Genomic DNA, 115,343 nt, shown 5'->3' with positions numbered 1-115,343 from the left:
AATTCACTCGTCCAGAACTAGGTAACTTCACCGCCATCAGTGGGTTCGTCCTTAATAATTCTAAACAATTAAAGAATAACTCTCTATGTACCCTAGCTCCATGATCAAAATAACTTTGCCCCAGTGGACTAGTAATAAATACAATATTGCCCTTTCTAATCACTGATGGATGATCGGCATTTTCAAGTCTGTACGGTGTATGTTGATGGGAAGAATAAGCATTTATTCTTCGATTAAAATACGGTTCACGCAAATAAGCTAAAACCTCAGTGTCTCTATGCGGTTTAACTTTCAATGATGGTAAGTAATTGAGAAATGGCGTTTTAACTAAATTTTCGGATAAAGCATCACTGACAACAGTGTAATCTATATCGAATTCTGCCTCACCAATATAATCCGCCCCTAAGTCAAAATAAAATTGCTCACTTTCAGGGTCAAGAGCTCCTTTGCCCATAACCAATAACTTTCCGCCATTATCGAGAAAATCTTGTATTTTTTGGACTTCTTCTTTTGTAAGGTTCACGCCTCCAGAAAGAATAATAACTTCTAGCAGACTCCAATCAGCTAAGTTATTAGCAATGACAAAGTTGACTTGATTCTCGAGAAGCATTTTAACTGTGCCTTCATCATGCTTCTGATTATTAGCAAACCATAAGCCCGTAGAAGCAATATGATCACCACCGACTCCATAGTCTTCAATTTTTTCTACATAATCATAGGCATAACCAATGTTTTCATAGGTTGACAAATCCATTTTTCCAGAAGGGTGTAATTGGTCACCAAAATTCACTTTTGCGCCAAAAGCAACCATTGATGCCGCCTCGTATAAGATCGCTTCTTTATGTTTAAAGCCCCCAAACTCTCCCCAAGCAGTATGAAATTTACCACTCATCGCTACGCACTCTTTGTCATAATTAGCGTAATATTTCACTCTAAGAGGAAATAGATCATAACCATCCCATGTAGTTGGTAAATCCTCTAAATCAAATTTCGTATTGAATCGTTCTAATTTATATTTCAAACCTTCTTTAATACTGAAATGCGTCGTCCAATTATAAAATATAGATGCATTAGGATTATGATTTAAAATAATATCATTAGCACCTTGCATAAACTTTTCCATTTGTTCTATATGAAACTCTTCCGCATCAAGTGGATTATCAGGATTCAATCCGAGTGCTTTCATTTCTTGAACTCTTGATGCGCTAAAATTGCGAGTATGCTGAACCGGCACAATGTCAAACCAATAGCCATCCAAATCATACCGTTCAGTCAATTCTTTTACATGGTTTAAAATTAATTCAAGATAATCACCTTCTGGGGTAAGCATATCCCAAGAACAAAATGGTAATGGTAATTCTCCGCTGGCAATATCCGGTGTAATGTCAGGACCAGATCGAACGGATCGCCCTTGCTTATCTTTTACGACCCACTCAGGATGCTCTTGGGCATCTTTAGCTGACCACCCTACTGTAATATATCCTTGTGCTCTGACTCCAATTTCATGGCAAGCCTCAATTTGTTGCTGTAATAAATCAAATTTGAGATGAGGATGTTTTTGACCAACTTGAGTATCATAATAACACCATCCATGGTGACACTTTGCAAACAAATTAATAGAGTTAACCTTTGCCATTTGAAGCGCTTCTTGAAACTGCTTTTTGCTAAATTGCTCACCGATATCTGATATCAATTCAGACGTATGAAAATCAAGATGAATTTGACGAGATCCCTCACGTTGAGGGCGAAATTTATGTGCCTTTAGAAACGAATTCATTTAATTTATCCCTTTTTATGTAAAAATAGCCTTTCATCAATGCATGAGTTTTACTCTATACACGAATATAAAATAAAAATTTAATTAGTTACCAAAATTTCTTTTGGTTCAGTTTCTTCTTCTATTTCAATTTTATTATTTTGTAATTCTAATTTTGCTTTCATTTTAATTAAATAATCACCTTTGAGCTTATAAAAGCGTGTATAAATGAAATATGAGATCGCTACCATAATGATAGGGAATACTAAGAATAGAAAACGCATATAGCCAATTGTCTCTGGTGATTGCGCCACGTTCGGAATATAACCGCTAAAGCTAAGTAATAATCCCATAATAAATCCCATCACAGTATTTCCTATTTTGAACTGCATCGGATAAGTTGCCATCACAACCCCTTCTGTGCGTTTGCCTGTTTTAAACTGCCCATAATCAATGCAATCCCCCAACATCATCATGACAAGCACCAACATAAAGCCATGACCTGTACGCACTAAGATCGAACCTATAGCGATAAGCCATATATTATGCAAAGCAAAAAAGCTAGAGTATGCGAGAAGTGCTATACCAATAATTGGTAAAATATAGGTAACTTTTATTAAAATTTCTCGTGAGAATTTTTTTGCTAGAATAGGAAATAATACAACCGCAACTACTTCAGTAATACCTGCCACCAACATAAATGTTGTATATAACTCTTTACTTTCAACCACATAAGTAAAATAATAGATAGCAAAATATAATACCGTGTTAACAAGATTCCAAAAAAAACATAATGCAATGAAAATCACTAATAATTGATCATTAGATTTAAGTACATTCCAAAATTCCTTAAGACTTTGAGGATGTTTTTTATCTGTAGCTTGTTCTTTTGAACTTTTTTCTTTGTAATTGAATATCAGAGTCATCACGCTTAATAAACTAAATATAGCGGCTACAGTTGCTAATGTTGTAAAACCTTTCTCTTGTGAACCTTGACCAAAGTAATCAACGCCAACAAAGAAAAATGATCCCATAACAAGCCAAGCAGTACTCACCATACTACGAGGCCAAATAAGTAAACTGGCTTTTTGTTTATCCGTTTTTGCCGCATTGGGTATAATACACCAAAATGGGATTTCTGCCGCCGTATAAGCCATCCCCCAAAGAATATAGGTAATGGATATATAAGCATATAACCAAGGACCTTCAAGTAAATGCGCATGAAATATTGCAATAATAAGTATTGTATTACATAAAGCCCCCCCAAATAGCCATGGTCTTATACGGCCAAATCGGGTTTTGGTCTTATCTAATAAAATACCCATTAAAGGATCATTTACTGCATCCCAAAATCGTGCAACTAATAATAATGTGCCAACAAAAGCAGGGGAGATACCAAGTATATCTGTAAAATAAAACATACCATATAGCATGACTAAGCTACCAGATAGATCTTTACCAAATCCAGCCATGCCATAACTCAGTTTCATAGACAAAGGAAGATTTCCATTTGCTTCATTTTTCATCTTCATATTCCTTTGATAATTAATAATTGTTTTTAATAAAAATTGACCTTATTTCTAAATAAGACCAAATTAAAGCCCAATAATCAACCAATATAAAATATATAGCATCATGACAATATTAACCTTATTATCAATAAAATATTCACACCGGAAAAATACTGAATAAAATATAAACATTGGTGAATGTGCATTTACCCCAACAAAATGAATGGTAGAAAAAGGCATTAATAAATTATGTGACACAAACGACAATACAACATCAAATACATACCATTTATCGAATAATATATTTGCATTCACAAAAAAGTGGGCAAATTAAGCCCGATTGAAGTTAGATGGACATAGTTTTCAACGAAAAATAGCTCCTAATCGGGCAAAAAAATGTATGTTTCTTATCATCACTCCAACATCCCTTACCACTAACGTAAGAGCCTAATAGATCAATTCAAAACAATGAGTTACATATAGATACACAACCCCATTTATAATAAGACACTATATGGATTCTGCCCGTTTTAGCCTATCTATGCCCGATTTTTTGTGAGATATATTAAATGTGCGGTTATTAACCGAGTTTCCGAATGATTAATTTGAACTCCATCACTGTTTAACTATAGACCAAGTGTATTCTGTCGACAAAAATAAAAGGTAAATTATCTCTGATGAAGTCTGTGTTAAGAGCCAACTATATATTACGAACACTCAATAAAGTGGGTAAAATATCCGCAATTGATCTTGCTGATGATCTACAAGTTTCCGTCGAAACTATACGTAGAGATCTAAAAGCACTTGATCGTAGAGGGGAGATATTACGTATTCATGGGGGGGCTGTTAGTAAAAATTATAAGGATGAAGGTACATCATTTATAAGACGAGCCGGAAATTGTATTGATGAAAAAGCCGAATTAGTGGAACAAGCACTTGATAACATTTTCGAAAGTGCCGCTATTGGCCTTGATGCAAGCACATCAAGCTGGTTATTGGCACAACAGTTGCCCGATATCCACTGTACGGTTGTCACCAACTCACTTAATATCATTCAAGTACTGGCTGATAAGAAAAATATAATTACGATATGTTTAGGTGGCAGCTACTCAGACAAATACAAAGCGTTCTACGGCATGATAACAAAAGCCACTTTAAATAACATGTCATTGGATTTAGCTATTATTTCTTGTGAAGGGTTTGATAAAGAATCTGGTGTTTGGGATTCAAATGAATATAACTATGACATCAAAAAGAAACTCATTGAAATATCAGAAAGAACCATTCTTATTGCTGACAAAAGCAAATATAAAAAACGTAGCCTTATTAAAATATGTAACTTAGATGAAATTGACATCATTATATCAAATGCCAATTTGGCAGAATAAAAAAACATTATTAAATACATTATATAACATTAAACTATCAGACAATTATTCTAGCTGATTTTATATATTAATGTTTCAAAAATTATATTTTAACACCTGCTTCATATAGGAGAGGCATAAATGAATTCTAATTTAGTAAAAATCGGGATCCGTCCAACTATTGATGGCCGTCGAATGGGAGTACGAGAATCTCTAGAAGACCAAACCATGAACATGGCTAAATCTGCCGCTTTATTTATTGAAGAAAACCTACGTCATACGAATGGTATGAAAGTAGAGTGTGTTATTTCTGATTCTTGCATTGGTGGCGTTGCTGAAGCGCATGCTTGTGCAGAAAAATTTAAAACAGAAAATGTAGGGCTCACTCTCACTGTCACCCCTTGCTGGTGTTATGGAACTGAAACCATTGATATGGATTCTCATATACCGAAAGCTATTTGGGGCTTTAATGGAACTGAAAGACCTGGAGCTGTATATCTAGCAGCAGCAATGGCCGCCCACACTCAATTAGGGCTACCTGCATTTTCAATTTACGGACAAGATGTCCAAAATGCTGGCGACACTAGCATTCCACTTGATGTACAAGAAAAAATATTACGCTTCTGTCGAGCAGGGCTTTCTGTCGCGGTAATGAGAGGTAAGTCTTACCTTTCTATGGGATCCGTTTCTATGGGCATTGCTGGCTCTATCGTAAACCCTGATTTTTTCCAAAAATATCTAGGTATGCGTAATGAATACGTTGATATGACCGAAATTAAGCGCCGCCTAGATCATGATATATATGACAAAGAAGAGTTCAAACTGGCACAAAATTGGGTAAAGAAATATTGTCAAGAAGGCAAAGATTACAACACCCCTCCATTCTCCGAAGAACGTAAAGCAGAGGATTGGGCCACCGTAATTAAAATGACAATGATTATGCGTGATTTAATGGAAGGTAATCCTAATCTAGCGAAAATTGGGTTTATTGAAGAGTCCATGGGACACAATGCAATCGTTGGCGGATTTCAAGGGCAGCGGCACTGGACCGATTATTTACCAAATGGAGATTTTAGCGAAGCGATTCTTAACTCTTCATTTGACTGGAATGGTATTCGTGAGCCATTTGCAATCGCAACAGAAAACGACAGCTTAAACGGTGTCAATATGATGTTTGGTAAGTTACTGACAGGTAAAGCCCAAATATTTGCCGATGTTAGAACCTATTGGTCACCCGATGCCATTGAGCGTGTCAGCGGTTACCGCCCCGAAACAGGATTAATCCATTTGCTCAATTCTGGTTCTGCCTCCTTAGATGGCTCAGGTGAGTCCGTTGACAGTGAAGGCCAATCCGTCATCAAGCCACATTGGGATATGAATGCAGATGATGTCACTAATTGTTTGAAAGCAACACAGTGGCCACCCGCAAACGTTGAATATTTCCGAGGTGGTGGTTTTTCATCTAATTTTTTAACCAAAGGTGCGATGCCATTTACCATGCACCGCATCAATATCATCGGAGGGTTAGGGCCTGTATTGCAAATAGCGGAAGGCTATTCTGTTGAACTTCCGGAAAATGTCCATGCCATTCTCAATGAAAGAACCGATCCAACTTGGCCTACCACATGGTTTATACCTCGACTAACAGGGACCGGTGCGTTCAAGGACGTATATTCCGTCATGGCAAACTGGGGGGCTAATCACTGTGTTGTCAGTCACGGTCATATAGGTGCGGATCTTATTACATTAGCATCAATGTTACGCATTCCTGTTGCAATGCATAACGTCGACCACGAAAAAGTTTTCCGTCCACACGCTTTCGCAGCCTTTGGTCAAGATATTGAAGGGCAAGACTACCGCGCTTGCGCTAACTTTGGCCCCTTATATAAATAACTAAATTAAGAGCCTGAAGTTCAGGCTCTTTAATAAGGACTGACTATGTCTAATGTCATTATTTTAGATTGTGGCGCCACCAATGTCAGAGCGATTGCGGTAAATCATCAAGGTCGTATTGTTGCTTCACACTATATTAGAAATGAAACAATAAAAACAAAGACTCACCCAGTACAACACGTATGGGATTTTGAGCAGATCTGGGACAAGCTCATTCAATGTTGTCAAAAAGTCGCATCAAAAATTGGAAGTCATACCATTTGTGCTATTTCAGTAACAACCTTCGGCGTTGACGGTGCTCCATTCGATAAGAATGGCCTGCAAATTTATCCGATTATTTCTTGGAAATGCTCACGAACTATCCCTGTAATGGAATTAGTCGAAAGTGAACTAGACCGACAAGCGCTATACCAAATTAACGGGATTGGGGATTACAATTTTAATACTTTCTATAAACTAAAATGGCTTAAAGATAATGAGCCTGAAATCTATCAGCGCATGGATAAATTCGTCTTCATATCATCTATGTTAACTTATCGTCTAACTGGTATTCTCACGACAGATAGAACGATGGCTGGCACCTCGATGCTGACAACTCTACAAACAGGTGAATGGAATATTTCAGCATTAAATTATCTCAATTTATCAGAGCAGCAATTTCCCCCTATAGTCAATGCTGGTGAAAAAATTGGCAACATCAGTACGTTGATTGCTAACCAGTTAGGCCTACCAGAAGGCATACCTGTGGTTTCATGCGGTCATGATACCCAATTTGCTTTATTTGGTTCTGGCGTAGAAATTGATCAGCCATTTTTAAGCTCAGGCACATGGGAAATCCTCATGGCGCGCACTCACTGTCCAAACTTACATGCCGATTATCTGCAAGAAGGTCTGACCACGGAGTTTGACGCTGATAATTCACTATATAACCCAGCAATTCAGTGGCTTTCTAGCGGTATCATGGAATGGATATCTAACACTCTATACACCGAGCATAAAGATAACCAAGATTTATATCGCATCATGGTAGAAGAAGGGGAATCCGTTCCTCCCGGCTGTAACGGGGTCCATTTCACTCCCAAATTCCTTCCCAATCAAAAGGGTAATGGAGAAGGAGCCATTCACGGCCTTTCTATCAACACCACAAGAGGAGACATATATCGAGCCGCATTAGAAAGTTTAGCTCATCAACTAAAAAGCAGTTTAGCTAAATTATCGATGATTAGTGACTTTAAACCAAAATCTCTTGTGGTTGTTGGAGGAGGGTCTAAAAATTCCCTTTGGAATCAAATACGTGCTGACGTCATCAATCTTCCTCTACATATAGTTGAAGAATCAGAAGCTACGGTAATTGGTGCGGCCATGTATGCATTTTTCGGTGCGGGAACTTATAACAGTATTTATCAGGCTCAACAGGCAATGAAGCCTCAATACTATAAAGTTCTTCCAAGTGAAAATCACACCTTTTATCAACAAGATTAATTAGAAAATAGTATTAAATCTTAGGTACACACTCATCAAGGAACTATCATGACACGTAATGAATTAGCACAAAAAATCATCAAAACTTGCTTGGAAATGACTCGATTAGGACTAAATCAGGGAACTGCTGGAAATGTGAGCGTCCGGTATGAGCAAGGTATGTTAATTACCCCTACAGGTATCCCTTATGACAAATTAACTCCTGAACATATTGTATATGTCACTGAAGATGGTCAATTTGAAGAAGGAAAGCTCCCTTCAAGTGAGTGGTTATTCCACCTAACCTGCTACAAAACTCGAATGGATGTAGACGCCGTTGTTCACAATCATTCCATTAACTGTGCCGCTGTTTCTATTCTGAATAAGACGATCCCAGCAATACATTATATGGTCGCAGCTTCTGGTTCCAACGAAATTCCTTGTGTACCCTATGCCACTTTTGGTAGTCCAGAACTTGCAGAATATGTCACCACGGGCATTAAAAAAAGCAAAGCTATTTTATTACAGCATCATGGGCTTATTACTGCAGAAAAGAATTTAGACAAAGCATTATGGCTAGCACACGAATGCGAAGTCTTAGCAGAGTTATATCTTAAAACTCTAGCTATCGAGAAAGATGTCCCTATTTTAGATTTAAAAGAAATGAAAGCCGTATTAGATAAGTTTCAGACTTATGGACTACGTGTAGAACACTAAATTATATTATTCTTGGACTTTATTATAACAATTGGATCGTTTTGATCTTAAGTAAGATCTGGCAATCCTAGCCTGACATGATGACATCCCCAGCTCAGTTAAAATGAGCCGGGGATTTTTGTAAACTAATAATCACTCGCGACATCACCTGACGCAAAATTCCGTAATGTGTATTCAAAATATGGGGAAATATCAATATGAAATACACACTACTGCAATCATTATCTATGGAAAAAAGGAGCTCGCTGTCAGGTCATGTATGAATTAATATAAAAACTCAATTGATCATCGACAAGGCAAGTATTGTTTCTTGAACCAATTCTGTCTCTGGCTTACCTTGAGGGTGCTTGACCACTACAAATTTAATTTTTTTATCATTTAAAGTAATGGTTCCATGCCCATCCACCCATTGGAAATCGGGCTGACATTTTAAATCAATACAATCATTCAGAAAGCCATGAAACCAATTCATTCCGGTAAAGAAAATTATATTATCAGGTAAATATTCTAAAATTTCAGCTTTCAACAATTTATTGCAATATTCGAACTGATAGTCACATAAGCTATCTGGTGGGTTCCCCCCATCAAAAGGAGCTATTTTATATAAGTTTGACCAGACAAGCTCTGATGCCCAAAAATCGGTATCATTATATAAATTAGAATGTAATGCTTTAATTACTCTCCAAAATGCTGATTTTTTTGTATTATAAGAAGATGGTAACGTATCTCCCCAAGATTGTAGCACCCACTCCATAGGACAATCTTCTGATTCTTCATACATGCTATCTATCAATTTTTGAGTAAAAATATCATTAATTTGAAAATCATTACCCCATCCATTCACCGCCCTGCCAACAACCATTAATTGTTGCTTATATCTCAGCCCTTTTTGCGCGTTAAAAGCACATAAGTGCTTACTATTTTGCCTATAATTATACAGCCCTAATTCATTTAACATTTGTTTATAAATAGTTTTTTGCATACATACACCTCATCAATCTATAAATATAATTCTTCCACCTCTTTGATTCTATGGGTAATTTCTGACTTTAGTAGCTCAGAACTATCCACCACCACATCCGTTGAAAAGCGTAGAATCCAGCCGACTAGATCGTAAGTAATCAAGTCATTAAATCGTAATTGATACCACTCATCATCGAGCTTAGTTAGCTCTTGATTGGGATGTAATTTATTGTGAAGTAGCCAATCCTATGCATACAGTTGAATAACTGTGATTTATCAGGTGTTTCTAATTTCGTGGCGACAAGGTAATGACTATGTTCACGAACAATAATAGCGAGTGGATTTAATTGATATTCGGTTGCTTTGTCGGCATCTAGCTTTTTATATTTCAGATTAATTTGCAGCTCACTCAGAACCGCTTGGTAAATAGTTTGACGCCATTCCGCAACTAATTCGTCATTGTGATATGGAATTTGGCCACCAATAACATGCAACTTCCTTTGCCACTGTTCTAATGCATTTGCTTTACTTATTGTCTTATGGGCTTTGTTAAGACGTAGCTCTAACGACTTTTGACTTTCTGGTGGAAGAGAACGGAATAAAAACTTTTCGGCCAGCACTAAAAACAAAGCTTCACTAAGTTGCATCGTTGAGGAGAAAACCGTTGCTGCCTACCAAGCATGGTAAAATCCCCCGGGGTTAAATAATTAAATTACACTTGAGTGCACTCCTTTTGAATATCTGACAAAACAAGCTTATAAGCACAAAAAAGGCATCAAGCATCCTTTTGGCAAGGCCTTTCATTGAGGCAACATTCATCACGCAAAAAGCCAATCACACTGTCCAAACAATCATATTCGGCGACACAATATAAGGTACGGCCTTCGCGTCGCTGACTGATCAACCCAGCAGAAGCAAGGCTGGCGACATGGTGGGAAAGCGTCGAGGCTGGAATTCCAAGGATCTCTTGAACATTGCCGACACTAATGCCGTGATAGCCCGCTTTGACGACTTCTTTATAAATGCACAATCGACTAGGGTGCCCGAGTTCTTTTAGGGCTTTCGCTACCGCTTCTAATTCCATAACCATCACTTATCAAAAAATAGATATTTCGATATTAATAGAAGCATTCACTGTTCGCAAATTAAAAACTCTTGTCAAATAACCAATTGATCATAAAGGCTTTCAAAAAATAATTCGATAAATATGGAAATATGATATTGACGTATAAGCTAACAGTTCTATAATTCGAAAAATATAGAAATATAAGCATTAATTTTAGATGACGTTTAAAGTATCCATTGGAGAGATAATATGCACCCAGATATCATGACCATGGTAAAAGAAACACTCAATATGTTCGTGTTCCTTGCCAGTGAATTGAGCTTACTTTTCCTTGTTATTAGCTACGTGGTGGGAGTTTTACAAGAATTTTTAACGCCAGAAAAAATCCAATCTATTTTAAGTTCGAAGAAAGGCAAAGGCTATGTTATCGCTGCCCTTTTAGGTTCGATTACGCCATTTTGTTCTTGCTCTACCATCCCATTTTTAAAAGGCTTATTACGAGCAAGAGCCGGTTTCGGACCTATGATGGTGTTCTTATTTGCCAGTCCGCTGCTTAACCCTGTCATTATTGGTTTGTTTGTGATCACCTTTGGTTGGAAAGTAGCACTCTTTTACTTTGTGGTTGCCATGACGGTATCGGTAGCCGCAGGTTATGTCCTTGAAAAATTAGGATTTGAACGCTATGTCAAACCGGAAGCCTACCAAGCGGCTAAAGCATCATCATGTGGAAGTTCTTATGGCGATTCAAAACCACAACCTGCCACACAAGCAACTTCATGCTGTGGAACATCCGCAAAAACTGAGCCTCAAATGTCTGCCAACCCAACCTCTTGCTGTGGAACGTCCACAAAAACCGCACCTCAAATGTCTGCCAATCCAACCTCTTGCTGTGGAACGTCCACAAAAACCGAACTTCAAATGTCTGCCAATCTAACCTCTTGCTGTGGAACGTCCACAAAGATTGAGCCTCAAGAGCCTATCAATCCAACCTCTTGTTGTGCGAGCAGCGAAGCCACCGCGGTATTAAAAGAGCAAGAGGAGAGTCGCTGGCTGCGTATTTGGCATTCAACGTGGAAAGATTTCAAACAGGTATTTCCTTATTTGATGTTAGGGATTTCAATTGGTGCTGTAATCTATGGCTTTATTCCAACCGATCTCATTGTTGAATATGCTGGAGAAGCCAAATGGTACGCCATTCCTATCGCCGCCATTATTGGCATCCCTTTGTATATTCGAGCAGAAGCGGTGATCCCACTCAGTGCCGCATTAGTACAAAAAGGCATGGCTTTAGGCTCAGTGATGGCATTAATTATTGGGAGTGCGGGAGCTAGCCTAACAGAAGTTATCTTGCTGAAATCCATCTTCAAAACACAAATGATCTTAGCTTTCTTATTTGTAATTTTAACGATGGCTATCGGAGCAGGCTTCTTGTATAGCTTTATATTCAATTAATTCGATTGAGATAAAGCCCCTAATCTTGTTGATCCAACATTAGGGGCTTTGGTCGTTTGTTCTATGATCTTAAAAACAGAGTGATAACCGTCTATCGCTAGTTTGCAAGCAGCTCTTCAATCACTTGTAACACGCCAGCCTCTTGATTACTTGGCGCAATAAAACGAGCCAGTTTTTTCACTTCAGAGTGAGCATTGTCCATCGCATACGAGTAGTAGCTTTCTTTTAGCATTTCAACATCATTTAAATAATCACCAAAACTCATGGTTTGCTCATAAGAAAAACCCAGTGTCTTTTGCAAATGCTTCATGGCGGCCCCTTTTGAGGCGTTGGCATTCATTACGTCCAACCAAATTTTACCGCTCACCACCACTTGATGAGTTTGCCCAAATTGCGCTTCCATCAGAGGAAAAACCAACTCTTCAGCCCCCTCAAAATGACAAATTGCAATTTTGATGAAATCATCATCGACATTCAGAACATCTTCCACGAATTCGCAACGATGGTAATATTTAGCAAATTCCTTCAAGGCTTGTGGGTCTTGCGTTTCGATATACGCGGATTGTTTACCACACAACACTAAATGAGCACCTTCGATCAAACGCGCCTGCTTCACTACAGCTTCCGCTTCTGATTTTGGAATGGTACAACTATACAGCTCTTGCCCTTTATGCATCACTAACGTGCCATTTTCAGCAATAAACACCATACGATCGCGTAATGGCGCAAAGGTTTCCACTAAACTGTAATATTGACGACCAGAAGCGGCAGCAAACATAATGCCTCTTGCTTCTAAGCGTTCGTAAACGTCATAAAACTTGGGATCTAATTGGCTGTTTTCATTTAATAATGTCCCATCCATATCAGAAGCAATAAACTTTATATCCAACATAACGACTCTTTTAAAAATAGTAAAAAGACATCTTCCTAATTAGCAAAAATAGAAAGAAAAACATTGACTTAAAAATGATATCTGCCAGTTGATTCTATCATAGCCATAACAAAATAAATGCCCGATCGTGTGTTTCAATCCCTAGCTTTACGCTCGACGTTTTAAGCTCTAAGCTCTAAATAGTAAACACCAAATACCAAATACCAAGCCTGACACTTTAATCGACCAATTCAACATCACTTTTAGGTATGCAACAACAAGCCAGCACCTTACCTTCATCGATTTCACCTGGGAACAATGCCGGCATATCTGGTTGATCCACTTTGCCCGACTCTAACGTCATTTTACAAGTACCACAAAAGCCAGAACGGCAGCTGTTGGCAACAGAAACACCGGCTTTTTCTGCTTGTTCTAACAAGGTGGATTGATTGTCCCCTTCAAACAAATGCCCATTAATACTGATGGTGAGTTTCTTGACCGCTTCCACTTCCACCACCTCTTGGCTAGTATCCGGGTAATGCTCTTTTTCTTTGGTTTCGAGCACTTCAACAATATCCCCTGCTCGGATAAGCCCTTCATTTTTCGCAATTACATTTTGACCAAAGAAAATACCGCCGCTTTCATCGGCTCTAAAAGTAGATAACGTATTGAGCGGTTCATTTTTCTCACTGCGCATGGCTGTTTTGGGATTGACGGTGGTTAACACGCAACGCATGCACGGTTTAACCACTTCAAATTCAACCTCGCCAATACGAAAACGCTTCCAACCATCTTCGGCAAACGCTTGTGTCCCAGTAACTACAATATTGGGCCTAAATTGCGCCATACTGTGTTGAATGGGGTGAGGACTACGCGCATTCAGTTCATCCAGTGAGCTTTGGCTGATCAACAGCAAAGGATAACCATCGGCGAAACTGACATTGGTTTGAATTTTTGGGCGTTGACGATTCGATTGCTCGCCAGTAAACAGTAATTGCACGGGCTTACCCACCACAAAGCTCAACCATTCATTGGCCTGTTGATGGGTGGAATAAGCGATAAAACTATCACTCCACACTTGGCATTCCACTGGTTGATGCTCAAATTGCTCAAAACGTAAATGAAGCGGGGCTTTCGCTTCTGGGTAAGTTAATACTAACCCGTTAGGTTGCAACGCGGCTTTAATTCGCAACATTTGATGATGTTCACGTGCGGTCACCATACGGCCATTTTTATCGGCTACCATAAAGCGACGATCAAAGCTTAATCCCTGCTTTTCGACCCAAGAAGAAGACAATTGGAGCCCTGTTATCGATTTAACTGGGTAAACATGAATCTGAGAAAGCTGTGCATCTTGCAAAGGTTCTAGCCCTAGTGTGGCTTCAATTTTGGCAAGTTTCGTTTCCAAATCCTGCTGGCGTTCTAAATTAGACTGTGTCATCACGGCTCCCTTTGATGCATATTCATATTGCCAAAAGAGTAACAGAATTTATCCCTAAGATAGAACCCTAAATAACAAGGGATAATCATAAATAAGATGAAATATCAGGGCATTTACACTATGATTTCTTCCCGCACGAAAGCGTTTGCTTTTTTAGCTAACAATTTAGAAGGAAGGTGGGAACCATGACAACTTTGACCATTACACGCCCAGATGATTGGCACGTTCACTTACGCGATGGTGACGCCTTGGCCAACACTGTTAAGGATATAGGCCGCTACAATGGTCGTGCGCTTATCATGCCAAATACGGTTCCGCCAGTGACCAATTTAGCCCAAGCGCTCTCTTACCGTGAACGAATTCAAGCCCATAACCCAAGCCAAACTTTTGAGCCCTTAATGTCGCTCTATTTAACCGACAACACTACGCCAGACATGATCCGTGAAGCACATGCCTCAGGTAAAGTGGTGGCTTGTAAACTCTACCCTGCGGGCGCTACCACTAACTCAGATTCCGGTGTTACCGATGCCAAAAATGTTTACCCAGCATTAGAAGCCATGGCTGAACTCGGAATGCTGCTCTTGATTCATGGCGAAGTAACCACTCACGATGTGGATATTTTTGACCGCGAGAAAACCTTTCTTGACACGGTACTAGCCCCAATCGTCAATGACTTCCCGCATCTTAAAATTGTGCTAGAACATATCACGACACGTGAAGCGGTTGAATTTGTAAACCAGGCTAGAGATAACGTAGCTGCAACAATTACTGCTCACCATTTATTGTTTAACCGTAATCACATGTTGGTCGGAGGCATTCGTCCACATTTTTATTGCTTACCCATTTTAAAACGCGGTAGCCATCAACAAGCGTTAATTGCCGCAGCGACATCTGGTAGCAAAAAATTCTTCTTGGGGACCGACTCCGCTCCACACGCACAAGGTAAAAAAGAAACTGCCTGTGGTTGTGCGGGCTCTTATACTGCCCACGCGGCGATTGAATTGTATGCCGAAGTATTTGATAAAGAAGGCAAGCTAGAGAACCTTGAAGCTTTTGCCAGTCACAATGGCCCTGATTTTTACGGTATTGCACGTAACCAAGACACCATCACTTTACAAAAATCACCTTGGACTGTACCGGCGACGATGCCCTTTGGCGATGATGTGGTGGTTCCAATTCGTGCCAATGAAACCATTGAATGGACAGTGAAATAAACCGCTCGGTCTGCCGTGAAATAGTCAATGAACTCACCACGGGCATTCTATAAAAACGGCTTACTTAAAAAATAACTGACATAAAAAAGTGGCTCGATCATTAAGATCGAGCCACTTTTTATTTAACCTCAACAACGAATAAGTACACCACAATAACAAGCCTAACTGTCCGATATATAAATGATAATCTATCAGATACCTAAGATTGATTACATTCTCTCAACGTCCAAAGTCCTGTATTGAGTGACCTCTTATTATCCGTAGCTGAGATGATTTACGATAAACCTAATATTAGTCCAATTGGTATTAGCTTAAACCTTGCTCTTTTGCCATCTTATTAGCCATTTGCGGTGCATTCCACAATGAAGGCAATAAGATCAACGAAACCGGTACAGCCGTAATCACAATAAAAGACTGCAAAGCTGAGATGCCGCCAGAGCCTAAAGAAATCAAGATCAGTGCAGTCACACCCATCATAATACCCCAGAAGGCACGAATACCAGCGTTAGGTTCTGTCTTACCACTCATGACCACACTAATGGTGTAAGTCATTGAATCACCCGTTGTGATAATAAATACTGTGGTTAACACCAAAAAGAGAAGTGAGATTAACATTGGCATAGGCAATTGCTGCGTAACCGCTAATAAAGCGCCAGGTAAATTAAAGCCTTCAAACGCCGAGCTCACACTGCCAGGGTTAGCAATTTCAAACGCTAGCCCGCTGCCACCAATAATAGTGAACCAGAAACACGTCACTAACGGGGCAACCACACAAATAGTACCCATTAATTCACGAATGGAACGACCACGAGAGATACGCGCAATAAAAATTGCCATCATCGGAGCATAACCAATAAACCAACCCCAGAAGAAAATCGTCCAACCGCTAAGCCAGCTTTCATCTCCACGATACGTCGCCATTGGGATGAAATGGTCAACCATGCTGCCGACACCTTGGATATAGCTATTAAAGATGAAACCGGTTGGGCCAAACAGCATGATATACGCCATTAAAGCCACAGCGAGAATCACATTATAACGACTCAACATTTGCATGCCGCGGTTAATCCCACTTAAAGCCGACAAGGTGTATAGCACGATGGTAAATAATACGATGATCAATTGAGTCGTAAAACCATCCGGAATAGCAAATAATTCATTTAACGCATAGCTAATTTGCAAACCTAAAAAGCCAATAGGCCCAATAGTTCCGGCGGCAACAGCGATAATACAACACGCATCAATCAAGGCTCCGGTTTGACCTTTCAATGCTCGCTCTCCCAATACTGGGTACAGCAAAATTCTTGGTTTGAGTGGTAGACCTTTATCATAATGTAGGTGCATCACCACAATAGTTGATAAGCTGCCTACAATTGCCCACGCAAGAAATCCCCAGTGCATAAATGCTTGAGATAAGGCATTGATAGCTCTTTGATGAATATCGTTGGTCGCTTCATAAACCGGTGGCGCACTGACAAAATGCGCAATCGGCTCAGCAGCAGCCCAAAAAACGCCACCGCCGGCCAATAAGGTACAAAAGAGGATGGCAGTCCAACGGAAATTTGGCATATCGGGTGTATCCGTACCGCCAAGCACCACACGTCCAGTGCTGCCAACGGATAAATACAACGCAATAAAGAATGTGGCCAACATTAATATTTGCCAATAAGGACCGAACACTTTCACAGACCAAGCAAACCCTGTATTTACAAGGTATGACAAGCTTGGTGCATCGAATAACGCAAGTAAAACAAAGAGCAGAATAAACCCACCGCTGTACCAAAGTGCAGGGTTATTTAAACTCAATTTGTCGGCGGTTGATTCAGTAGTAGACTTTGAGAGATCAAAAGATTGGGAAGATGAAGTTATGGTGTTGCTTAAATCAGACATTCTGACTCCGGTTTGTCTTTGCAGACTTTGTTTGTGTCACCATTTTCACTGCAAAGAAACATTTATATCTGTGGTTATCCTTTCCAACAGATAGCGTCATATTCATCGCCTTCATGAATACCCTTATTTATTTAGAGGACTAATCATTAGCGATAAATTTAGCGCCATAAGAGTATAGATCTGCAAGAAAAATTCAACTAAAAATCGTTTTGAGTTCATAACATAACCATCACATCACGTAAGAAAACTGTGTAAAACATCACCAGAAAATTAATTTCAACTCTTTGATAACCAGAGTAAAAAAATCCAATTAACCCTATTCAATACCTTTGAAATACCACCTTTTCAGCGAGGTTATTTTCTTTTGATTTTTCTACAAGAACGAAGACACATGGTGATATTCAGTACATTTAGCCATCACTTATTCAGCAAATTTAAAATAACGAACACATTTTAACCACTTAATCACCGTTATTACCAAGCGAACAAAAAAAGACCAAGCCAAGGATTTTTTAGCGCATTTTCCTCATCACATTTTTTCCGGCAAGAAATATCATTTTGTTATCAAAGTAAGCCGTTGAATAATCCAAGGACATAACGCTCTTCGACTGATTAAACACTTTCTCCTTGTCATTCTTGGCGGCAATCGTTCTGTCAAAATAAGTCAAAAAGCGCCCTTGTTTACACCCCATCACTCTGCTTTGCATAACATTCAGCTATTTTTTCGACTCACTATCGAATTATCACAAAATCCCAAAGTGTATAAGAGCAACTCATCTACAGTTATTTTTTAGAAGAATGAAAGCTCTTTAACCCGAAAAATTTATTTTTCACTTTTATTACAACACGTTAAGGAAAACCATTATGGCTATTAGTAAACATGGAATTGCCAGAAATGCCTTTAAGTTAAGCGCGGTAACAGCTTCTTGTCTTATGGCGTTTAATAGTTATGCAGCTGTAGATTGCAACACATTAACGGCTTGGGATGCTAATAAGGTGTACACCGGAGGACAAAAAGTCCAGCAAGAGGGCAACGCTTATAGTGCGAAGTATTGGACACAAGGTAATAGCCCAAAAGAGGCCGGAGAATGGGGTGCTTGGGCACTTGTCGACACTTGCAGTACCGATATCGTTACCAATGAGGTCCCCACCGTAGAGCTCACTTCACCAACAACCTCAACCTCAATAACCGAGGGTGATGTGGTGACATTAACCGCGAATGCTGCCGATTCTGATGGCAGTGTAGCCCGTGTCGATTTCTTAATCGATGGAACTATCATTGCCCAAGCTACCAGCACACCTTATTCAACAACTTGGACAGCCACTTCTGGCTCACACACTTTTAGTTCTATTGCTTATGATGACCAAGGTGCCAATAGTACAACCAGCTCCGTTTCTCTCGAAGTCCAAGCGAATCAAAATGGTAACCAAGCACCAAGTGTGTCAGTCGCGCTATCAAGTAACAGCGTTACCCTAGGTGAAATAGTGACCTTAACGGCAAGTGCCACCGATTCTGATGGCACAATAGATAAAGTCGATTTCTATGTCGCAGGTACCTTGGTTGGTACAGTGGCTTCTACTCCTTACACGCTTAATTACACCACCACTCAAACAGGCTCGCTGTCTGTGATAGCCAAAGCGACCGATAATAAAGGTGCAACGACACAATCAACCGCTGCCAGCTTACAAGTCACCAGCGATAATCCCATCACTGCAACCTGCCATCCTGATGGGTTGTATCAAACCGAAGGCGTCAATGTCCCTTATTGTGATGTTTATGATGAAGAGGGCCGTGAAATCATGGGCGCAGATCATCCTCGCCGTGTGATTGGTTACTTTACGAGTTGGCGTGCCGGTGACGATCCTCAAGCGGCGTACTTAGTAAAAGACATCCCATGGCAACAACTCACTCACATTAACTATGCCTTCGTCAGTATTGGCTCGGATGGCAAAGTGAATATTGGGGATGTTAACGATCCTGAAAACCCCGCAGTGGGTAAAACCTGGCCGGGTGTCGATGTCGATCCTGAGCTTGGTTTTCAAGGACATTTTGGCGCACTGGCCACTTACAAAAAGCGTTATGGTGTGAAAACATTAATTTCAATCGGTGGCTGGGCTGAGACTGGTGGCCACTTTGCTACCGATGGGTCACGTATTAATGATGGTGGCTTCTACACCATGACCACTAATGCTGATAGTTCTATCAATTATGCGGCGATTGAAAAGTTCGCCGATTCTGCGGTAGAGCTTATCCGTCAATACCAATTCGATGGCATTGATATCGATTATGAATACCCAACCTCCATGGCTGGTGCGGGTAACCCACTTGATAAAGAGATTATGGAGCCACGCCGTGCGCATCTTTGGGCTTCTTATCAAGTCTTAATGAAAATGTTACGTGAAAAAATCGATAAAGCATCTGCGCAAGATGGCGAATACTATATGCTCACCATTGCGGCTCCGTCTTCTGGCTACTTGCTTCGTGGTATGGAAACTTTTGATGTCACTCAATACCTCGATTACGTCAATATCATGACTTACGATTTACATGGGGCGTGGAACGATCATGTCGGGCACAACGCTGCCTTGTATGATACGGGCAAAGACTCCGAATTGGCGCAATGGAATGTATATGGCACCGCAGCTTACGGCGGGATTGGTTATCTCAATACTGACTGGGCATATCACTACTTCCGCGGCTCAATGCCTGCAGGTCGCATTAACATCGGCGTGCCCTATTATACCCGTGGCTGGCAAGGGGTGACTGGAGGCGAGCATGGTTTATGGGGTAAAGCCGCATTACCGAATCAATCCGAATGTGCTGATGGCACAGGTGAAGGAGAAAAAAACAATTGTGGCAATGGAGCCATTGGTATCGACAACATGTGGCATGATACCGACCCCAAAGGCAATGAAATGGGGGCTGGCTCTAACCCGATGTGGCATGCCAAAAACTTAGAGCAAGGTATTTGGGGCTCTTACGCCGCCGCGTATGGATTGCAACCCGACACCGACCCATCCGATGTCTTAACTGGTACCTATACCCGCTATTATGATGAGGTAGCGGTTGCGCCTTGGCTGTGGAATAACGAGAAAAAAGTCTTCTTATCCACCGAAGATAAACAATCAATCACCACCAAAGCCCAATATGTCATTGACCAAGGCATAGGCGGCATCATGTTCTGGGAATTGGCAGGCGACTACAGTTGTTACCTTTTAGATGCCAGTGGCAACCGCACCACCATCGATACGAGCGAACAAGCCTGTGCCTCTGGTAACGGTGAATATCACATGGGTAACACCATGACCAAAGCCATCTACGATGAGTTTAAATCGGCTCCCCCTTATGGCAACAAAGTCGCAACCGGAACGATGCCAGAACAAGTGGTGGATATTTTGGTCAATATTTCCGGCTTTAAAGTCGGCGCTCAAAACTATCCTATCAACCCAAAAATCACCTTTACTAACCATACAGGTCAAGACATTCCTGGCGGCACGGAATTCCAATTCGATATTCCGACCTCTGCGCCAGATAATGCCAAAGATCAATCTGGTGGTGGATTAACGGTGATTAACTCAGGCCACACCCGTGCTGACAATATCGGTGGCCTTGACGGTGTTATGCATCGCGTCGCCTTTACTTTGCCAACTTGGAAAGCGTTACCAGCAGGTGAAAGTTATGAGCTCGACATGGTGTACTACCTGCCCATTTCAGGTCCAGCGAATTACACCGTCAACATCCATGGTGTCGATTACGGCTTTAAGTTTGAGCACCCAGAACGACCCGTTGCAGATATCGATAACAACACTGGTAACGGTGATAACGGTAATGGTGATACTACTTGTCATGCTGATGGCCTAGTCACCTACCCAGACTTTCCGCAAAAAGACTGGGCCGGTAACCCAAGCCATGCTAATCAAGGTGACAAAGTCATTCATGATGGTGTCATTTATCAAGCAAATTGGTGGACGTCTGCAAAACCGGGGAACAATGCTGATTGGACCGAGGTATGTTCTTTATAAATCGGTAAAGCTTATATTGTTGAAGCGATCGCTTGGTCAGTGATATGAATAATTTTGTGATATCCAGGATTTAATCACATTGAGCAGGTAATTCGCTGGTTTATTAACCTATTAATCACAATTAAGTCCTGATTACACTCAACATAAAGCGCACTTCTTGGTTGCATGAAGTGCGCTTTTTTTGTCCGTTAAAATCATCCTTGATAATCATGAGTCTCACCAAGTCACCACTTTAAGGTGGCGATTATTTCACCGCACTTCATCGAGATCATCAACGGCGCTTTCAACCTGAAAACATACTATGCAGAAATAATATTCCGCTATTATTCTCACCAAAACCCCACAACAATCCATTAACAGCTAACCCCTCCAAAATCCATTACACATCAAACAATTAAGACTAATTCTACACTTAATTAAAATATAGAAATTCACTTACAAAACAACTAAATATCAATTCAACCTCAAGGTGTGAGCCAAATCTAACTTTTGCAATTTCCTTAAAAATTGTTTAGGGTACTAAACAATTTACAAAGCGCTGTTGTTTTAGTTTTGTAAAAAAGTAGCCAAGGAAGCTAAATAATGACTACCAAATTAGAAGTAAAAAACCTCTATAAAGTCTTTGGGGAAACTCCCGAAGATGCTTTCCCGTTAATCGAAAAAGGTCTTGAAAAAGACGAAATTTTTGAAAAAACCGGCCTTACCGTCGGGGTAAAAGATGTCTCTCTTTCAATCAATGAAGGTGAAATTTTCGTCATCATGGGGCTGTCAGGCTCTGGTAAATCGACACTAGTTCGCTTACTTAACCGTTTGATTGAACCGACCAAAGGCCATGTGTATTTGAATGGCAAAGACATTGCGGTAATTTCACCAGAAGAACTCCGTAGTGTACGCCGTAATAACATCAGTATGGTTTTCCAAAACTTCGCATTAATGCCTCACATGAGCGTGATAGAAAACGCTGCTTTTGGCTTGGAACTGTCCGGCGTTGATTTGGATAAGCGTAATGATGCTGCCCGCCAAGCTCTCACTCGAGTCGGGCTGGAAAGCCAATGTGATTCTTATCCTGATGAACTCTCTGGGGGGATGAAGCAGCGGGTTGGGTTGGCGCGAGCATTAGCCACCGACCCAGACATTCTGTTGATGGACGAGGCTTTCTCTGCACTCGATCCTTTAATCCGTACCGAAATGCAAGATGAGCTGATTCGTCTGCAAAACGATGATCGCCGCACCATTGTATTTATTTCTCACGACTTAGATGAAGCAATGCGAATTGGGGATCGTATTGCGATTATGCAAAACGGTATTGTGGTTCAAGTCGGTACGCCTGATGAAATTTTACAAAACCCAGCGAACGATTATGTCGCATCTTTCTTTAGTGGCGTGAATGTCGCCGATGTGTATTCGGCTAAAGATATTGCACGTAAGAAACCTGCCGCGGTATTTAAAAAAGGGGAAACTGATGGCCCAGCCGCTGCGTTACAAATTCTCTCGGATCAAGACCGCGATTACGGTGTAGTGGTAGATAAAGCCAATAAATACTCCGGTATCGTGTCGCAAGATTCTCTCAAAGCAGCTTATAAAGAAAAACGTCCTCTTAGCAGCGCCTTGCTAGAAGGCACCATTTCTTTAGATGCGGATACACCGGTTAGTGAACTGATCAGCAAAGTGGCCGAAGTCCCGTATGCGGTGCCTGTGGTCTCCAATGATAGTTCTTATCATGGTGTGATCACCAAAACCCGCCTGCTTCAAACTTTAGATAGAGAGTAATCATTATGACGACAGAAACAACCGTAAGTGCAGCACAGACTGCCGATCCGTGGGCTTCAGCCGCCGCAACAACATCAAACGATCCATGGTCAACCGCCAGTTCGGCTGACAGTGCAAGTTCATGGCTCAGTAATACCCCAACGCAACCCGTTGAGCACAGTATTAATTGGTCGCATCCGTTTAAAGATGCGGTGATCCCTTTCGATCACTGGGTAGAAACCAGCTTAAATTGGTTAGTGGCACATGGCCGCCCAATTTTCCAAGCAATTCGAGTGCCGATCGACTTTATTTTAACGTCATTTCAAACAGCGTTGGTTTCCACGCCTTCACTGATCATGATCGCTATCTTAGTCTTAATTGCTTGGCAGTTAGCCGGCAAAAAAATGGGGATCGCAACCCTTGCTTCACTTGCGGTGATCGGACTGATCGGCGCTTGGTCAGAAGCGATGGTGACCTTAGCCTTAGTATTAACTTCGGTGTTCTTCTGCCTCTTAATAGGGCTACCGATGGGGATTTGGCTCGCCCGCAGTGACTCAGCAGCCAAAATTATTCGCCCTATTTTAGATGCGATGCAAACCACGCCAGCCTTTGTGTATTTAGTACCCATCGTCATGCTATTTGGTATCGGTAACGTACCAGGCGTAGTTGTGACCATTATTTTCGCCTTGCCACCGATTGTCCGTTTAACCATTTTAGGTATTCAGCAAGTACCGGAAGAATTGATCGAAGCCGGTCACTCATTTGGTGCCAGCCCGAAACAAATGCTGTATCGCATTCAGCTTCCTTTGGCAACACCAACGATTATGGCCGGGGTTAACCAAACCTTAATGCTATCGCTTTCTATGGTCGTAATTGCCTCGATGATTGCCGTAGGCGGTTTAGGTCAAATGGTGTTACGTGGTATCGGGCGTCTTGATATGGGTCTTGCTGCGGTCGGCGGTTTAGGGATCGTGATTTTAGCCATCTTATTAGATCGTTTAACTCAAACCATTGGTATTTCAGCGCGAGACAAGAAAACCAAATGGTATGAAAGCGGCCCGGCGTCACTGGTTTATAAACTCATTAAGCCCAAAGCCAAAGCAGCGGTTAACTAAGCTTAACCGAACACAACCAATCTTGTAGGGGGCCTTGCGCCTCCTTCGAATGACCACAGATCACATCACTCGAATGTCATCTCGAATTCGAAAAGAAACGACACAACAGGAGAAATGATGAATACAACACGGATGAAAACCTTTTTTAGTACCACCTTATTGGCTTCAGCCACCTCATTTGCCGTCCATGCAGACAGCTTACCGGGTGAAGGCGTGAGTGTACAACCCGTTCAATCTACCGTCGCCGAAGAGACCTTTCAAACCTTGTTGGTTGATAAAGCGCTCGAAAAACTGGGATACGATGTCCAGCCAATAAAAGAAGTCGATTACAACGTTGGCTACACTTCTATTGCCAACGGAGATGCCACTTTCCTCGCAGTTAACTGGGCTCCGTTGCATGACGATAAATACAAACAAGCCGGTGGCGATGCAAAATTCTATCGTGAAGGGACTTATATTACCGGTGCCGCTCAAGGTTATTTAATTGACAAGAAAACCGCTGACCAATACGGCATCACCAATATTGGCCAATTAAAAGATCCTAAGCTTGCCAAACTGTTTGATACCAATGATAACGGTAAAGCCGATTTAACCGGTTGTAACCCAGGTTGGGGCTGTGAAGCCGTAGTGAACCACCAGCTAAAAGAGTTTGGCCTAGAAGACACCATAGATAACAACCAAGGTAACTATGCCGCGATCATCGCCGACACCATTTCACGTTACAAAAATGGCGAGTCGATCTTGTACTACACCTGGACTCCTTATTGGGTTAGTGGCGTCTTAGTTCCGGGTAAAGACGTGGTGTGGTTAGAAGTGCCGCATTCATCATTACCTGGTGATCGCGCCGATGTCGATACCACGCTACCTAATGGTAAAAACTACGGTTTCCAAATGAATAACATGCACATTATTGCCAATAAAAAGTTTGCGGAAGAAAACCCAGCTGCAGCGAAATTATTTGCCATCATGAAGCTCAATATCAATGACATCAGTGCAGAAAACTTAATGATGCAAAAAGGCCAAAATAAGCCTGCCGATATTGAAGCGCATGCCGATGCATGGATTAAAGCTCACCAGAAGCAATTTGATAGCTGGATTGAACAAGCTAAAGCAGCAGCTAAATAACGCTACGTTTATCACAGTTGAATCCCTTTCCTTCAAAGCTGCCCATTGCGGCAGCTTTTTTCTTTAATAACAATTCAAATAAATAAGAGTTAGCGATGAAAACCATCACCAAAACATTATACTTATCGGCTTTAACCAGTTGCACACTGTCTTTATCCCTTCAAGCCAATGAACTGCCGGGAAAAGGCATCACCGTACAACCCGTTCAATCCACCATTGCTGAAGAAACGTTCCAAACCTTGTTAGTCAACAAAGCCATGGAACAACTTGGGTATACGGTCAAACCAACTCAAGAAGTGGATTACAACGTGGCCTACACTTCCATTGCCAATGGTGACGCCACTTACCTTGCCGTCAATTGGGACCCACAGCAAAAAGACAAATACCAGCTTGGGGGCGGTGATGATAAGTTCTACCGTGAAGGTATTTATGTGAACAATGCCGCCCAAGGGTATTTAATTGATAAGAAAACCGCAGATAAATATCACATCAATAATCTTGGCCAATTAAAAGACCCTAAAATTGCCAAATTATTTGATTCAGATGGTGATGGCAAAGCAGATCTCACTGGCGGAGAACCGGGCTGGACAACGGAATCAATCATCAATCACCAAATCCAAGCCTATGGCCTGCAAGATACCGTCACCCAACGCCAAGGTAGTTATTCAGCCTTAATTGCCGATACCATTTCGCGTTATAAAAATGGCGAATCCGTACTGTACTATACCTGGACGCCTTATTGGGTCAGCAGCATTTTAATTCCGGGTAAAGATGTCGTGTGGCTACAAGTGCCTTTCTCTGCCATGCCAAAAGGCTTGCAACAAGATACCGCCCTTCCCAATGGCAACAACTACGGCTTCCAAATTAACACCATGCGCATCGTCGCCAATAAGCAGTTCGCTCAAGATAACCCCGCAGCGGCAAAACTGTTCTCCATCATGAAACTCGACATTGGTGATATTAGCCAACAAAACATGATGATGCGTAAAGGTCAAAATAAACCTGAAGATATCGAAGCTCATGCCAATGCTTGGATAAAATCCCATCAAAAACAATTTGATAGCTGGGTTAATCAAGCAAAATCAGTTATAAAGTAAAGACCACTCATAGAGCATAAACCAAGCGGCAGGCTGACTGTCGCTTTTCTACAAATTAATCCTTTTACAACATGAGGAATTATTGTATTTTCCTGCTCTCAAACACAGGGGCAATTATATGGATAAACACGAAGAAGTCTTGATCGCCATTCGACAAATCATTCGCGCGATCGATTTACACTCACGACAACTCAATAAAGAACTTGGTTTAACCGGCCCACAATTGCTAATCATGCGTTCAATTCGTGATTCTGGTGAAGTAACGATTCGACAGATTTCAATCAATACCAATATGAGTCAAGCAACGGCTACAACGATTATTGACCGTATTGAAAAGCGTGGCCTCGTTGAACGTCGCCGCAGTCAATTAGATAAACGCAAAGTACACGCCTACTTAACCGAAGAAGGCGCGGCACTGCTTGCTAAAGCACCTTTGCCATTGCAAGATCACTTTATTCAACGTTTTCAAAATTTAGAAAGTTGGGAACAATCCTTATTACTTTCTTCTGTACAACGCATTTCAACCATGATGAACGCCGCCGATCTGGATGTTGCCCCCTTACTTGAAGTGGGTAATATTGCCCATCATCAAGGCACACCAAGCAGCTAATAACGTTAAGTGAGATTTCAATGAAGTACGAATGGATTTTCTTCGACGCCGACGAAACATTATTTCATTTTGATGCCTTTCAAGGTATGCAACTGATGTTTAAGAGAAAAGGAATCACTTTCACTGAGCAAGATTTTGCTGACTATCAGGCAATTAATAAACCATTATGGGTCGACTATCAAAATGGTGACATCAGCGCCGAACAGCTAAAACACATTCGCTTTGAAGGTTGGGCCAATAAGCTCGGCACCACGCCATCAGAATTAAACTCAGCCTTCTTAGAGGCGATGGCCGACATCTGTTCGGTATTGCCGGGAGCTAAAGAGTTAATGGAAGCCATTGCCGGAAAAGCCAAAGTCGGCATCATCACCAATGGTTTTACTGATTTGCAAGAAATTCGCCTTGCTCGCACCGGCATGGATAAATACGTCGAACAAGTGATCATTTCAGAGCAAGTGGGTATCGCCAAACCCGATACCATCATCTTTGAACACGCCTTAAACCGCGTAGGTAATCCATGTAAATCCAAAGTGTTAATGGTGGGAGATAACCTGCATTCCGACATCTTAGGCGGGCTGAATTCCGGCCTAGAAACCTGTTGGTTAAACTCTCACGGCGCAACCGCCACAGATGGAATAACCCCGCATTATACGGTCAGTTCATTAAGTGAGTTACAAGCTATTTTACTGGCTTAAACTTACGGTCCTAACTCTACAAATTGCGATGTTAATATTAAAAAGAGCGACTGAGAGTCTCGGTGAGGTTCTCAGTTTATATTTGGTTATAAACTGAGAATTGCAGCGTTTAAAAAGAAGTGCTATCTATTATCAAGCTTTTGATGTCACTGAATCTCTAATAATAAGAGAACCTTTCGTGCAAATCTGCTCAGCCTTTGAGTGTTCACCGAGTAACGTTAATATACCCTTTTGAATCATCTTCTCTAAAGGAATACTGACTGAAGTTAAGCTCGGTGTTAAAAATGCGCCCATTTTACTATTATCAAAACCGGCGATTGAAATATCTTTAGGCAAATTAAATCCAAGCTCTACAAAGGCTTTCATCGCACCTAATGCCATATCATCATTCCCTGCTAATACCGCACTAAAATGAGCGCCGCTATTCACTAATTGTTTTGCTGCTTGGTAGCCACTCTCAGAGGTCCATTGTGCGGAAATAACAAGCTCAGGATTAATCGAAATATCGTGTGATAGTAATGCATCTTGATAAGCTTGTAAGCGTTGGATACCCGTTGATGAGTCCGCAAGACCTGAAATAAAAGCAATATCTTGGTGGCCTTGATCTATTATATGCTCCATCATTAAGGAGGCATTTTTATAATGATCTGTCGTGATGCAATAACCAGAATCTGCGGTAAGATCACGATTTAAAATAACAATAGGTATCGAGGTTGAGTCTCTAATTTCTTTTAAATCTTTTTCTGTCAGATACTTAGGGTAAACAATAATTCCAGCGCACTTCATATCAAGTAAAAAGTTGATCGCATTTTTTTCATCTCTCGCACTGTGCTTACCATCGGCCATCACAAGCTGACGACCATGTTGCTCACTAAATGAAGCGGCATAATAAACAAGAGATGAAAAATAAGGGCCATCATACAAAGCATTGGTAACAACAAAACCGATAAAATTAGTCTTCTGGTTCGCCAATTGCTGGGCTAAAAGATTGGGACGATAACCCGTTTCTTCTATGGCTTTAAATACTTTCTCTGCCACTTCTCGGCGAACAATATTTTTACCGTTCAGTACTCTCGAAACAGTGGATTTAGAAACACCAGCTTTTTGAGCCACATCACGCATGGTTACCATTTGTTTATTCCTTTGACCTAAAATAAATTAGCCGGTCTCAAAACCGGCTAATTGGGTCATATTAAAGCGTCTCTCCATTTGACGCAATCACGTCTTTATACCAATTAAAAGACTTTTTACGTGAACGCTCTAATGTCCCAGATCCATCATTATGCTTATCAACATAAATAAATCCGTAGCGTTTTTTCATTTCACCTGTCGTGAATGATACTAGATCAATACAGCCCCAAGGGGTATATCCCATAAGTTCAACCCCATCTAAAGTGACGGCTTTTTTCATTTCTTGAATATGGGAACGTAAATAATCTATACGGTAATCATCATTAATTTCGCCGTTATTTTCCACAACATCAACAGCACCAAATCCATTTTCTACAATAAACAACGGAGCCTCATAACGCTCATATAACGACGTCAAACAATAACGTAAACCAACTGGATCGACAGGCCAGCCCCAGTCACTTGCCGTAATATAAGGGTTCACTACCGAATTAACATGACTCCCATCGACACTTTCAGCCACAGATCGCGTTGACGTTGAGTCTACTGTGTTTGACATGTAATAGCTGAAACCTAAATAGTCACACTTACCCTCTTGTAAGATTTTTTCATCTTCTGGCTCAATTTGAATATGATAGCCTTTCTGCTTCCATTCCGTTAAAGCGTAGCTAGGATAATGCCCCCTCATCATAACATCTGAGAAATAATAGCGATCACGCATAGCAATTTGTGCAGTCATTACATCATCAGGTTTCGAGGAATATGGATAAAATGGCACCATTGCGCACATCGAACCCATTAATAAATTTGGATTTAAGTCATGCGCTTGTTTTACAACTAAAGCACTGGCGACAAATTGATGATGTACCGCTTGATACATTGCTTCTTCTGGACGTTCTTTTTGAGAAAATTTCACCCCAGAGCACATCCAACCAAAAATATCAGTGGATACATTCTTTTGGTTATTGATTTCATTAAAAGTCATCCAATACTTTACTTTATGTTGATAACGCTTAATAACCGTCATGGAATATTTAACAAAATAATCAATGACTTTTCTACTCATCCAGCCATCATATTTTTCCGCTAAATAATAAGGCATTTCAAAATGACTCAACGTAATGACGGGTTCAATTCCATATTTCAATAACTCATCAAAAAGATCATCATAAAACTGCAAACCTGCCTCACAAGGTTCTTGCTCATCACCATTAGGAAATATGCGTGTCCAAGCAATACTGGTTCTAAAACATTTGAATCCCATCTCTGCAAATAACTTAATATCTTGCTTATAACGATGGTAAAAATCGATCGCGACCTGATTTGGATAATTTTCACCATCGATCACACCATCGGTGATCTGTCTTTGTACGCCATGTTGTCCTGCGGTTAAAACATCAACAACACTGATACCTTTCCCATCAAGATTCCAACCACCTTCAAGCTGATGAGCCGCAACCGCACCACCCCATAAAAAATCTTCTGAAAAATAATTCTTGTTCATATAATCTCCTTATTACGACATTTGGATTATTGGTTGGCCCATTTGTACAAATGGGTAAGATTTAAAGTCTAATTGGAATTCATCACTGTTGAGGACAATAAATGGAGTAGTAAGATCATACCCAGCCTCTTCAATCGCAGCCTTATCAAACTTAATTAATGCCTCACCTGCTTTAACTTCTTGCCCTAATGTCACTAGTGTTTCGAAATATTGACCTTTTAGGTTTACCGTATCTAATCCAACATGAATTAACAGTTCAGCCCCATTACGACAAGTGAGTCCAATCGCGTGCTGACTATCGATAACCGAGGACACCACGGCATCACAAGGTGCAAATACCTGACCATCACGAGGTTGAAATGCCACACCATCACCGAGAAGTTTTTGAGCAAAACTTGCATCATTAACGGATTCTAAAGAAACCATCGCTCCATTTATTGGACTACTGAGTCCCAAGTCTTTCACCATCTTAGTTGTGGCAGTTCCTTCAGCAGGATGCTCTGAAGAAGTAACAGCTGCTTCTTTAGGGTCTTCAAAGCCTACGATATAAACCAACCCAAATGTCACAACAATAGTGGTTATCACACCGATTAACTCACCAATAAATGAGCTACTATTTTCAAGGCTAATAGCATTCATTATGGTTAGTAGTCCCGGTAAACCAGCATACGCGTAGTAATAGCTTCCAAATAAACTCGCTACAACAGCTCCAATAGCTCCGCCTATACAACCGCAGATGAATGGTTTTTTCAGCCTTAAAGTCACCCCATATAACGTCGGTTCTGTAATACCAAAGATTGCAGTCACCCCAGCAGAAAATGACGTGGTTTTGAATTTTTTATTTCTAGATTTAAATCCAACAGCAAACGCTGCAGCCATTTGGGCCACGACGGCCATTGTTTGAAATGCTTGAAAGGAATCTCGCCCATAGAGATCAAAGTTTGCGACAATCACAGGAGTAATCCCCCAATGAACCCCAAAAATAACGATAACTTGCCAAATACCACCAATTAATGCAGCCGCAATTGCAGGTGAGGTTTCAAATAGCCAATTATAACCATTGGCAATTCCAACCGCTGCTCCATTACTTATTGGTCCAATCAAAATAAGAGTCACTGGCACCATAATCACCATACAGACCAATGGGGTAAATAATTCACTCACAACATCAGGAATAATTTTCTTCGCGTACTTTTCAACATAAGATAGTCCCCAAACCATAAAAATAGGCGGTAAAACTGAAGAGGTATATATTGTTTGAGCTAAAGAAAATCCGAATAAAGTAATTTCTTCCCCATTTGCAATTCTTGTTGCCATTGCCGCCCAATCAGGATTAATTAAGGCACAACTGCATAATACTGCGATAAAAGGAGAGCAGTTAAAATGCTTAGCAGCGGTTATTGCAATAAAAACAGGTAAAAATACAAATGGCGTCCAAGACATAAAATTAAAAATAGCAAAGGTACCTAAAGAGGTGACTTCAGGATAAAAATACTTGGTAATAATTAATATCCCTTGTAATAAACCTGCTGCAGCGAGTACAAAAACAATGGGCGCAAATATGGCGGACATTGATCCAATAACCGCATCAACAATTCTAATTTTATGGTCACTATCAATAAGTTTCTCGTCGACGATACCTGACAAAGCCTCATACACATCAGAAACATGTGTACCAATCACAACTTGAAACTGCCCCCCGCTTTGTACAACCGTAATAACCCCAGGCATTTGTTTTATCTTAGATTCTGCATCTAATGGTACTTCTTTTAAAACCAAACGCAGACGAGTCGCACACCGAGTAAAACTCACAATATTTTGTTCATTACCAACTGCAACTAAAATGTCTTTCGCAAGTTGATGATAATTTCTTATTTTTTTCATTTCATCGTCCTTCCCATTTTCGTTTCCCCTTCATCACTCTGAAACCGATTTCAGAATAGGCACGAAGAACACCCTCTGCAACCGGTTTCAGGTAAAAACGTGCAGAATGTATCATTTTTTATTTCTTATAAAACAAATAAAAATTTGCTTTTTATACGTTATTTGTTTGTTTTTAATAAAAATTAAATGACTCTATTTATTTTTAGAACCACAAATATAATTCAAATTTTTATTGTTCTAAGAAGGATGATATTGTTAAAGCGATATTCATTGAATCAGAACAATAACATTATTGCTCGCTAAAAATTCACTTATATTCAATGGAATTTAGGTAGGCAATAAAGAAATTAATAAGGCTGCAAGTAGAAACCCACAGCCTATTTCATTTATTGGGAAAAATTAGGATAAATCAGTATTCTTACTATTAGATGTTTTTACTGATGAAAAACGTTACTTTTTCTTGCTCAATTTGACCAAGGTTTCATGCCAGGCAGTATTACCATCTCGCTTAGAAACATCGTACTCAGCACAGAACTGAGAAATGGTCATATTGCTATCGCCCGTGGCCAGTTTTAATGCCAATTGTACTTGTTGCAGTTTGCCTTGTAAGCGGAGTACTTGCCCAGCATTAGGATTCTTTTCTTTCGCATATTTTAGCGCAGCGTGTTTACGCTCTGCCGCCCCCGCTCTGCGATCAGCTTCAGCCAATAAGTATTTTAGTTGTGCGACACTTTTGCCCTTTTTAAACGCAGGATCAAGCAGTTCAACGCATTCATCAAATGATGGATTCACTACGTAAGGATCAATTTTCTGAGCTTGTTGACGCATCCACTTTAATGCGAGTTCTTCATCGGACATAACGGAATCTTTTCAAAAAATGGCTTAGTATGGTATCGCTCAATCATGAAGGGTTGCAATCAAAAGTTAACAATCACAGGGCATGCTCATTTCACAACCAGCACAATTAGGCTTTCTTAACGTATTTTGCCGACACCATCATGTCGCCCGCACCGACTAACTTACAATCCAGTTCATGATCTTTGCCTTCCACAATACGGCGAATTGAACCTTTAGTCCCAATTTTCAATACTTGTGAAGTACCGGTCACTTTCAGGTCTTTAATCAGAGTAATTTTATCGCCCTCTTGCAGCGGCGTCCCATTGGTATCACGAGCAACAAAAACATTCTCAAGCTCTTCTTGAGGATTCCACTCATAAGCACATTCTGGGCAAATCAATTGCGCCTGATCTTGGTACACATATTCCGACTGACAATTTGGACAAGCAGGTAAAGACATGGTTTTCCTTAATAATTAAAATGAAACAATAGGTTATATAATGAGTGCTCACATATTTCACTCACTCAAGCAGCGAATCAATTACTTTAATGATTCAAAAGCCTGTTGAATAAAGCCAATCAACTTACGCAAGCGTTGTGGCTGATTTAAGCAATACACTTTCGGTACACGTATTAAACCACAACCCGCAATCGCAGCGTAAACGAGTGAACGGCGTGTGCATTCGTGAAATCGTCGTCGCGGCGACACGTCAAACCATGTAGCCACCACATGAATATATAACGATAAATAAACCAGTGGGCGAGGTAGGGTTGCTGGTTTATTTCGACTCATTTTGTCATCCTCTCCGACAAAATAAATTGTACCCTCTCTTGAACTGAGGCCTTAGGTACTTCCAGCAAGTCATAACCGAGTTCTTGATAAACTTGCTTCATCATTTCATAGGTAGCAACCGCGGTGGAAAAATCTTGTTTTCTCTCACGATCATTAACGTAAATTTCTTGCCATGGCGGGAAGATAAAAACTTGCTTCGAATAACGATATGTTTTGCAGCAATGTATAATTTCATCGGCAATTGGCAAGCTCTCGAGCTTTGAATAACCATAACTATCCACTATGCCTCGATCAAAAAATACAGCTTGTGGTGAGTCTTTATAGTGATGATACAAGCGTTGATCTTCTCGTAGCATCGCATCTCTAAATTTAACTTTATCTGCCCAAGGTAAAGCATCGCCACCTTCCGTCAGTTGCTGTTGAATCACCGCACGTCCCGATTCTGGAGCACAAACATGCCCTAAGCGTTTAAGCTCAGTAATAACGGATGATTTGCCAGAGCCAGGTCCACCCGTGAACACATAATAAGCTAATGATTTTATCGTTAACCCTTTTGAAGACTAAGTATTAATTGAGATAAAAAAGAAATAGAAAATAGAAAATAGAAAATAGAAAATAGAAAATAGAAAAAGATAAGAAATGAAAAAAGAGATAAAAGAAGAGCTACTTGTAGCAGCAGAGATGATTTTAATTGAAGCAAGAAAAAACGCCAGCACGAATAGAAGACATCAGTGCTGGCGGAGAGAGTTAAACTCTTAATTACACGCCACGATAATAACGCTGCGGGACAAACGGCATTTTTTCTACCGTCATCGGCAATTTCTTACCACGCACATCGGCGAAAATTTCACTACCAATTGTAGCAAATTCAGTCGCCACATACGCCATCGAGATCGGTTTGCCCGCTGTCGGGCCTGCGGTGCCACTGGTGACAATGCCGATTTCGTTATCGTTAGCATCAAACAATTTGCAGCCTTCACGTACGGGCGCTTTGGTTTGACCCACTAACCCTACACGCTTACGTGACACCTCTTTGGTTACGATTTGCGTTAAGATGATATCGGCTCCAGGGAAACCGCCAGCACGCTCACCGTCGGAGCGGCGTGGTTTGCTAAGCGCCCATAATAAGCTCGCTTCTACAGGTGTCGTGGTGGTATCAAGATCATGGCCATATAAACATAAGCCGCATTCTAAACGTAGCGAGTCACGTGCCCCGAGCCCAATCCATTCAACTTCTTCACACTCGGTAAGCTTATTTGCAAGTGCCACAGCATGTTGATTAGGAACGGAAATTTCATAGCCATCTTCACCGGTATAACCCGAACGACTAACAATGCATTCAATGCCGTCGATGTCGAGCACTTGTATATCCATAAATAACATAGCGGCGACATCCGGTTGAAAACGTGCCAACACCTCCGAGGCTTTCGGGCCTTGCAATGCAAGTAAAGCGCGATCATCAATCACTTCTAATTCCACCTCGTGCGGCAAATGAGCTTGTAAGTGAGCAATGTCTTGCGCTTTACAAGCCGCATTAACTACTACAAACAGATAATCACCAAGGTTAGCCACCATGAGATCATCCATGATGCCGCCTTGCTCATTCGTAAAGAATGCATAACGCTGCTTGCCCGATGGCAGATCAATGATATCGACAGGCACTAATGCCTCTAACGCAGCAGCGGCCCCTTCACCTTTTAGGCGCAGTTGCCCCATGTGTGAAACATCAAAAAGACCAGCAGCCTCACGAGTATGCAAGTGCTCTTTTTTCACGCCAAGTGGGTACTGAACGGGCATGTTATAACCCGCAAATGGCACCATTTTTGCGCCCGCTTCAACATGAACGTCATACAGCGGGGTATTAAGCAAAGTTTGTGTCGATTGTTCTGTCATTTATCCTCCATCAGGCTTGCGCCGTCATAACAGATGTACAACTAGTCTGTTGCATCTTTAATCGTGACATCTTTTCCAGCGAAAAAGTCACGGGTAAGTTTAAACACTACTGGGCTGAGCAAGACCAAAGCAATCAAGTTTGGAATTGCCATCATGGCATTCATGGTATCGGCCAGTAGCCAAATAAAGTTAAGTGAACTCATCGCGCCCACTGGAACGGCTAACACCCACACAATGCGAAACGGTTTAATCGCTTTGGCACCAAATAGGAATTGCACACATTTTTCACAATAAAAACTCCACCCCAAAATGGTGGTGAAAGCAAAAATGGCTAAAGCGATAGCAACAATCACATGACCAAACGAGAAAGTGCCAGCAAAAGCGCTTGAGGTTAATGTCGCCCCAGTTTCGCCGGATACCCACTCACCAGATAAAATGATGGCAAAACCAGTAATAGAACACACAATAATGGTATCGATAAAAGTGCCTAGCATCGCCACTAAACCTTGCTTTACTGGGTTCTTCGTTTTTGCTGCCGCATGGGCAATCGGTGCTGACCCTAAACCAGCTTCGTTAGAAAATACCCCACGCGCCACACCAAAACGAATCGCGGCCCATACGGCTGCGCCAGCAAAACCACCTTGTGCAGCCACAGGGCTAAAGGCACTTTCAAGGATCAAAGCAAACGCCGCTGGAATATCACTAATATGGGCAATCACCACACCCAAACCCGCCACAATGTAAAACAGGGCCATAATAGGAACTAACTTGCCAGCAACATCCGAAATACGTTTGATCCCGCCAACTAATACCAAGCCCACCAAAATCATCAACACAATGCCGGTAATCACTGGAGAAATACCAAAATTACTGCTTAAAGCATCCGCTACTGAGTTCGCTTGTACTCCGTTCCCAATACCAAAACCTGCAACGGCACCAAAAATCGCAAATAATGTGCCAAGCCATGCCCACTTTTTCGATAAACCATTTTTGATGTAATACATTGGACCACCAACGTAATTACCATTTTCATCCTTTTCACGGTAGGTCACCGCACACACCGCTTCGGAATATTTAGTCGCCATTCCCACTAAGGCGGTACACCACATCCAAAACAACGCTCCCGGTCCTCCGAGTGCGATGGCAGTCGCAACACCTGCGATATTTCCGGTTCCAATCGTGGCAGAAAGTGAGGTCATCAAGGCATTAAAAGGGGTAATATCTCCTTGTGATGAGCTACTGCGGCCACTCCATAATAATTTAAACCCTTGCGGTAATTTTAAAATCGGCATGAATCTTAAACCGAGCATCAAAAACAGCCCGACCCCTAAGATCATCACCAACATTGGGACACCCCAAACCACCCCGTTAATTGCTGAAACTAAATGAGTTAATGCTTCCATGTGAAGTCCTTTTCTTTATGATTGTTATTCAACCATGCTTCAAAGTTGAGTCGAACTCTTACTCAAAACATAAATAGAACCAGAGACATGCAAAAACTGCTCCATAGCGCATGTTCTGAATAACTTCATCATAAGCATGAAAAATCATCACACCCAGTTTCAATTGCAAAAATGTGAAAACACCCTCGAATTGATAACAAACATTCAACAAATCCTATCTTTTTTGTCGGCCACTTTTTGATAAGCCGTTTTTTATAACGAGATTATTTCGCGGTTACCCATAAAATCAGCGCATCTTCTTCACTGACGGAAATTAAGGTATGCCCCATACTGGCATCGTAATACACACTGTCGCCCTGTTTTAGTTCAACCGGTTGATAAAATTCAGAATAAAAACGAACATCACCTTCAAGTACCAGCAAAAACTCTTCACCATCATGGCGAATCCAATCTTGGTAATCCTCAAAACAACGTGAACGAATGCGGCTTTTAAACGGCACCATTTTTTTATTAGATAATTGAGTCGCGAGCAATTCATGTTCATAAGTCGTGGTTGGGTGTGGCTTACCTTCCCCAGCACGGGTAATGTCTCTGCGCCCGACGGCACTGGGCTGTTTTGGCGGCTCAAAAATTTGTGGGATCGGCATATCCAACCCGGTTGCGAGCTTTTGTAACGCTTGAAACGTAGGTGAGATTTGCTCATTCTCAATTTTAGATAACGTGGAACGCGCTAACCCGGTACGCTTACTGGCTTCTTCCAAGGTCAAGCCCATTTGTAAACGGATATCTTTTAAACGCTGACCAAGATTAAGTGGTGTGAGAGATTGGTCTGGATCGTCCGATTGAAAATTCATGGGTTGCGTATTTGTTAATAAATTGCTTTTGTTTTTAGCTTCTAAATTCACCGACATCCCCTATCGTATGCTATCCCTATCCACAATGATTGACTGCTAATCCATTCTTTAGGTTGCTTAACTCTGTTAATTGGCAATTGAGTGTTATTTTTCTTTTTTCGCTCAAAGTTACTAATTACACCAAAGCAAACGATTGCTTTCTGCATCTTACCTATTCAAAGTGACAGATTAAAGGGAAACCATTTCCTAAAAGGTGCGGTAGATAACAAAAATGGAAATCTTGTTTCTTATAGGAAACTTTTGGTTGAATAATCAACTTATGAAAAGTATGTTAATAGAATCTTATTTGGGGTGGCTGAGGATTTTCCATGTCACACCAAGCCACAAGACGGCTAACCCGCTAACGATTAGCTTAACGGTTGGCACTTAATAATGGCGATTTTTTGGAATTTCACACTCAATGATTTTACCCAAAGTCATTGGAGTTGCATCGAAGCGGCTAGCGCGCCTATATGATTGAGGCAATCAATGCCGTCGAAAAAGAGGCAACTTAATACCAAGGGTATAAACTGGAAAATGCTTTCGTTTTTTAAGCCCACAAGCAAACGATTGCGTAGCCACTCATTGATTAGAACAACTTTCTCTTTTTAGGAGTAAACAGAATGGACATGACTCTAAAATTTACCACTAGCCACGAATGGGTTCGCGATAACGGCGATGGCACTGTCACCATTGGCATTTCTGAACATGCACAAGAAATGTTGGGCGATGTGGTGTTTGTTGATCTACCAGAAGTGGGTGACACCATTGATGCAGGCGATAGCTTTTCTCTTGTTGAGTCGGTAAAAGCAGCGTCTGACATTTATGCTCCTGTTACTGGCGAAATTGTTGAAATCAACGAAGAACTAGAAGACAGCCCTGAATTGATTAATAGCGAGTCATACGAAGGTGGCTGGATTGTCAAAGTGAAGCTAGACGATCCTTCTGAATTAAACGATCTACAAGATGCAGAAGAGTATCTTGCGAGTATTGAAGAAGATTAAAAGATAGGTGCGAGTACGCTTCGCTCCGAGTTTCGAGAAAAAGCAAACTAATTGATAACAATTGAAAACGTCATCCTGAAAAGTGACGTAGGAGCGCTGTTTAGGATCTCATAAAGCATTGAGATCCAGCAAAGGATTGAGAGTCAGCACCTTAGGAGATTCCGACTCTTCTCGCTTAGGCTCATGTATGGAATGACAGCTTTTTTAGAAACTCGTGGCTAGGCCGCTTCGCTACTCGTCACTCGAGAAACGAACAGCGTAGCGCCCGAGAACCTATCACCGCCTACAAAGTCAGCCATTCGCTGGCTTTTCATTTAGTTCAGGTAACACTATGACAAATCTAATCAATGAGTTAAGTAACAGCCAAGAGTTTATCGGCCGTCACAATGGCCCAAGCCACACCGAGCAACAAGCCATGCTCGACATCATTAATTCACTCAGTGAGAGCAAAGCGGATTCTCTTGATCACTTAATCGAACAAACCGTTCCCGCTAAAATCCGCTTAGACAATGCCATGTCACTCGATGCGCCGATGAGCGAAGCGGACATGCTCGCCAAAATCAAAACCTTTGCAGACATGAATACCGTGCAACGCACCTTCATTGGCCAAGGTTATTACAACAATTTCACGCCCAACGTCATCTTACGTAACGTGCTTGAAAACCCAGGTTGGTACACGGCTTATACCCCTTATCAGCCAGAGATTTCACAAGGTCGTTTGGAGTCCTTGTTGAATTATCAACAAATGGTGATCGACCTAACCGGAATGGACATTGCCAACGCCTCACTGCTGGATGAAGCCACGGCGGCCGGTGAAGCAATGACGCTGTGCAAACGTGCCGGCAAGAGTAAAAGTAATGTCTTCTTTGTGGCAGATGATGTACACCCACAAACCATCGAAGTCGTGAAAACCCGAGCAGAATTTATCGGCTTTGAGGTACTGGTTGGCGACATGGACAGCCTGCCGCAACAAGACGTATTTGGTGCGCTCTTGCAATATCCAAGCACCACGGGTGAAGTGCGTGATTTAACCGACATTATTGCCGCAGCCCAAGCCAATAAAACATTGGTCACCGTCGCAACCGACCTACTCGCTTCAACCTTGTTAAAACCTGCGGGTGAAATGGGCGCGGATGTGGTGATTGGCTCTGCGCAACGTTTCGGTGTGCCTATGGGTTACGGTGGCCCACACGCAGCATTTATGGCAACACGTGAAAAACACAAACGTACGATGCCGGGCCGCGTGATTGGTGTCTCAATTGACAGCAAAGGCAATCAGGCCCTTCGTATGGCGATGCAAACTCGTGAGCAACATATTCGCCGCGAAAAAGCCACCTCCAACATTTGTACTGCGCAAGCGCTGCTCGCCAACATGGCCTCGTTCTACGCGGTATATCATGGCGCACAAGGGTTACGAACTATTGCTCGTCGTACCCATCATTTTACGGCTATTTTAGCAGCGGGCTTAACCTCTGCCGGCTACAAACTGGTGCATGAGACTTTCTTTGATACCATTACCATTGATAGCCAAGAGCAAACTGAGCATTTATACCAAGCCGCACAACAAGCCGGCATTAACCTACGTAAATTCGACGATAAGATTGGTATCAGCCTTGATGAAACCACCAAAGCCGAAGACATGACCGCGCTGTTTGCAATCTTCTCCATCGAAGGAAGTGTTGATGCGTATTCAAGCGACATCGCCGCTAACGAATTTGCAGCCATTCCAGTGGCTTGCCAACGCACCTCCGAATTTTTAACTCACCCGGTCTTCAATACCTACCGCAGCGAAACCCAAATGATGCGCTACTTGAAGAAACTGGAAAACAAAGATTTCTCATTAACCCACGGCATGATCCCACTGGGTAGCTGTACGATGAAACTCAATGCCGCCGCAGAAATGATCCCGATCACTTGGCCTGAGTTTGGTTCCATCCACCCATTCGCGCCTATGGAGCAAGCCACCGGCTACACGGCCCTTGCTGATTCATTGAAAAAGCAATTATGTGAAATCACCGGCTATGATGAATTTTCATTGCAACCTAACTCAGGTGCTTCTGGTGAATATGCTGGCTTGATCGCGATTCAACGCTATCACCAAAGCCGTGGCGAAGGTCATCGTAATGTGTGTTTGATCCCAAGTTCGGCACACGGCACTAACCCAGCCACCGCCTCCATGGTTTCAATGAAAGTCGTGGTCGTGATGTGTGATGAATACGGCAACATTGACTTGCAAGATCTGGCGGCGAAAATCGACAAACACCACAGCCACCTTTCCAGCATTATGATCACCTACCCATCGACTCACGGTGTGTATGAAGAACAAGTGCAAAAAGTATGTGACATGGTGCATGCTGCTGGCGGTCAAGTTTACTTAGATGGTGCAAACATGAACGCACAAGTTGGCTTAACCAACCCCGGCGTGATTGGCGGTGATGTATCGCACTTAAACCTACACAAAACTTTCTGTATTCCACATGGCGGCGGCGGCCCAGGCATGGGACCAATTGGTGTGAAATCGCATCTTGCACCTTTCCTACCAGGACACATTCAAAATGGCGTTATCGGCAAAGACTACGCTGTATCAGCGGCGGATCTAGGTAGTGCCTCTATTCTGCCAATCTCATGGGCTTACATCACCATGATGGGCGGCCAAGGGCTCACCGAAGCCACCAAGATTGCGATTTTAAATGCCAACTACATCATGGAACGCCTGCGTCCTCACTACCCAGTGCTGTACCGTGGTCACAACGGTCGCGTAGCGCATGAATGTATTATTGACATTCGCCCACTCAAAGAAGCAACCGGCATCAGCGAAGAAGACATTGCTAAGCGTTTAATGGACTACGGTTTCCACGCGCCAACCATGTCATTCCCAGTTGCCGGCACATTAATGGTCGAGCCAACCGAGTCTGAAGACAAAGCCGAACTCGACCGCTTCTGTGACGCCATGATCGCAATTCGCCAAGAGATGGACAAAGTACAACAAGGTGAATGGCCACTCGACAATAACCCGTTGGTGAACGCACCACACACCCAAGTTGATTTAATGAGTGCCAAATGGGATCACCCATACACTCGTGAAGAGGCTTGCTTCCCATCAGCACAAGCGAAAGCTGCCAAATACTGGCCAACCGTCAACCGTGTCGATAACGTCTACGGTGACCGAAACCTAGTGTGCTCTTGCCCAAGTATTGAGAATTATCAATAAGGGTTTAAGGGAAAATAAAATGAGAAAAAGTGAGCACTGAGAGGCGCTCACTTTTTTGTTGTTTGAGATAAACAAGAAAAATCACCCAGCCTCACATCAAAATACTTTCCATATATTTTCCTCTTTACATCTCGCTTCTTTATAAGCTGCCTATGCGGCAGTGAACCGTTTGATGTATTCGTCATCGCCACGTTCTTCTTTCTAAGCTGCCTATGCGGCAGTGAACAACCGTGGCGTGTCTTTGTTGCATTCGACTCTTTTCTAAGCTGCCTATGCGGCAGTGAACGATCAGTTCACACATAGCTGCACCGATTTGGTTTTCTAAGCTGCCTGGGAGGCAGTGAACTGGTAACACACTAAAAACACACAACAGGCGATTTTCTAAGCTGCCTGGGAGGCAGTGAACGTGTTGCGCACGGTGGTATTGATGAAATCCCCTTTCTAAGCTGCCTGGGAGGCAGTGAACTTAAAGGCGGTTTTTGTTCTTCTGTTCCACAATTTCTAAGCTGCCTGGGAGGCAGTGAACTACAAGCCTTTACTTATGATTATATGCTGTGTTTTCTAAGCTGCCTGGGAGGCAGTGAACAATAAGCGTTATTCGTATCACTTGGAGTGCTTTTTCTAAGCTGCCTGGGAGGCAGTGAACTTTTTATACTTAACTTCTTGGAATGCTTGCACTTTCTAAGCTGCCTGGGAGGCAGTGAACTTATGCCAGCTATACTTATTCCAGCTTTGCAATTTCTAAGCTGCCTGGGAGGCAGTGAACCATACACTATCGACGGCAAGTTAGCACACGGATTTCTAAGCTGCCTGGGAGGCAGTGAACATCCGCGCTCTCTATCCATAACAAGCATATTATTTCTAAGCTGCCTGGGAGGCAGTGAACGTGAAAGCTGAGGTTTGCCAGTTTTCAGGGTGTTTCTAAGCTGCCTGGGAGGCAGTGAACAATTAAGACTTCCACTTCCTAAGCTTCATATATTTCTAAGCTGCCTGGGAGGCAGTGAACTTGCGGAAGTGTTTGGCATTCCGGTGCGTGTGTTTCTAAGCTGCCTGGGAGGCAGTGAACGTGATTACAAGCCTGAACTAACCGAAGGGCAATTTCTAAGCTGCCTGGGAGGCAGTGAACTGTATGTGCAAACCTATGCGCAAGTCATTGATTTTCTAAGCTGCCTGGGAGGCAGTGAACTGAATAAGGCTTCTGATCGTGAAGTCCCATCATTTCTAAGCTGCCTGGGAGGCAGTGAACTTAGTGGCAATCATTTGTTCAATTGCGCCATTTTTCTAAGCTGCCTAGGAGGCAGTGAACTTTTTGCGGTAACGTGCAGCGCGTTCTGCTGGTTTCTAAGCTGCCTGGGAGGCAGTGAACGTGATGTGATGCTCGATGTTGCCGACAACATATTTCTAAGCTGCCTGGGAGGCAGTGAACAAGTAGTTGTTATTGGTTGCGAACATTCGCAATTTCTAAGCTGCCTGGGAGGCAGTGAACAAGCGAGAGTACGCATCTTTCTGTGCTCCTGTTTTCTAAGCTGCCTGGGAGGCAGTGAACTTAAAGACGGCAAGCAATATATGAGCTTTGACTTTCTAAGCTGCCTGGGAGGCAGTGAACCTCGTTTTTTGAACATGGTAACAACGCCTAAATTTCTAAGCTGCCTGGGAGGCAGTGAACCAGAGCGTAAAGATGCGTTCAATATTGTGCGTTTTCTAAGCTGCCTGGGAGGCAGTGAACCCTTCAATATTCCAATCTCTGCAAACTCAACATTTCTAAGCTGCCTGGGAGGCAGTGAACGTCTGTGAAGTTGGTTGACCGTTTTGCTGATTTTTCTAAGCTGCCTGGGAGGCAGTGAACAAAAAGATTTGAATGTTGAAGTTGGGGGGGCTTTTCTAAGCTGCCTGGGAGGCAGTGAACCTGTTGTTTCCGATGCTCAACGCTACGGTATATTTCTAAGCTGCCTGGGAGGCAGTGAACCCTATTCAGTGTTGCCGCCCTATTATACTCATTTTCTAAGCTGCCTGGGAGGCAGTGAACAACGATAAAGCTTAACAATGGAAGGCTCAACATTTCTAAGCTGCCTGGGAGGCAGTGAACATCCGCGCTCCCTATCCATAACAAGCATATTATTTCTAAGCTGCCTGGGAGGCAGTGAACAAAAAGGGGAGGTATTAGCTCCCCTAAAGAACTTTCTAAGCTGCCTGGGAGGCAGTGAACAATTACAGCTCGAATCTATTCAATTTGCTTATTTTCTAAGCTGCCTGGGAGGCAGTGAACATTGATAAGCCTCAACGCCAAGTTTTTATTGATTTCTAAGCTGCCTGGGAGGCAGTGAACGATCATGCTTAGAATATTCAACTGCCAAGTAATTTCTAAGCTGCCTGGGAGGCAGTGAACCAGGTAACAGTTCTATGAACTGTTTACCTATTTTTCTAAGCTGCCTGGGAGGCAGTGAACAATTAGGCGCATTGTTTGCACTTGGTGAAAAATTTCTAAGCTGCCTGGGAGGCAGTGAACAAATTCGTTGATAAAAATCCGGATACCAATCATTTCTAAGCTGCCTGGGAGGCAGTGAACCATGAAATGTTCATGGGTTCAATATCTTCAAATTTCTAAGCTGCCTGGGAGGCAGTGAACATCTTCACTAAGCGCAAATAATGCACCTAATTTTTCTAAGCTGCCTGGGAGGCAGTGAACTAAGTTTTTTAACTCAATTGGTCGGGATTAACTTTCTAAGCTGCCTGGGAGGCAGTGAACAATAGAATAACAACCAAAAAATAAGTTACAACAGGAAGATAGATAAAAATAACCATTTTTACCTTATAAATATCACCCTATTGTAACCCCGTGTTTTTAAAGCTTATTTTTAAAGAGCAAATTTTATTGGTATTGAATTACATCAATCAAACCACGGTACAGTCATTCCATCTTCAACACTGCGGCGGCTTAAACCATAACATGTAAATTGCTTACTGTTTTCACTAGGTTTATCAACAACTTGTTTTTCTATGAATAACTTAAAGTTTTTTCGTTGTTCGTGAGCAACCATTTTATCTGTCGATAAACTAGTTAGATTAATGTAAGGCAAAGCCGATTTTTCTTCATAGTTTTCAATGGATTTTAGTAAGTTGTTTTTTGTTTCTTCAAAATCTAAACCATGCTTGTTAGATAAATATTCCGCCCGCTTAGCCACATTCAAGCGTAACTTTTCTGGTGACTTATGTTGCCAACGTTTAAAATAAACAAACTTTTCAACCTTTTCTGGTACTGGTTTAATATTTTTAATATGGACATAGTCTTCTAACCGAGACAGCCAACGTACCACATCAACCTTTGTTAACTCTTGCTCAGATCTGGCTAACAACCTCAACTTATCCCCTAACGGAAAACCTTTATTTAAGCCGTATTGCGGAAAAGAAATACCAATAGCTGAGTCCTTCTCTCCGATTTTATTTTCCACCAGCATCAGATGTATTTGCTGATACACTTTAAACCAAAGAAAGCCAAGATTAATTTCAGTATCCGGTAAAAGAGTGATATCGAGATAATATTTCATGTTCTCTCCTCTAAACATTTAAACTATTTATCGCTTTCACCAAATACACCACCACGCACCAATACCGCCATAACGTAATGCTCGTCTTCAACACGACTTAATTTTTCTCCACGAGCCCAAGCATCAAAGAAAGTATAAAAGTCTTGTTTTTCTTTTGGCGTTCTGTATGCCTTTCCTAAGTTAGTCACTGCACCATAAGGTTCTATTGCGATTGGACCTGCTGTTTTCTCATTATCATCAAATTCTGGGTACCAAGTATCGATGCTGCGAAGTGCATTCCCTATTTTTTGTGAATGCATAGCGGCAATTCCTTGGTTATCGTATAAAATCTTGCTTTTTTTACCTTTACCTTTATCAAGCACTAATTCTTCGCTTGGGTAGACTTCTTGCGCTTTACCCACTTGTGCAAAACAATTGATTTCTAACATTAAAAAATCATCATCGCTTGATAATGCCGTCGCAATACGCTCACCTAATTCAATCACCTGTTGATCATCATTATTGAAGTGACGGGTACTAAATTGTGTTGCATCAAATATCCATGATTGTTTGCTGTCTTTATTTAATGCGTTAACTTGTACTTCTATATTTTCAGCACCGACACGGTTACGCCATAAAAAACGAGCATTAGCCAAGTTCAAGGCATAACGTTTACCTAACTCTTTAAAACCCTCTTTGCCAATGTAGTCACGTACGGCACTACTGTAACTTTGTTTAAAGAGCGCGTTGTTACACACGGAAGGTTGATGAACGCCGCCGAGTATTTTTAATGTAAAGTGTAGCTTTAAGGTGTCTTGCTCTGGCGCAAGTGCACAACTATCAACAGTTTGTAAGTTGGCTTTTTCTACCTCCGCATTTAACTTTACAGGATCACTTTTAATCGCCGCTTTTAAGCGATTTGAAATCGTACCACGCACAGATTTTTCAATTAATTTCAGCGGTGTTTGATACGCTTTATTGTTACGTTCATTCCACTGTGTGCCATACATATAACCATCTGATGGTACAAGCTTTTTTTTAAATGCTAATACTGATGCGGTGTCTTGATTTTTAGCCATGATAATTTTCCTTTAATAAATTAAGTTATGCGTAATACGAGTCTTCAATTTCTTGTTCGGTTTGAATGATTTTTTGAGTTTGAGCACAAAGATATAAATTATTGGTTTGATCCGTTTGATAACGCCACAATATTTCATCAATTGATTTAATGCTGTGTGGCATTTTAAATTCCCCAAGAGTAACAACGCTTTCAGCGAAACGATGCGGGGTGTTTGGATCACGCTGATTCTTGGCTTCACCTAATTCGGTTAAACCATGAAAACCGGTTGCAATAGGTACAAGCCAGCCTTTATTTTTACGTTTACTTGTCCATACCACTTTCTCTTCACTCGTTTCATCTGCTCTTTTTTCACAGTGGTGATGAATAACGAGATTATCTAGCAAGGCATCCATCGCGTCCTGTCCCGCTATCATTGCCTCTGTCATTAAATCTCGCCGTTCAATAATGGCGTAACCAGGCATTAGTTTTCGCGTTAGGTTATTTAAATCTTTTGAATTTCCCTCTTCTATTTTAAAAAACTGAGGTTCTTTAACGTTTAAAATATCCCCACCTGCCATTTTCATCGTACTATTAAGTAAGTGGATTATTTTTTCTTGTAAAATTGGTTCATCGTCTTTTTCTATTCCTGTGTATTCAAGCACTAATGACACGTCTAGGTGGCAACGAGCTTCTTCAATAAAAGCACTTCTCGCTCCGGTTTTATCTAATGGGTTACCAGTACCGATAATGGAATAAACAAAGTCATCTACGCCTTTATGGGTTTGTAAATCACATTGATGGCTAATTACGGCAACGCTATTAAATTTGATACTCACACAACCTTGAGAGTTTAATTTTCGTTGTAATGCGTGTATAGCACCAAGCCAAGCCGTCATGGCAGGAAAACCAATGGTAAATGGACTAGACAAGGCATTAGCGTTATGTACTTTTATATGCGGCAATAATAACAATCGCTTTATGTTACTCATTTTAAAAACCCCCGATTACGCTCAATAACTTCGGCAAAAAATAGACGCTCAGCCTCTCCAAGTTTAATCGCATTCTTAGCCAATACTTGTTCGTAACTACGGATTAACCATGCTGAAATTTCAGTCACTAATGAATCTAACCATTGCTCTGATTTTTCTCTTTCATTAGCTAAATCATTATGTAACCAAGTACGTTGCACACTTGATAATGAAGAAGTATCAGCGTGGAATTGTTGTGAAACAGCACGCACTGACCACATTTTTTCAATGAGTAAATCTATGATCTGTTGAAGATAACGGTCGCGTGCATCACGTATTTTGATATTGTTATAATCCGCCAGAAACAATTTATGTAGCCTTTTAAAGATGTCGGCATATTCGTATTGTTTAAACGATTCAACAAAAAAATCACTTCTCGGAAAATGTATATTGCGTTTTTCAATACTCGGTGGCAACGAGGATAAAAGATGAGCCTTACCTCCATTTTGATTATTTAAAACGCTAATATTTTGCGGTTTAGTGCCACCATAACCTATTGTAGTTAGACCATAAACTTCGCTGAAACTTTGCTCACTAAACTCATTTTTACGTTTTTTATCACGCAACTCTTTTACCTCATCTGAAAAGCGTAACTTGTCTAATCTCGAACGTAATTGATAAACCATACCTGAATTTGTTAAAAGCGATAATTGGTGGTAGTCATCATCAACAGGAAAGTAAACCTGTTTGATTTTAGAACTGGTAATACTTTCTGATGCACTTTCAATCATGGCTAAAAAACCATTTCTCAGCTCTTGATAATTAGTCGACTGAATAGTTAATAATGTTTGCGCTAATTCAGTTTCTTGCTGAATATGAGTCAACAAGTCAACGCCATCATGCATAGACAAAGTTAGAAATTTATAGACATCTAATGCGGCGGCATTACCTAATGCATCTGTAGTTACAACCACGTTACCCGTTTTTAAAAAACCATCTTCAATTCTGTCTATTTCAGCTAAAACAGACGACACATAGCCGTTTTTGTTTTTTCGAGCACTTGGGTGACTGAATGTGCAGGGGTGAGTAGATATAGATATTTGACCAGCTCTTTTTGCAGCATTAGGTAACCACTCGTTTAATGAAAACTGCTGCTCGCATAATTTCTCTAGTTCTTTTATTTCATGCTCTTGCATTGCTGCTTTTACATTCTTTTTTAACCACGCTTCTTTGCGTTCAGCAAAGTAACTCTGTATTGCAGGATCTAGCATTGTTGATCTCCTTAATTTTCAACTTGAAAATACGATAAAGTAAAAACAAAAACCGATCAACCTCATAATGATTAATTTATTTAAAATTAAGTATTTTAATATCGTGCTTTTTGCTTCCTACTTTTTTATACTTTGGTATCTGCCATAAAGGCAGCTTAGAAATCATATTGATTTATTTATTTGTTCACTGCCATATAGGCAGCCTAAGCCTGATTAAAACTAATCAGGCTTTTTTACTTTAACTAAACCAAGCTGGTCGTTGTATTCGTATTGAGCATTTTCACGTTCTACCATATTTATTTCTCCGTAACGTAATGACACCCGCTTAGGTGTAGCTAACCACGGCTCACTGAGGTAGTTGGTTAACAAGTTTTGATAATTACGTTCAAACCATAAGTTTTTTCTCTGTTGTTCTGTTAACTCTATTTTATTAATGTTTTTTATCGTTTCTCGATTGATCGCTTGATGATTAATATCTAACAAAGGTTTGCCTGCTTCATCTTTTTCAGTGAAGTAACAACAATCTTCTGTCTCGTTATAGAACAAAAATAAGTTAATACTCGGCTCACTATTTCTAAACGGTGCTAATACTTGTGGCAATGCCGTTAAATACCACGTTTCATTTAAATAGCCTTGCATGGTATTTGCGCCAAACGCTGAAAAATTTGTCAGTTGCGCAGCCGTTACTTGATGCTCAATGAATGCTAATAATTGCTTATCTGCTTGAGTCGGTATTTTTATACGTGGAATAGCGTTTAACCTTTCACTAATAGACTGTTCATTTACTAACTTAGTAAGATCATGATGATGTAAAGTTTTATCCCAACCATCCTCATAGCCAGGTCTAATAAAGTACTTTTCACCCGGTTTATCATTCGCTTGAAAAGTTTTGAAGTTATATTGCATTAATCCAATATTTGGGAGCTGCGTTTCCTCTGCCCTATGGCGACGCACACGCCCAGCCAATTGCACAATTGAGCGATAAGATGAGGGTTCTATAATTGCCCAATCAAAATCATGATCCCGCCCTACTTCTTCAACAGGCGTTGCGACTAAAATAAAAATGATGTTTTTTGTTTTACTGCTCTTTTGGCTAGCAGAATCTAAATGTTGACGAATAACAGCGTCTGAAAATGCTTGCGGTGGTTCACCGGCTTGCTCTTTACGTTTTAACACTGCATCTAGGTGCTTTTCTTGTTCATGTCGAAGTAATAGTACTTGCTGACTATGGTATGCCATGACTTTTACTTGAGTATCTTCAGGGTAATCAGCTTGTAAAAGGTGTTTAGTTAGCTCAACACAGGGCGTAATATTGGCAACCCGCACCACCCCAAAAGACACTTTTATTTGTGTTTTTGGATCAATACTATGATGTTGTTTATGCATTGAGAAAATGGCTTGCTTAACGGTTGAAAAATAAGTCGCTTGCTTTGTTTCTTCCGTTAATTGGCTGTTCAAATCTAAAGGACAAGCCACTATTTCAGCTTTATGCTTTACAAGTTGTTTAGTTAACTTAGCCACTCGCTTATTAATAAACTGATTATGGCTTTCTTGGTATTGCTGACGAGCGGTTTCACTTTGTTGTACGCTTACACTACACACTTGCGTTGTGAACTCATCTATCCACGCACAGCCAATTTCAGCTTTCGCATCATCGCGGCTACTACTAAATAGCTGCCAGCCCTTTTTGTAAGCATTGAAATAACCAAGCGCTATAGCTGGAGGAATGGTTGCCGATGAGATCATAACTTTTCTACCGAGCATGCCCGCTAAATGAATTAGCCGCCCGATAGCAATTAAATCACTCCCAGTAAAATCGTCTATTTCATCTATCACCAAGTCTGACGACATTAACCGTAAACTAGGAAGAATATAACGACCGCCACGCTTTGTTTCAGTGGCTGCCATCATGTGATCGATAGTGCAAGCGAGTACTGGTGCGTATAAAAACTGTTTATCTTTAGTGCAAGTTAATACCGTACTTAGCCCTTCTTCGGGTATTTCACAATCGTAATCAATGAATTCCTCTAGCAAGCGTTCTTTAGATTCGGAGCCAAATATTTCTTCGCTGATTTCATCTTGTTTAAGTTCACGTTGATTATGTAGCTCGGCGACAGCTCTTGAGCCAATTAACACCGCTAAATCGTCTTTTGTTAGACCAATTCTATCGCGATACTCATCACCTGTTTGCAAGGTTAAGGTACGTAAGCCAAGTGCAAGGATATAACGTAAGCTTTTACCATCACTAGATAATGCACGCATCACTTTGGCGTTAGCAAAGGTTTTACCGCAGCCTGTGCTTGCCATGTTCACCGCAAAAAAACCAGATACTTTTTTATCCTGTAGTGCTTGCCACTCATTAATTCTTACAACGGCTTTATCTTGCCATTTGTATTTTGGATCTGAGCTGGCTTTTCTTAACACTTGAATATCAGTTGCAATGGGAAGCTCTTTTTCAAAAGCAGGTAATAGATGTGCTGTATTTAAAGCATTTTGAGCAACGCCAACTAAATGTTCATCAAGTTTTTGCTTTAACTCACTGGTATCTCGATCCGTATTAGCAAATAACCCTGTGCTATCCTGCCAATTTTTGGCGGCATCTTGTGATGAATAGAAATGATCCCCCAGCATTAAACACAAACGCGCATGATGTAATACCAAACGATAACTACCATCTTGTATAGCAGACTCAAGCAAAGGTAAGCTATTCACTAAACTAATAGCCCAGCGCTTAATTTTTTTCGTCCATGGTTTTGATTGTGATAACAAGCCATTTGGAAATTCAAAACATTGCTTAACACGTTTATTGTATTCGGTAAGATCTTGCGTGTTTTCATACCCCCATTCTTGAGTGATGCGTTTAAGCATTGAAGATAAATCAGGCGCTTTTTCATCACGCCAATCACTCTTGATATAAGGTAAACGGTGATGAGATACAATCAACCAAGCGAGCAGTTTAGCGCCATTAGGCAGCTTATCTAATGGTGTAGAGTTTGGGGCCTTAAGGCTGTCTTTTAATTGACTTTCAATAAAGCCATTTTGTACTAAATCAGTTAACCACTTTTCATCATCGTTACTATTTACTAAAGCCTTGAGCAATAATACAGAGATCCATTCATGCCTTAGCGGATCGCCTTTGAATTTATTTTTACTTGTTGGTTTCAACTTTTCTTGAAATAACAGTGAAGCCTTCCCCCAGTCATGCAGTAATGCCGAAAGGCCTGCAAGTGATTTTATTAAGGGTAGATATTTCCAATCATTTTCTATTTCATTATTTAACAAATTTCTTCTCGTAATATTCACAGGCACCACACCCTGCTCATTAAATTTATTTTTATTTCCCACCACCCACAAAAACTGGCTTCTTGAGCGGGAACGTATCCAATGGCAACTCACGGCGGTGCTGCGGCTTGCGGTTTTACGTAGCATTTTTTTAACGGTTAATAAGCCATCTTCTGTGATCAAGGTTTGCCAGGTGTTGTCACCGATCCGGTTAGCAAAAGCATCCAGCACTCGGCGGGTTTTCTTTAAGGCATTCTTCTCGCACTGAGATACAAGGATCACTATCATTGTGTTGTGTCCTCTTGCGTTGACGTATCCACTTTTTGAGATAAAGCGACTTCTTTGACAGTATTAAACATAAAGTCGAGGGCTTTATTGTCGGTGAAAGCTTGTAAGACTTGTTGGCGAAACTCTTGCTCGCTAGATTGCTCTTTGGCACACACAAACGCCCAAGGGAGAACGATGGCATCTTTGATAAGATCCGCCACATCAAACACCAAGGCCCCACGTCGAGTTTTTCCGTGCATCACTGCAAAACCATGAGGAATACCTAAAACCCAAAGTGTGCAAGCGGCCAAACCATACGCTAAGTAATTACCATGGTTTAAGAAGTCGTTCGCTAGATCTGTCGATTGGTGTTGGCGCTTAAAGTTTTCCTGTTTGGTGGTATTGGCGGCGTATTTGTATAAACGCTTGGTAAGTTGGGCTTCGGTGAGCAACAAATCACTTTGCTTTGTAGCGGCATTAGTTCGTTGGTAAAAATCGGCTAAAAAGCCTTGGATCTCTTGGCTATTAAAATCAAAGCCTTCTATTTTTAAATCACGGTTTTTACTCCACACCATTTCTAAATAATCAATGCGAGCTTGTTGAAATTGTTTGGCAACGTCCAATCTCTTTTGATCCTCAAACCAAAAGCCCATCCAACCCTGTAAATATTCTGTTGGCCGATATTCACTCTGTGGCGTCATCCATTCTATTTCGCAGCCCATATATAATGGTGTTCCGCCACCACCAGAAAACCCAACTAAAACCCCTGCTTGTGCCAACATGCGCATGGCCGCTTGCGTTATCGATGTCCCGTTACCTAATAACAGTACGGTAGTATTGGCAATAGGAATATTAAAATACGCGTTCTCTTTACTTGATTCAGTCAGATACAAGACACGCCCATCTTTTTGCATCACACGGCAATATTCTAAATAATAAATATTGGCGCGCTTCGAATGTAAGATAGCTTTTAGATCCGATGGGCTAAAATTGTCCATGTTTATCTCCCACTGTTTTTCTTTAACTTAAAGAGTAAGGTTATTACGTACAATACTGTTCATTTCCCCATGTAAACTCACTTAACACTTTTTGCATTTCGAAGAGTGACTTATTCATACAACCATTGCTTTACGTCATCTCGGTTTACAAGCACCAATTGTTGTGCTTCAGGTACACCGTCGAGATACTTGGTATTGACTTGCATGGCTTTGAGTAAGTAGTTCACTAAAGCGGCACGTGTAGTGAGTACCAATTGACCGTTTATCATTTGATAATCATTAATAAGGACATTTTGCTTTTCTGTATTTAAACGCGGATCGGGAGCCAGAATGACTATAACGTCCGTGTTCCAAGCCTCATCTTGTTGTGAACCATACTGAGATTGATCGAGCACTTCAGGGGCATCACGAAAGCGAGTTAATACCAGATCTCGATAGCCTTGAGATTTTTCGCAATAGCCTCGTACATGCCAACGCAGACCAGTATTAACAAAAGTGTGGGGATGAAAAATTCGCCCTTCTTCATCAGGATGTGAAAGAGAAATATAATTTACTTCTAAACGTTTATGTTCACGTACAGCTTGAATTAAGCGCTGAATGACTACGGGTGACACATTACGACTTGGCAAAGAAATACTGGTGGCTTTATGGTGTAAATCTTGAGGTTGTGAAGGGTTAAATTGTTGGCTCATCAACCAATTTAAATAGATTTCAATATCAGGTGTCATGAGAGTCGGTTGAAAATCCCCTTCCACGATATGCCGACTTTTAGACACCATAGAAATAGGATAATACTGCGCTTCATAAGCCTTAATATCTTGATGAGCTTGCTGACGGGAAATACCAAATTGCTCGGTTATTTGCCGTTTAGTAAACCCACCCTCCCAATACAGTAATAACTCTATGAACTGCCAACGAATGTATTGCTGATTGACTTTCATCACGCATTCCCAAATATAAATAATACTATGTTTTTATTAGATTTATTTAAATAGGGTCACTTCAAATATTTCAAATTTCCCTCAAAAACATTACCTCTAACATTCTCTTGATAGGTACAATAAATACTGCTTTCAAAGTAAAGTAGCCAAAAATTCTGTTGTAAATCTATAATCAAACCGAATACTCACATCCCCCAAATTGGTAATCTCACTTCAAACCAGTACAATTGGCGTGATTTTTTTATCTGAGCCTTTGTCATGTCTTGTTTTACCCCGTTTATCACCGATGTTTCCCATATTGCCTTACCGAAAAAATTCACCTTTCCCTTTTGTTATGAGCCGCATCCGCTCAGTGACATTGCCGCTAAGCAATTACAGCAACATTTATTAACGCAACAAGATTGGCAGCATAACTTTGGTTTAGATCATCCAAGTGATTCAAATGCTAGTGGCAAAATGTTTGGGGTGTTAGTGGTCAAAAATGCTCAAGGTGAGCTTGGCTATTTGTCGGCTTTTTCCGGAAAATTAGCTGAGCAAAACCATCTGCCACATTTTGTTCCACCAGTTTTTGATATGTTGGTCGAAGGGGATTTTTTTCTTCAAGGCACCGCACCGATCAATGAGATTAATGCCAAAATAAAACAACTGAAAGCCGATACAAGCTTGTCGATACTGCAAACGCAAATTGTTGAAAGTAATCAGCAAGCAAGCGCTGAATTAGAAGCATTGCGCCTCTCCATTATTGAAAATCGCAAACAAAGAAAAGCCTTACGTCAGCAAGCAGAAGCCAGTTTACAAGGGGATGCATTGCAAAACGTATTAGCGGACTTAGCCAAGCAAAGTGTCGCTGAAAAAGCGCAGCAAAAATACCTAAAGGCACACTGGGCTCAGACCATTAGCAAAGCAGAACAAGCCTTACAAAGCAAAATGGTCGTGATAGAGCAGCTCAAACAGGAACGTAAAACCTTATCCTCACAGCTACAGCAGAAATTGTTCGCGCAATACCAATTTTTCAATCAAGACCAACAGGCAAAATCGCTGTTAGATATTTTCCAGCACACCGATAACCCAACGCCACCAGCCGGTTCTGGCGAATGTGCGGCTCCAAAGTTGTTGCACTATGCGTTTGCTCATCAATTTACGCCAATTTGTATGGCTGAGTTTTGGTGGGGCGCTTCACCAAAGTCTGAAATTCGCCAACATAAAAAGTATTACCCTGCTTGCCAAAGTAAATGCCAACCGATTTTGACGCACATGTTAGATGGCATCGCCTTAGAGCCTAATCCGCTATTAGACAATCCAGCGCAAGATCAGGACATTGAGCTTTTATATCAAGATGACGCTATGGTGGTGATCAATAAACCTGCGGAGTTTTTATCCGTACCTGGCGTGAATATCAAAGATTCAGCTTACACACGATTGCAAGCCCTCTATCCTAATGTTGAAGGGCCTTTCGTCATTCATCGACTGGATATGTCAACCTCGGGAATACTGGTATTTGCGTTAACGCGTCGAGCCAATAAAAGCCTGCAAAAGCAATTTATTACTCGCGGCGTAGAAAAACGCTACGTGGCATTATTAAATGGTGAATTGACACAATCACAAGGAGACATCACCCTGCCCTTGCGTGGTGATCTCGAGGATAGACCAAGACAAATGGTGTGTTTTGAACATGGAAAGGCCGCAGAAACTCATTGGCAATTACTCGAGACCGTAGAGGGTCGTAGTAAAGTCTATTTGTACCCGAAAACAGGCCGCACTCACCAACTGCGCGTCCATTGCGCCCACCAAAATGGCTTGAATATGCCGATTGTAGGAGATGATCTCTATGGTGAAAAAGCCAACCGCTTACACTTGCATGCACAGCGCTTAGCGTTTGATCATCCTTATACCAAACAAAGAATGGTGTTTGAGGTGGAGGCTGACTTTTAGCCTTGTGAATGTGGCGTAATTTTTCGAATCAATGTTGCTGGAGTGCCACCGTATAAGCAGTCTGGCGGCACATCTTTTGTCACCACCGAATTAGCGGCAATGACTGAGCGTGCACCAATGGTAACACCTTGTAGAATAACGCTGTTGCCGCCAATCCAAACATCATCTTCCACCACAATCGGCAGGCTGAATGTTTCCCAACGGCGGCGGCTTTCAAAATCTAAAGAATGGCTGGCGGTATAAAACTGTACATTGGGCGCAATTAACACATGGTCCCCAATGGTAATTCTTGCGTTATCCAACATGGTGACATTCATATTCACAAAGGTCGATTTGCCAATTGAAATAGGTTTACCAAATTCACAATGAAAAGGTGGTGTGATAATGCTCTCTTGCCCCAACTTTCCCAGCATTTGTTGTAAAATTGCTTGTTGCTCAGGAAGTGTGATCGATTGATTTAATTGCAATTTTAACTGGCTTGCCTTTTCTCGCACCTCAGAAATACTCGCATCTAAGCCATCAAAATCCATTCCTTGCAGCATCTTTTCAAATTCGGTCATTCCCAAGTTCTCATTATTATCAGTCAATTCACGTGATACTAGCCGCTCACCTTGATGCGAGCAATCAAGATAGCCTTTCTGCGTTTGGGAATTTGCCCTTCATCAAGTAATCGATAGTTTTATCATTTTCATCGTCATTTAACTTGCTTTCCATTTCCACACATTTAAGGAAACAAGGCTATATTTGTCTTTATGCTTAACCTATTTACAGTGTAAAGAAGGGAAAAGACAAGATGAAAAGAGCTTTCTATTGGGCCTTATTGTGTCCGCTTATATTGGCTAATATCACAACGCTACGAGCCGCTAATGTTGCCCCTTCTCAACAACCACCAGCTGGGATTCCCTTAAATGACGTTCCACAATTCATTGCCATTGCCTTTGATGATAATCACTTAGTCGATGGGCAACGCTGGGTATTACAACAATGGGGACGGCGGACTAACCCCTTAGGTCATGGACAAAAACAGACTTATGATGGGCAGCCGATTCACACCACCTTTTTCAATCATTGTGAAGGGATCTTAAAAAATAACGAGCTCGCCACCCACACAGGACATGTAAAAGAAACTTGGTATCGTGCTCACTTATTCGGTCACGAAATGGCGAATCACACGCTCAATCACTTCAACGGCGTCACGTTTTCCGCTGAGCAATGGCAACAACAAATTGGTGAGTGTCAGCAACTTATGAGCCAACCTTTTACTCAAACTGACCCTGAATTCCCGAATGACCAACAAGGCATTGATGCCCAAGCACTCGGTTTTCGCGCGCCCTATTTAGCCTATTCTGAGGCCATGTTTTCTGCCTTAAAAAAGCTGGGGATTCGCTACGATGCCAGTATTACGGAAGGTTACGATCCGGCGCATCATGCAGGTAATTCATTTTGGCCTTATACTTTAGACAACGGCAGTCCGGGAGCTGAACTGATGACAAGCCAAGGCCGCCAACCGCCGATTTCTCACAATGCAGGTTCCTATTCTGCAGGTTTCCACTATGCAGGATTATGGGAAATCCCTGTTTATACCTTATTAATACCGGATGATGAAACCAGCCAGCAATATGGAATCCACTATTCATTACGCGATAAAATCGCCTCAAACTTTAATGCCTTTGATCGCCACAACCCCAAAATTGAATCAAGCGATCATCACCTCTTTTATATCGCCAAACTGTCGGGCCCTGAAGTGCTTGCCATATTGAAATACAATGTTGAGCAACGCCTACTCGGTAATAAAGCGCCACTGACTTTTCTTGCCCATTCTGACTATTACGATGACCAATTTGATTTATGGCACCCCACTCACACTACGGCAGCTCAACGCCGTCAAACTCTGGAAGCATTTTTAGATTACGTATTATCGGCTCCGCAAAACCGAGTGGTCAGCCATATTGAGTTACTCAAATGGTTAGAAAACCCACAACCTTTAAATCCATCTTTAGAATTGCCTTAGAATCGTTTTTCTTTCATTTGCCGTGATGATGTCATTCACGCACTACTCAGGCATAAAAAAACGAGCACTTAGTGAATGCTCGTTTTATATTGATTTCATCAACCATTTAGGCAATTAACCAAACAACTTACTCCAAATACTTGGGTTGCGTTTGTCGTGGTATTCTTCACGCAGTTCATCAACTTGACGTAATTCTTGTTTTGCAGCGTCAAATTGGCCCGCCTCTAAACTGCTTTCAACACTATTTAGGGTCACGGTCAATTTGTTAAACCCTTCTAGGTACACTTGTTGTTTTTCTGCTGGGTAAGAACCTTGTTTGGCGTTATCAACCAAGGCTTTTAATTTTGTCACCGGAGCTTTCATTTCATCGATCGTCTGCGCTTCGGCAGCTTGTTTAAATTCGAGTTTCATCTCTTTCATGGTGGCTTTAAGGTCAAAACCAGCTGCGTATACATTTGCGGTGACCAATAACGCAATAAAGGGGATGATCTTTTTCATAATAAACCTACCTGTTTTGAAATGACGACAATAGTTTACCCAAGCTGAACTGAGAAGCCCAAGGAGAACTTGTATTAAGGTGTTACAACGTGATGAGCCACAAGCTAAGAAGGTATTCTCCTTCACTCTATACTGCAAACTATACTGCGAAGGCCCTCTATATCTCGAAGGGCCATCGATTCCAGTGAATAAATTCACACCATTCAAAGTTCAAATTGATGATTAAATTAACCGTAGCTGAGGTTAAATTAGTGTAAACCCACTAGCAAGATAAGAGTGGTTTTCTTATGATGAATGTGCGAATTTGCCAAGCTATCCGATCTCCAGATCTCAAGGTATATTGATGGCTTCAACAATCGCGCCCTTTTGGTCATTCCCCCATTGATAAGCAGTTTGGAGCATTCTTTGAAAGCCACTCAAAAGTATTTAAACAAAGGCAGCCTATTACTTTTTTTAATTGTCATTAGTGCGTTTCCACCGCTGACAACTGACCTTTATCTTCCTGCTTTGCCCACCATGATAGATTCGTTAAATACGACGCAAACCTTAGTCAATCTCACATTAAGTGTGTATTTTGCAGCCTACGCGATTGGCTTATTGTTTTGGGGGCCATTAAGCGAAAAGTTTGGTCGTAAGCCTGTCATGCTGCTCGGCTTGATGATTTATATTTCAGCCAGTTTGCTGTGCGGTTTTTCTGAGCAGATTGAAGTTTTAATTACCGGTCGCTTATTGCAAGCTTTTGGTGGTAGTGCCGTAACGGTCGTCGCCACCGCCATTGTCAAAGATTTATATGATGGTCGTGAACGTGCCAAAATCATGGCGACCATTATGTCTTTAGTGATCATCGCACCTATGGTCGCGCCAATTTTAGGGGCTTTTTTATTAAAGATAGGCTCTTGGCACATGATGTTTTTTGCTTTAGCGATTTTTGGTAGCGTGTCGGCTATCTTTGCTCTGCTGTACACTGAAACCCTCCCCCAACGCTACACCGGCTCGATGCTGCAAGCTTGGGGACGTTTAGGCACTGTGATTAAAAATCCTAATTTCATTGTGTTATTGATCATCTTTACCACACCACCCATGGCATTGCTGTCATTTCTTGCAGTCGGCTCGTATGTCTATATTGATCAATTTGGCCTGTCGGAGCAAATGTTCAGTTATGCCTTTTCATTCAATGCCTTGGTCGCCTCATTCGGCCCAACAATTTACATCAAACTGTCGCGTAAAATTGCGGTAGAAAAGCTCATTACTACCAGCTTTATTGGGTTAATGTTATGTGGCGTATTGATGTATTCCATCGGCCACTGGTCGCCTTGGGCCTTTGCCTTCATTGCAGCACCAGCCACATTAATGGCTTTGATTTTACGAGTACCGGGCACTAACTTAATGCTCGATCAACAAAGCAGCGATACTGGTTCGGCAGTTGCCATCATTCAATTTTGCTCCATGATGTTTGGGGCTTTAGGCATGACATTAGTGTCTTTGCATCCAGATACCCTAATCAAAAACCTCGGCACCATTCAATTTACGGTCGGGCTATTTACTCTTGTGATTTGGATCATCGTAAGAAAGAAAACCTTTGTGACCCAACACATTCAGGATTGTTAACCCAAGAAAGAACAAGAAATAAATAGGCGGCTAAACAGATAAATAGATAAATAGATAAATAGATAAACAAATAGGCAAATAAATAGATAAAACAAAGGCTGGCACCTCCTAAGAGATGCCAGCCTTTGTCGGTTAATCGCTTATGCTTTAACGCTCAATAAAGTTTAACTGCCAATAAGCTTTGACGGGCAATAAGCTTTAACGGCCCATAATAAGCTTAACCGCCAATAATTTGGTCAGCAAAATCATTGAGATCTTGCGCCACAAAATCCGGTTGTGGGACGTTATCCACCAATAACAAATTATTGTTAGGACGAGTAATAAACGCCGCAGAACACCCCGCTGCCTGTGCGCCTAATGTGTCCCATAAATGACAAGCCACCAAACAAATTTTTGATAATGGTACGCCCAACTGTTTTGCCGAATGCTGATAAGTTTTAGGGTGCGGTTTAAAAACACCGACTTCATCAACACTGATTTGGTGCGTAAAAAAATCACTCAACCCAGCTTTTTCCAATAAGGTTGGAGAGGCCGTTGGCGGCGAGTTAGTTAATGTTGCCAATTGAAATCCTGCTGCCTTTAAGCGTGTAAGCGCAGGCCGTGCATCCGGGTGTGGCGGCAAATTCCCCATTAAGGATTTGAATTCTTCGAGATCTTGCTCAGAAATCTCACGCTGATGGTTGGCAGCCACCATTTTTAATGTGCCCACCGCTAACTGCCCAAAAGGTTGATACAAACCTGAGACGGTGATCGCTTGTGAATACAACACCAACTCAGCAAACCAATTGCGTAAGACTGCTGAATCATCAAACACGCGAGCAAAAAAGGGTTCTAAACAAGTAATATCGAGCAGTGTTTCATTTACATCAAACAACAAAACATCAACGTTCTTTCTGCTATTCATGGGATTCATCCTGTAATGAGTTAAAAATCAGGCTAGCTAAAATACCGTGAGCTCACAGCATGGCTAACTCACGATACCTTTGGTTTAAATTAAGGCTACTTTTTAGCCAGCGCGTTAATCACGATACTAAACACGATAAAGGCAATACTTACCGCCACCACACCTGGCCATTGGTACAAGGCAAACGCTTTTACCCCGGCAACAGAGCCTACCGCGCCACCTAAATAATATCCCAACATGTAGATACCATTGATACGGCTTTGCGCACTCGGGTCAATGCTAAACACCCGTACTTGGTTAGCAACTTGCGCACTGAAGACAGCAAAATCAATCAGAATAATACCGATAATTAAAGCCCATAAGTTACCGATAAAGACTCCGGTTAGCGCAAACCCTATCGCTGCTAAAATCAACACCATCATCACCAGTTTTCTGGAGCCAAGAGCATTCACCCATTTACCCGATGATTTGGCACCGATCACGCCCGCTAGAGCAATCACACCAAATAAACCAGCTTGTTGAGCATTATAGTGAAATGGTGCATCACTCACATACAAGGCTAAGGTCGCCCACAACACATTAAAAGCGGCAAACCAACAAGCACCGGCTAAGGTATAAATACGCAATGACTTATGTTGCACAAAAAGCGCTAAGGTACTTTTTAACAACGCTCCATAGCTCAAGCTGGTTTGCGGTTGATTCTTAGGTAAAAAGGCCCGTAATAAAATGCCAAAGATCGCTGCCAATAATGCCGACATAATAAATACACTGCGCCAGCCAAAATGTTCTCCAACGAAACCACTTAAGGTCCGTGATAACAGAATGCCCAACGTTAAGCCCATCATTAAGGTGCCTAGCGTTGCGCCTTTTTGTTCAGGTGTCACCATTGAGGCCGCAAATGGAATTAATTGCTGGGTAATATTGGCGCTGACACCAATCAAAAAGACCGCTAATAATAATAATGAAAAGCTCGGCGTGATCACCGCCACCACACAAGCGGCCACTAACAGGCACGACAAAATGCCAATTAAACGGCGGCGAGGCACGGAATCCCCAAGCGGTGAAATAAATAATAAAGCAAAGGCGTAACCAAATTGGGTTAAAGAAGGGACACCGCCAATTTGCGAATCACTTAAATTAAATTCATGCGCGATCAAAGGTAAAATCGGTTGGTTATAGTATAAATTGGCCGCCGTTGCGGCAATCGCTGTGGTCATCAACAATAAGATAAATCGACTTAATGTTGGAGAAGATGTGGAATTATTCATCATAAACTCATTTGAAAAAAACAATGAGAGCAGCATAATGCTTACGGATGAATAACAAAAATGATAAGATTTTATCGAATCTATATCAAAGTTGTATAGATGCCCTTTCATGGACTCCATCATTATTAAAATGAGCCAATCATGGATATCAAACAGTTAAAAAGTTTCATCAGTGTGGCGAAACATCAAAGCTTTTCCGATGCGGCCAAACAATTGCATACGGTGCAGCCTGCGATCAGCCGCCATATTTCGGCACTTGAAAGTGAACTTGGGGTGACGCTTTTTCAGCGCAATTCCAGAGACGTTACTATTACCCAAGCCGGTGAGCAGTTACTCAAAGATGCCTCAGCGATTTTAGCCTTAACCGAGCAAGCGAAAACCCAGGTCAAACGTGCTCATAGCGGACAACTTGGCACCCTTAATATTGCGCATTTAAGTTCTGCCTGCTTGGCTTTTATGGCAAAGCTCGTTCGCTTGTATAAAGCGCAATTTCCCCACGTGCACATTACTTTGTTTGAAATGACGGCAACAGAGCAAATAGAAGCGCTCAAAAAAGATCAAATTGATATTTCGTTTTCTCGCCCTTTACCAAATGCAATTGCGGATGATTATTTCAAACACGATATTTATATCGATAAACTGGTGGCAATCGTCAATGAAAACCACCCGTTAGCGACCGCAACGTCTATTACGATCACGCAATTAAAAGAAGATCCTTTCATTATTTTTAATCGCGATGAAGCTCTGGGGCTGTTCGATGAAACCATTATGCTGTGTAAACAAGCTGGCTTTTCACCCAACATCATTAGCCAACCTAGGCACATGCAAACCTTAGTCACTGAGGTTGCAGCAGGATTGGGGGTTGCCATTGCGCCATATTGTCTGCGGAAGTTGTACAGTGAGGGCTGTCATTTTATTGAAATAGAAAAAACTAACTCTTATATTCCCGTGCAGCTTCAATATAAACAATCGAACCAAAGTGCGACTACGCGTGCTTTTGTGGACATCGCCTTAAATACCAGAGAAGAAATCCAACGCCTCATGGCGGATTAATTTGTTTCCAACACAATGACAGCAATAAATAAGTGAAAAGCTGAACTTAACAACAGCAGGCTGAAATTTAACAGCAAAAGACTAATAAATCTCAGGCTAGGTAACTTTGCCTAGCTTGTTGATTCAACATTGAGTCTATTTCCAAGGCTCCCACCTCTTTCTATCTCATCCATGTTCTCACCGTCTCATTCATGCCCTCTCAATCCTATTCATTGTTGAATCTATACAAATAAGGCATAGATTCGATAGTTTTTTATCATTTTTGTTATTCATGTGGACGCTTTATTATTTTTCTTCAATCACTCGCCTTTCTTTTTAACCAACTTTTGGCATTGTTTTAGGTATTGCTATGAAAAATTTAAGCGCTTTAGGCCGCTACACCTTATTGTGTATTGCCTGTTTAACCATCATGGTCGGGGCGGTAGTTGCTCCGGGATTGATCAGTTTATCCGAAGCCCTCGGTGTGACAGATAACTCAGTGTTATTAATGACATTGCCCGCGTTAGGCGCTGTTATTTTTGCTCCTGCAGCCGGCAAACTCATCGACAAATTTGGGGCTTACCCTTCCTTGATTTATGGTCTGTTTTTTTACGGATTGTTAGGCGTCACCGTCTATTGGTTGCATGGCCCAGTAGCAGTATTTATTAACCGCATTTTATTAGGTGGGATCACTTCGGTAGTAATGGCCGGTTGTACTGTTTTGATTTCACAATGGTATTTTGGCAAAGCACGCTTAGGCATGATCGCCAAACAAGGCATGGCCATCGAATTGGGCGGGGTAATTTTCTTATTCATTGGCGGCATGTTAGCCACTCAGCACTGGGCCTTGCCTTTGTCTTTATATTTAATTGCTTGGGTCTTTTTAATCATGCTGGTGCTTTTTGTGCCACGTCAACACCCAGCAGAGCCTAGTACCGACAATCAAAGCCAACATACTGAAACAACACAAGGCTTAACATTAAAAGGTATTTACTTAGTCGCAGTACTGTCGATGGTGACTTTCTTCACCGCCATTGTTTCGTTACCCAAAACCATGCACGCACAAAATTATACCGAAGACCAAGTAGGCTTTTTATTAGCTTTTATCTCATTAGTCGCTGTTGTTGCCGCTCACTTTATGCCCAAACTGACCAACGCCATGAGCGAATCAAAAATATTGATAGTAGCGTTCCTTTGTTATGGCGTGGCCAGCTTATGTTTTACCCAAGATGGTACTTTGGTTTTGGTGATGGGAGCTATTTTTAATGGGGCAGGATTCGGTTTTAGTATTCCTTTACTCAATCACATGACCGTTGAACGCAGCGCAGCGAATGTCCGTGGACGTAATTTATCTTACTTTACGATGTCGGTATTTTCTGGTCAGTTCCTAACATCATTTATTGAATATATTCCCGGAGAAGCGAGTCATGTCTTTCTCAGCTCACTCATGGTCTGTGTCTTGGTGATCGTTGGTTTATTTCTTCAGCCTAAGGAACAAAAACGCAATCACGACGTCCACAATCTATAAGGTTAGAAAATACCAAGAATTAACTGATTCACTCTGGTAATCTAACCGAGATGTTCCGAACCCATTTTACGGATTAAGCGTAAAAACTCATTGAACTCATCTTCTGTCAAACACTCGAAAAGTTGACATTCGATAGCGGTAATATGAGTTTTTACTTTTTTCAGCTCATCTTCTGCTAATGGCGTTATGTGTAACATCTTGATTTTTTTGTTGTGTTCAGCTTTGGAAGTGGTGAGATAACCATGCTCAACCAAGTTATCCACCATACGTTTTGTGGCGCTGCGTTCATTTTTAACAATGTCTGCCAGTTGCTGCTGATTGAGCGGACTGTTTTCTTGTACCGCAGCAAGATATCTCGACATTTCCAGAGTCATCAATTGCTGTTTGGCTAATTCAGCGGCGACACGATTGCGAAAAAGACGGTGAATTGCACCACAAAGAAACATCGGTTGACGTTCAATTTTTTCGTTAAGGAGTGTTTTCATCGTTAGGCTTCTTATTGTTGATTTTATAATGAGAAAAATAGCGTCCTATGCTAAGCCTTATAGTATATAACACAAAAAATTGTTGCAGATACAACATTTCTCGCAATATAATAATTTTGTTGCAGATACAACAAAGTTTCTGTGCCATGTTTGACAGTGCGCAGAAAATAAAGATTCATTTAAGTCGGATTCGCAGTGTCAAACCACCGCGCTTCTGCACATGGCCTACTCTCACCCTAGATCAGTGATGAGCTTAAACCTATGATGAACCTAGGCCCGTGATGAGATAACCGCCGTTGGAAACTCACGCTACCCATTATCATTTACAGTAAAGGTGTCTATATGTATTTTCTTAACCGTTTAAGGTTACCCTTGTGTTTGCTCCTTTCTTTTGTACTTCTGGGGTGTAATGACCCGGGTTCAGAAGCTAGACCAGCGATGGCTCCTCTTCATGTCGATGTCCTTAATTTAGAGCCGACAACATTAAGATTAACGAATGAACTTCCTGGTCGTATTGCCGCTTATAATCAAGCCGAAGTGAGACCACAAGTTACCGGCATCTTAAAAAGTCGCTTATATACCGAAGGCTCTCTGGTTAAAGAAGGCGATGTGTTATATCAGATTGATCCAACCACCTACCAATCCAATGTAAACAGTGCCAAAGCGCAGCTAAAAAAAGCCATTGCCACTCGTGATACCGCCAAAAAAAACGAAGTTCGCTATAAAGAATTGCTAAGAAAAAAACTGACTAGTCAACAAGACTACGATGATGCAGAAGCGGCTTATCTAGAAGCGCAAGCCAATGTTGCGGTCTACCAAGCGGCACTGGATTATGCCAATATCGAGTTATCTTACACTCAAATTAAAGCCCCAATCTCAGGACAAGCCGGCATTTCTACCGTTTCTGAAGGCTCATTATTAACTGCCGAGCAATCTTCTTATTTAACCACCATTACTCAAACCGACAATGTCTATATCGATATGCAGCAGTCTTCTGTCGAAATTTATAAAATCAAACAAGATTTTTCCAATTTACTCAAAGATGGTGCAGAGATCCCCGTTACCGTTACCCTAGAAGATGGTAGCGCCTACGACCAAGTAGGTCATTTAGAGTTTTCCAATACTCTCGTGTCTGACTCTACAGGGACCATCACATTACGAGCAAGTATTCCTAACCCAAACCGAGCACTATTGCCTGGGATGTACGTGCGTGCCCATATTTCGATGCCAGAAGCACGTGAGTACTTAGTGGTTCCTCAGTCGGCGGTAGTCAGAAGTCAATCTGGAGCCCCTTCCGTCTTTGTTGTCAATGCCGACAATAAAACAGAGAAAAAAGCCGTAGTATTAGGCAATGAAGTGGACAATGGTTGGATTGTCAAAGAAGGTCTAAGCCAAGGTGACCACGTCGTTATCAGCAACATCATCAATATGAAAAATGATATCGACGTTATCGTTGATAGCCAAACCAGCGCTACCACCTCAACGACAAACACAACTCCCCAAACTGAAAGCAATAAGGGGTAAGTGATGTCTTTATCTAACTTTTTTATTAAAAGACCCATCTTTGCGTGGGTGATTGCGATTGTGATCATGCTGTCTGGTATTGCGGCCATCATCACACTGCCGATCGCACAATACCCAACCATTGCCCCACCGTCAGTCAAGATTTCCACCTCATATACAGGGGCCTCAGCTAAAGATATTGAAGACAGTGTCACTCAGGTTATTGAACAAGGGATGACCGGGCTAGATAATTTATTGTACATGACCTCAACCAGTGATTCTTCTGGTAGTGCCAGTACTACGCTGACCTTTAGTGCTGATACTGACCCTGACATTGCTCAAGTTCAGGTACAAAACAGCTTACAGCAAGTCTCTAGTAACCTACCGACTGCGGTACAAAACCAAGGGGTCTCGGTAACAAAAAGCACCTCTGGCTTTATGTCAGTGACTAACCTTTATTCTCCAGATGGCAGCTTAAGTGCTGGCGATATCCAAGATTACGCAAATTCAAATTTGAAAGACGTCATCAGTCGTGTCAATGGCGTGGGTGATGTCACCATTTTTGGCCCTTCTTATGCGATGCGTATTTGGTTAGATCCGGCCAAATTAAACAGCTACAACTTAACACCAGTCGATGTCTCAAGTGCCGTGTCTGTGCAAAATAGCCAAGTCACTGTTGGGCAAGTGGGCGGTACACCTGCGCTCGATTCACAGCTAATCAATGCCACCATTACCGCGCAAAGCTTATTAACTACGGTCGATGAATTTAAAAACATCTTAATTAAAGTCGAAAGCGATGGTTCGCAAGTTTTATTAAAAGATGTTGCTCGTGTTGAATTAGCCAGTGAAAGCTCTTCGGTTCTACCTTCTTACATGGGGCACGATGCCTCTGGTATTGCGATTACGTTAGCCGCTGGTGCCAACTCATTAGATACGCAAAACGCCGTGGATGCGAAATTAGCGGAGCTATCAAAAAGCTTCCCTGAAGGCTTATCTATGGTAAAAACCACGGATAATAACCGCTTTATTCGTATTTCGATCACCGAGGTGGTTAAAACACTTTTTGAAGCCATCGTCTTGGTTTTCTTTGTGATGCTGCTGTTTTTACAAAACTGGCGTGCCACCTTGATCCCAACCATTGCAGTTCCAGTGGTGTTATTGGGTACTTTTGGCGTCATGTCGGTGCTGGGGTTCTCAATCAACACCTTAACCATGTTTGGTTTAGTGTTGGCAATCGGGTTGTTGGTGGATGATGCCATCGTGGTGGTTGAGAACGTTGAACGTTTGATGCATGAGGAAAAACTCTCTCCTTTAGAAGCGACCAAAAAATCCATGGGACAAATCACCAGTGCCTTAGTTGGGATCACTATGGTGTTGTCAGTGGTGTTTATTCCTATGGCCTTTATGTCGGGCTCAACCGGGGTGATTTACAAACAGTTTTCACTTACGATTGTCTCTGCCATGATCTTGTCTGTTATTGTGGCTTTGGTCTTAACGCCAGTGTTGTGTGCCACATTATTAAAAGCGAATGATAAGGTTGCTTCTCGCGGCTTTTTTGGCTGGTTTAACCGCACATTTGACCGCTTATTAGGTAAATATCATCATTCAGTTAAAGTGGTATTACAACGCCCATTACGCTTTATCGGTATCTACGCTCTGCTATTTTTAGGTACCGCCTATTTGTATCATTCATTACCAAGCTCATTCTTACCAACTGAAGATCAAGGTGACTTTGTCGTGATGGTGACAACTCCAACCGGCACGACAATAAAAGCCACTCAAGAAGTCATGTTGGATGTGAAAGATTACTTTGAAGAAAATGAAAAAGACACCGTCGATCATGTCTTCAGTGTCGCTGGATTTAACTTCTCAGGCTCTGGTCAAAATGCCGGTATGGCGTTTATTGGTTTGAAAGATTGGTCGGAGCGAACCGGTGAAGGGATGGATGTTGACTCCATTATTAACCGTGTCACTCAGCACTTTGTCGGCTATAAGAATGCGCAAATATTTGCCTTCAATAACCCAGCAATTCGTGAACTGGGTAATGCCACCGGCTTCGATTTTTATTTGGAAGACATGACGGGAGTCGGTCATGACAAATTAATTGAAATTCGTAATCAAATCCTCGCTAAAGCAGCACAAAGCCCGATCTTACAAAAGACCCGTCCTAATGGTTTAGAAGATACTGCCCAACTGTTCTTGGATATCGATTATGCCAAAGCCAAAGTCTATGGCGTGGATATTGATGACATCAACCAAACGCTTTCGATTGCTTGGGCCTCGTCGTATGTCAATGACTTCATCGATCATGGTCGTTCGAAAAAAGTCTACATCCAAGCCGACGCCGCTTATCGTATGACACCTGAAGATCTGAACTTATGGTATGTCCGTAATGATCAAGATGAAATGGTGCCAATCTCCGCTTTCAGTACCTCGCATTGGGGACAAGGCTCGCCACAGCTACAGCGTTATAACGGTAACTCTGCAGTTGAAATTGTTGGGGAAGCAGCACCCGGTTACAGTACCGGTGAAGCGATGGATGAAATCAATAGAATCGCCGCTGAAGTATCCAGTGATGTGCAAGTCAGCTGGACCGGAATGTCTTATCAAGAAATTGAAGCCGGTAACCAAGCGCCTATCTTATATGCGATTTCGGTTCTGATGGTATTCCTCTGCTTAGCCGTTTTATACGAAAGCTGGAATATTCCACTTGCGATCATTTTAGTGGTTCCTCTCGGGATACTAGGGGCATTGATCACCATCATGTTGCGTGGTCTTGAAAACGATGTCTACTTCCAAGTTGGGGTCTTAACAACCATTGGTTTAACCGCGAAAAATGCGATTTTAATCATTGAGTTCGCAAAAGAGCTCTACGATAAGGGAATGGATCTCTTAGACGCCACCATTCAAGCGTGTGAAATGCGTTTGCGCCCTATCATCATGACATCGCTTGCCTTTGGGCTTGGTGTACTACCGCTGGTGTTAAGTACTGGTGCGGGTGCCAATGCTCGAAATGCAATCGGTACTTCGGTAATGGGGGGGATTGTCTTTGCTACTTTATTGGTGATTTACTTTGCGCCATTATTCTTTGTGTTAATTTGTAAATTGTTCCATACGGCGCGTAAAGTGCACGACTAATAATGACTCATACTCAATAAACAAGGATATACAGCGAACCTTGATCGCTTATTTGATATAAAAAATTCGCTATAAAAAAGCGAGCACTTCAAATATCAGTGCTCGCTTTTTTCATCTTGGTTTCATGCTGCAGCGCATCAAACTATTATTTAACCTCAACTGCTATCTGCTATTTAACCTCAACGTAGAGTTAAATAGGCGCACGGTTCTTGCTTGGACGTAGCGCCCAAATCGCCCCGCCAAATAACAGCATTGCCACTCCCGACATCGCCATGACACCATAGCTGTATGCCAACCCGGCAACCGCAGACCAAAGGGCCACGCCAATATGCATCATGGTCATCCCCATCGACATTAACATACCACGATGTTGCTGTGACAATTGGGCGATATAACTTTGTAACGCTGGAGAACCAATGCCACCAGCCATCGACCAAAAAAATAACGGCACCAATAACAGCGTCCAATGTTCAACTGGGGCAGCATAAAACGCCACACTGACGATAACACACGCCACCAAAGCGCCACGCATCACACGGCGACCATTGCCAAAGATTACAATCGCACGTGGCATCAACATATTGCCGATCACACTGATCACGCCTAAAGCTGCATATAAGCCACCGACTAACCACATGGAAACGGCAAACTGATCACGCAAGTGCTGTCCAACCAGATTAAACAGACCAATACCGCCGCCCAATCCTAAACACATAGCTAATAAGGCTCCTTTTGCGCCGGGGAGCGCCCAAATCGTCGTCGTAGCGGTTTGCTCCTCATTCTGATCTGGCGTTTGGAAAGCTGTATTCTCTTTAACTGTATCGTCTTTAGTTGTATGGCCTTCCGCTAAATTAGCAACGGCTTGAGATGCTTTTTTTGCATTTAGAGATTGCACCACTAACCCCATTGCCAATACCCAAGCAGCAACACCCAATACCATAAAGGCCGTGCGCCATGAGAACCACTCAGCCACAAGAGCGCCAAAGGCTGGGCTGGAAATCATACCAAAGGTTAACCCCGCTTGTACCCAAGCAATTCGACGAACCGCTTCTTTTGCTGGTGCATCCGCAGCCATAGCAAACGCAATAGGCAACATACCAGCGCTGGCAATACCCGTGATCACTCGAGTGGCTAATCCGATTTCAAAACTTGCCACCAGCCCAGTTGCTATCGAGGCAAAACCAAATAATATGGCCGCTGGCAACATAATATTTAATCGTCCATATCGATCCGATAATGCCCCTAACGTTGGTGCAATAATAGCTAATGCCACGCTATAGGCCGTAATAAACAAGGTCACTCTTTCCGGCGCAACACCAAGGTCATGACCAATAGGCATTAAGATCGGCCCGAGCATCAACTCATCAGCACCGACCACAAACGCAATCAAAAATAATAAGCATTTTAATAACATATCTTTTTCCTAAACCTAAATTTGTGGAGCGTTGAGTTGTTGAATATCAATCACTCTATCTGGCCAACCTTGCACGAAACTTGGCTCATGAGAGACCACAATGATCGCTCCCGAATAATTAATCAACGCTTGTTGCAAGACTGCTTTTACCTCAATATCTAAATGAGTAGTCGGCTCATCGAGAACCAAAATATTAGTCGGCTTTAGAGCCAAGGCGCACAATTTGACTTTGGTTTGTTCACCACCGCTTAACGAGGCGATCGGCTGCAACGCCAATTTGCCACCGATCCCAACCGCTGCAAGTTTTTGTCGCGCAGATTTATCGTCTAGGGTAGCTGACGCTGCTTTAATGATATTAACCGGTGTCATCTGGGGGTCATGCCACGCCAACTCTTGAGAAAAGTAGCCCAGCTTGACTCCATGAGCGATATCCACTTTACCCGCCAAAGGGGGCAACTCACCAATCAAGGTTTTCAATAATGTTGATTTTCCTACCCCATTGAAACCTAAAATCGCCACTTTCTCACCACGGTGAATGGTCAAAGACAAGCGCGGCAGCAATAAATGAGAATAGCCAATCCCGAGCTGATCTGCTTTTAATCCTTCTGAGGCACTTAACCCACTTTGCAGAAAAGAGAGACTCATTGGTTTACGCAATTCAGGCGCGACCATACGCTCAATTCGATTTAATTGCTTTTTACGACCATTCGCAATGCTGGCATTCACCCCTGCGCCATTTTTTGCAATAAAAGATTCCAGCTTTTCAATGTGCTTTTGTTGCGCTTGATATTGCTTAATATAGGTCGCTTCATCTTTGGTTTTTTGCGCCATCGCTTTCGCAACATTGCCTTTAAACTTGCGAATAGATTGCTTGTCGATATCACAAATGTGAGTCGTCACGTCATTGAGAAAATGCTGATCATGAGACACCACCATAAACGCACCGGCAAAATGTTGCAGGTATTCTGTTAACCATTGGATATGCGAGTGGTCTAAATAGTTAGTAGGTTCATCCAGTAACAACACCTTAGGCGCTATCAGTAATAATTGTGCCAATAGGACTTTATGACGTTGTCCACCGCTGAGATCCGCTAATCGTGTTTCCATCCCAAACGCGTTGATCCCTAGCCCATCGGCGACCGCTTCAATTCGGTTATCTAAGGTATAGAAAGATTCGCTTTCCAACTTAGTTTGAATTTCAGCCGCTTGATTTAAATAATTCAGTGCCACACTTTTCTCTGGGCAAGAATAAATCGCCATCATTTGCGCTTCTAGTTCATACAGCTCAGAAAACGCTTGTCTTAAATGCTCACGAACCGACAACGCCGGGTTGAGTTGTGCGTGTTGATCAAGGTAGCCGACCTTCACTAATGGCTGCCATTCAATCTTGCCGGCATCTGGTAATAATTCAGATTGCAGCAATCTCAATAACGTGGTTTTACCAACGCCATTGGCTCCCGTGATCCCAACATGTTCTCCAGGTAACAGAACAAAGTGGGCATTTTGATATAAAGTTTTATCACCAATGTGATAAGTCAAATTTTGAATATTTAATAAACTCATGATGTTACATCCAAAAAAACGAGGGGTGGTATGACAATACCGACCCCTCGTTTCAAAAAATTTTGAACATTGCTTTTAGCAAACAAAAGGCCGACGATGAAGAACATCGCCGGCCTTTTTCTGTAATGCTCAGATACAATCACCCCGTTCTTATCAATAAAGAAATAGCGTCGTACCTGATGAAGATTCAGAAAGAATAAGCTCCGAGCAACACTTCATCGTGTTAGTGCGCGGAGCAAAGTCTCCTGACAAAATTTTTAAATAGGATGTAAAACATTACAGATGAACTCTTAATTTAATTAGGCGAGATTTTATTCAAACCTAACTATTGAGTCAACTTAATCTTATCAATCGACTCCCTACTAATCACCTATCTACTAATCATTTATCTACCATCACTTCGATGCTATAACGGCAGTTATAACGCAGGTTCAATCGTGCCGTTAAAAGTGTGATGAATAAAGTCTGTCACAGCGGGTGAATGATAAATATCAACGATCTTTTTATAGGTTGGATTGTCTTTATCTTGCGCTCGTGCCGCAATAACCATGACCGCTAATTTGGCATCTTTAGGCTCTAAATAAATACCTTGTTTTTGCGGATCAAGGCCCGATGACATCACATAGTTCATGGTAATAACTGAGGCTGCCGCATCACTTAATGTTCGTGGTAATTGCGCCGCATCCATTTCAATGAATTGTAAATTTTTCGGGTTTTCAACCACATCATACACGGTCGCTTTATCGCCCAAACCTGGCTTAAGGGTAATAACGCCCGCCTCTTCCAATAATAATAAAGCGCGACCGCCATTGGTAGGATCGTTTGGAATGGTAATCGTTGCCCCCACAGGTAACGCGTCAACGGAGCGGTATTGATCCGAATAAATCCCCATGCGCATTAAAATAGAACGCCCAATGGACACTAATTGCTTCTCATTATTGGCGTTATAATTGTCTAAAAAAGGCTGATGTTGGTAACTATTAAGATCAATCGTTCCATCGGCCAAGGCGGCATTAGGTGTGATGTAATCAGAAAACGTCACCACTTCGACGTGTATTCCTTGTTTTTCCGCTTCTTGTGCGACTGCTTCTACCACTTGAGCATGCGGCCCTGCGGTAGCGCCAATTTTAATGGTATTGGAGGCTTTATCACCACAAGCCGCCAACCCTAACAAGAGTGGTAAAACCAATAACCGTTTCATCATTGAATGCGTCTTTTTCATAATATCCTTCTTATAAATTAGCCGTATAGACATCTATAATTAAGATACAAGGAAAAGACGTATAAAGATAATGACTTAAAATGAGGTCGGTATAACGGATAGTTATATAGGAATCGTCTCTAAGAGAAACCGCTGCGAAAAAGATAAAAAAGCCGAAGGTGCATGTCCAATAAGGAAAGTGGCAGCATCTTCCTGATATTTGGCTCATTTTGTTTAGCTTGAAGGTTGTAGCTTATCAAACAACATTCAACGGCTTAACGGAGCCAATATCAGGAAGGATACGGTTAAACATTAATGCGTTGATAACTCACTTAAGGCCTCAATTCCCACAGGCTCGTTAATCAACATAGGCACTAATGCGGTACGTTGAGCCAAGGCATGCACTTTTTCTATTTGCTGCATTTCTTGCATGGCACGTTTTTGTAATAAAGGCGATTGAGTTTGCGCCACCGATAAGACGTTATTGACGATCCAACCCCATGGACGAATGCCTGCTCGTTCAAGGTCATGTTGTAAATGTTCCGCTTCCAACACCGGAGTCGTCTCCGCCAAGGACGTGATCAATACTTTGGTTCTCTCTGGGTCTTGTAGCTGCATCAATGGCGTGGTAAAGCCTTTATTCGACCCCATTTTTTTCTCTATTTCTTTATGATACGAACCAGTCGCATCCAGCAACAATAAGGTATGGCCCGTCGGCGCGGTATCCATCACCACAAAACGTTTAGCCGAATCACGGATAGCACGTGAAAACGCTTGGAACGTAGCAATTTCTTCGGTACAGGGTGAACGCAAGTCTTCTTCAAGTAACGCTTTTTCTGAATCAGAAAGATCTTTACCTTTAGATTCTAAAACATGCTGGCGATAACGCTCTGTCGCTTCCACCGGGTCGATGCGGCTGACTTCCAAATTAGCTAAGCTGCCATTTAGCGTCGATTGTAAGTGCGCAGCAGGATCTGAGGTAGTTAAATGAACATCAAAGCCTTTTTTCGCTAAACCCACAGCAATCGCTGCCGCCATAGTGGTTTTTCCAACCCCGCCTTTGCCCATTAACATGATCAAGCCATGATCGTTTTTGGCAATCTCATCTACTAAATCGGCTAACGAAGCGCTATTTTGAACAAGCTCAGAAGCTTCAAACTCCACCGCTTCTACCGCCACATTTGGTTTTAATAACGCAGATAATGCCGCAATACCAACCATGTTATTGGCTCTCAAATGAATAATATCCATTGATAAACCTTGCAGTGCTTCTGGTAACGCTTGTAACACTGCTTGCTCGCGTTGATAGATCACCGATGCCAATTGATCTTGCTCTGCTGCCGACTCTGGCATCACACCATTGACCACCAAAGATTGCTGAGTGATCCCAAGTGAATACAATTCTTGATAGGTGTGCGCCACTTCCGCCAATGCGCTCTTTTGTGCTCTTGCGACCAAAATTAAGCGCGTTTTGTCTTGATTAGATAGCACCTCAACCGCATGGGCGTATTGGCTGCGTTGCTTTTCTAGCCCTGACATCGGCCCAAGGCAAGAAGCGCCTTCTGGGTTATCTTCTATAAAGTTGCTCCACGCTCCCGGCAATTGCAATAAACGAATCGTATGTCCTGTCGGCGCAGTATCAAACACAATATGATCAAATTGAGTCAGCAGGCTTTGATCGGTCAATAACTCGGTAAACTCATCAAAAGCGGCAATTTCTGTGGTACAGGCACCTGAAAGTTGCTCTTCAATACTGCGCAACGCATCCGGTGGCAAAATGCCTTCTAAAGGCTCAACAATACGCTGACGATAATGCGCTGCCGCTTGTTGAGGATCAATTTCGATTGCCGACAAATTAGCGATATTCTCAATATTAGTAATGCGATTACCAATCGTTTGATTGAACACTTGAGCCACATTTGAAGCAGGATCGGTACTGACGAGTAGCACTTTTTTCCCTTGCTCAACCAAAGATAAGGCCGTTGCACAAGAGATCGAAGTTTTACCTACTCCACCTTTACCAGTAAAAAACAGGTAAGGAGGCAAATTATGTAAAAATTGCATACGACATTCCTTCTGTTTGAATTAACAGCAACCTGATGATTGACAGCAATTGGATTGCGCTTGTGGCTCTGCACCTTGATTGATCACAGTCAGGCCAAACCAAGTTGCCAATTCTTGACGGCTTGGATATTGGTTGGACATTTTTATCTGACCGCCCAATAAAATGGCTGGCAGTTTATCGGCACCTTGCTGTTGTAAAAAATCTTTGATTACCGCTTGATTGGCAAATGCCATCGGCTCTTGAGCTAAATTAAAGCGTTTCACCTCAATGCCTTGCTGCTTCAACCAGTCGATATCAGCAGAAAATTGAATCAAAACTTGGTCGGCATCCACGCCACATACTCCACTACTGCAACACAAGGCAGGATCGTAAATTTCTAAGACTTTGGCTCCAACAGGCGTTAAGTTATTAATTTTCATAAAAAACCATCCTTATAGAAAACACATTGAAAGGCATAACATGAAGTACAAGTAAGTATTAATCTTATACATATATGAAATTCATTATATATGAAAAAACAGATATGACGAGAGAAAAAATCAATAATAGTAATCACACTCATTAGACGGTGAGAAATTGCGTAGGAAAAAGGCTTGGACACCAGGTTAAAATTTCACTAAGTCGTGATGCTACAAGCAAGTCTTTAATCAGTAAGGATGATCAGATAATGAGTACGATGGGTATTCTTGCAAGTTACCTACAAAGGACTATGGATTTTCTCTATAAAAAGCAGACAATAAACTTAATAAATGGAGGGGTATATGACACACAAGCCAAGCAGAACCGAAGCCATGCAACTGATCATTGATGAAGCCAAAAAAACGTTCCCTTTGTATGAAGAAGACACCTTTGTTTGTGGGACCGAAGGCAATTGCATTGGCTGCCCCAAAAAGTTGATGGAATTGGTCGACTCGGAATTATCCTATTGGGAAAGTGCGTTAAGGCGCGGCATCACTCCTCAATTTGATGAAATTCGCCGCTTTGGTAAATTATGCAAAAACGTCAAGCGTGGCTTAGTTAGAAACAACATCCTCACCTCCTAACATTAATAATGAGTCCCTGCTCAATTATTAGTGTTTTACACAGACATTCACGAAAATAAGACTTCACACAAAGTTTTAGCGCTCATCATTTTGATCTATCCATATTCAGTGGTATTGGTATCTATATTTAAAATATAATACTACAAAAGGATTCATTATGAACAAAGCGCTCTTCTCTTTACCCGTCTTGCTCACCATGTCCTCTTTCGCTTTAGCAAATGTGCAATTTGCCAATCCCAATGGAGCACTGGGTGAGCCGGCCAGCTACCCCGAGTTTGCCAATATTTTATCGCACTCAGAATTGCAAATATCTGACCCCGAAGGAAAAAAAAGTAATAAAGAATTTTTTGCGCTCGATAATGACTATACCGGGATTGTGAATGACAATTTTTACGTTGATAAACATTCCAAAGCTCTGGTTTTTAAGATGAAAAATGACCATTTGCGCAATGAATTACGAGTGCAAAAAAACTTTCGCACTGACTTACCAAACGAGTTCTACACGTTAACTGCTGAAGTTGAAATCATCCACCCTGAAGCGGCAATGAAGCACTCTACCTCTAAACAAAATGAAATCACCTTTCTACAAGTACACAATAAAGGTTTAGATAATGAAGGCACGCATAATGTACCGCACCCATTATTACGTGTGGTGTGGAAAGAAAATAATCATGGCGTAAAAGGACATTTCTGGGCTGTGACGAAAAATAATGCCGCGATCTGTAAAGGCAGTGCTGGTGAAAAAAATAAAGATAAAGATCTATGTCGTTCGGATGTAGCTTATAGCATGGTCGATTTAGGTAAAGCACCAAGCGATAAAATGACAAAGTTTGATGTGACCGTCGGAAATAAGCTCTTAACTGTCTATGTCGATGGTGAACGTAAGTTAGAAAAAAATATCGATTATTGGCGTCACCTTCTAAGCTTCTTTAAAGCTGGTGTGTATAACCAATTTACTCACGGTCAAAGTGAAGCGCATTTCCAAACTCTGGAATACCACGAGCTTACAAAATAACCTCATCGCACGCTTGATTGCTCTATAAACTCAACCCCCACTTGCTTTCACAACTGGGGGTTGTCATAAGAAATCTCTCTTTCAAGCGGCAGTTACGCCACCGTTAACTCAATCGCAATATTGCCACGAGTAGCATTTGAATATGGGCACACTTCATGCGCTTTATTCACCAATTCTTGCGCTGTTGCTTTATCAAGATCACCCACATTGACTTCCAGCTTCACTGCAATACCAAAACCGCCTTCGATAGGGCCGATAGATACTTCAGAATTAATGTGAGTCTCTTTAGGTAAGGCAACTTTGGCTTGACCTGCCACTAACTTCAAAGCGCCAATGAAGCAAGCTGCATAACCTGCTGCGAACAATTGCTCAGGGTTCGTCCCTTGGCCATCATCGCCACCTAAACCTTTAGGTGTAGATAATGCTACCTCTAAACGGCCATCATCAGATTTAGCCGAACCTTCACGTCCACCTGTCGCGGTTGCTTTTGCTGTATATGCGACACTTTGTAATGTTTTCATTGTTCACTCCTAACAAGAATAGTGTATTTAACCTCAGTTGCGGATAACTAGAAGTCACTCAATACCGCAGTTGAGGTTATTTAGTTTGCATGCAAAATATTAGATCGGCTTTTTGATAATTGCAAATAGTTTGCACACAAAATAAAATGGTCGTATACAACTAATGGAATACCTTATGAAACATTCACAATTGCACCTCGATAACCAAATTTGTCATCGTCTGTACATGGCGGCAAACAGCATTACACGCCGCTATCGAGAGTCTCTTGCCACGCTTAACTTAACCTACCCACAATATGTTGTAATGATGGCGTTATGGGAAAAGGACGAAATTACGATTGCTGAATTAGTTGACAAAACCGCCATTGATGGCAGCGCCATGACCCAGATCCTCAAAAAAATGACGGATAAAGCACTATTAGCCATCGTCAAAGATGAGCATGATAAGCGCAAAAGGTTGGTAAAACTGCGCTCCCACGGTCAACAATTACAAGATTTAGCGGCCGATATCCCCGCACAGATCCGCTGCCAAATCCCTCACTTGACAGATGATGAGGCGCAACAATTGATGCATTTATTGGATAAAGTCGTTCAAGATTTAAATTAACGCGCTAGATCACAGCAAATTTAACTATCTTTACAGCTAAGCTATTGATTTCTTAATTTGGCTCGATATAGTAATCGCAATGATAACAATTATCGATTCCAAGGATAAAAAATGAAGTCTGTTAAAAAAATGGCGTTGCTCGTTTCAAGCGTTATCGCGGCCTCTGTACTGGCCATCCAACCAGCACAAGCAAAAACTGTTACCCTGAATCACATCATGGGCACAACCACCGTTGAAACCTCTCCTCAGCGTGTCGTGGTGATCGGTATGGGAACATTGGATGCCGTTGATGCTTTAGGTGTTAATCCAGTTGCGGTTTCTAAAGGTGGTACCTTCCCAAATTATTTAACCAAATATAACAGCCAAGATTACGCTTCAGCAGGCACTATTTTTGAGCCAGATTTTGAATCTATTTATACTCAAAATCCGGATCTTATTATCGTTGGCCCTCGCAGTTCTAAACAATTTAAAGAACTGTCTAAAATTGCCCCTACCTTTGTTTTTGCCGTCGAAAATGGCAGTGATTACTGGAAAAGCACTCAAGCACTTTGGCAAGATTTAGGCGAAATTTTTGATAAACAAGATATCGTCAAACAAAAAATTGAAGCCTTGAATCAACGCTTTGCAGCAATTAAAACTTATAACCAACAGCATAATATGGACGCATTAATGCTGATGAGTTCAGGTGGTAACATTGCTTCTTTTGGTGAAGGTTCAAGATTTTCTATCCTATATCAAGACTTTGGATTCAAACCAAGCCTAGAAATTAAAGATAAAAAATCAGATCGAACTGGCGGTCATGGTCAATTAGTGTCTTATGAGTTAGTTAGCCAAGAAAACCCGTCAACCTTGTTAATTTTAGATCGTGATAAATTGGTCAATAAAGGCAAAAGCACTACTCGCCAAGATTTTGATAATGAATTAGTCCGCTCGACCGATGCTTACAAAAATAACCGTATGATCTATCTTGATATTCCAGCTTGGTATGTCGCCAGCGCGGGTATCACTGCAACAGAAACTATGGTCAGCGATATAGAATCTCTAACTAAAAATAACTAATTAAAAAACTGAGGTTATTGTGACTAAATTGTTGTCTATTTTAGTCTGCCTGAGTATTGCATCACTGTTTGTTGGGGTGGGTAACGTAACGGTTGCCCACCTTTTCGTTGGTGATGCCAGTGCATGGCAATTATTCCTTTCCAGTCGTGTTCCCCGCTTATTGGCTATTTTATTAGCCGGTGGCGGGTTGAGTATTGCTGGACTTATCATGCAACAAATCAGCCAAAACCGATTTGCAGCGCCTTCCACATCCGGCACGATTGAATGCGCTATGCTCGGATTTGTGTTGAGCTTAGTAATTTTTGGTAATGGTGATCAACTGTGGTTAATCTTCGCAACAGCCATGGCCGGTACTCTCTTCTTTGTTCAGTTGATTCAACGTATCCAATTTAAGAATGCGGTTTTTGTTCCTTTAATCGGTATTATTTTTGGCAACATTATTTCTTCTGTCGCCACTTTTATTGCCTATAAATACGATGCTTTGCAAAACTTATCGAGCTGGGCCGTCGCCAACTTTGCCACCATTTTAGCCGGTAATTTCGAACTGCTTTATATCGCTCTACCCGTTGCCATTTTTAGTTATCTGTATGCCACACGAATCTCAGCGGTCGGCATGGGGAAAGATTTTGCAATTAACTTAGGACTAAATTATCAACAAGTGATGACGATTGGTGTAGCGCTGGTATCCATTATGTCTGCAACGGTGGTAATGATTGTCGGCCAACTCCCCTTTTTAGGCTTGATTGTACCGAACTTAGTAAACCGTTTTTATGGTGATAATTTACGCAAAAACATCCCTCGTACTGCTGTTTTAGGTGCCATTTTTGTTTTAGCGTGTGATGTGGTTGGCCGAGTCATTATTTTCCCTTATGAAATTCCAATTTCTATGGTCATCAGTTTATTAGGCGGTAGCGTCTTCATTTTATTGGTATTAAAAGGTATGAAAAATGAGCAGTAATATACCGGCTGATAAATACAAAATTTGGGCTTTATTGGCCATCAGTCTCGTCATGGCTGCGTTATTTATTGGTTATGGTCTCAATGCCAATAACTATGAATACTTTTTATCGCGCCGTATTCCGAAAGTGTTATCGATGGTAATTGCCGGTTTTGCGATCGGCCTGTCTTCTTTTTGCTTTCAAACGATTACAAATAACCGCATTTTAACCCCCAGCATCATGGGGTTTGATTCGTTGTACATGTTAATTCAGGTCTTGGTAGTCGCTACCTTTGGTGGGTTAAGCGTCATGATGACCAATGCGGTCTTTAACTTCGCGATCTCTGTCGTCCTCATGATGGCGTTTTCATTGGTTCTGTTCTTGCTGTATTTTCGCTATTCCGCCAGTAATATCATTTCACTATTACTGCTCGGGGTGATTTTCGGTCAGCTGTTCCAAAGTGGTTCATCGTTCTTAACCATGTTGATGGACCCCGATGAATTTGCGAGCGTCCAGTCTAATATGTTTGCCAGTTTTAATAATATTCATGTTGAGCTGGTTTATTGGACTTTGCCGGCGTTAGTGCTGGTGTCGGTATGGCTATTTAAATTACACCAAACCTTGGATGTGTATTTACTCGATCAAGACAACGCCATTAGCCTTGGGGTCGATATCAAAAGAACAACTCGCACCATTCTTTTGCTGTCCGCTATTTTGATTGCCATCTCAACCGCTTTAATCGGACCGATTATGTTTTTTGGTTTACTGATCACCAACCTCACTCGAGAGTGGCTCAGAACGTATCAACATAAGTACTTACTTACGGCATGTGGCTTGATGTCAGTCGCCACGTTACTCGTAGGCCAGTGGATTATCGAAAAAGCCTTTGGATTTGAAACCACCCTCAGTGTGATCATCAACTTTGTTGGTGGCTTGTACTTCTTATTCTTATTACTACGCAACAAAGTGGTGTAATAGCTATGATTGAACTCAAACAACTTTCTAAATATTTTGGTGAACACCCTGTTGTGCAAAACGCCAGCGCCGAATTTGAAAAAGGCAAAGTTACGGCCATTATTGGTCCAAATGGAGCCGGTAAAAGTACCTTACTATCGATGGCAGGACGCCTATTAAAACGGGACCAAGGTGAAGTATGGATTGATGGCAAAGAACTGGTTGAGTGGGATACTAAAGCGCTTGCCAAACGTTTGTCGGTCTTACGCCAAGCCAATACGGTGTCGCTTCGCTTCACTGTCCGAGAATTAATTTCCTTTGGACGCTTCCCGTATTGCCAAGGCAATTTAAAAGCCGAAGATAATCAAGTGATTGATACCGCTATTGAGTATTTAGATTTAGGAAAAATTCAATACCAATATTTGGATGAATTAAGTGGTGGGCAACGACAACTGGCTTTTATCGCGATGGTAATGGCGCAAGATACGGATTATGTTTTTCTCGATGAGCCATTAAATAATTTGGATATCAAACACTCACTGCAAATTATGAATACCATTCGCCGTTTAGCGCATGAGCTCAATAAAGCGGTTGTGATTGTCATCCATGACATCAATTTTGCATCGTGCTATGCCGATACCATTATTGCGTTAAAGAAAGGGCAAATTATTGCGAAAGGTCCAACGGATAAAGTCATTGATGCTCAGGTATTATCTGATATCTATGAAACGCCCTTCAACGTCATCGAAGTAGATGGCAAACGTATGTGTTTGTATTTCTCATAATAGCCTAAGCTTCTTGGCTCTAACCATTCTTTTGGCGTGTTCTCATTAAGTGTTTTAATCAAGGTTTGTACTCTTAATGGCAACACGCCTGCCGCAAAATAACACACTATCGGTTTAGCTGCGCTGTACCATTCAGGTAAACAAGGTTCAATATTGCCAGGGTGCGCCGCCAAATAATTGTTTGCTGTCCATATTGGCAATAAACCCACCCCATAACCGGAGGCAATCGAATCTAATTGCATCATTAGGTTATCACTACTCAAGCGGCTGATTGGCGGGATCACGACACAATGCTCTTGTCCATTGGATAAACAAATCGTATTTTCCAGTTCCTGATCAAAAGGCAACCATTGATGATAATTCAGTTGATTAGGATGGGTTAATCGCCCGTGCTCTTTCGTGTATTGCGGCGACACATACAACCCATACTGCCAATAGCCGAACGTTTTTTTACGCCATGTCCCCGGTAGTGAGCGCTCACCGATTGAAATCACAATATCCGGTTCTTGATGTAAATATTCATCACGGTATTCACTAAAAAATCGAATATTGACTTGTGAATGCTCATCTAAAAAGCGATGCAATTCTTTTCTTAACCAACCTCGAACTAATCCTTGTGGTGCCAAAATGGTAATTTCACCACTGACACTTTGCTTTAATGATTGCAGAGCATTTTGCGACTCTTCCGCTACCATTAATAAACGCTCACAATATTCAGCAAACACTTCCCCTGCACGAGTCAAAAATAATCGCGTTCCCTGCTTAATAAACAAGGCTTGCCCTAATTCAGACTCTAACTGTGCCAAACGTCGACTGATGGTTGATTTTGGTTGATTTAACGCCTTTGCTGCCGCAGTCACACTGTGGTAACGACTTAATGCAGCGAACGCTCGAATGCCTTGCAACTCTGTTTTCATTTCAATCCCATTTTTGGAACAGTCAGTTCCACTCATTGATCTATTCAATAGCAGCGAATATCGCAATAATCGCCAATGAATTTAATAATCATTATCATTTAAAGGAATAATAATGTCTAGTTATCGTTTGCCGCTCTCTACTTTGGCGGGTTCTATTTTATTGGCTACGAGTGCTTATGCTGCTCCTTCACCAGATTCAACAGAAACCATGGTAGTAACCGCTTCTGGTTTCGAACAATCAGAAATTAAAGCTCCAGCAAGTATCAGTGTTATTACGCGCGATGAGCTGGAAAATAAATATTACCGTGATGTCACGGATGCCTTGAGAACCGTTCCTGGTGTGACAATTACCGGTGGTGGTGATACCACTGATATTAGTATTCGTGGCATGGGTTCGGCCTATACTCTTATTTTGGTCGATGGCAAACGTCAGTCATCACGCCAAACTCGTCCAAACAGCGATGGCGCTGGTATCGAACAAGGTTGGTTACCACCAATCGAAGCCATTGAACGTATCGAAGTTATCCGTGGTCCAATGTCTACACTGTATGGTTCTGATGCTATCGGCGGTGTTATTAACGTCATTACGCGTAAAGATGCTCAACAATGGCATGGTAACGTACAACTTAGCACCACCATTCAAGAAAACCGTGATTCTGGTGACGAGCGCAGTGCTAACTTTTATCTAACGGGTCCTTTAACGGATAAACTATCTCTACAAGTAGATGGTCAAACGACTGTCCGTGATGAAGATAAAATTATAGATGGTTATGAAGATAAATCATTGAATTCAATCAATACTAAATTAAGATATGCCGCTACTGATAATCATCAATTTGAGTTTGGTGCGGGTATTTCTGAACAAAATCGTGAAGGCAACGCGGGTTATACTTTAGAGCCAGGTTCTGAAACAGAATTAGATGAATATGAGCGCCACTATTACAACGTAAGTCACACTGGTGATTGGGGTCGTGTTGGACGCTCAAACACTTACTTACAGTACGAAGATTCAACTAACCGTACTCGCGAAATGGAAAGTGTGAATACGATTTTCAACACTCACCTTGTCACTCCTATTGCGTCACACACTTTGACAACGGGTTTTGAATATCAATATGAAAAATTAAAAGATTACACCTCTAATAAAGCTTCTGATCTCACTAAACTCGATAACAATCGCTATGCCATTTTCCTAGAAGATGAATGGGCGATCGTTGATTCATTCAGTTTAACGGTAGGCGCTCGTTTAGATAATGATGACAACTACGGTACTCACATTAGCCCACGTGTTTATGGTGTGTGGAGTATGACACCAAGCTGGGTATTAAAAGGTGGGGTATCAACAGGTTACCGTGCGCCAAGCTTACGTGAAATATCTCCAGATTGGGCACAAGTTAGCCGTGGCGGTAATATCTACGGTAACGAAGATCTGACCCCAGAAACTTCTGTTAATACCGAGGTCAGCTTAAACTATCAAAGCGATCATGGCTTATCATCAAGTATCACACTCTTTAATAACGACTTTAAAGATAAGATCTCTCGTGTAAGCTGTTCAACCTGTGGTCCAGTTAATGATTGGGGGAATGAATCCACTCAAAAAATTAACATAGATAAAGCGGTTACTCGTGGGGTGGAATTAACCTTATCAACACCACTGCTGGATACACTGTATTGGAACAATAGCTACACCTTTACTCATTCAGAGCAAAAGTCCGGCGATTATAAGGGCCAACCTTTAGTTCAGTTACCTAAACACTTATTTAGCTCCGATCTTTCTTGGCAGGTATTGGCAGATTTAGAAGCTTGGACACAAGTGACTTATCATGGTGAAGAAATGGAACCTATTACTGGCCCATCTTCTAGCAGCATCGAAGCACCGTCTTACACCTTCTGGGATATGGGTGTGAGCTATCAATTAACCAGCAATGTTTCGGTGAATGCCGCGATTTATAACTTACTTGATAAAGACGTTACTTATGATGAGTATGGCTATGTTGAGGATGGTCGTCGCTATTGGGTAGGCATGAACGTCGGTTTCTAACCCCTAAGCCTTTCCTTTCACGTACATCGTGAGAAATCCCCCCTTAATGCCAACCGGATAACATTCGGTTGGCATTTTTTATCCTTATGCTTTGCGGTTATACTATTCAACCTGAGCGGCCCATCCTTCCTTGCTATACCAATCACTCTAATGAGATGATCGCATAATGGGTATCATAGGTATAATGAGTACGACCGATATAATGCATCGCTCAGATGACACACACGCTTTAATGGAATCTATACATGATTAATGACAACGACGTAGTTGAAACTTTAGAAGAACTCGAAGCCTTTTTACTTCTAGTAGAAAATGGCGGCTTAGGTTTAAAAGGGGTAGCAGGAGTCGCGCTGGCCACCAACAATAGTAATGGTCGCCCGTTCATCGCAGTCTTGGATGATCAGCATCAATTGTTACTTGGACGTTGGGTCACGCAAGAAGTGTTTGATAATGGTAAAGATCTCGTAAGAAAAGGCCCTAAAAAGCCTCATTAATGAGTGATATCAAAGACTCAGTGGCAGACATTCTGCCACTTTTTATCTTTGGTTCTCATTAGAGTCTTTGGCAAAAAATAAATGATGCTAATATCAAGCTATTACTTCTACCAAACTCTGCCGCTCCTAAACTCCACTACTCCCAAGCTATTGCTACTTCACCAAATAACACAAAATATCGATCACTTGATCTGTGCTGGTCGCCCAAGCTTGAGCACTGGCGTCCACCTCTTTTAAAGGGTGAATAATATCTTCACTATGTAGGGTAATATAAGGTTTATCTAAGGCCGCACAATACCCAGCATCAAACGCAGCATTCCATTGTTTGTATTGATCGCCAAAGCGAATAATAGCCAGATCACACTGTTTAATTGCATTTTGGATACGAATCGCATTCACTTTGGCTGATTTGTGATCGCGCCAAAATCCAGCCTCTTCAAAACCTAAGCCATCGCCTGCCGCATCACTACTTTCATGGTCCGTTACCGCAGAGGTAAATTGAATCTGTAACCCTTTTTGCTCACAGCCTTGAATAATTCTCTCTCGCCAATCGGTATGAATTTCACCCGATAAATACACCTTAACGCACATACGATCCTCCTTATCTCAATGCTTAATTTCGTTCAACCACATCACAACGAATAACCGAAACGGCTTCGACAATATCGGCGAGTCCCGTCCGACTAGCTAAATAATGTGGGGTTTGCTTATGCTGCTCTAATGCTTCTTCATCGGCATAAATCTCATACAAATAAAAATGATGATCATCCTGTTGAGAAGTTAAAACATCAAACACATAACAGCCCGGTTCATGTTGGACCGAAGCGCGTGCATTTTCTTTCATTATGGATAAATACTGCTCACGACACCCCAATTTCACTTCATTTTTAACCATAATACAGAACATATTTCCTCCTATTACTCGCAAAACACAATTCATTGTATACAATAATAAATACAAAATCACGTTAGGAGGAAATATGAATCGACCTAAACCATTGGATGGCTTAAGACACTTAGCATTAAGCGTGACCCCATTTGAAGAATGTGTTCAGTTTTACCATGAGATATTAGGAATGAAGATTGCGCGTCGCGCTAACGATAATTTGGTGTATTTAACTTGTGGTAACGATAACTTATCTTTATCTCGCGCCCAGCAAGCACAAAGCTCAGGTAAACATAACCTTGATCATTTGGGCTTTATTGTAGATAGCAAGCAGCACTTACAAGCATGGTATGATTTTTTACAATCTAAAGGCGTACCTTTATTAGATACTCCTCATGATCACAGCGATGGTGCTCGAAGTTTTCATTGCCTTGATCCTGCAGGCAATGTGGTTCAGCCTTTGTATCATCCTGATATATCTCAAGGTTGATCAAGGCTTAGTCCGTAATTTGTGCTTGAATATAAGCCGAATGTTTTAAACAACATTGCACCAAATTTTCAATGTGTTGGTTGCTTTGTTGGCGACGATAATAAATATAAATAGGCCAAGACAGCTGAGATTCTTTGAGTGGGATGCAAACACAATCAGTTGTAGAAATAAATTTAATGCATCGAGGGGCAATTGAAATGCCTAAACCGGAAGAAACGGAAGTAACCAAATGTCGCATATTATCAGGATGAAAAACGACGTTTGGAGAGAAGCAGTTATCTTGGCATAACCTGTGAATGTGATCATACATTTCAGTCCAACTTGAGCGTTTAAATAAAATAAACTTCTCATCTTGTAACTCGGCAATAGACAGCTCTGTTTTATCGGCTAAGGGATGATGATTTGGCAGCAAAACCACCGCTTCATCTTGATACAACTCTTTCGCCATAAACAGAGCCCCATCGATGTCAGATAAAGAGCGTGTAAAAGCAAGGTCGATGTTATTCTCAATTAAAGCATCCCGCTGCTCCTCAACCGACATTTCATAAAGCTGGGTAGAGATGGTTGGGTTATCAATAAGATGCTCACCAATCAATTTTGGCAAGAAGAATGAACAAGCAGTTGCTAAATAGCCAATCCGAATCGACTGATCAACCGCGCGATCAGCTTCCACCACCCGTTGTTTTACTCGTTGGTCATTATCCACAATCTTGATAGCTTCGGGTAACAATACTTGCCCTGCAGCAGTTAATTCAACAAGATGTGTCGTGCGATGAAATAACTTCACCCCAATTTCATTTTCCAAATCTGAGATGTGTCTTGAAACCGTGGGCTGAACACTATTAATTTCTTTAGCTGCTAACGAAAAGTTCTTCAGTCGAGCCACAGTTAAAAAAGTTCGTAATGTTTTGATGTCCATTATCTGCTCATTCGATTAATGCATTATTGTTATACAATAATATCATTTCCATCAACTCGTAAGCCCTCCTATAGTGAAATGAGCGACAAGTCTCACACTTGCTGCCAGCGTATTATCTAACCAAATAATAAGTACAAGATAACTCGCTTACTTTCATACTCTACAGCGACAGGAATAAGAATTATGGATATCGATATTTTTATAGTGCTTGTGTATTTTGCATTTCTCATCGGATTAGGGTGGGTCTTTAGAAGTGCTGCCAACAATACCAGTGATTACTTCCGGGGTGGTGGCCATGTTTTATGGTGGATGGTCGGTTCCAGTGCCTTCATGATGGCGCTCAGTGCAATGACCTTTACTGGCTTAATGGGGAAAGCGCTCACCAGTGGCATGTCTGTCGCCATCGTCTTTTTCGCTAATGCCCTTGGCTATTTTGTTAACTACCTCTTTTTTGCTGCCAAAGCTCGACAAATGCGCGTGATCAGCCCACTGCAAGGGGCAAGAATGCGCTTAGGGAAAACAAACGAACAAGTATTCACTTGGGCAAACGTTCCATTAAGCGTGTTACAAGCTGCGATTTGGCTAAATGGATTGGCGGTATTTACCAGTGCTGTTATCGGAGTACCGTTAGAGCAAACCATCGTCGGAGCTGGTCTGGTGGTTCTCTTCATGTCGTTAGTCGGCGGAAGCTGGGCGGTAATTGCTTCAGATTTTATGCAAATGCTGATCATCACTGTAATGACTTTTATTGCGGCCATTGTTGCGATTTGGAAATCCGGTGGCGTCACAAATCTTCTTGATGTCGGTCTACCAACACAACAGTTGATCGGCGACGGTTACAGCCATACTTATCTATTTGTAGGTTGGTTTATCTGTATTTTTGTAAAACAGTTTTTTAGTACCAATAACATGGTTGATTCTTACCGTTATATTGCGTCTAAAGACACCAAGAATGCACGTAAAGCAGCCTTACTGGCTTGCTCTTTAATGATCATTGGGCCTCTAATGTGGTTCCTTCCTGCTTGGTTTGTGGCCGGACACTATCCTGACACCAACACTTGGGGCTTAGAAGCGCTAGGTAAAAATGTCGCAGATGCAACTTATTACATGTTCGTACAAAGAGAAATGCCGGTCGGTATGGTCGGCCTAATGCTTGCCGCCATGTTTGCCGCCACCATGTCTTCGATGGACTCAGCATTGAACCGTAACGCTGGGATTATCCTAAAAAGCGTTTATGAACCTTATTTCTGTAAAGACAAAAGTGAACAAAACCTCATGAAAATGAGTAAATTGCTCACCGCGGCGTTTGGCATCATTATCATTATTGCAGCCTTGTTCTTATCTTCTCTGAAAGAATTCGGTTTGTTCGACCTGATGATGCTAGTGGGTACTTTAGTCGGCTTCCCGCTACTTATCCCATCAATTATGTGTTTCTTTGTTAGAAAAACACCTGATTGGGCGGGTTGGGGCACTATTGTTGTCGGTATGGCAGTATCGGCGTTCATTGCATTTGTGATCACACCAGAAATGGTTCAACAAGTCTTAGGTTTAAATCAACCATTGAGTGTGCGTGAGTTCGCTGAAATGAAATCCGTTACCTTAGGGGTAGTTGGCCATATGTTGATCACGATGCCTTTCTTTGTTCTCTCACAATTCTTTTACAAAGAGCCTTCACCACAGCGTGCTAAAGAGATTGAAGAATTCTTTACCAATATTGATACTGAAGTCATTGTTGTTGACACTGCAGACAGTATCAAAGCCGACAATAAACAACATGAAATTCTTGGTAAGATGCTGATATATGCAGGAATTTTCTTAGCACTTTTAGTCTTCATTCCAAACCCTATGTGGGGAAGAATGCTGTTTATATTACTGGCAGCCATTATTGGTGGCATCGGCGTGTTATTACTAAAAACGCGTAAAAAAGTACAACCAATAAGCGCAAAGAAACCACAAATCGCTTAACTGTTCAATGAATCAGAGATAGGAGGTTCTCCTATCTCTTGTGGGAGAAATTATGTCCGTTCAAAAAGAATTTGGTGGTGAACTTTCTAGTGAAGAATTTAGAAAATTCACACTCTATACCACGCAAAGTAATAACCAAAAAGACGACAACACTCGCGCACAAATTTTAGGTTTTACTCAGCATAATGTCCGTATTGCCCCAGGGGCGATTGTCCGTATTGGCGACAATCAATTAGGTGCCAATTCATATGTTGGCCTCTATAGTTATGTCAATGGGGATGTCACTATTGGAGAGCATGTTTTAATTGGACCACATGTATCCATTGTGGCATCGAATCATTTGTACGATCCCAATACCGATTACTTCAGCGCTCGCACCGATGAAGTGCAAGGCAAAGTGGTAATTGAAGATGGGGTATGGTTAACCACAGGGGTTGTCATTACTCCGGGAGTCACGGTAGGCCGATGTGCCTTAGTGTGTGCCAACTCAGTGGTGACTAGTTGCGTTCCACCTTACGCCATTATGGCCGGCTCTCCAGCCAAACAAATAGGCGAAATCTGCCGCGACACAGGTAAATATCATTGGTTTAATAAGGAAAAATAAGATGTTAACGTTAAATCGAACTCATGATTTTCAAGTATTTACCACTCCTAAAAACCAAGCAGTCAGCCCAACTAATCCTCCAAGATTTAATTGGCCTCAAGCGGATTATCATGCGGTATATACGGTTGAATTATACTCGGCGACCCAAGACAAAACATGGACTTGGCACAACGCCAACTCCCCTTTCCAATTACCTTTCACCTTGCTATCAGGTCATTATCAATGGCGATTGATTGATATCGAAGGTGACGCTAGTGAATGGATGCATTTTGATATTAATGAACAATCGGTGCCGTATTTACCGCCTAGAGCCAAACAGCTATTTGAATTATGCCAAGACCGAAGCCAATGGTTAATGTATTTTGATGAAGATATTAGCACTTTAAGAATTTCTTCTTGGTCAGCACACAACAAACTCAAAGCCACATCTGAATTAGTCGATATTGAGGCGATCACTTACCCTGCTCATTATCGCCGTGGTCAAGAAGAAGGTAAGCGTACCGCGATCACCCATGTGCGCGAGTGGATCGACCGCGATTTAATATCGCTTACGCTGTTATATAAAATTTGGAATGATCAAGAAGCCGGTCAAAAAGCGGTCGAAATACTCTGCCGCCTCGCAGAATGGAGTCCAGAAGGCCCCGCATCATTATTACGCCCTTGCGCTTGGGGCGATGAAGTTGGACTCTCGTTATCACGCAACCTGTATCTGGCTTATCATTGGTTAACGCCATTACTGACTTCAGATGAACAAGATTTTATTCGTCCAATGTTGATCCGTATTGCGCATCAAATGGAAACTCGCTTAGAACAAGATCAATTTAAGCAATTCCCCGGCCATTCTCATACTTCAAGATTGCCGGCGTATTTGGGCATTGCCGCACTCGCTTTATTTAAAGAATACGATCAAACCATTTGTGAACGTTGGCTTAATTATGCACTCACTATCTATCAATGTGTTTTACCTTTCTATGGCGGTGAAGATGGCAGTTGGGCAGAAGGCCCCTTCTATTCCTCGTCATACACCAAATGGCAACATCCGTTCTTTTTAGCCGTAGAGCGCATCAGTGATTTCTCATTTTATGAGCATCCTTTTTACAAAAACTATTACAAGTTTGCGATGGATTTTGTCGTACCAAACCATACTGTCCATCCATTTGGTGACGGTTTTTGGTGCCAAAGAACCGGCAAAGAATGGCCAGGTTTTTTTGCGCAGAACCCACTAAGAATTTATGCCGATCGTTTTGGCGATCTACGTGCGCGTGAAACCGCCAATCAGTTAGAGATGGATATTGAAACCTATTATTTGCATCTGCTCGATATCATCCCAACGCGCAAACAACACTTCTTTTTAAGCCAATGCGCCCACAAAGAAGCGCTGACACCTCAGCCAATTTATCATCAATATTATGATTTTGCCGGCCTAGGTAAGGCGTCTAAACATGATTTGAATCTCTATTTCCGCGCAAGTCAGTTTGGTAATAGTTCACACCGTCACGCCGATCAAGGGAACTTAGCCCTCATCTATAAAAACGATAATGTACTGATTCCTAGTGGCAGTTATGGTTATCGTTTTGGGAGCCTACATCACGCGCAATGGACTCGTACCACCCGTGCTCACAATTTACCTTTGATTGATCAACAAGGACAAAAGCTCGATACCGAAGATGCAGTTGCGACCTTAATCTCGCAACAAGCGGGAGAGCATTGGTATGCAGCGCAAATCGATCTCACTCAAGCTTATGCGTCGTTAAAACGTTTCATTCGAACGGTAATTATGATCGAAAATTATGGCGTGATTATGTTAGATCATATCGAATGTTACCAAGCACAAAGCGTTCAATGGCGCTTACATTCGGAATGCCAACCGAAAATAGCCGTACAACACACGCTATTACAAGGAAAACAAAGCGATTATCAATTGACGTTACATACTCAAAAAGACCTTGTGCCGACGATTGTTCATGGCTATCAACAAGAAGCAACATCTCAAAATGCAGTGATCTCGGATGCCACTGACGATATTTACCATCTAGAATGGGATCTGGCTAGCCAAGCAAAACATTTGATTGCTGCCAGTTGTGTCATGGCCCCGATTACGCAACAACAAGAAGGGGATTGTCTGCAGTTCACCACTCAAGACAATGTATTTCGTTTTAATCAGCAAGATCTCAGCCTTACTGTTAGTGAGAACACGCTCGTAGAAGCCTAAGCATTGATCGCGTTGGCAATACCAAGTCACTCATATTGCCAACGTGTCTTTTATCACTTCAATCGAAAACTACTTCTTAAAATACAAATCTTTCGAATAAATTCGCCCTTCTGCATTATGCATAGGGTAGCCACCTAATTTTGGGTTCACCAAACGTGATTGCATAAAGTAATAAATCGGAGCGATTGGCATATCTTGCGCCAATATTTGCTCAGCTTGATCGTAAAATTGATTACGCTGTTTTACATCCACCGCCGCTTGAGCCTTGGTTAATACCTCATCGTATTTCGGGTTGGAATACGAAGGAAAGTTTTTGGCATTATCCGATGTTAATAAGGTTAAGAAGGTAGAGGCTTCATTATAATCACCACACCAAGAGGCGCGCATAATGTCAAAATTACGCTCCTGACGCGCTGCAAGGTAAGACTTCCATTCTTGGTTATCTAACGTCACTTCCATACCTAAATTCTTTTTCAACATGGAGGCAATTGCCACCGCAATCGCTTTGTGGTTTTCGCTGGTATTGTAAAGTAAAGAAGCTTTAAGCGGATGCTCGTGATCGTAACCGGCTTCTTTTAATAATTTCGCCGCTTCTTGATCGCGTTGTTGTTGTGTCCAGGTCGCGTATTCAGGCTGTGTTGCTTTGAAGTTAGCCACATCTTGGTGGGCAAAAGTATAGGCTGGCACGTTACCTTTAGTGACACCATTGGCAATCACATCACGCATGATAGTGTAAGAAATCGCTTTACGTACACGCACATCATCAAATGGCTTACGCTGAGTATTCAGTGCGTAATAATAAGTACACAACAATGGGGTGACTTTAAACGCATCAGGGTGTTCTTTTTTCAGTTTATCGGCCATGGCAACGGGAACATCAGACGTAATGTCAACTTCTCCGGTCATGTAACGATTCATTGCCGAGGTTTGGCTTTCAAATGGAATGTACGTAACTTTGTTAATTACCGTCTCTTTGTTATCCCAATAATTCGGATTGCGCTCCATTTCCAAGCGTTCATTGATCACCCAATTGGTAAGCTGATAAGCCCCATTTGATACCATATTGGCAGGTTTGGTCCAGTTATCGCCAAACTTCTCAACCGCTTTTTGATTGATCGGCATCATCACAGTATGCGCCGTCATCGCCACAAAGTACGGTACTGGTTTATCTAATTGGAACTGTAAGGTATATTCATCTAACGCTTTGACACCAAGACTCTCAACCGGCTTTTGACCATCAATAATCGCCTCAGCATTGTTAATACCGGTCAGTTTTAAATACCAAGCATTCGGAGAAGCAAATTTCGGGTCGACTGCCATGTGTAAGCTATACACAAAGTCCTGTGCGGTAACTGGCTCACCATTAGACCATTTAGCGTTTTTGCGTAAATGAAAAGTGTAGGTTTGATTGTCTTTAGTTTCCCAGCTTTCTGCCACACCGGGCACCACGCTGCCATCTTGATTTTGGATCACCAAGCCTTCAAATAAATCACGCAGAATATGCATTTCAGGAATGCCTTCCGCTTTTAACGGATTTAATGTCGGCGCTTCGGCATCATTGCCTCGAACTAATTCTTGCTGCGGTGCTAAAGTCACGCCTGCTGGCACTTGAGCTGAAAACGAGGCACTTGAAAAAAAGACTGTAGAGAGAGTGAGAGCCAAAACGGAAGGTTTCAAATGATGCATGAGGCGTCCTTGTTAATGGTGAAAAGCGAGAACAATAATAAGATAACTATAGCGTTATCAGCCCTTTCAACCCACTCTTTGTTGTATTTTTTTGTGATATTGTCATTATTTGCTCTCAAGGCTTTCACTGTTAAAGCGATTCAGTAATACTGCTGCTTGTAAGGAATATTCTTGATTAGGAAAATCGTATGGCTGTTATTCTTCGTCCCCGCACTCAACGTGCTCAATTTCAACTTAAGCCAATTTGCTATGGAAGTTCGGTATTAGGTGCGCCATTATTGTATTTTCCAGCACAAATCCAAACCAAAGAAAGCGGCCTTATTATTGCCGGTACGCATGGGGATGAAACCGCCTCAATAGTGAGCTTATCTTGCGCTTTACGTTCTATCGACAGTAGTCAATTACGTCATCATGTGATTTTGAGCATCAATCCTGACGGTAATCAATTAGGCACACGAGCTAATGCTAATCAGGTGGATCTCAATCGAAATTTTGCCAGTAACAATTGGCAAGCCGGCGGCACCGTCTATCGCTGGAGCACTCAAGAGCCTGAACGTGATGTTGACATTGGCACCGGAGAACTGGGCAATTCAGAACCTGAAACGGCTGCGCTCTGTCAATTAATTGAGAATTTAAATCCCGCTTGGGTCACTTCCTTTCATGAACCTTTAGCTTGTATTGATGATCCGAGCTTTTCACCCTTAGCGCATTGGCTGTCACAGAAGATTAACCTTCCTATGGTGAAAGAGGTCGGCTACGATACCCCCGGCTCTTTTGGCTCTTGGTGCGGCGAACGGGATTTACTGTGCGTCACCGCAGAACTACCACCGGTGTCCGCCGATTATGCCTGCGAACATTATTTAGAGGTGCTGGTGGAATTGTTGACAACTACCCCCACAACCTAGGGGACATCACTTTCATTGTCGAAACCTCAAATTCAAAACCAGGATTTTGATCTTCAGCTAAAAGCAGTGGCCCATCTAGATCGACCACATCGGCCTGTTGCGCAACCACAAATGCTGGCGCCATGCCGAGTGATGAGCCCACCATACAACCAACCATAATTTGCATACCTTGTGCCAGTGCCGCTTGTTTTAAAGCTAATGCTTCGGTTAATCCCCCGGTTTTATCCAATTTTATATTGATCATGTCATAACGTCCCACCAGCTTAGTTAAACTCTCGACGCCATGACAAGACTCATCGGCACAAAGCAGGATTGGCCGCTCAATCCCATCAAGCCAATGATCTTTATCAGCAGGGAAAGGTTGCTCGATCATCGCCACATTCAGCTCGACCAATTTAGGGATCATCTGCTGGTATCGGGCAATATCCCATCCTTCATTCGCATCGACAATAATTTTGGCATCGGGAGCATGATGACGAACGGCCGCCACACGAGCAATATCGCCCTCTCCGGCTAATTTAAGTTTTAATAACGGACGATGTGCATGGCGACTTGCCGCTTGGCCCATATTGTCAGGGGTATCTAATGATAAGGTGTACGCGGTCGTTAAAGGTTGTGGCTCCAGCGCGAGTAACTGCCAAATGGAGGTGTGTTGCTGTTTACACTGTAAATCCCACCATGCACAATCTAGAGCGTTACGAGCAGCTCCAGCGGGAAGAAGTTGTTGAATATCTTGTGCTGAAACGCCCTGCTCTAGCGCCTCTTGAAGCGCCGACAAATCATGCAACACTTGTGCTATCGATTCACCATAACGGGCGTAAGGTACACATTCCCCTCGTCCACGGTAGCCATTTTCTTCTAATGTCACCACCACCACTTCAGCATGAGTTTTAGACCCACGCGAAATGGTAAATGCCCCTGCAATTGGCCAAGATTGGCTTGAGAGTGTCAGTTTCATGTTATTCATCACTCCTCACATTACAGGGTTACGTATTCATCATAACCTATGGTTTGTAAAGCAAGATTGGCGTCTGCAACATGTTGTGGCAGCACTTGCTCAGCAAAAAAACCTTGTGAGGGATAATGTTTCAGCCGTTCGATTTCACCTACCATCAAATTAATGACTTCAGAGGAAGGATGAAGTGCGCTGCAATAATCAAGAAAATCGCATTGTGGAGAAGTCACTTGCGCTTGAATATCAGGCCACAACGCCTGACAAGTTGCCAAGGCACGGCGTTCCATATAAGGCTTTTGAATTAACGTGACACTGCTTAGTGAGATATTTTTTTCCGAGAGGAGCTGTTGGGTAAAACGAAAATTTTCGCCGGTATTGGTGGAGTGACTTTCTAAGATAATCGCCTCGCGAGGTACCCCAGCGTCTAAAGCAATTTTGGCAAACGTTTCGGCTTCAGAGAACTCAAAAAGCCCTTCCGTCATTCGCCCTTGGCCACCAGAAATGAGCAACAATGGCGCAATTCCTTGATGATAGAGCTCAGCTGCGCGCTCACCAACACGTAAGTCAGAGCTGCCTAGTAATAATAAGGCATCGGTTTTTTGTAACGGTTGGCCCAGTTTTAAATACTGCCAAAGTGCGATCACATGATCATAGTAACGAGTCATAAACACTTCCATGGTTGGAGTATGAAGAATGACTTACTGTACTTGAGTTTACTCGCAAGGGTAAGGGGACAACTGAAAAAATCAGCTCTCTTTTTGCCCAGTTATATCCTTTGATTTAACTTGAAAAATGGTGTTTAACGTCGGATTTCATCACTGCATTTTGATGATTACAGTCACGACATAAACACACGCGGTCCATTTTGTGGTAATGTACGCCGCTGAAAAGTTGATTAACGAGTTCATTAAATTTTTGGAATTTGTTTTTTAATGACGCATCATCTTCGATACGCTTACGTAACACCGCTTTATGTTGGGTATCGCGGCAACATGACTGGCAAAACAAAACAGGCATACTATCTCCAATAATTTAACGAAAAATGAAAGCAAGAAATTATACAAAATACTAAGTACTAAACTTTCAAAGACGTCATAATATTGAAAACTTCGTGTCAATAATTCAGTCAACATCAAATTATGTCCGTGTGATAAACATAAGATCAAAGTAAAACTCTAATGACATCACAGATAATGTGAATTAATCGTCACCACTTTCTTACATCCTATGTTTACAAAGCATTTGAACAATATACGCACTAATCTGCGGTTTTCATTGTTCCTATCCTTTGACACGGTCTGCATTTTTTTCTTATTTTTACTTTTATAAGGCAGTATATGAATACAGTTTATCCTGTGAATTCTGTCGAGTCTTTTTTACTCGCAATTTTTGTTTTATTACTCGGCCACTTTATCAACACCAAAGTGCCTTTTTTATCGAAATATCAAATCCCTGAGCCGATCGTTGGTGGCTTAATCGTAGCGGTGATCAGTACCATCCTGCACTTTAATCACATCACTTTAGAGTTTGATTTACCGCTTGAGCATACCCTCATGTTGTTGTTCTTCACGACCGTGGGCTTATCAGCCAGCTACACTCAGCTATTAAAGGGCGGCAAGAAGGTATTCATCTTTCTCGCGGTCGCCTCTATTTACATCATTATCCAAAATGCGGTGGGGGTGACGTTAGCTGAACTATTAGGTTTAAATCCTTTACTTGGGTTAGTTGCCGGCTCGATCACGCTATCTGGTGGGCATGGAACTGGCGCGGCTTGGGCAAGTACCTTTCAAAATAACTATGGCTTAAATACGCTCGAGTTTGCGATGGCTGCCGCGACATTTGGTTTGATTGTCGGCGGGATTATTGGTGGCCCAGTGGCACAACGTCGCATCCAAAAACATAACTTAGAGTCGGAGTATGGCGCTGGGGATAAACACCATGACAGCTTCCCTGATGTAGTGACCTATAATGATCGTGAAGAAGACCGCGTCTGCGCTTATCGAGTCGTAGAAACCTTATTTGTCATGTTGGTGTGCGTAGTGGGTGCTATCTACATTGAGAAATGGGTGGCCGCACTCAATATCGGTTGGTTAAAAATTCCTGATTTCGTCTATGCGTTATTTTTAGGGGTGATCATTACCAATATTTTTGAAGTCTCAGGTAAATACAAGCTCAATACCGACACCGTGGATATCTTAGGGACGGTATCACTGTCGCTATTTTTAGCCATGGCATTAATGAGCCTACAACTGTGGGAAATTTTCTCACTCGCCATTCCATTACTGATCATTCTTTGTGCTCAAACAATCATTCTAGGGTTATTTGCCTATAACATTACCTTTAGAGTCATGGGTTCTAACTATGATGCCGCGGTGATTACCGGTGGTCACTGTGGTTTTGGTTTAGGAGCTACGCCAACGGCCGTCATGAATATGGGTGCACTGGTTACCCATTACGGCCCATCCCCACAAGCATTTATGGTGGTGCCGATTGTTGGGGCTTTCTTCATTGATATTGTTAACTTGATTATCATCCAAGGTTACTTATCTTTTATTGGTTAATATGTTTATTTTGACTTTCAAGGACACATTGTGACTGAGCAAAAAACCGTTTCTCCACAAAAAATCTTCATGAGTGTCGCGCTGGTTATTGCGCTTGGCTCTTTAGAGAAAAGTATCGTCACGACCCCATTACCGATTATTGGGGATGCTTTACAAGCTGGAAATGCGCTCACTTGGGTGGTAACGGCTTACTTGCTTGCGGCCACTGCGGTGTTACCTGTCTATGGCAAACTCAGTGATATCTTAGGTCGAGTCAAAATGCTCTACATTGGGATCACCTTATTCATCATAGGCTCTACCGCTTGCGGCTTTGCGCAAGATTTACAAACCTTGATTGTCTCACGCATTATCCAAGGGATCGGCGGCGGCGGCCTCATTGCCCTCGCCTTTACCGTGATTGCGGACTGTATTCCCGCCCGAGAAGTCGGTAAATACCAAGGTTTTATCTCCATGGTTTATGCTGTCTCAAGTATTGCTGGGCCATTATTGGGGGGTTACTTTGCCGAACACCTCTCTTGGCGCTGGGTTTTTTGGATTAATATTCCCTTAGGCTTAATCGCTGTATTCTTGATTCGTCGCAACCTGTCTCATTTGAACAAAAAGCGCGATTCTAAATTTGATTGGTTTGGCGCGCTGATGCTGATGTTGTGCTCCACCAGCTTATTATTGTTACTCTCTCCCGAAGCAGAATTACCAATGCTGTGGACGGGAGGGGCATTTATTGCATCTATTGTCATGCTCATCATTGTGGAACGTCGCGTCTCTGATCCTATGTTACCGGCAAGATTAGCCAAACTGCCAAATTACCTCATCTGCATCTTACTCATTCTTTGTTCGCAATTGCTGATGTTTGCCATTTTGGTGTATTTACCGATGCAAATGCAGTGGCAACGGGGTTTATCAGCCTCAGCCAGTGGTGAAATCATGGTGATCTTTATGTTTAGTATCACCGCAGGAGCGTACATTGGCGGCAAGTTGGTGAATAAATCCGGTGAAACTAAACGTTATGCCATCTTTGGTTTTGCCTTTGCCGCCTTGAGTTTTGCCATGATCCAGCAACACTTCTATCCCGCCATTGCCTTAGGTTTAGCAGGTTTTGGTATCGGATTTACTTTGCCCTCTTTAGGCGTGGTAGTGCAAAATGTCCTGCCAGCCAAAGATCGTGGTATTGGCATGTCATTATTTAATTTTGGCCGTGAGTTAGGTGGGGCTGTCGGTGTGGCAGCGTGTTCAACCATGTTCCAATATACGCTTACGCAAAATGGCGTTAAAAAAGCCAACAGTCTCGCGGAATACAGCCATGATGCACTCGCCTCTGGCTTTACCGCGATTTATTTACTGATGGCGATCATGGCGATTGTTGCTATGTTTATTACGCTGTTCGCATTAAAAAAACAAACACTCTCAACTGAGATTAAACAAGATTAATACAATTCCGTATTCATACGTTAGATAAAGGTCTGTAATCATGAATAATCAGGTATCGGATATATTCCACCCAGAAGACTGGCAAGAGGTTGAAGGCTTTCACTTCGAAGATATCACTTACCATCGTGCCGTCGACGCCGGAGTGGTACGCATTGCTTTTAACCGCCCAGAATGCCGCAATGCCTTTCGACCAAAAACCGTCGATGAATTATATTGCGCACTTGAGCATGCTCGTATGTGGAGCGATGTCGGTTGCGTTCTGATCACAGGTAATGGACCAAGCGCTCGTGACGGCGGTTGGGCTTTCTGCTCTGGTGGCGATCAACGTATTCGTGGTAAAGATGGCTATAAATATGAAGGCATGCCACAAGACCAAATTGATCCAGCAAAGCTTGGCCGTTTGCATATTCTCGAAGTCCAACGCTTAATTCGCTTTATGCCAAAAGCAGTAATTGCCGTTGTCCCAGGTTGGGCAGCGGGTGGCGGCCACTCCTTACATGTTGTCTGTGATTTAACCTTAGCGTCCAAAGAGCACGCGGTCTTCAAACAAACCGATTTAGATGTCGCAAGCTTTGACTCAGGCTACGGCTCTGCTTATCTTGCCAAAATGGTAGGCCAGAAAAAAGCCCGTGAAATTTTCTTCTTAGGCTTAGATTACAGCGCACAAGATGCATTTGAAATGGGTATGGTTAACAAAGTCGTCCCACACGCCGAGCTTGAAAAAGAAGCGCTCGAATGGGGTAAAATCATCTGTCAAAAATCACCAACTGCGTTACGCATGATGAAGTTTGGTTTGAATCTCACCGATGATGGCATGGTTGGCCAACAAATCTTTGCTGGTGAAGCCACACGCTTAGCTTATGGTACAGATGAAGCACAAGAAGGTCGTGATTCATTCTTAGAAAAACGCCCAAAAGATTTCTCTAAGTTCCCATATCATTACTAGTTTCTAGTTTCTAGTTTCTAGTTTCTAGTTTCTAGTTTCTAGTTTCTAGTTTCTAGTTTCTAGATAATAAAATAAAAGCGCCGAATAAGGCGCTTTTATTTTATTAAGAATACCAGATATCAATATTAAGATAGAGCCAAAAACTTCTGCAGTTTTTCTTCCCCTACAATATGCTCTGATTGTAGATAAATGCGGTATTTCGGTACATGAATATTGCGCTCTATTTCCACCAACACTTCTTGTTGTAATTGATAACGCTGTAACCAAAATGGGTGTTCACATAACTGCTCATCAATCACTTGATTCACTACCACCCCCGCACAATTGAGATTCACTTTTTCAAACTGCTCTAAAGTACGAACCGTTTCATATAAAGGTAATTTTTCAGGGATCATCACTAACACAATCGCAGTAAAATGTTCATCATGGATCCGATCACGAGCATGTTTAAAGAGGTGTTTTCTTTTTTCTAACTGTCTTAAAGCTTGTTGCCACGGGGCTTGCTTCTCTTGATTAAACGGATTTGCAGTTTGGTTATCCGCTCGTTGCCAGAAACTTTGCGCCGCTTCTTTGTGCTTATGCTGTTTCTTTTGTTGAGCAATCAATCCATCGGTCCACGCCGACATCATTTCAGGTAATACCAACAAGCGTAAGGTGTGCCCGGTTGGTGCAGTATCAAATATCAAATGATCATAACCTAGCTCTTCAAAGCGCATCAGGTAATCACACATGGTTTCCAGTAAAGCGGCTTCTTGGCCTCCTGGGGCATCTTTAGCAAGCTCTAATTGTTGCTGCATTTTAGGCCGCATATCCGGCTTTGTGTATTGCGCTACTTGATGAGCAATACGATCAAAATGTCGCTCACTTATAGCTTCAATATCCAGTTCTAACGCCGATAAATTGGGCGCGACCCGATGAATTTCACCATTGAGTTTTCGCCCTAAAGCATCCCCTAAGCTGTGAGCCGGGTCGGTCGAAATCACTAAGACTTTTTTACCATCAAGTGCAAGTTTGTGCGCTAAACTGGCAGCGGTCGTCGTTTTCCCAACCCCGCCTTTACCGCCAACAAAAATGACTTTTTTAGTGGATAACGTGTCTAACATCAACACCTTCCTTTATTATTAAGCGAGTACCTTCATAGAGCCTCATCAACAGCATCCAAAATGATCGATCGGTGATTTTTCCATTCCCATACGGATATGCCACTCATGGAAAGCTTCCAAAAAGAAAGGCTGTAATTCCAAAGTATAAAAGCTGACTGGATTATCTAAGCCTAAGCTTTCGGCAAAAATCAGCAGCATGAAAAAATCTTCTTCATCCTTATAGGCTCGAGTTAAGCTTCGTCGGTAAGGGGCATGATAAAACTCATCAAGCCCCTTTGAAAAAGCATCAAATCGCTCTTTCCAATCCATATTACGACTCTTCTTTCACTGCTTTATTACCCCAGTTCTCTTTGAGTGCTTTAAAGCATTCCAGGCAAACTAAAATGGTCGCGACTAAAATAATGATATCGAGCCCAAGTAGTAAATAATCGCCTTTCAGATAAAAAGCTTTCAAGTTAACGATTAAGGCAATAAGCGTCATGAATAATAAGAACACCATCGGAATCAAGGTGTAATACACTGCGCGGCCTTTTTTCAATAGCATCACTGAAATAATCAATAAAGTAAGGCCAGCCATTAATTGGTTTGTGGTTCCAAATAATGGCCAAATCAATAAACCACCAGAACCGTCAGAGCCTTGTCCAAAGGTTAATAACAAACAGGCTAAAACCGCAAAACTGGTGGCAAACAAGCCTTTTTTCATCGGCTGAATATTGTACATCTCACCCCATTCTTGGAAGATATAACGCAACAAGCGTACGCCAGTATCCATCGTGGTTCCGGCAAATAATGCCACCATCACCGCTAAAATGGTTTGAGAAATCGTTGGCGAAATGCCCACACCTAAATTGACAATTGTCGCTCCACCTTGCACAAAGGCACCAGCACCACCTTGTCCATAACTTTGATAGATTTCTTTCCATGCATCGAGTGAAGAAAAGCCCGCACACACGGCAATAATGGTCGCTAATGCCAACATCCCTTCGCCTAACGCACCAAAATAACCCACAAAGCGCACGTCTTTTTCTTTATCAATTTGTTTTGAAGTCGTCCCGGAAGAAACCAAGCCATGGAAGCCCGAAATCGCCCCACAAGCAATGGTCACAAACAACAATGGAATGATGGATGGAGTATCGGCAGGCACGTCATCATTGAGCATTGGGGCGACCATTTCAGGTTGCAGCATCAAGACCGATGCGTACAAAATGGCTAAGCCAATGAATAACTGCAATCCGTTAATATAATCACGAGGCTGTAACAGTACCCAGACTGGCAACATTGAAGCGATAAAGGCATAAGCGTAAAGGATTAGGATCCACGTCGTTTTGGCAGGTAATCCAAAGAAGGCACCATCAGGGATCACGATCGGCATTAAAGTGCCCACATAGATCAAACTATATAACGCCAACACGCCAACAATCGACACCCACACCAGTGACATTTTATAACGATAGATACATTGCCCAATGACCGCTGCCACCACTAACGCTCCCCAAACCGGGATCACCGCGGTAGGATTAGAGATCATAAGCCCCGCAATCACCACACCAAAGGCGGTATTAACCATCATCAGTAGCAAGAATACAACGATCATGAGTACCGATTTCGCCCGATGTCCAACCACGGCTCCGGCAACCGCCCCCATAGATTGACCACGGTTACGCACACTCGCCCAAATGGCGGCCATATCATGTACCCCCGCGAGGAAAACCGTTCCCAATACCACCCAAATAAAGGCCGGTAGCCAGCCCCAAATTACCGCGATCGCAGGTCCAACAATGGGGGCTGCGCCAGCAACAGAAGTAAAGTGATGCCCCCAAAGAACGTATTTATTGGTCGGAACATAATCCACCCCATCTTGAAATTCATGGGCTGGGGTTTTGAAATCATCGGATAGCTTTAAAATGTGTTTGGCTATGTAAAGGGAGTAAAACCGATATCCGGTGAACATGGCCGCCAGTCCTACCACCATTAATATGAGGGCATTCATAAATAGCTCCTTCTATTTCTCGTCATTTAATTATTAGAAAACCGCAGCAATAGAAGGCCAAATGAATATGAAAGGATGCCAATATCACTACGATAATGACTCAATACGACCAGATTTGAGTGAAATTATTATTTTGTTACTAATGTTAGATTAATGAAAGCATAACGTTATGCACTAACTATTTATTGCGAAAGTGAGTTAGGTAACAAAATCTTGCGCCTTTTTTATACAACTGAGATGCGTCTCTACTCTTGGGAATAGCAACAACTTTTGCGATATTCTCGCGGGGAGATGCCATAGACTCGACGAAAGCGGTGCGTAAAGTTATACGGGTCGGGATACCCTAAACGATGGGCGATCATGGTAATGCTCCAATCTCGATGATGAAGCAGGTCACAAGCCTTTTCCATTCTCAATTGGATTAACTTTTGGCTTGGAGAGCATTGATAAAGTTGTTTTGAAAGACGATTTAGTTGCTCTTCACTTAAAAAGCTACGTTGAGCGATTTCCTTTACGCTCCAAGGTAAATGTAACTGCGCTTCGACTTGGGTAAACACACGGTGCACTCTCATCGCCGCACTGCTTGGGTTATCTTCAGTCGAGCCCATCAAAATCCGGCTCAACTCACTTAACAATAATTGACGAAACGTCGCCCGGCCATGAATTTCGTTTTGAGTTAAATTCAATAATGACCAAACCGATTCAGCCAAATGACTGCTCTCCACTCTTTGTTCACTGAGTGCAATGGTCTGCCACTTGCCACTAGGGGGTAATAAAACCCAAGCCATTTTCCAATAAGCATGCTCACCCAGCTCAAAACGAAATGGTAGGCCCTGAGGTAAAACCGTCACACTATTAGGCTGAATCGCATGCACCCCATGGCGAGTATAAAGACAGCCTCCTCCTTCCAAAGTAAATAAAATAGTATGAATTTCAGGCTCACGTCGCTCCACAGAATAAGCTTCTCTAAAATCTCCTAGCCCAGCCATGGCAATCTCTTCATGTTTTAGTTCAGGGATTTCTGACAACACCATAAAGCGCTCTTTACAAGCCGAAGCCAAATAGACCTCATCTTGCCATTGCCGATTAAACAATGCCTCTGTCTTGACGGATTTGCACAGGTTTTTAGGGGTTTTAAACATGTTGGTTTATCCCGAGCTCTTTTATATTGCCTACGGATTTAGCGAGGAAGCCATTATGTCCATTCAATCACAGTCAGATACGCAAACCAATCACGAACACTGTCAATTGCCGAGTCGATTATTCTCTCGTGTGATCAAGCTCGCTTTTCCAGTGGCACTACAAAGCGCTTTAGTCGCCATACTCGCCTTAGCGGATGTTTTGATGGTCAGTGATTTTGGACAAACCGCTACCGCCGCCGTGGGTATTGCCTCTCGTTGGCATTTTGTGGCAATTATGATCATGGCTGCGCTCGCCACCGCAACCGGCACCTTGGTCTCACAATACTGGGGACGCGATGATAAAGAAACCGCGAAAACCATTACCATGCAATCGCTAAAATTCGGATCCATGATCATGATCCCTGTGACGGTCTTGATGGTGGGTTTTGGCTCTCAAATCATGCGCTTACAAACAGACGATCTGCTCGTGATCCAACAAGGAGCGGATTACTTATTATACAGCTTACCACTCTTGATGCTCACTCATTGGGTGATCACCGCAGAAGCTAGCTTACGCTCTAGTGGTAATGCCGTGCTGCCATTGATACTTGCCGCCATCACGATTGCCATTAATATTGGTTTAAATTTTTGGCTGATCCATGGCGGTTTAGGAGTACCGGCACTAGGGGTTGCTGGAGCGGCACTTTCCACAACCATCGCCCGTGTGGTGCAAGTGACCTTAATTTATGGCGTCTTACGTTATCAAAAACACTGGTTAATCATCAGCGACTATCAAAAAAATAATCCTCGTTTATGGCAATCTTATCAACGTTTAGCCGTCCCTAATGCCTACAATGCGGTGTTATGGGCATTCGGTACACTGACGTATCAAATGATTTACGGCCACATGGGTACAACCGAATTAGCCGTCTATAGCATGATTGGCCCATTTGAAGGGCTCTGCTACGCCATTTTTATGGGAATTTCAGTCGCTTGTTCTGTGTTACTCGGACAAGCATTAGGACGAGATGAATATCGCCAAGCAAGAGCCATGTCGAAATTCTTTATCAAGTGCATCATTGGCATGGGAATCTTTACTTGCGCACTATTATTGCTACAACGCGATAATGTGATTCGTTTTTTAGATTTAAACAGCCCAAACTTTGCAGGCATTGCCGACCCCGCTTTCATTGTCATGAGCTTTGCTATCATCATACGTATGCTCAACATGCTGATCATCAATGGAATTTTACGTGCTGGTGGAGAAAACCATTTCTGCTTACGCATGGACTTTATCGCGATGTGGATGGTTGGCCTGCCTCTTACCGCTTATGGCGCATTTATTGCTGAACTCAGTTTTGCTTGGGTTTATTTATTGATGATGTCAGAAGAAATCGTAAAATTGGCTCTGTGCTTTAACCGTTACTTACAAAGAAAGTGGTTAAACAACTTAACCATAGCCACAACTTAACCAGAACCACAGCTTAATCAGTGATCACAATGGGCATTTCAATGAATCAAAACAGAGATTAAAAACCCAGAGATAGAAACCTATCGCAAAGTGACCTTTCTGTTCATAATCGCAGTTGGATTTTTATCTAAGCTCAGCCATGGTAGCAATATTCGTTCACTTGGCTGCCAATAGGTTTATCATGAAAAAAATGGCTTTTGTTATCATATTAGGGCTGGCTATTTGGCAACTTTTTTACCAAGCCCCTCCACAGCCAGAGCGTGATAATATTCCTAGCATTGCGAGCTTTTTCCATCTTGATGACACAACAAGCGGTAATACCACCACACGTACTCTCTCTAACTTTGCTTGTGATAGCCGTCAGTTATGTCATGAAATGACCACTCAAGCTGAAGCCGCCTTTTTTTATCAACACTGCCCTGACCAACAACTTCAACTCGACCCCGATGGCACACCTTGTGGGCAATTTTTCGAATAACGTTTAGAAGGTAATACAGTTAACCTCAGCTGCGGATAACTAGAAATCACTCTTATCCGCAGTAGAGGTTATTTAAGAGTAATAACCTTATCGTACTGATTCTCTGGGCATCACAAAGAAAACAAAAAAAACCGCCAAGCGATTAGACTTGGCGGTTTGTATATCAATAAAATGAATTATTCTGGTAATTCAGCGTTATGATAAACCTGCTGAACATCATCACAATCATCTAACATATCGAGGAATTTTTGGAATTTCTCCAAATCTTCACCAGAGATCTCAGTATGTGTTTGAGGAACAAAGGTGATTTCTTCGACATCGATGGTTAAATCTGGGTATTCTTCGTTCAGTGCAGTTTTAGCTTTGAAAAATTCCGTATGAGGAGCAAATACAGTAATCACACCATCTTCGAGTTCAATATCCGTCACATCAACATCTTGCATCATCAATGCTTCTAATACTGATTCTTCGTCTTCACCTTTAAATTGGAAAACCGCTTGGTGATCAAACATGTGAGCCACAGTACCTGGGCTACCAATTTTAGCACCCGTTTTCACAAAACACTGGCGAACGTCTTGGAAAGTACGGTTACCGTTATCAGTTAAACAATCAACGATGACACTTGCGCCACCAGGAGCAAAACCTTCATAACGAGCTGGTTGGAAGTCTTCACCGCCACCACCACTCGCTTTATCTAAAGCATTCTTAATGACGTGAGCCGGTACATTATCTTTTTTGGCTTTAGCAATAAGGTGCTTAAGCGATAAGTTCATATCAGGATCGACGCCACCATTTTTTGCAGCAACGTAAAGCTCTTTACCGTACTTAGAATAAACTTTAATTTTTGCGCCTGCCGTTTTTGCCATAGAGGCCTTGCGCACTTCAAAACTTCTTCCCATGGGAGTGTTCTCTCTGGTTCTATTTAACGCGTTATATTGCTCATAAGAGTTTGCGTATCGATATTGCTTTCAAGACAAACAATATCCTATCTCTTATGAAGACAGATTTAGGCTACACCCATCATCCGTTTGTATTTTTGTACTGCCTGCTCAAAGAACATTCGCTCATCTTCATCTCGAATTTTTTGTGCTTCTGAGAGCAATAAATCAGGCCCAGCTTTGGCTTGCTTTATTTGCCAAACCGCATAAGAAGCTTGCTTATCTAATTCGATTTTATTTTTCTCTGCAGGGGGCAATAAAGATAGATTTACAGACATAATCTCGCCTATGCTCAGAGTCATCAACCGAAGAAATATACCATAGCAGCAGCCAAATGATAAAAAGATATTAATGGGTTTACAGTGTAAATTAACGACGGCTGATCATTTATGGTTAATTTCCACTCAAGAGTACCAAGCCCGAATGTAATAAACAAAAATACAGGAGCGATAAGGCGTCCTGTATTTATCAAGTATGGAAAATGAACTCGAATGAGATTAGTGAAGTAAACCTAATTCTCTTGCTTCTTCGAGAGTCAATCCACTTTCTCTAATTTCCCTTAGCATTTCAATTCGACGACGGGCTTCCGCACTTTTCATTTGTTTAGGCGTCGCTTGCGTCGCTGAGTCTTCATTATGCTCCCAATTGGTTGCAATTCCTGTCATGTCATCATGATCAATAGAATTAATCGACATAAATACCTCCAGAAAATCATGGTGGAAACAAAATGGATATTAAGCAGAAGCACATCCACTTGTTAAGTAAATAAAATACAGAGTGTGATTAGCGTCTAGTTATCTATTGAGGTTAAATAGCTTGCAGATAAATCCCCTTTTACCCTTCTCATAAGGTGGCGATTTTCCGCTTCGTGACTTCCCGTCATGAAACCAAATACCCTGATAAATAGACCTCTAACTCAGCATTCAGAAACAAGTTCGGTATTCCCTATTATTTACCACTTTTGTTTCTAGGCAACTGGGTTTTACATCAAAGTCTTGACAAGAAGAAAATGAGACTCACTCTCGCTTTCTCGCTCGTTTTAAGACCTTTATCTAATAATAAATAGCAGATTGGCGCATTTTAGGTAAATTTTTTTTTCAGGCAATACCCAAGCGATAAAATTTTCGCATTGTGATGAAAATGGCCTCCACCTTGAGTGAAAAATGTCGGTTCAAGCACTCTTCTTTATTTCTCTCAGGCTTTTCATTGTGTTGCTCTTAACGCTTTACTCTTACGGCTGAGTTAAATTTGCTTTTTATTTGTCTAGTAAAGCGTTGAGCTTAAGATAACCCATCTATGGACAAAGTTTACTGGGAAAACCTGCAACTGGGTACTCAGAGCCGTCTACACTGAACAAAGGCAATGATGTAGACAGGAGGCACCCGAATGGAACTCAATACTTGGTTATTTCGCCTAAAACAACAAAATACCGATATTTACAATGTCTCAGAGTTGGTCAACTTAATTCATCACCCGCCAAGCTCCTTGTGGGAAAACCATCAATATCAAGCGGTGGCAAGCTGGTTAGAGGGCTGCCTAAAGCTGTCACATTATTTTGAAGATTTAGGACACCATCAATTGGCTTATCAATACATTCAAATGGCCTATGCCCGTTTGCAGCGTATTGCCGTTGATCCACATAGTTAATTAAATTTGAGATATTGGAGCGCTGCCAATTTAGATCAATTGACCGTGGCAATGATTGAGTTCTGCCAAAAACAACGAGATTGGAATAATGAGAGTAAACAAGCCATTGAATTGCATATTGCCTTTATGACAACACTAGGAGCATTGAATATGAGAGAAGATCCCAGAATAATCTAGAACGATGATCAAGGCCTTGATCATCGTTTCGAAAGCATGACCAGCCACCTTGATCATGCTTTCGATAATAGAAAAATCAGGAAGAAAAAAGATCTTAATTAAGAATAAAATCTATAAACTTCAATAGGTTATATTAATTTAGGTTCCTTATGATACATTTGCCATTTCATCCAAAGCGCGCATCACGGTTTCGTCTAAATGCCCTTCAAACACTTGTTTACAGACTTTCCGTCGGACCGCTAAACCACCAATTAACTTCTCCATTGAAAGATGTTTAGATTTCGCTTCTTGATTAAATAACTCTATCGTTTTACTCAATGTCTCATAAGGTAATACATTCTCACCCACACGCAGCCAATCGAGCTTGCTCATCAGCTCATCACACTCTTCTTTAATCGAAGCAAAGGGATGGCCTGTCATAGCTGAGAGAGCCGTTATACTGCGTTCTAGTGCCTCTGGTGAGGTATATTTGGATAAAGTAATGGTCAGCTCATCAGCATTAATTTCAACTAAGTGCTTTTTAAGCTTCACACGACGCCCTAAGCGACCACGAGGTGACGGTTCTTTACGTTGAATAGGCTCAAATTCGCCATCGATCACTTCAGCAAGCTCTTGCAGTTTTTGCTTTGAAACCAACTCATGACGTAAAGGGTTTGGCAATGTAGGCGCCATATTACGTTTACCTGCATTGGTGGTACGCGCTCTTGAAAAACGCAGAACCTCTTCAGCATCACAACGGATATTGATTTGATAATCCTGAACTTTTCCTTTATCCATGATCGATGTGATCGTTAAGTGATAACCCCAAAGATTCACAATAAAAAGATCCTCAGTGGCTTTACCTTCGGATAATTTGCGTAATTCTCGAATAAGATCCATCGAAAAACGACGCCATTCAATGTTACGCGCGAGTTTTTGATTGATCTCACTTAGCAGCATGGATTCGGTTAAACGACGCACCAGACGGCTACGGAAGAAGGTATATAACTGGAACACCAGTGTATGTTGTTTCAAGATTTCTGGAGGAAAGAGAAAGAAATAATCTTTGGTCAATAGTTCTTCGAAAAATGAAGGTTCCCATACAAGAATATACAGGTTTGGTTTGATCCTAATTTCACCAGTTGCACTTTCTGTTGGCGCTTCATCTGAGGCCGTAATGGTACGGGCAATGAAACGGAAGCGATCACTTTTAAATCCTTCTGGCATGTTTTCACTCAGCCAACGGCCAGTTAATTCATGTAACTGGAAATCGGTAAATTCAATACGATCAATACTGTCACGAATAGAATCACGAGCAGGTCCACTGTCTTTTTTACCCCGTAACGACAAAATATCCGTGATGTATAACGGCGTTTTATTCGGCATTTGACGCGCATTAACATGATAATCATCTTGATGATAGTCATGATATTGCACCGTTAAGGTAAACAGGGCAAATAAAGTCATAAGATCATCGACCGTCATGATATTCTTCGATGATCGTGTTTCAATGATCGCACGAGTTCCCGAGATCGATACCATTGATTTTTGGTAATTTTTTCTCGTTCTTGGCGGCGCAAGTGCTTGATCAATGATCCCAGCCCAATTCGTTGGTGATACTACGAATTGATCGGCTTCGTCACGCATTGCTGGTGGAGTATATAAACCATGCTCATGCAATAATTGTCGATTAACTTGAGTTTGCGCTAATGCTTTTGAACGTTTTTGTTTTTCAGTTTGCCTAGAAGATTCTGATTTTAAGCTCGTAGAACCTAAAATTGAGATCAGTTGATTTGGGTTCACGAATGAATGAAGCATGGTTTTACCGGCTAACCCTTCTTCAAATTTTACCGGCGTTTGGCTAAATAAACCAATCGATACCGCTGCACGTAGTCGTTGTTGAATGGCTGCACGGGTTAATTGGCCATCTGTCGCTTCAATTAATTCGGTTGTGGAGACTAAACCATCTTTACTCGATAAACCGCGTAGGGAAATGAGGTTTAATAATTCAACAATGCTTTTGGTGACACCTTTGAAATGTTGATATTGTTCGATCCAATCGATGATATGTTCCGAGATTTCAAATAAATGACCATCTTTATGGTTTCTCGGAAGTTTGATCAAGATCTTTTCTTGGCTAGGCATATCAATTCCATTTGTCATTGGATGTAATTTTAATATAGTTCCTAGAGAATAAAGAAAAATGATCAAAAAAGAAAGTAAAAAAAAGTCTTTTTTATAAAACTGATCTTTATGTTTATTTGATCTTAAATGTTTATATGATCTATTGATCTGTTTAATAAAATCCTCGTAAGTTACTGATGTTTATTTGTATTTTTTTTATAACATGGAAAGCATGATCATCGAATCCCTAGAACCATGATCATAGATGCTATGAAAGCATGATCAATTTCATTCAGAAGCATGATCATTATTTTTTTGAAGCATGATCATCTTGCTTTTGAAACGATGATCACTAGCTATAGACAAGTTATCCACAGTTATTGTTGTGATATTCACTTTTTGAGAGCAATCTTAAGAAAATAGTCACTGGAAAGATGATCAAGTATGAGGCTTTATTTTCATTTTTCTGGATTATAGAAGCATGATCATGGGTAAGATATAATCTAATTCATTGATTTACTCTTTGATTTGTCATTTGGACTGACAAGCATTGTAATCTATACAAGGCTTTCCATGCTTCCGGGAGATTTCATTACTTGATCATTGATCCAGAAAAGATCATAAGATGAAAAGTCTAATTGACATCAATTTACATGATCATGCTTCTGGTTTTGATGATTTCTTGCCGTTTTTTTGTGTTTTTCGATTTTTTGTTGTTATGGCATTTTTCTTGTTAGCAAGAGGCTTTTTAAGGAAACATGATCAAGGCTATCCGCCATTAAGCGCTATTAAAAAGCAGGTTACGGTTGCTTATATTTAATGATAATTAACCCTTTTCTGTTTTTCTTTGGTACTTTTACTATCAATTTCATATTGATATTCCAACTAAAGGAACAAAATATAACGCTCCCCTCCCCTCTTAATATTAGGATTTAATCGGTTTTTTGTTTAATTAGTTGTGCTGACACGCTGAGACTTGATAATTTCTAGTGAATCAGTGAATCAGTGAATCAGTGAATCAGTGAATCAGTGAATCAGTGAATCAGTGAATCAAATGGTTATTTATATTAATTGATAATACATTGGCCGTAATTTATTCCATTTAAATAATCGTTCCGGATAAATTGATTATTTACATTGTAAATAAGTGACACCGTAACACTTTTAAAGTTTAAACTTAACCGGGCTTTTATCTTTAAGAAATAATGCAATTAAAGTCACATTTTTATGCAAAAATGGCAAAAATGAACAAAAGAGGCGTTTTGTTATAATAATATGAAATGTGCAGCTAATCATTGTTTTAATGGTTTTTTGCTGTACAATTGCATTTAATTCAAGTTGATTGGACGAACTG

At 41.7% G+C, this 115,343-nt stretch carries 95 protein-coding genes and 1 CRISPR repeat array (1 of these 96 running past the window's edge); of the genes, 43 read left to right on the top strand and 52 right to left on the bottom strand.

The window, feature by feature from the left end; genetic code table 11:
• On the bottom strand, window positions 1-1,777 hold the 5' portion of the coding sequence (locus VCA1004_RS11780; RefSeq protein WP_086981347.1) for an alpha-amylase family protein. Its footprint begins 257 nt before the window's first position; only the first 1,777 of its 2,034 coding nucleotides appear in the window; it begins with the start codon at window positions 1,775-1,777; its stop codon lies beyond the left edge, outside the window.
• Window positions 1,778-1,857: 80 nt separating this feature from the next.
• Window positions 1,858-3,282: a glycoside-pentoside-hexuronide (GPH):cation symporter gene (locus tag VCA1004_RS11775; RefSeq protein WP_164520877.1), complete on the bottom strand. Its 1,425-nt coding sequence runs from the start codon at window positions 3,280-3,282 to the stop codon at window positions 1,858-1,860.
• Between the two features lie 662 nt (window positions 3,283-3,944).
• On the opposite strand from VCA1004_RS11775, the gene VCA1004_RS11770 reads away from it, so the two are divergent.
• The 4 genes from VCA1004_RS11770 (at window position 3,945) to fucA (ending at window position 8,705) form a co-directional block, all read left to right on the top strand.
• A complete protein-coding gene (locus VCA1004_RS11770) occupies window positions 3,945-4,655 on the top strand; it encodes a DeoR/GlpR family DNA-binding transcription regulator (RefSeq protein WP_086981345.1) in 711 nt (236 codons plus the stop codon).
• Between the two features lie 120 nt (window positions 4,656-4,775).
• On the top strand, window positions 4,776-6,527 hold the full coding sequence (locus VCA1004_RS11765) for an L-fucose isomerase (RefSeq protein ID WP_086981344.1): 1,752 nt from the start codon (window positions 4,776-4,778) through the stop codon (window positions 6,525-6,527).
• A 45-nt stretch (window positions 6,528-6,572) separates the two neighbouring features.
• On the top strand, window positions 6,573-8,009 hold the full coding sequence (gene fucK / locus VCA1004_RS11760) for an L-fuculokinase (protein ID WP_086981343.1): 1,437 nt from the start codon (window positions 6,573-6,575) through the stop codon (window positions 8,007-8,009).
• A gap of 48 nt (window positions 8,010-8,057) precedes the next feature.
• Window positions 8,058-8,705, top strand: coding sequence for an L-fuculose-phosphate aldolase (gene fucA / locus VCA1004_RS11755; protein WP_086981342.1), 648 nt, complete (start codon window positions 8,058-8,060; stop codon window positions 8,703-8,705).
• 277 nt (window positions 8,706-8,982) lie between these two features.
• Here fucA and VCA1004_RS11750 read toward each other — a convergent pair whose 3' ends face one another.
• The 3 genes from VCA1004_RS11750 to VCA1004_RS11740 form a co-directional block, all read right to left on the bottom strand.
• The gene (locus VCA1004_RS11750) at window positions 8,983-9,687 is read right to left on the bottom strand and encodes a hypothetical protein (protein ID WP_086981341.1); all 705 of its coding nucleotides are present in this window, start codon (window positions 9,685-9,687) and stop codon (window positions 8,983-8,985) included.
• Between the two features lie 184 nt (window positions 9,688-9,871).
• A complete protein-coding gene (locus VCA1004_RS11745) occupies window positions 9,872-10,315 on the bottom strand; it encodes a WYL domain-containing protein (RefSeq protein WP_086981340.1) in 444 nt (147 codons plus the stop codon).
• Between the two features lie 128 nt (window positions 10,316-10,443).
• Window positions 10,444-10,752, bottom strand: coding sequence for an ArsR/SmtB family transcription factor (locus tag VCA1004_RS11740; protein ID WP_086981339.1), 309 nt, complete (start codon window positions 10,750-10,752; stop codon window positions 10,444-10,446).
• 231 nt (window positions 10,753-10,983) lie between these two features.
• Between VCA1004_RS11740 and VCA1004_RS11735 the strand changes: the two genes are divergently transcribed.
• The gene (locus VCA1004_RS11735) at window positions 10,984-12,186 is read left to right on the top strand and encodes a permease (protein ID WP_086981338.1); all 1,203 of its coding nucleotides are present in this window, start codon (window positions 10,984-10,986) and stop codon (window positions 12,184-12,186) included.
• A 97-nt stretch (window positions 12,187-12,283) separates the two neighbouring features.
• Here VCA1004_RS11735 and VCA1004_RS11730 read toward each other — a convergent pair whose 3' ends face one another.
• Window positions 12,284-13,078, bottom strand: a complete 795-nt coding sequence (locus tag VCA1004_RS11730; RefSeq protein ID WP_086981337.1) for a Cof-type HAD-IIB family hydrolase — start codon at window positions 13,076-13,078, stop codon at window positions 12,284-12,286.
• 217 nt (window positions 13,079-13,295) lie between these two features.
• Window positions 13,296-14,417 (bottom strand): YcbX family protein, encoded by a 1,122-nt coding sequence (locus tag VCA1004_RS11725; protein ID WP_408646923.1) that lies wholly within the window; start codon window positions 14,415-14,417, stop codon window positions 13,296-13,298.
• Window positions 14,418-14,683: 266 nt separating this feature from the next.
• Between VCA1004_RS11725 and pyrC the strand changes: the two genes are divergently transcribed.
• Window positions 14,684-15,712: a dihydroorotase gene (pyrC, locus tag VCA1004_RS11720; RefSeq protein ID WP_086981335.1), complete on the top strand. Its 1,029-nt coding sequence runs from the start codon at window positions 14,684-14,686 to the stop codon at window positions 15,710-15,712.
• A 306-nt stretch (window positions 15,713-16,018) separates the two neighbouring features.
• Here pyrC and VCA1004_RS11715 read toward each other — a convergent pair whose 3' ends face one another.
• Window positions 16,019-17,602: a BCCT family transporter gene (locus tag VCA1004_RS11715; RefSeq protein ID WP_086981334.1), complete on the bottom strand. Its 1,584-nt coding sequence runs from the start codon at window positions 17,600-17,602 to the stop codon at window positions 16,019-16,021.
• An 864-nt stretch (window positions 17,603-18,466) separates the two neighbouring features.
• Here VCA1004_RS11715 and VCA1004_RS11710 point away from each other — a divergent pair.
• From VCA1004_RS11710 to yjjG, 7 genes are all read left to right on the top strand, one after another.
• Window positions 18,467-21,625, top strand: coding sequence for a chitinase C-terminal domain-containing protein (locus VCA1004_RS11710; protein ID WP_086981332.1), 3,159 nt, complete (start codon window positions 18,467-18,469; stop codon window positions 21,623-21,625).
• 582 nt (window positions 21,626-22,207) lie between these two features.
• On the top strand, window positions 22,208-23,395 hold the full coding sequence (proV, locus tag VCA1004_RS11705; protein WP_086981331.1) for a glycine betaine/L-proline ABC transporter ATP-binding protein ProV: 1,188 nt from the start codon (window positions 22,208-22,210) through the stop codon (window positions 23,393-23,395).
• 5 nt (window positions 23,396-23,400) lie between these two features.
• Window positions 23,401-24,489 (top strand): glycine betaine/L-proline ABC transporter permease ProW, encoded by a 1,089-nt coding sequence (gene proW, locus VCA1004_RS11700; RefSeq protein ID WP_086981330.1) that lies wholly within the window; start codon window positions 23,401-23,403, stop codon window positions 24,487-24,489.
• Window positions 24,490-24,621: 132 nt separating this feature from the next.
• Complete coding sequence (gene proX / locus VCA1004_RS11695) at window positions 24,622-25,614, top strand: glycine betaine/L-proline ABC transporter substrate-binding protein ProX (RefSeq protein ID WP_408646922.1); 993 nt, start codon at window positions 24,622-24,624, stop codon at window positions 25,612-25,614.
• 95 nt (window positions 25,615-25,709) lie between these two features.
• A complete protein-coding gene (proX, locus tag VCA1004_RS11690; protein WP_086981328.1) occupies window positions 25,710-26,711 on the top strand; it encodes a glycine betaine/L-proline ABC transporter substrate-binding protein ProX in 1,002 nt (333 codons plus the stop codon).
• A gap of 118 nt (window positions 26,712-26,829) precedes the next feature.
• Window positions 26,830-27,321 (top strand): MarR family winged helix-turn-helix transcriptional regulator, encoded by a 492-nt coding sequence (locus VCA1004_RS11685; RefSeq protein ID WP_086981327.1) that lies wholly within the window; start codon window positions 26,830-26,832, stop codon window positions 27,319-27,321.
• A gap of 20 nt (window positions 27,322-27,341) precedes the next feature.
• On the top strand, window positions 27,342-28,016 hold the full coding sequence (yjjG, locus tag VCA1004_RS11680) for a pyrimidine 5'-nucleotidase (RefSeq protein ID WP_086981326.1): 675 nt from the start codon (window positions 27,342-27,344) through the stop codon (window positions 28,014-28,016).
• Between the two features lie 132 nt (window positions 28,017-28,148).
• Here yjjG and VCA1004_RS11675 read toward each other — a convergent pair whose 3' ends face one another.
• The 10 genes from VCA1004_RS11675 to VCA1004_RS11630 form a co-directional block, all read right to left on the bottom strand.
• Complete coding sequence (locus tag VCA1004_RS11675; protein ID WP_086981325.1) at window positions 28,149-29,147, bottom strand: LacI family DNA-binding transcriptional regulator; 999 nt, start codon at window positions 29,145-29,147, stop codon at window positions 28,149-28,151.
• Between the two features lie 61 nt (window positions 29,148-29,208).
• Window positions 29,209-30,651 (bottom strand): 6-phospho-beta-glucosidase, encoded by a 1,443-nt coding sequence (locus VCA1004_RS11670; RefSeq protein ID WP_086981324.1) that lies wholly within the window; start codon window positions 30,649-30,651, stop codon window positions 29,209-29,211.
• Between the two features lie 12 nt (window positions 30,652-30,663).
• Complete coding sequence (locus tag VCA1004_RS11665) at window positions 30,664-32,535, bottom strand: beta-glucoside-specific PTS transporter subunit IIABC (RefSeq protein ID WP_086981323.1); 1,872 nt, start codon at window positions 32,533-32,535, stop codon at window positions 30,664-30,666.
• A gap of 450 nt (window positions 32,536-32,985) precedes the next feature.
• Window positions 32,986-33,393: a hypothetical protein gene (locus tag VCA1004_RS11660; RefSeq protein ID WP_086981322.1), complete on the bottom strand. Its 408-nt coding sequence runs from the start codon at window positions 33,391-33,393 to the stop codon at window positions 32,986-32,988.
• 106 nt (window positions 33,394-33,499) lie between these two features.
• On the bottom strand, window positions 33,500-33,832 hold the full coding sequence (locus tag VCA1004_RS11655) for a zinc ribbon domain-containing protein YjdM (protein ID WP_086981321.1): 333 nt from the start codon (window positions 33,830-33,832) through the stop codon (window positions 33,500-33,502).
• An 81-nt stretch (window positions 33,833-33,913) separates the two neighbouring features.
• Window positions 33,914-34,165, bottom strand: a complete 252-nt coding sequence (locus VCA1004_RS11650; protein WP_086981320.1) for a hypothetical protein — start codon at window positions 34,163-34,165, stop codon at window positions 33,914-33,916.
• A complete protein-coding gene (locus tag VCA1004_RS11645) occupies window positions 34,162-34,686 on the bottom strand; it encodes an AAA family ATPase (RefSeq protein WP_164520875.1) in 525 nt (174 codons plus the stop codon). Before VCA1004_RS11645 ends, VCA1004_RS11650 begins: the two co-directional genes overlap by 4 nt.
• A gap of 238 nt (window positions 34,687-34,924) precedes the next feature.
• Window positions 34,925-36,058: a glycine cleavage system aminomethyltransferase GcvT gene (gcvT, locus tag VCA1004_RS11640; protein WP_086981318.1), complete on the bottom strand. Its 1,134-nt coding sequence runs from the start codon at window positions 36,056-36,058 to the stop codon at window positions 34,925-34,927.
• 41 nt (window positions 36,059-36,099) lie between these two features.
• Window positions 36,100-37,461, bottom strand: coding sequence for an alanine/glycine:cation symporter family protein (locus VCA1004_RS11635; protein WP_086981317.1), 1,362 nt, complete (start codon window positions 37,459-37,461; stop codon window positions 36,100-36,102).
• 263 nt (window positions 37,462-37,724) lie between these two features.
• Window positions 37,725-38,315 carry a helix-turn-helix domain-containing protein gene (locus VCA1004_RS11630; RefSeq protein ID WP_086981421.1) on the bottom strand — a complete coding sequence of 197 codons (591 nt, stop codon included), beginning with the start codon at window positions 38,313-38,315 and terminating at the stop codon, window positions 37,725-37,727.
• 662 nt (window positions 38,316-38,977) lie between these two features.
• Here VCA1004_RS11630 and gcvH point away from each other — a divergent pair.
• Window positions 38,978-39,358 carry a glycine cleavage system protein GcvH gene (gcvH, locus tag VCA1004_RS11625; RefSeq protein ID WP_086981316.1) on the top strand — a complete coding sequence of 127 codons (381 nt, stop codon included), beginning with the start codon at window positions 38,978-38,980 and terminating at the stop codon, window positions 39,356-39,358.
• Window positions 39,359-39,689: 331 nt separating this feature from the next.
• Entirely contained in the window at window positions 39,690-42,569 is a 2,880-nt protein-coding gene (gcvP, locus tag VCA1004_RS11620) for an aminomethyl-transferring glycine dehydrogenase (protein WP_086981315.1), read from the top strand.
• Between the two features lie 138 nt (window positions 42,570-42,707).
• Window positions 42,708-45,315: a CRISPR direct-repeat array (repeat unit 28 nt; unit sequence TTTCTAAGCTGCCTGGGAGGCAGTGAAC).
• A 142-nt stretch (window positions 45,316-45,457) separates the two neighbouring features.
• Here gcvP and cas6f read toward each other — a convergent pair.
• The 7 genes from cas6f to VCA1004_RS11585 form a co-directional block, all read right to left on the bottom strand.
• Entirely contained in the window at window positions 45,458-46,114 is a 657-nt protein-coding gene (cas6f, locus tag VCA1004_RS11615) for a type I-F CRISPR-associated endoribonuclease Cas6/Csy4 (protein ID WP_086981314.1), read from the bottom strand.
• A gap of 23 nt (window positions 46,115-46,137) precedes the next feature.
• A complete protein-coding gene (csy3, locus tag VCA1004_RS11610) occupies window positions 46,138-47,172 on the bottom strand; it encodes a type I-F CRISPR-associated protein Csy3 (RefSeq protein ID WP_086981313.1) in 1,035 nt (344 codons plus the stop codon).
• Between the two features lie 25 nt (window positions 47,173-47,197).
• Window positions 47,198-48,142, bottom strand: coding sequence for a type I-F CRISPR-associated protein Csy2 (gene csy2 / locus VCA1004_RS11605; protein ID WP_126000536.1), 945 nt, complete (start codon window positions 48,140-48,142; stop codon window positions 47,198-47,200).
• Window positions 48,139-49,392 carry a type I-F CRISPR-associated protein Csy1 gene (gene csy1 / locus VCA1004_RS11600; RefSeq protein ID WP_086981311.1) on the bottom strand — a complete coding sequence of 418 codons (1,254 nt, stop codon included), beginning with the start codon at window positions 49,390-49,392 and terminating at the stop codon, window positions 48,139-48,141. Before csy1 ends, csy2 begins: the two co-directional genes overlap by 4 nt.
• A gap of 219 nt (window positions 49,393-49,611) precedes the next feature.
• On the bottom strand, window positions 49,612-52,962 hold the full coding sequence (gene cas3f, locus VCA1004_RS11595) for a type I-F CRISPR-associated helicase Cas3f (RefSeq protein WP_086981310.1): 3,351 nt from the start codon (window positions 52,960-52,962) through the stop codon (window positions 49,612-49,614).
• Window positions 52,959-53,939: a type I-F CRISPR-associated endonuclease Cas1f gene (gene cas1f / locus VCA1004_RS11590; protein WP_086981309.1), complete on the bottom strand. Its 981-nt coding sequence runs from the start codon at window positions 53,937-53,939 to the stop codon at window positions 52,959-52,961. Before cas1f ends, cas3f begins: the two co-directional genes overlap by 4 nt.
• Window positions 53,940-54,049: 110 nt before the next feature.
• Entirely contained in the window at window positions 54,050-54,880 is an 831-nt protein-coding gene (locus tag VCA1004_RS11585) for a helix-turn-helix transcriptional regulator (RefSeq protein ID WP_086981308.1), read from the bottom strand.
• Window positions 54,881-55,138: 258 nt separating this feature from the next.
• Here VCA1004_RS11585 and VCA1004_RS11580 point away from each other — a divergent pair, with 258 nt between their 5' ends.
• Window positions 55,139-56,812 (top strand): RluA family pseudouridine synthase, encoded by a 1,674-nt coding sequence (locus tag VCA1004_RS11580; protein ID WP_086981307.1) that lies wholly within the window; start codon window positions 55,139-55,141, stop codon window positions 56,810-56,812.
• On the opposite strand, the gene VCA1004_RS11575 is transcribed toward VCA1004_RS11580, so the two are convergent.
• The gene (locus VCA1004_RS11575) at window positions 56,809-57,372 is read right to left on the bottom strand and encodes a sugar O-acetyltransferase (RefSeq protein ID WP_086981306.1); all 564 of its coding nucleotides are present in this window, start codon (window positions 57,370-57,372) and stop codon (window positions 56,809-56,811) included. The genes VCA1004_RS11580 and VCA1004_RS11575 overlap by 4 nt on opposite strands.
• Before the next feature lie 233 nt (window positions 57,373-57,605).
• Between VCA1004_RS11575 and VCA1004_RS11570 the strand changes: the two genes are divergently transcribed.
• Window positions 57,606-58,823, top strand: coding sequence for a polysaccharide deacetylase family protein (locus VCA1004_RS11570; RefSeq protein ID WP_086981305.1), 1,218 nt, complete (start codon window positions 57,606-57,608; stop codon window positions 58,821-58,823).
• A 114-nt stretch (window positions 58,824-58,937) separates the two neighbouring features.
• On the opposite strand, the gene VCA1004_RS11565 is transcribed toward VCA1004_RS11570, so the two are convergent.
• Entirely contained in the window at window positions 58,938-59,321 is a 384-nt protein-coding gene (locus tag VCA1004_RS11565) for a cytochrome b562 (protein ID WP_086981304.1), read from the bottom strand.
• Window positions 59,322-59,726: 405 nt separating this feature from the next.
• Between VCA1004_RS11565 and VCA1004_RS11560 the strand changes: the two genes are divergently transcribed.
• On the top strand, window positions 59,727-60,929 hold the full coding sequence (locus VCA1004_RS11560; protein WP_232012671.1) for a multidrug effflux MFS transporter: 1,203 nt from the start codon (window positions 59,727-59,729) through the stop codon (window positions 60,927-60,929).
• Window positions 60,930-61,146: 217 nt separating this feature from the next.
• Here the strand turns inward: VCA1004_RS11560 and VCA1004_RS11555 are convergent, their stop codons facing one another.
• A complete protein-coding gene (locus tag VCA1004_RS11555; RefSeq protein WP_086981302.1) occupies window positions 61,147-61,833 on the bottom strand; it encodes a haloacid dehalogenase type II in 687 nt (228 codons plus the stop codon).
• A 95-nt stretch (window positions 61,834-61,928) separates the two neighbouring features.
• Window positions 61,929-63,137: an MFS transporter gene (locus VCA1004_RS11550; protein WP_086981420.1), complete on the bottom strand. Its 1,209-nt coding sequence runs from the start codon at window positions 63,135-63,137 to the stop codon at window positions 61,929-61,931.
• 105 nt (window positions 63,138-63,242) lie between these two features.
• Here VCA1004_RS11550 and VCA1004_RS11545 point away from each other — a divergent pair, with 105 nt between their 5' ends.
• Window positions 63,243-64,154, top strand: coding sequence for a LysR family transcriptional regulator (locus VCA1004_RS11545; RefSeq protein WP_086981301.1), 912 nt, complete (start codon window positions 63,243-63,245; stop codon window positions 64,152-64,154).
• A 349-nt stretch (window positions 64,155-64,503) separates the two neighbouring features.
• Window positions 64,504-65,661 (top strand): MFS transporter, encoded by a 1,158-nt coding sequence (locus VCA1004_RS11540; protein WP_086981300.1) that lies wholly within the window; start codon window positions 64,504-64,506, stop codon window positions 65,659-65,661.
• Window positions 65,662-65,702: 41 nt separating this feature from the next.
• Here VCA1004_RS11540 and VCA1004_RS11535 read toward each other — a convergent pair whose 3' ends face one another.
• Entirely contained in the window at window positions 65,703-66,146 is a 444-nt protein-coding gene (locus VCA1004_RS11535; RefSeq protein WP_086981299.1) for a MarR family winged helix-turn-helix transcriptional regulator, read from the bottom strand.
• A gap of 342 nt (window positions 66,147-66,488) precedes the next feature.
• Between VCA1004_RS11535 and VCA1004_RS11530 the strand changes: the two genes are divergently transcribed.
• Window positions 66,489-67,670, top strand: a complete 1,182-nt coding sequence (locus VCA1004_RS11530; protein ID WP_086981298.1) for an efflux RND transporter periplasmic adaptor subunit — start codon at window positions 66,489-66,491, stop codon at window positions 67,668-67,670.
• Between the two features lie 3 nt (window positions 67,671-67,673).
• Complete coding sequence (locus VCA1004_RS11525; RefSeq protein WP_086981297.1) at window positions 67,674-70,787, top strand: efflux RND transporter permease subunit; 3,114 nt, start codon at window positions 67,674-67,676, stop codon at window positions 70,785-70,787.
• Between the two features lie 190 nt (window positions 70,788-70,977).
• Here VCA1004_RS11525 and VCA1004_RS11520 read toward each other — a convergent pair whose 3' ends face one another.
• The 5 genes from VCA1004_RS11520 to arsD form a co-directional block, all read right to left on the bottom strand.
• Entirely contained in the window at window positions 70,978-72,201 is a 1,224-nt protein-coding gene (locus VCA1004_RS11520) for an MFS transporter (RefSeq protein WP_086981296.1), read from the bottom strand.
• Window positions 72,202-72,216: 15 nt separating this feature from the next.
• Window positions 72,217-73,764, bottom strand: a complete 1,548-nt coding sequence (locus VCA1004_RS11515) for an ABC-F family ATP-binding cassette domain-containing protein (protein ID WP_086981295.1) — start codon at window positions 73,762-73,764, stop codon at window positions 72,217-72,219.
• Window positions 73,765-74,182: 418 nt separating this feature from the next.
• Window positions 74,183-74,986 carry a MetQ/NlpA family ABC transporter substrate-binding protein gene (locus VCA1004_RS11510; protein ID WP_086981294.1) on the bottom strand — a complete coding sequence of 268 codons (804 nt, stop codon included), beginning with the start codon at window positions 74,984-74,986 and terminating at the stop codon, window positions 74,183-74,185.
• A 291-nt stretch (window positions 74,987-75,277) separates the two neighbouring features.
• On the bottom strand, window positions 75,278-77,029 hold the full coding sequence (gene arsA / locus VCA1004_RS11505) for an arsenical pump-driving ATPase (RefSeq protein ID WP_086981293.1): 1,752 nt from the start codon (window positions 77,027-77,029) through the stop codon (window positions 75,278-75,280).
• A gap of 21 nt (window positions 77,030-77,050) precedes the next feature.
• Window positions 77,051-77,449 (bottom strand): arsenite efflux transporter metallochaperone ArsD, encoded by a 399-nt coding sequence (gene arsD / locus VCA1004_RS11500; protein ID WP_086981292.1) that lies wholly within the window; start codon window positions 77,447-77,449, stop codon window positions 77,051-77,053.
• Window positions 77,450-77,791: 342 nt separating this feature from the next.
• Here arsD and VCA1004_RS11495 point away from each other — a divergent pair, with 342 nt between their 5' ends.
• Both VCA1004_RS11495 and VCA1004_RS11490 read left to right on the top strand, forming a co-directional pair.
• The gene (locus VCA1004_RS11495) at window positions 77,792-78,073 is read left to right on the top strand and encodes a hypothetical protein (protein ID WP_086981291.1); all 282 of its coding nucleotides are present in this window, start codon (window positions 77,792-77,794) and stop codon (window positions 78,071-78,073) included.
• A gap of 157 nt (window positions 78,074-78,230) precedes the next feature.
• On the top strand, window positions 78,231-79,088 hold the full coding sequence (locus tag VCA1004_RS11490) for a polysaccharide lyase family 7 protein (RefSeq protein ID WP_086981290.1): 858 nt from the start codon (window positions 78,231-78,233) through the stop codon (window positions 79,086-79,088).
• Between the two features lie 92 nt (window positions 79,089-79,180).
• On the opposite strand, the gene VCA1004_RS11485 is transcribed toward VCA1004_RS11490, so the two are convergent.
• Window positions 79,181-79,609, bottom strand: coding sequence for an organic hydroperoxide resistance protein (locus tag VCA1004_RS11485; RefSeq protein ID WP_086981289.1), 429 nt, complete (start codon window positions 79,607-79,609; stop codon window positions 79,181-79,183).
• Between the two features lie 175 nt (window positions 79,610-79,784).
• On the opposite strand from VCA1004_RS11485, the gene VCA1004_RS11480 reads away from it, so the two are divergent.
• The 5 genes from VCA1004_RS11480 (at window position 79,785) to vctC (ending at window position 83,952) form a co-directional block, all read left to right on the top strand.
• Window positions 79,785-80,216, top strand: coding sequence for a MarR family winged helix-turn-helix transcriptional regulator (locus VCA1004_RS11480; protein ID WP_086981288.1), 432 nt, complete (start codon window positions 79,785-79,787; stop codon window positions 80,214-80,216).
• A gap of 129 nt (window positions 80,217-80,345) precedes the next feature.
• A complete protein-coding gene (locus tag VCA1004_RS11475; protein WP_164520891.1) occupies window positions 80,346-81,275 on the top strand; it encodes a siderophore ABC transporter substrate-binding protein in 930 nt (309 codons plus the stop codon).
• Window positions 81,276-81,294: 19 nt separating this feature from the next.
• Entirely contained in the window at window positions 81,295-82,233 is a 939-nt protein-coding gene (gene vctD, locus VCA1004_RS11470; protein WP_086981286.1) for an iron chelate uptake ABC transporter permease subunit VctD, read from the top strand.
• The gene (locus VCA1004_RS11465; protein WP_086981285.1) at window positions 82,223-83,188 is read left to right on the top strand and encodes an iron chelate uptake ABC transporter family permease subunit; all 966 of its coding nucleotides are present in this window, start codon (window positions 82,223-82,225) and stop codon (window positions 83,186-83,188) included. Before vctD ends, VCA1004_RS11465 begins: the two co-directional genes overlap by 11 nt.
• A gap of 5 nt (window positions 83,189-83,193) precedes the next feature.
• Window positions 83,194-83,952, top strand: a complete 759-nt coding sequence (gene vctC / locus VCA1004_RS11460) for an iron chelate ABC transporter ATP-binding protein VctC (protein ID WP_086981284.1) — start codon at window positions 83,194-83,196, stop codon at window positions 83,950-83,952.
• Here vctC and VCA1004_RS11455 read toward each other — a convergent pair.
• A complete protein-coding gene (locus tag VCA1004_RS11455) occupies window positions 83,889-84,869 on the bottom strand; it encodes a LysR family transcriptional regulator (RefSeq protein WP_164520874.1) in 981 nt (326 codons plus the stop codon). The genes vctC and VCA1004_RS11455 overlap by 64 nt on opposite strands.
• 112 nt (window positions 84,870-84,981) lie before the next feature.
• On the opposite strand from VCA1004_RS11455, the gene VCA1004_RS11450 reads away from it, so the two are divergent.
• Window positions 84,982-86,910: a ligand-gated channel protein gene (locus VCA1004_RS11450; RefSeq protein ID WP_086981282.1), complete on the top strand. Its 1,929-nt coding sequence runs from the start codon at window positions 84,982-84,984 to the stop codon at window positions 86,908-86,910.
• 245 nt (window positions 86,911-87,155) lie between these two features.
• Window positions 87,156-87,404 carry a hypothetical protein gene (locus tag VCA1004_RS11445; protein WP_086981281.1) on the top strand — a complete coding sequence of 83 codons (249 nt, stop codon included), beginning with the start codon at window positions 87,156-87,158 and terminating at the stop codon, window positions 87,402-87,404.
• A gap of 153 nt (window positions 87,405-87,557) precedes the next feature.
• Here VCA1004_RS11445 and VCA1004_RS11440 read toward each other — a convergent pair whose 3' ends face one another.
• Complete coding sequence (locus tag VCA1004_RS11440; protein ID WP_086981280.1) at window positions 87,558-87,995, bottom strand: YtoQ family protein; 438 nt, start codon at window positions 87,993-87,995, stop codon at window positions 87,558-87,560.
• A gap of 22 nt (window positions 87,996-88,017) precedes the next feature.
• Window positions 88,018-88,311: a putative quinol monooxygenase gene (locus VCA1004_RS11435; protein WP_086981279.1), complete on the bottom strand. Its 294-nt coding sequence runs from the start codon at window positions 88,309-88,311 to the stop codon at window positions 88,018-88,020.
• Between the two features lie 73 nt (window positions 88,312-88,384).
• On the opposite strand from VCA1004_RS11435, the gene VCA1004_RS11430 reads away from it, so the two are divergent.
• Window positions 88,385-88,780: a VOC family protein gene (locus VCA1004_RS11430; protein ID WP_086981278.1), complete on the top strand. Its 396-nt coding sequence runs from the start codon at window positions 88,385-88,387 to the stop codon at window positions 88,778-88,780.
• A 7-nt stretch (window positions 88,781-88,787) separates the two neighbouring features.
• On the opposite strand, the gene VCA1004_RS11425 is transcribed toward VCA1004_RS11430, so the two are convergent.
• The gene (locus VCA1004_RS11425) at window positions 88,788-89,699 is read right to left on the bottom strand and encodes a LysR family transcriptional regulator (RefSeq protein ID WP_086981277.1); all 912 of its coding nucleotides are present in this window, start codon (window positions 89,697-89,699) and stop codon (window positions 88,788-88,790) included.
• 183 nt (window positions 89,700-89,882) lie between these two features.
• Between VCA1004_RS11425 and VCA1004_RS11420 the strand changes: the two genes are divergently transcribed.
• Genes VCA1004_RS11420 through VCA1004_RS11410 form a run of 3 tightly spaced genes read left to right on the top strand, consistent with a single transcriptional unit; the run spans window position 89,883 to window position 94,480 of the window.
• Window positions 89,883-91,664 (top strand): sodium:solute symporter family transporter, encoded by a 1,782-nt coding sequence (locus tag VCA1004_RS11420; protein ID WP_086981276.1) that lies wholly within the window; start codon window positions 89,883-89,885, stop codon window positions 91,662-91,664.
• A gap of 52 nt (window positions 91,665-91,716) precedes the next feature.
• Window positions 91,717-92,268 carry an acyltransferase gene (locus VCA1004_RS11415; protein ID WP_086981275.1) on the top strand — a complete coding sequence of 184 codons (552 nt, stop codon included), beginning with the start codon at window positions 91,717-91,719 and terminating at the stop codon, window positions 92,266-92,268.
• A gap of 1 nt (window position 92,269) precedes the next feature.
• Window positions 92,270-94,480, top strand: a complete 2,211-nt coding sequence (locus VCA1004_RS11410; protein WP_086981274.1) for a heparinase II/III domain-containing protein — start codon at window positions 92,270-92,272, stop codon at window positions 94,478-94,480.
• 69 nt (window positions 94,481-94,549) lie between these two features.
• On the opposite strand, the gene VCA1004_RS11405 is transcribed toward VCA1004_RS11410, so the two are convergent.
• Window positions 94,550-96,166: a peptide ABC transporter substrate-binding protein gene (locus VCA1004_RS11405; protein WP_086981273.1), complete on the bottom strand. Its 1,617-nt coding sequence runs from the start codon at window positions 96,164-96,166 to the stop codon at window positions 94,550-94,552.
• A 188-nt stretch (window positions 96,167-96,354) separates the two neighbouring features.
• Here VCA1004_RS11405 and mpaA point away from each other — a divergent pair, with 188 nt between their 5' ends.
• Window positions 96,355-97,071, top strand: coding sequence for a murein tripeptide amidase MpaA (mpaA, locus tag VCA1004_RS11400; protein WP_086981272.1), 717 nt, complete (start codon window positions 96,355-96,357; stop codon window positions 97,069-97,071).
• Here mpaA and dgcA read toward each other — a convergent pair.
• The 3 genes from dgcA to VCA1004_RS11385 all read right to left on the bottom strand — a co-directional run bounded on the left by dgcA (window position 97,055) and on the right by VCA1004_RS11385 (window position 99,043).
• Entirely contained in the window at window positions 97,055-98,029 is a 975-nt protein-coding gene (dgcA, locus tag VCA1004_RS11395; protein WP_086981271.1) for an N-acetyl-D-Glu racemase DgcA, read from the bottom strand. The genes mpaA and dgcA overlap by 17 nt on opposite strands.
• Window positions 98,030-98,049: 20 nt before the next feature.
• Window positions 98,050-98,691 carry a YdcF family protein gene (locus VCA1004_RS11390; RefSeq protein WP_086981270.1) on the bottom strand — a complete coding sequence of 214 codons (642 nt, stop codon included), beginning with the start codon at window positions 98,689-98,691 and terminating at the stop codon, window positions 98,050-98,052.
• Between the two features lie 115 nt (window positions 98,692-98,806).
• Complete coding sequence (locus VCA1004_RS11385; RefSeq protein WP_086981269.1) at window positions 98,807-99,043, bottom strand: hypothetical protein; 237 nt, start codon at window positions 99,041-99,043, stop codon at window positions 98,807-98,809.
• Between the two features lie 320 nt (window positions 99,044-99,363).
• Here VCA1004_RS11385 and gltS point away from each other — a divergent pair, with 320 nt between their 5' ends.
• From gltS to VCA1004_RS11370, 3 genes are all read left to right on the top strand, one after another.
• Complete coding sequence (gene gltS / locus VCA1004_RS11380) at window positions 99,364-100,587, top strand: sodium/glutamate symporter (RefSeq protein ID WP_086981268.1); 1,224 nt, start codon at window positions 99,364-99,366, stop codon at window positions 100,585-100,587.
• A gap of 69 nt (window positions 100,588-100,656) precedes the next feature.
• On the top strand, window positions 100,657-102,015 hold the full coding sequence (locus VCA1004_RS11375; RefSeq protein ID WP_086981419.1) for an MDR family MFS transporter: 1,359 nt from the start codon (window positions 100,657-100,659) through the stop codon (window positions 102,013-102,015).
• Window positions 102,016-102,055: 40 nt separating this feature from the next.
• Window positions 102,056-102,961, top strand: coding sequence for a 1,4-dihydroxy-2-naphthoyl-CoA synthase (locus VCA1004_RS11370; RefSeq protein ID WP_086981267.1), 906 nt, complete (start codon window positions 102,056-102,058; stop codon window positions 102,959-102,961).
• A 125-nt stretch (window positions 102,962-103,086) separates the two neighbouring features.
• Here VCA1004_RS11370 and VCA1004_RS11365 read toward each other — a convergent pair whose 3' ends face one another.
• The 4 genes from VCA1004_RS11365 to VCA1004_RS11350 all read right to left on the bottom strand — a co-directional run bounded on the left by VCA1004_RS11365 (window position 103,087) and on the right by VCA1004_RS11350 (window position 107,196).
• On the bottom strand, window positions 103,087-104,064 hold the full coding sequence (locus VCA1004_RS11365) for an ArsA family ATPase (RefSeq protein ID WP_086981266.1): 978 nt from the start codon (window positions 104,062-104,064) through the stop codon (window positions 103,087-103,089).
• Window positions 104,065-104,109: 45 nt separating this feature from the next.
• Window positions 104,110-104,373: a cory-CC-star protein gene (locus VCA1004_RS11360; protein WP_086981265.1), complete on the bottom strand. Its 264-nt coding sequence runs from the start codon at window positions 104,371-104,373 to the stop codon at window positions 104,110-104,112.
• 1 nt (window position 104,374) lies between these two features.
• Window positions 104,375-106,054 carry a carbon starvation CstA family protein gene (locus VCA1004_RS11355; RefSeq protein WP_086981264.1) on the bottom strand — a complete coding sequence of 560 codons (1,680 nt, stop codon included), beginning with the start codon at window positions 106,052-106,054 and terminating at the stop codon, window positions 104,375-104,377.
• A 245-nt stretch (window positions 106,055-106,299) separates the two neighbouring features.
• A complete protein-coding gene (locus VCA1004_RS11350; RefSeq protein WP_086981263.1) occupies window positions 106,300-107,196 on the bottom strand; it encodes a helix-turn-helix transcriptional regulator in 897 nt (298 codons plus the stop codon).
• Between the two features lie 55 nt (window positions 107,197-107,251).
• Here VCA1004_RS11350 and VCA1004_RS11345 point away from each other — a divergent pair, with 55 nt between their 5' ends.
• Both VCA1004_RS11345 and VCA1004_RS11340 read left to right on the top strand, forming a co-directional pair.
• Window positions 107,252-108,646, top strand: coding sequence for an MATE family efflux transporter (locus VCA1004_RS11345; RefSeq protein WP_086981418.1), 1,395 nt, complete (start codon window positions 107,252-107,254; stop codon window positions 108,644-108,646).
• A gap of 181 nt (window positions 108,647-108,827) precedes the next feature.
• Window positions 108,828-109,124 carry a hypothetical protein gene (locus tag VCA1004_RS11340; protein WP_086981262.1) on the top strand — a complete coding sequence of 99 codons (297 nt, stop codon included), beginning with the start codon at window positions 108,828-108,830 and terminating at the stop codon, window positions 109,122-109,124.
• A gap of 176 nt (window positions 109,125-109,300) precedes the next feature.
• Here the strand turns inward: VCA1004_RS11340 and VCA1004_RS11335 are convergent, their stop codons facing one another.
• From VCA1004_RS11335 to VCA1004_RS11325, 3 genes are all read right to left on the bottom strand, one after another.
• Window positions 109,301-110,023, bottom strand: coding sequence for a YebC/PmpR family DNA-binding transcriptional regulator (locus VCA1004_RS11335; RefSeq protein ID WP_086981261.1), 723 nt, complete (start codon window positions 110,021-110,023; stop codon window positions 109,301-109,303).
• A gap of 107 nt (window positions 110,024-110,130) precedes the next feature.
• Window positions 110,131-110,340 carry a DUF3283 family protein gene (locus tag VCA1004_RS11330; RefSeq protein WP_086981260.1) on the bottom strand — a complete coding sequence of 70 codons (210 nt, stop codon included), beginning with the start codon at window positions 110,338-110,340 and terminating at the stop codon, window positions 110,131-110,133.
• Between the two features lie 219 nt (window positions 110,341-110,559).
• Window positions 110,560-110,757 carry a PA3496 family putative envelope integrity protein gene (locus VCA1004_RS11325; RefSeq protein ID WP_086981259.1) on the bottom strand — a complete coding sequence of 66 codons (198 nt, stop codon included), beginning with the start codon at window positions 110,755-110,757 and terminating at the stop codon, window positions 110,560-110,562.
• A gap of 691 nt (window positions 110,758-111,448) precedes the next feature.
• On the opposite strand from VCA1004_RS11325, the gene VCA1004_RS11320 reads away from it, so the two are divergent.
• Complete coding sequence (locus VCA1004_RS11320) at window positions 111,449-111,709, top strand: hypothetical protein (RefSeq protein ID WP_086981258.1); 261 nt, start codon at window positions 111,449-111,451, stop codon at window positions 111,707-111,709.
• A 324-nt stretch (window positions 111,710-112,033) separates the two neighbouring features.
• Here the strand turns inward: VCA1004_RS11320 and VCA1004_RS11315 are convergent, their stop codons facing one another.
• On the bottom strand, window positions 112,034-114,010 hold the full coding sequence (locus VCA1004_RS11315) for a replication initiator protein RctB domain-containing protein (protein ID WP_086981257.1): 1,977 nt from the start codon (window positions 114,008-114,010) through the stop codon (window positions 112,034-112,036).
• A 604-nt stretch (window positions 114,011-114,614) separates the two neighbouring features.
• On the opposite strand from VCA1004_RS11315, the gene VCA1004_RS11310 reads away from it, so the two are divergent.
• Window positions 114,615-114,809, top strand: coding sequence for a hypothetical protein (locus tag VCA1004_RS11310; RefSeq protein ID WP_086981256.1), 195 nt, complete (start codon window positions 114,615-114,617; stop codon window positions 114,807-114,809).
• Window positions 114,810-115,343 lie beyond the last annotated feature (534 nt).

The sequence above is a fragment of the Vibrio aphrogenes genome (assembly GCF_002157735.2).
Taxonomy (GTDB): Bacteria; Pseudomonadota; Gammaproteobacteria; order Enterobacterales; family Vibrionaceae; genus Vibrio; species Vibrio aphrogenes.
The sequence above is the reverse complement of the archived record's forward strand: the minus strand, read 5'-3'. Positions and strand labels throughout refer to the sequence as shown.

Coding starts and splice junctions, on each gene's coding strand:
- VCA1004_RS11730 (WP_086981337.1), bottom strand. CDS start 13,078: ATGTTGGATATAAAGTTTATTGCTTCTGATATGGATGGGACATTATTA.
- VCA1004_RS11385 (WP_086981269.1), bottom strand. CDS start 99,043: ATGCCTGTTTTGTTTTGCCAGTCATGTTGCCGCGATACCCAACATAAA.
- VCA1004_RS11410 (WP_086981274.1), top strand. CDS start 92,270: ATGTTAACGTTAAATCGAACTCATGATTTTCAAGTATTTACCACTCCT.
- VCA1004_RS11670 (WP_086981324.1), bottom strand. CDS start 30,651: ATGAACAAGAATTATTTTTCAGAAGATTTTTTATGGGGTGGTGCGGTT.
- VCA1004_RS11345 (WP_086981418.1), top strand. CDS start 107,252: ATGTCCATTCAATCACAGTCAGATACGCAAACCAATCACGAACACTGT.
- gcvP (WP_086981315.1), top strand. CDS start 39,690: ATGACAAATCTAATCAATGAGTTAAGTAACAGCCAAGAGTTTATCGGC.
- csy2 (WP_126000536.1), bottom strand. CDS start 48,142: ATGAGTAACATAAAGCGATTGTTATTATTGCCGCATATAAAAGTACAT.
- csy3 (WP_086981313.1), bottom strand. CDS start 47,172: ATGGCTAAAAATCAAGACACCGCATCAGTATTAGCATTTAAAAAAAAG.
- fucA (WP_086981342.1), top strand. CDS start 8,058: ATGACACGTAATGAATTAGCACAAAAAATCATCAAAACTTGCTTGGAA.
- VCA1004_RS11475 (WP_164520891.1), top strand. CDS start 80,346: ATGGCGTTGCTCGTTTCAAGCGTTATCGCGGCCTCTGTACTGGCCATC.
- VCA1004_RS11750 (WP_086981341.1), bottom strand. CDS start 9,687: ATGCAAAAAACTATTTATAAACAAATGTTAAATGAATTAGGGCTGTAT.
- proW (WP_086981330.1), top strand. CDS start 23,401: ATGACGACAGAAACAACCGTAAGTGCAGCACAGACTGCCGATCCGTGG.
- VCA1004_RS11630 (WP_086981421.1), bottom strand. CDS start 38,315: ATGAATTTTCAATCGGACGATCCAGACCAATCTCTCACACCACTTAAT.
- VCA1004_RS11310 (WP_086981256.1), top strand. CDS start 114,615: ATGAAAAGTCTAATTGACATCAATTTACATGATCATGCTTCTGGTTTT.
- VCA1004_RS11520 (WP_086981296.1), bottom strand. CDS start 72,201: ATGTTATTAAAATGCTTATTATTTTTGATTGCGTTTGTGGTCGGTGCT.
- VCA1004_RS11455 (WP_164520874.1), bottom strand. CDS start 84,869: ATGAAAACAGAGTTGCAAGGCATTCGAGCGTTCGCTGCATTAAGTCGT.
- VCA1004_RS11540 (WP_086981300.1), top strand. CDS start 64,504: ATGAAAAATTTAAGCGCTTTAGGCCGCTACACCTTATTGTGTATTGCC.
- VCA1004_RS11365 (WP_086981266.1), bottom strand. CDS start 104,064: ATGTTAGACACGTTATCCACTAAAAAAGTCATTTTTGTTGGCGGTAAA.
- VCA1004_RS11715 (WP_086981334.1), bottom strand. CDS start 17,602: ATGTCTGATTTAAGCAACACCATAACTTCATCTTCCCAATCTTTTGAT.
- VCA1004_RS11355 (WP_086981264.1), bottom strand. CDS start 106,054: ATGAATGCCCTCATATTAATGGTGGTAGGACTGGCGGCCATGTTCACC.
- VCA1004_RS11740 (WP_086981339.1), bottom strand. CDS start 10,752: ATGGAATTAGAAGCGGTAGCGAAAGCCCTAAAAGAACTCGGGCACCCT.
- VCA1004_RS11665 (WP_086981323.1), bottom strand. CDS start 32,535: ATGAAAAAAATAAGAAATTATCATCAACTTGCGAAAGACATTTTAGTT.
- VCA1004_RS11335 (WP_086981261.1), bottom strand. CDS start 110,023: ATGGGAAGAAGTTTTGAAGTGCGCAAGGCCTCTATGGCAAAAACGGCA.
- VCA1004_RS11565 (WP_086981304.1), bottom strand. CDS start 59,321: ATGAAAAAGATCATCCCCTTTATTGCGTTATTGGTCACCGCAAATGTA.
- cas3f (WP_086981310.1), bottom strand. CDS start 52,962: ATGATAGTGATCCTTGTATCTCAGTGCGAGAAGAATGCCTTAAAGAAA.
- VCA1004_RS11350 (WP_086981263.1), bottom strand. CDS start 107,196: ATGTTTAAAACCCCTAAAAACCTGTGCAAATCCGTCAAGACAGAGGCA.
- VCA1004_RS11585 (WP_086981308.1), bottom strand. CDS start 54,880: ATGAAAGTCAATCAGCAATACATTCGTTGGCAGTTCATAGAGTTATTA.
- VCA1004_RS11340 (WP_086981262.1), top strand. CDS start 108,828: ATGAAAAAAATGGCTTTTGTTATCATATTAGGGCTGGCTATTTGGCAA.
- VCA1004_RS11375 (WP_086981419.1), top strand. CDS start 100,657: ATGAGTGTCGCGCTGGTTATTGCGCTTGGCTCTTTAGAGAAAAGTATC.
- VCA1004_RS11685 (WP_086981327.1), top strand. CDS start 26,830: ATGGATAAACACGAAGAAGTCTTGATCGCCATTCGACAAATCATTCGC.
- VCA1004_RS11660 (WP_086981322.1), bottom strand. CDS start 33,393: ATGTCCGATGAAGAACTCGCATTAAAGTGGATGCGTCAACAAGCTCAG.
- VCA1004_RS11710 (WP_086981332.1), top strand. CDS start 18,467: ATGGCTATTAGTAAACATGGAATTGCCAGAAATGCCTTTAAGTTAAGC.
- VCA1004_RS11320 (WP_086981258.1), top strand. CDS start 111,449: ATGGAACTCAATACTTGGTTATTTCGCCTAAAACAACAAAATACCGAT.
- VCA1004_RS11515 (WP_086981295.1), bottom strand. CDS start 73,764: ATGAGTTTATTAAATATTCAAAATTTGACTTATCACATTGGTGATAAA.
- VCA1004_RS11535 (WP_086981299.1), bottom strand. CDS start 66,146: ATGAAAACACTCCTTAACGAAAAAATTGAACGTCAACCGATGTTTCTT.
- proV (WP_086981331.1), top strand. CDS start 22,208: ATGACTACCAAATTAGAAGTAAAAAACCTCTATAAAGTCTTTGGGGAA.
- VCA1004_RS11735 (WP_086981338.1), top strand. CDS start 10,984: ATGCACCCAGATATCATGACCATGGTAAAAGAAACACTCAATATGTTC.
- VCA1004_RS11430 (WP_086981278.1), top strand. CDS start 88,385: ATGAATCGACCTAAACCATTGGATGGCTTAAGACACTTAGCATTAAGC.
- VCA1004_RS11330 (WP_086981260.1), bottom strand. CDS start 110,340: ATGTCTGTAAATCTATCTTTATTGCCCCCTGCAGAGAAAAATAAAATC.
- VCA1004_RS11440 (WP_086981280.1), bottom strand. CDS start 87,995: ATGTGCGTTAAGGTGTATTTATCGGGTGAAATTCATACCGATTGGCGA.
- VCA1004_RS11655 (WP_086981321.1), bottom strand. CDS start 33,832: ATGTCTTTACCTGCTTGTCCAAATTGTCAGTCGGAATATGTGTACCAA.
- gcvT (WP_086981318.1), bottom strand. CDS start 36,058: ATGACAGAACAATCGACACAAACTTTGCTTAATACCCCGCTGTATGAC.
- fucK (WP_086981343.1), top strand. CDS start 6,573: ATGTCTAATGTCATTATTTTAGATTGTGGCGCCACCAATGTCAGAGCG.
- VCA1004_RS11530 (WP_086981298.1), top strand. CDS start 66,489: ATGTATTTTCTTAACCGTTTAAGGTTACCCTTGTGTTTGCTCCTTTCT.
- VCA1004_RS11415 (WP_086981275.1), top strand. CDS start 91,717: ATGTCCGTTCAAAAAGAATTTGGTGGTGAACTTTCTAGTGAAGAATTT.
- gcvH (WP_086981316.1), top strand. CDS start 38,978: ATGGACATGACTCTAAAATTTACCACTAGCCACGAATGGGTTCGCGAT.
- VCA1004_RS11405 (WP_086981273.1), bottom strand. CDS start 96,166: ATGCATCATTTGAAACCTTCCGTTTTGGCTCTCACTCTCTCTACAGTC.
- VCA1004_RS11490 (WP_086981290.1), top strand. CDS start 78,231: ATGAACAAAGCGCTCTTCTCTTTACCCGTCTTGCTCACCATGTCCTCT.
- vctC (WP_086981284.1), top strand. CDS start 83,194: ATGATTGAACTCAAACAACTTTCTAAATATTTTGGTGAACACCCTGTT.
- cas1f (WP_086981309.1), bottom strand. CDS start 53,939: ATGGACAATTTTAGCCCATCGGATCTAAAAGCTATCTTACATTCGAAG.
- proX (WP_086981328.1), top strand. CDS start 25,710: ATGAAAACCATCACCAAAACATTATACTTATCGGCTTTAACCAGTTGC.
- VCA1004_RS11315 (WP_086981257.1), bottom strand. CDS start 114,010: ATGCCTAGCCAAGAAAAGATCTTGATCAAACTTCCGAGAAACCATAAA.
- VCA1004_RS11510 (WP_086981294.1), bottom strand. CDS start 74,986: ATGAAAAAGACGCATTCAATGATGAAACGGTTATTGGTTTTACCACTC.
- VCA1004_RS11390 (WP_086981270.1), bottom strand. CDS start 98,691: ATGACTCGTTACTATGATCATGTGATCGCACTTTGGCAGTATTTAAAA.
- VCA1004_RS11370 (WP_086981267.1), top strand. CDS start 102,056: ATGAATAATCAGGTATCGGATATATTCCACCCAGAAGACTGGCAAGAG.
- VCA1004_RS11480 (WP_086981288.1), top strand. CDS start 79,785: ATGAAACATTCACAATTGCACCTCGATAACCAAATTTGTCATCGTCTG.
- VCA1004_RS11580 (WP_086981307.1), top strand. CDS start 55,139: ATGTCTTGTTTTACCCCGTTTATCACCGATGTTTCCCATATTGCCTTA.
- VCA1004_RS11485 (WP_086981289.1), bottom strand. CDS start 79,609: ATGAAAACATTACAAAGTGTCGCATATACAGCAAAAGCAACCGCGACA.
- VCA1004_RS11555 (WP_086981302.1), bottom strand. CDS start 61,833: ATGAATAGCAGAAAGAACGTTGATGTTTTGTTGTTTGATGTAAATGAA.
- VCA1004_RS11420 (WP_086981276.1), top strand. CDS start 89,883: ATGGATATCGATATTTTTATAGTGCTTGTGTATTTTGCATTTCTCATC.
- VCA1004_RS11650 (WP_086981320.1), bottom strand. CDS start 34,165: ATGAGTCGAAATAAACCAGCAACCCTACCTCGCCCACTGGTTTATTTA.
- VCA1004_RS11775 (WP_164520877.1), bottom strand. CDS start 3,282: ATGAAAAATGAAGCAAATGGAAATCTTCCTTTGTCTATGAAACTGAGT.
- yjjG (WP_086981326.1), top strand. CDS start 27,342: ATGAAGTACGAATGGATTTTCTTCGACGCCGACGAAACATTATTTCAT.
- arsA (WP_086981293.1), bottom strand. CDS start 77,029: ATGCAATTTTTACATAATTTGCCTCCTTACCTGTTTTTTACTGGTAAA.
- VCA1004_RS11465 (WP_086981285.1), top strand. CDS start 82,223: ATGAGCAGTAATATACCGGCTGATAAATACAAAATTTGGGCTTTATTG.
- dgcA (WP_086981271.1), bottom strand. CDS start 98,029: ATGAAACTGACACTCTCAAGCCAATCTTGGCCAATTGCAGGGGCATTT.
- arsD (WP_086981292.1), bottom strand. CDS start 77,449: ATGAAAATTAATAACTTAACGCCTGTTGGAGCCAAAGTCTTAGAAATT.
- VCA1004_RS11425 (WP_086981277.1), bottom strand. CDS start 89,699: ATGGACATCAAAACATTACGAACTTTTTTAACTGTGGCTCGACTGAAG.
- mpaA (WP_086981272.1), top strand. CDS start 96,355: ATGGCTGTTATTCTTCGTCCCCGCACTCAACGTGCTCAATTTCAACTT.
- VCA1004_RS11495 (WP_086981291.1), top strand. CDS start 77,792: ATGACACACAAGCCAAGCAGAACCGAAGCCATGCAACTGATCATTGAT.
- VCA1004_RS11765 (WP_086981344.1), top strand. CDS start 4,776: ATGAATTCTAATTTAGTAAAAATCGGGATCCGTCCAACTATTGATGGC.
- cas6f (WP_086981314.1), bottom strand. CDS start 46,114: ATGAAATATTATCTCGATATCACTCTTTTACCGGATACTGAAATTAAT.
- VCA1004_RS11550 (WP_086981420.1), bottom strand. CDS start 63,137: ATGCTGCTCTCATTGTTTTTTTCAAATGAGTTTATGATGAATAATTCC.
- csy1 (WP_086981311.1), bottom strand. CDS start 49,392: ATGCTAGATCCTGCAATACAGAGTTACTTTGCTGAACGCAAAGAAGCG.
- VCA1004_RS11545 (WP_086981301.1), top strand. CDS start 63,243: ATGGATATCAAACAGTTAAAAAGTTTCATCAGTGTGGCGAAACATCAA.
- VCA1004_RS11575 (WP_086981306.1), bottom strand. CDS start 57,372: ATGACCGAATTTGAAAAGATGCTGCAAGGAATGGATTTTGATGGCTTA.
- VCA1004_RS11445 (WP_086981281.1), top strand. CDS start 87,156: ATGATTAATGACAACGACGTAGTTGAAACTTTAGAAGAACTCGAAGCC.
- VCA1004_RS11745 (WP_086981340.1), bottom strand. CDS start 10,315: ATGCAACTTAGTGAAGCTTTGTTTTTAGTGCTGGCCGAAAAGTTTTTA.
- VCA1004_RS11525 (WP_086981297.1), top strand. CDS start 67,674: ATGTCTTTATCTAACTTTTTTATTAAAAGACCCATCTTTGCGTGGGTG.
- proX (WP_408646922.1), top strand. CDS start 24,622: ATGAAAACCTTTTTTAGTACCACCTTATTGGCTTCAGCCACCTCATTT.
- VCA1004_RS11635 (WP_086981317.1), bottom strand. CDS start 37,461: ATGGAAGCATTAACTCATTTAGTTTCAGCAATTAACGGGGTGGTTTGG.
- VCA1004_RS11435 (WP_086981279.1), bottom strand. CDS start 88,311: ATGTTCTGTATTATGGTTAAAAATGAAGTGAAATTGGGGTGTCGTGAG.
- VCA1004_RS11675 (WP_086981325.1), bottom strand. CDS start 29,147: ATGGTAACCATGCGTGATGTGGCTCAAAAAGCTGGTGTTTCTAAATCC.
- VCA1004_RS11570 (WP_086981305.1), top strand. CDS start 57,606: ATGAAAAGAGCTTTCTATTGGGCCTTATTGTGTCCGCTTATATTGGCT.
- VCA1004_RS11360 (WP_086981265.1), bottom strand. CDS start 104,373: ATGGATTGGAAAGAGCGATTTGATGCTTTTTCAAAGGGGCTTGATGAG.
- VCA1004_RS11325 (WP_086981259.1), bottom strand. CDS start 110,757: ATGTCGATTAATTCTATTGATCATGATGACATGACAGGAATTGCAACC.
- VCA1004_RS11770 (WP_086981345.1), top strand. CDS start 3,945: ATGAAGTCTGTGTTAAGAGCCAACTATATATTACGAACACTCAATAAA.
- VCA1004_RS11450 (WP_086981282.1), top strand. CDS start 84,982: ATGTCTAGTTATCGTTTGCCGCTCTCTACTTTGGCGGGTTCTATTTTA.
- pyrC (WP_086981335.1), top strand. CDS start 14,684: ATGACAACTTTGACCATTACACGCCCAGATGATTGGCACGTTCACTTA.
- gltS (WP_086981268.1), top strand. CDS start 99,364: ATGAATACAGTTTATCCTGTGAATTCTGTCGAGTCTTTTTTACTCGCA.